Origin of the sequence: Sphingobacterium faecale (assembly GCF_016746095.1) — a bacterium.
GTDB classification, from domain to species: domain Bacteria; phylum Bacteroidota; class Bacteroidia; order Sphingobacteriales; family Sphingobacteriaceae; genus Sphingobacterium; species Sphingobacterium faecale.
Map to the genome: position 1 here is coordinate 1 of NZ_JAERTY010000003.1, position 115343 is coordinate 115343.

Annotated in this window: 90 protein-coding genes and 1 pseudogene (1 of these 91 running past the window's edge); 21 read left to right on the plus strand and 70 right to left on the minus strand. The window is 39.4% G+C overall.

The window, feature by feature from the left end:
• Positions 1–226 precede the first annotated feature (226 nt).
• Positions 227–325, plus strand: a pseudogene (locus tag JKG61_RS22865) (ATP-binding protein); the annotation flags it as partial.
• A gap of 30 nt (positions 326–355) precedes the next feature.
• Here JKG61_RS22865 and JKG61_RS05630 read toward each other — a convergent pair.
• From JKG61_RS05630 to JKG61_RS05660, 7 genes are all read right to left on the minus strand, one after another.
• On the minus strand, positions 356–571 hold the full coding sequence (locus JKG61_RS05630) for a hypothetical protein (RefSeq protein ID WP_202102009.1): 216 nt from the start codon (positions 569–571) through the stop codon (positions 356–358).
• Positions 572–827: 256 nt separating this feature from the next.
• Positions 828–3338: an alpha/beta hydrolase family protein gene (locus JKG61_RS05635; RefSeq protein ID WP_202102010.1), complete on the minus strand. Its 2511-nt coding sequence runs from the start codon at positions 3336–3338 to the stop codon at positions 828–830.
• A 1-nt stretch (position 3339) separates the two neighbouring features.
• Positions 3340–4719 carry a RagB/SusD family nutrient uptake outer membrane protein gene (locus tag JKG61_RS05640; protein WP_202102011.1) on the minus strand — a complete coding sequence of 460 codons (1380 nt, stop codon included), beginning with the start codon at positions 4717–4719 and terminating at the stop codon, positions 3340–3342.
• A gap of 3 nt (positions 4720–4722) precedes the next feature.
• Complete coding sequence (locus JKG61_RS05645) at positions 4723–7971, minus strand: SusC/RagA family TonB-linked outer membrane protein (RefSeq protein ID WP_202102012.1); 3249 nt, start codon at positions 7969–7971, stop codon at positions 4723–4725.
• Between the two features lie 198 nt (positions 7972–8169).
• Positions 8170–9324, minus strand: a complete 1155-nt coding sequence (locus JKG61_RS05650; RefSeq protein WP_202102013.1) for a FecR family protein — start codon at positions 9322–9324, stop codon at positions 8170–8172.
• 106 nt (positions 9325–9430) lie between these two features.
• On the minus strand, positions 9431–10027 hold the full coding sequence (locus tag JKG61_RS05655; RefSeq protein ID WP_202102014.1) for an RNA polymerase sigma factor: 597 nt from the start codon (positions 10025–10027) through the stop codon (positions 9431–9433).
• A gap of 769 nt (positions 10028–10796) precedes the next feature.
• A complete protein-coding gene (locus tag JKG61_RS05660) occupies positions 10797–11252 on the minus strand; it encodes a hypothetical protein (protein ID WP_202102015.1) in 456 nt (151 codons plus the stop codon).
• 230 nt (positions 11253–11482) lie between these two features.
• On the opposite strand from JKG61_RS05660, the gene JKG61_RS05665 reads away from it, so the two are divergent.
• The 4 genes from JKG61_RS05665 to JKG61_RS23265 all read left to right on the plus strand — a co-directional run bounded on the left by JKG61_RS05665 (position 11483) and on the right by JKG61_RS23265 (position 13422).
• On the plus strand, positions 11483–11707 hold the full coding sequence (locus JKG61_RS05665; RefSeq protein WP_202102016.1) for a DUF2281 domain-containing protein: 225 nt from the start codon (positions 11483–11485) through the stop codon (positions 11705–11707).
• A complete protein-coding gene (locus JKG61_RS05670; RefSeq protein ID WP_202102017.1) occupies positions 11704–12546 on the plus strand; it encodes a virulence RhuM family protein in 843 nt (280 codons plus the stop codon). Before JKG61_RS05665 ends, JKG61_RS05670 begins: the two co-directional genes overlap by 4 nt.
• 353 nt (positions 12547–12899) lie before the next feature.
• A complete protein-coding gene (locus JKG61_RS05675; protein WP_202102018.1) occupies positions 12900–13142 on the plus strand; it encodes a hypothetical protein in 243 nt (80 codons plus the stop codon).
• Positions 13143–13278: 136 nt separating this feature from the next.
• Positions 13279–13422: an ORF6N domain-containing protein gene (locus JKG61_RS23265; protein WP_202102019.1), complete on the plus strand. Its 144-nt coding sequence runs from the start codon at positions 13279–13281 to the stop codon at positions 13420–13422.
• Here JKG61_RS23265 and JKG61_RS05685 read toward each other — a convergent pair.
• Positions 13415–13624 (minus strand): DUF2683 family protein, encoded by a 210-nt coding sequence (locus tag JKG61_RS05685; RefSeq protein ID WP_202102020.1) that lies wholly within the window; start codon positions 13622–13624, stop codon positions 13415–13417. The two genes, JKG61_RS23265 and JKG61_RS05685, sit on opposite strands and share 8 nt — an antisense overlap.
• Before the next feature lie 403 nt (positions 13625–14027).
• On the opposite strand from JKG61_RS05685, the gene JKG61_RS05690 reads away from it, so the two are divergent.
• Positions 14028–14672 (plus strand): porin family protein, encoded by a 645-nt coding sequence (locus JKG61_RS05690; RefSeq protein ID WP_202102021.1) that lies wholly within the window; start codon positions 14028–14030, stop codon positions 14670–14672.
• Between the two features lie 395 nt (positions 14673–15067).
• Here the strand turns inward: JKG61_RS05690 and JKG61_RS05695 are convergent, their stop codons facing one another.
• The 17 genes from JKG61_RS05695 to JKG61_RS05775 form a co-directional block, all read right to left on the minus strand.
• Positions 15068–16504, minus strand: coding sequence for a TlpA family protein disulfide reductase (locus JKG61_RS05695; protein ID WP_202102022.1), 1437 nt, complete (start codon positions 16502–16504; stop codon positions 15068–15070).
• A 176-nt stretch (positions 16505–16680) separates the two neighbouring features.
• Positions 16681–19524: a M16 family metallopeptidase gene (locus JKG61_RS05700; protein ID WP_237249388.1), complete on the minus strand. Its 2844-nt coding sequence runs from the start codon at positions 19522–19524 to the stop codon at positions 16681–16683.
• Between the two features lie 60 nt (positions 19525–19584).
• Positions 19585–20694 (minus strand): TlpA disulfide reductase family protein, encoded by a 1110-nt coding sequence (locus tag JKG61_RS05705; protein WP_237249389.1) that lies wholly within the window; start codon positions 20692–20694, stop codon positions 19585–19587.
• 24 nt (positions 20695–20718) lie between these two features.
• A complete protein-coding gene (locus tag JKG61_RS05710) occupies positions 20719–22095 on the minus strand; it encodes a MutS-related protein (RefSeq protein ID WP_202102023.1) in 1377 nt (458 codons plus the stop codon).
• A complete protein-coding gene (locus JKG61_RS05715) occupies positions 22092–23450 on the minus strand; it encodes a MutS-related protein (RefSeq protein ID WP_202102024.1) in 1359 nt (452 codons plus the stop codon). Before JKG61_RS05715 ends, JKG61_RS05710 begins: the two co-directional genes overlap by 4 nt.
• 22 nt (positions 23451–23472) lie before the next feature.
• Entirely contained in the window at positions 23473–25776 is a 2304-nt protein-coding gene (locus JKG61_RS05720) for a Gldg family protein (RefSeq protein WP_202102025.1), read from the minus strand.
• Positions 25777–25801: 25 nt separating this feature from the next.
• On the minus strand, positions 25802–26734 hold the full coding sequence (locus tag JKG61_RS05725; RefSeq protein WP_202102026.1) for an ABC transporter ATP-binding protein: 933 nt from the start codon (positions 26732–26734) through the stop codon (positions 25802–25804).
• A gap of 20 nt (positions 26735–26754) precedes the next feature.
• A complete protein-coding gene (locus tag JKG61_RS05730; RefSeq protein ID WP_202102027.1) occupies positions 26755–28284 on the minus strand; it encodes a S8 family serine peptidase in 1530 nt (509 codons plus the stop codon).
• A 239-nt stretch (positions 28285–28523) separates the two neighbouring features.
• Positions 28524–29909: a RagB/SusD family nutrient uptake outer membrane protein gene (locus JKG61_RS05735; protein ID WP_202102028.1), complete on the minus strand. Its 1386-nt coding sequence runs from the start codon at positions 29907–29909 to the stop codon at positions 28524–28526.
• Positions 29910–29919: 10 nt separating this feature from the next.
• Positions 29920–33264, minus strand: coding sequence for a SusC/RagA family TonB-linked outer membrane protein (locus JKG61_RS05740; protein ID WP_202102029.1), 3345 nt, complete (start codon positions 33262–33264; stop codon positions 29920–29922).
• Between the two features lie 131 nt (positions 33265–33395).
• Positions 33396–34568, minus strand: a complete 1173-nt coding sequence (locus JKG61_RS05745; RefSeq protein WP_202102030.1) for a FecR family protein — start codon at positions 34566–34568, stop codon at positions 33396–33398.
• 66 nt (positions 34569–34634) lie between these two features.
• Complete coding sequence (locus JKG61_RS05750; RefSeq protein WP_202102031.1) at positions 34635–35222, minus strand: RNA polymerase sigma factor; 588 nt, start codon at positions 35220–35222, stop codon at positions 34635–34637.
• A gap of 312 nt (positions 35223–35534) precedes the next feature.
• A complete protein-coding gene (locus JKG61_RS23270) occupies positions 35535–36062 on the minus strand; it encodes an alpha/beta hydrolase family protein (RefSeq protein ID WP_202102446.1) in 528 nt (175 codons plus the stop codon).
• Between the two features lie 186 nt (positions 36063–36248).
• Complete coding sequence (locus JKG61_RS05760) at positions 36249–37697, minus strand: TlpA family protein disulfide reductase (RefSeq protein WP_202102032.1); 1449 nt, start codon at positions 37695–37697, stop codon at positions 36249–36251.
• An 85-nt stretch (positions 37698–37782) separates the two neighbouring features.
• Complete coding sequence (locus JKG61_RS05765; RefSeq protein ID WP_202102033.1) at positions 37783–39204, minus strand: RagB/SusD family nutrient uptake outer membrane protein; 1422 nt, start codon at positions 39202–39204, stop codon at positions 37783–37785.
• An 11-nt stretch (positions 39205–39215) separates the two neighbouring features.
• Entirely contained in the window at positions 39216–42464 is a 3249-nt protein-coding gene (locus JKG61_RS05770) for a SusC/RagA family TonB-linked outer membrane protein (protein WP_237249390.1), read from the minus strand.
• A gap of 168 nt (positions 42465–42632) precedes the next feature.
• A complete protein-coding gene (locus JKG61_RS05775) occupies positions 42633–43655 on the minus strand; it encodes a FecR family protein (RefSeq protein WP_202102035.1) in 1023 nt (340 codons plus the stop codon).
• A 209-nt stretch (positions 43656–43864) separates the two neighbouring features.
• Here JKG61_RS05775 and JKG61_RS05780 point away from each other — a divergent pair, with 209 nt between their 5' ends.
• A complete protein-coding gene (locus JKG61_RS05780; RefSeq protein WP_202102036.1) occupies positions 43865–44458 on the plus strand; it encodes an RNA polymerase sigma factor in 594 nt (197 codons plus the stop codon).
• A 122-nt stretch (positions 44459–44580) separates the two neighbouring features.
• Positions 44581–44709 carry a hypothetical protein gene (locus tag JKG61_RS23060; protein WP_262896191.1) on the plus strand — a complete coding sequence of 43 codons (129 nt, stop codon included), beginning with the start codon at positions 44581–44583 and terminating at the stop codon, positions 44707–44709.
• Positions 44710–44808: 99 nt separating this feature from the next.
• Here the strand turns inward: JKG61_RS23060 and JKG61_RS05785 are convergent, their stop codons facing one another.
• The 10 genes from JKG61_RS05785 to JKG61_RS23160 all read right to left on the minus strand — a co-directional run bounded on the left by JKG61_RS05785 (position 44809) and on the right by JKG61_RS23160 (position 60106).
• Entirely contained in the window at positions 44809–45381 is a 573-nt protein-coding gene (locus JKG61_RS05785) for an RNA polymerase sigma factor (protein ID WP_202102037.1), read from the minus strand.
• Between the two features lie 401 nt (positions 45382–45782).
• Positions 45783–47501 carry an FAD-dependent oxidoreductase gene (locus JKG61_RS05790; protein WP_202102038.1) on the minus strand — a complete coding sequence of 573 codons (1719 nt, stop codon included), beginning with the start codon at positions 47499–47501 and terminating at the stop codon, positions 45783–45785.
• Between the two features lie 22 nt (positions 47502–47523).
• Positions 47524–48810 carry a phosphodiester glycosidase family protein gene (locus JKG61_RS05795; protein WP_202102039.1) on the minus strand — a complete coding sequence of 429 codons (1287 nt, stop codon included), beginning with the start codon at positions 48808–48810 and terminating at the stop codon, positions 47524–47526.
• Positions 48811–48839: 29 nt separating this feature from the next.
• Positions 48840–49724, minus strand: a complete 885-nt coding sequence (locus JKG61_RS05800; protein ID WP_202102040.1) for a PIG-L deacetylase family protein — start codon at positions 49722–49724, stop codon at positions 48840–48842.
• A 1-nt stretch (position 49725) separates the two neighbouring features.
• Complete coding sequence (locus JKG61_RS05805; RefSeq protein WP_202102041.1) at positions 49726–50805, minus strand: DUF4855 domain-containing protein; 1080 nt, start codon at positions 50803–50805, stop codon at positions 49726–49728.
• A 4-nt stretch (positions 50806–50809) separates the two neighbouring features.
• Positions 50810–52477 carry a DUF5018 domain-containing protein gene (locus JKG61_RS05810; RefSeq protein ID WP_202102042.1) on the minus strand — a complete coding sequence of 556 codons (1668 nt, stop codon included), beginning with the start codon at positions 52475–52477 and terminating at the stop codon, positions 50810–50812.
• Positions 52477–53295 carry a DUF1735 domain-containing protein gene (locus JKG61_RS05815; protein WP_202102043.1) on the minus strand — a complete coding sequence of 273 codons (819 nt, stop codon included), beginning with the start codon at positions 53293–53295 and terminating at the stop codon, positions 52477–52479. Before JKG61_RS05815 ends, JKG61_RS05810 begins: the two co-directional genes overlap by 1 nt.
• 18 nt (positions 53296–53313) lie before the next feature.
• Positions 53314–55290: a RagB/SusD family nutrient uptake outer membrane protein gene (locus JKG61_RS05820; protein ID WP_202102044.1), complete on the minus strand. Its 1977-nt coding sequence runs from the start codon at positions 55288–55290 to the stop codon at positions 53314–53316.
• Positions 55291–55302: 12 nt separating this feature from the next.
• The gene (locus JKG61_RS05825; RefSeq protein ID WP_202102045.1) at positions 55303–58728 is read right to left on the minus strand and encodes a TonB-dependent receptor; all 3426 of its coding nucleotides are present in this window, start codon (positions 58726–58728) and stop codon (positions 55303–55305) included.
• 220 nt (positions 58729–58948) lie between these two features.
• Positions 58949–60106, minus strand: coding sequence for a FecR family protein (locus JKG61_RS23160; protein WP_202102046.1), 1158 nt, complete (start codon positions 60104–60106; stop codon positions 58949–58951).
• 275 nt (positions 60107–60381) lie between these two features.
• Here JKG61_RS23160 and JKG61_RS23275 point away from each other — a divergent pair, with 275 nt between their 5' ends.
• Positions 60382–60546 (plus strand): YebC/PmpR family DNA-binding transcriptional regulator, encoded by a 165-nt coding sequence (locus tag JKG61_RS23275; protein WP_394371077.1) that lies wholly within the window; start codon positions 60382–60384, stop codon positions 60544–60546.
• Between the two features lie 80 nt (positions 60547–60626).
• Here the strand turns inward: JKG61_RS23275 and JKG61_RS05835 are convergent, their stop codons facing one another.
• The 17 genes from JKG61_RS05835 to JKG61_RS05915 form a co-directional block, all read right to left on the minus strand.
• Complete coding sequence (locus JKG61_RS05835) at positions 60627–61478, minus strand: metallophosphoesterase (protein ID WP_202102047.1); 852 nt, start codon at positions 61476–61478, stop codon at positions 60627–60629.
• A gap of 24 nt (positions 61479–61502) precedes the next feature.
• Positions 61503–62093, minus strand: coding sequence for an RNA polymerase sigma factor (locus JKG61_RS05840; RefSeq protein WP_202102048.1), 591 nt, complete (start codon positions 62091–62093; stop codon positions 61503–61505).
• A gap of 87 nt (positions 62094–62180) precedes the next feature.
• On the minus strand, positions 62181–63686 hold the full coding sequence (locus JKG61_RS05845) for a sialate O-acetylesterase (protein WP_202102049.1): 1506 nt from the start codon (positions 63684–63686) through the stop codon (positions 62181–62183).
• Between the two features lie 11 nt (positions 63687–63697).
• Positions 63698–65191, minus strand: a complete 1494-nt coding sequence (locus JKG61_RS05850; RefSeq protein ID WP_202102050.1) for a hypothetical protein — start codon at positions 65189–65191, stop codon at positions 63698–63700.
• 28 nt (positions 65192–65219) lie between these two features.
• A complete protein-coding gene (locus JKG61_RS05855) occupies positions 65220–66110 on the minus strand; it encodes a hypothetical protein (RefSeq protein ID WP_202102051.1) in 891 nt (296 codons plus the stop codon).
• Positions 66111–66277: 167 nt separating this feature from the next.
• On the minus strand, positions 66278–67774 hold the full coding sequence (locus JKG61_RS05860) for a RagB/SusD family nutrient uptake outer membrane protein (RefSeq protein ID WP_202102052.1): 1497 nt from the start codon (positions 67772–67774) through the stop codon (positions 66278–66280).
• Positions 67775–67784: 10 nt separating this feature from the next.
• Positions 67785–71123, minus strand: a complete 3339-nt coding sequence (locus JKG61_RS05865; RefSeq protein ID WP_202102053.1) for a SusC/RagA family TonB-linked outer membrane protein — start codon at positions 71121–71123, stop codon at positions 67785–67787.
• Between the two features lie 276 nt (positions 71124–71399).
• Positions 71400–72593 (minus strand): FecR family protein, encoded by a 1194-nt coding sequence (locus JKG61_RS05870; RefSeq protein WP_202102054.1) that lies wholly within the window; start codon positions 72591–72593, stop codon positions 71400–71402.
• Positions 72594–72662: 69 nt separating this feature from the next.
• The gene (locus JKG61_RS05875) at positions 72663–73760 is read right to left on the minus strand and encodes an SGNH/GDSL hydrolase family protein (RefSeq protein WP_202102055.1); all 1098 of its coding nucleotides are present in this window, start codon (positions 73758–73760) and stop codon (positions 72663–72665) included.
• A 43-nt stretch (positions 73761–73803) separates the two neighbouring features.
• On the minus strand, positions 73804–75354 hold the full coding sequence (locus tag JKG61_RS05880; protein ID WP_202102056.1) for an ADP-ribosylglycohydrolase family protein: 1551 nt from the start codon (positions 75352–75354) through the stop codon (positions 73804–73806).
• Between the two features lie 600 nt (positions 75355–75954).
• Positions 75955–77712, minus strand: coding sequence for a hypothetical protein (locus JKG61_RS05885; protein WP_202102057.1), 1758 nt, complete (start codon positions 77710–77712; stop codon positions 75955–75957).
• Positions 77713–77720: 8 nt separating this feature from the next.
• On the minus strand, positions 77721–78668 hold the full coding sequence (locus tag JKG61_RS05890; protein ID WP_202102058.1) for a phosphodiester glycosidase family protein: 948 nt from the start codon (positions 78666–78668) through the stop codon (positions 77721–77723).
• Between the two features lie 2 nt (positions 78669–78670).
• On the minus strand, positions 78671–79951 hold the full coding sequence (locus JKG61_RS05895) for a RagB/SusD family nutrient uptake outer membrane protein (protein ID WP_202102059.1): 1281 nt from the start codon (positions 79949–79951) through the stop codon (positions 78671–78673).
• 4 nt (positions 79952–79955) lie between these two features.
• Entirely contained in the window at positions 79956–83291 is a 3336-nt protein-coding gene (locus JKG61_RS05900; RefSeq protein ID WP_202102060.1) for a SusC/RagA family TonB-linked outer membrane protein, read from the minus strand.
• 36 nt (positions 83292–83327) lie between these two features.
• A complete protein-coding gene (locus JKG61_RS05905) occupies positions 83328–84416 on the minus strand; it encodes a FecR family protein (RefSeq protein WP_202102061.1) in 1089 nt (362 codons plus the stop codon).
• Positions 84417–84473: 57 nt separating this feature from the next.
• The gene (locus JKG61_RS05910) at positions 84474–85040 is read right to left on the minus strand and encodes an RNA polymerase sigma factor (RefSeq protein WP_202102062.1); all 567 of its coding nucleotides are present in this window, start codon (positions 85038–85040) and stop codon (positions 84474–84476) included.
• A 187-nt stretch (positions 85041–85227) separates the two neighbouring features.
• Positions 85228–85776, minus strand: coding sequence for a hypothetical protein (locus tag JKG61_RS05915; RefSeq protein ID WP_202102063.1), 549 nt, complete (start codon positions 85774–85776; stop codon positions 85228–85230).
• A 275-nt stretch (positions 85777–86051) separates the two neighbouring features.
• On the opposite strand from JKG61_RS05915, the gene JKG61_RS05920 reads away from it, so the two are divergent.
• A complete protein-coding gene (locus tag JKG61_RS05920; RefSeq protein ID WP_202102064.1) occupies positions 86052–86405 on the plus strand; it encodes a VOC family protein in 354 nt (117 codons plus the stop codon).
• A 168-nt stretch (positions 86406–86573) separates the two neighbouring features.
• Here the strand turns inward: JKG61_RS05920 and JKG61_RS05925 are convergent, their stop codons facing one another.
• A complete protein-coding gene (locus JKG61_RS05925) occupies positions 86574–87353 on the minus strand; it encodes a hypothetical protein (RefSeq protein WP_202102065.1) in 780 nt (259 codons plus the stop codon).
• Positions 87354–87509: 156 nt separating this feature from the next.
• Positions 87510–88739, minus strand: coding sequence for a BamA/TamA family outer membrane protein (locus JKG61_RS05930; protein ID WP_237249391.1), 1230 nt, complete (start codon positions 88737–88739; stop codon positions 87510–87512).
• A gap of 167 nt (positions 88740–88906) precedes the next feature.
• Here JKG61_RS05930 and JKG61_RS05935 point away from each other — a divergent pair, with 167 nt between their 5' ends.
• The gene (locus JKG61_RS05935; protein ID WP_202102067.1) at positions 88907–89641 is read left to right on the plus strand and encodes a DUF6882 domain-containing protein; all 735 of its coding nucleotides are present in this window, start codon (positions 88907–88909) and stop codon (positions 89639–89641) included.
• A gap of 23 nt (positions 89642–89664) precedes the next feature.
• Positions 89665–90162 carry a hypothetical protein gene (locus tag JKG61_RS05940; RefSeq protein ID WP_202102068.1) on the plus strand — a complete coding sequence of 166 codons (498 nt, stop codon included), beginning with the start codon at positions 89665–89667 and terminating at the stop codon, positions 90160–90162.
• 71 nt (positions 90163–90233) lie between these two features.
• Here JKG61_RS05940 and pepF read toward each other — a convergent pair whose 3' ends face one another.
• The 4 genes from pepF to JKG61_RS05960 all read right to left on the minus strand — a co-directional run bounded on the left by pepF (position 90234) and on the right by JKG61_RS05960 (position 95431).
• Complete coding sequence (pepF, locus tag JKG61_RS05945) at positions 90234–92108, minus strand: oligoendopeptidase F (RefSeq protein ID WP_202102069.1); 1875 nt, start codon at positions 92106–92108, stop codon at positions 90234–90236.
• A 69-nt stretch (positions 92109–92177) separates the two neighbouring features.
• Complete coding sequence (locus JKG61_RS05950) at positions 92178–92411, minus strand: hypothetical protein (protein ID WP_202102070.1); 234 nt, start codon at positions 92409–92411, stop codon at positions 92178–92180.
• A gap of 79 nt (positions 92412–92490) precedes the next feature.
• The gene (locus JKG61_RS05955; protein WP_202102071.1) at positions 92491–94179 is read right to left on the minus strand and encodes a GMC oxidoreductase; all 1689 of its coding nucleotides are present in this window, start codon (positions 94177–94179) and stop codon (positions 92491–92493) included.
• A gap of 199 nt (positions 94180–94378) precedes the next feature.
• Entirely contained in the window at positions 94379–95431 is a 1053-nt protein-coding gene (locus JKG61_RS05960) for an NAD(P)H-dependent flavin oxidoreductase (RefSeq protein WP_202102072.1), read from the minus strand.
• 104 nt (positions 95432–95535) lie between these two features.
• Here JKG61_RS05960 and JKG61_RS05965 point away from each other — a divergent pair, with 104 nt between their 5' ends.
• The 5 genes from JKG61_RS05965 to JKG61_RS05985 all read left to right on the plus strand — a co-directional run bounded on the left by JKG61_RS05965 (position 95536) and on the right by JKG61_RS05985 (position 99803).
• Positions 95536–96111 (plus strand): Crp/Fnr family transcriptional regulator, encoded by a 576-nt coding sequence (locus JKG61_RS05965; protein WP_202102073.1) that lies wholly within the window; start codon positions 95536–95538, stop codon positions 96109–96111.
• Between the two features lie 62 nt (positions 96112–96173).
• On the plus strand, positions 96174–96650 hold the full coding sequence (locus JKG61_RS05970; RefSeq protein WP_202102074.1) for a carboxymuconolactone decarboxylase family protein: 477 nt from the start codon (positions 96174–96176) through the stop codon (positions 96648–96650).
• Between the two features lie 58 nt (positions 96651–96708).
• On the plus strand, positions 96709–97959 hold the full coding sequence (locus JKG61_RS05975; protein ID WP_202102447.1) for a putative DNA modification/repair radical SAM protein: 1251 nt from the start codon (positions 96709–96711) through the stop codon (positions 97957–97959).
• A 1-nt stretch (position 97960) separates the two neighbouring features.
• Entirely contained in the window at positions 97961–98731 is a 771-nt protein-coding gene (locus JKG61_RS05980) for a TIGR03915 family putative DNA repair protein (RefSeq protein ID WP_202102075.1), read from the plus strand.
• A gap of 82 nt (positions 98732–98813) precedes the next feature.
• Positions 98814–99803: a diaminopimelate dehydrogenase gene (locus tag JKG61_RS05985; protein WP_202102076.1), complete on the plus strand. Its 990-nt coding sequence runs from the start codon at positions 98814–98816 to the stop codon at positions 99801–99803.
• 81 nt (positions 99804–99884) lie between these two features.
• On the opposite strand, the gene JKG61_RS05990 is transcribed toward JKG61_RS05985, so the two are convergent.
• The gene (locus tag JKG61_RS05990) at positions 99885–100673 is read right to left on the minus strand and encodes a DUF3575 domain-containing protein (protein WP_202102077.1); all 789 of its coding nucleotides are present in this window, start codon (positions 100671–100673) and stop codon (positions 99885–99887) included.
• Positions 100674–100820: 147 nt separating this feature from the next.
• Here JKG61_RS05990 and JKG61_RS05995 point away from each other — a divergent pair, with 147 nt between their 5' ends.
• Complete coding sequence (locus JKG61_RS05995) at positions 100821–101264, plus strand: KTSC domain-containing protein (protein ID WP_202102078.1); 444 nt, start codon at positions 100821–100823, stop codon at positions 101262–101264.
• 87 nt (positions 101265–101351) lie between these two features.
• On the opposite strand, the gene JKG61_RS06000 is transcribed toward JKG61_RS05995, so the two are convergent.
• Positions 101352–103220 carry an endonuclease MutS2 gene (locus JKG61_RS06000; protein ID WP_202102079.1) on the minus strand — a complete coding sequence of 623 codons (1869 nt, stop codon included), beginning with the start codon at positions 103218–103220 and terminating at the stop codon, positions 101352–101354.
• 482 nt (positions 103221–103702) lie between these two features.
• Here JKG61_RS06000 and JKG61_RS06005 point away from each other — a divergent pair, with 482 nt between their 5' ends.
• Together JKG61_RS06005 and JKG61_RS06010 are read left to right on the plus strand one after the other, a co-directional pair.
• Positions 103703–104536: a sulfite exporter TauE/SafE family protein gene (locus JKG61_RS06005; protein ID WP_021072221.1), complete on the plus strand. Its 834-nt coding sequence runs from the start codon at positions 103703–103705 to the stop codon at positions 104534–104536.
• Positions 104537–104620: 84 nt separating this feature from the next.
• Positions 104621–105022: a DUF1634 domain-containing protein gene (locus tag JKG61_RS06010; RefSeq protein WP_202102080.1), complete on the plus strand. Its 402-nt coding sequence runs from the start codon at positions 104621–104623 to the stop codon at positions 105020–105022.
• Positions 105023–105232: 210 nt separating this feature from the next.
• Here the strand turns inward: JKG61_RS06010 and JKG61_RS06015 are convergent, their stop codons facing one another.
• The 8 genes from JKG61_RS06015 to JKG61_RS06050 form a co-directional block, all read right to left on the minus strand.
• Positions 105233–105550: a DMT family transporter gene (locus JKG61_RS06015; protein ID WP_202102081.1), complete on the minus strand. Its 318-nt coding sequence runs from the start codon at positions 105548–105550 to the stop codon at positions 105233–105235.
• Positions 105551–105625: 75 nt separating this feature from the next.
• Entirely contained in the window at positions 105626–106186 is a 561-nt protein-coding gene (locus JKG61_RS06020; RefSeq protein WP_202102082.1) for a Crp/Fnr family transcriptional regulator, read from the minus strand.
• Between the two features lie 107 nt (positions 106187–106293).
• Positions 106294–106758 (minus strand): GNAT family N-acetyltransferase, encoded by a 465-nt coding sequence (locus JKG61_RS06025; RefSeq protein WP_202102083.1) that lies wholly within the window; start codon positions 106756–106758, stop codon positions 106294–106296.
• A gap of 3 nt (positions 106759–106761) precedes the next feature.
• Complete coding sequence (locus tag JKG61_RS23065; protein ID WP_202102084.1) at positions 106762–107424, minus strand: CatB-related O-acetyltransferase; 663 nt, start codon at positions 107422–107424, stop codon at positions 106762–106764.
• Positions 107425–107582: 158 nt separating this feature from the next.
• Entirely contained in the window at positions 107583–108338 is a 756-nt protein-coding gene (locus JKG61_RS06035; RefSeq protein WP_202102085.1) for a porin family protein, read from the minus strand.
• 13 nt (positions 108339–108351) lie between these two features.
• Positions 108352–109641 (minus strand): TolC family protein, encoded by a 1290-nt coding sequence (locus JKG61_RS06040; RefSeq protein WP_202102086.1) that lies wholly within the window; start codon positions 109639–109641, stop codon positions 108352–108354.
• Positions 109642–109652: 11 nt separating this feature from the next.
• Positions 109653–112751 carry an efflux RND transporter permease subunit gene (locus tag JKG61_RS06045; protein ID WP_202102087.1) on the minus strand — a complete coding sequence of 1033 codons (3099 nt, stop codon included), beginning with the start codon at positions 112749–112751 and terminating at the stop codon, positions 109653–109655.
• 46 nt (positions 112752–112797) lie between these two features.
• Entirely contained in the window at positions 112798–113946 is a 1149-nt protein-coding gene (locus tag JKG61_RS06050) for an efflux RND transporter periplasmic adaptor subunit (RefSeq protein ID WP_202102088.1), read from the minus strand.
• Between the two features lie 298 nt (positions 113947–114244).
• On the opposite strand from JKG61_RS06050, the gene JKG61_RS06055 reads away from it, so the two are divergent.
• Positions 114245–114706, plus strand: coding sequence for a MaoC family dehydratase (locus JKG61_RS06055; protein ID WP_202102089.1), 462 nt, complete (start codon positions 114245–114247; stop codon positions 114704–114706).
• A 63-nt stretch (positions 114707–114769) separates the two neighbouring features.
• Here the strand turns inward: JKG61_RS06055 and JKG61_RS06060 are convergent, their stop codons facing one another.
• On the minus strand, positions 114770–115030 hold the full coding sequence (locus JKG61_RS06060; RefSeq protein WP_202102090.1) for a hypothetical protein: 261 nt from the start codon (positions 115028–115030) through the stop codon (positions 114770–114772).
• Between the two features lie 127 nt (positions 115031–115157).
• Positions 115158–115343, minus strand: partial view of a LytR/AlgR family response regulator transcription factor gene (locus tag JKG61_RS06065; RefSeq protein ID WP_202102091.1) — the final stretch only. It continues 594 nt past the right edge of the window; 186 of the gene's 780 nt are visible here — the last part of the coding sequence; its start codon lies off the right edge, out of view; it ends in the stop codon at positions 115158–115160.

Genomic DNA, 115343 nt, shown 5'->3' on the forward strand with positions numbered 1-115343 from the left:
GGTAAATCCTTTTCAATGGCTCAAATACGCCTTGGAAAACATCATGTCCATAAACCATAAAAACTTAAAGGACCTTTATCCGCAGAACTTCAAAAATAAGCCCACCTGTAGTTTATAGGCCGGATACAATTGAAATTCCTTTTTCATCAGAACAATTGTTAACAACATGTACATCTTAATCGCACCATACAGGAATTGAAATGTTAAAAAACAAGAATATGATGTGATAGGTGAAGATACCATTGCAGATGCAATACTTGATAGGCTGATACATAGCTCATATCGGATTGAACTAAAAGGTGAAAGTCTAAGAAAAAAGAAGTAATATTGTCAGGTCATCAGTTGGACTGAGGTACTAACTCCATAGAGGGGTCCGTATGTCCAGCGGAGGGGTCAATATCACCATTATATCTACGGCCAGCATAATGTTGTCCGACTTTAGCAGATTGCCTGCAAAAAACACCAATGCCGGCTGAAACTCTTTATAGATATACTCGAATGCGGTACGCTGACCACTTGCCAGGTGGTTTAGCAGAGTTTCATCGTCTGTGTGGTACGTAGCATTGTGCATATAATATAGGTCGAAAAATTCTTAAATCAGTTAATCGGTCATAAACTTATACAAAATGTGCGGTATTCGCTAATAGTCTCGTCTGTATCTTTTTTGAAACAAGCATAAAGGTATAGATACCATAAAGCCGTCCCGAAGGAAATTCGGAACGGCTTTAATTATATTAGAAAACCCGAGGTGACAGCTTCCTCCAATATAACCAATACCAAGAGATTGATATAAACTGAAAAATCAAAAGGACGGCTATTAGTCTATCTCATAATTTAATCCATTTTTTATCCTCCCCCTTTAAATGATAATCAAACCAATCTAGAACATACTGCGTAAGTTTTACTTGATTATCCGCATTGAGTAACACGTGGTCTTCATTTTTGAAATTCAAAAGCACAGCTTTTTTATTCAACCTTTTAAGTCCAGTAAAATATTCAAAACTTTGAAGAGCAGAAACATTTGTATCTAAGAAACCAGTCCAAAGAAGAATAGGTGTATATACTGTTGAAAGATTCATTACATTAGTTATGTCTAAATAAGTCTTAACATCATGTTGTAATGGAGAATTCATTTTGAAAATAGAGCTTTCAAAACGCAAATATCCAAACATTCTCCAATTCTTCTTTACACTTAAGTACTCACTTATAGCATTATGAACCCCGGCACCTGACACAGCTGTTTTAAATAACTTAGTACGACCTATAATATAACCTACTTCAAAACCTCCGTAAGAATGACCAATTAGACCAATATTTGATTTGTCTATACTTGATAACTCTGTGACTTTTTCAACCCCACTGAGTACTGACTCCAGTGCTGCTGCCCCAGGGTTACCACCATAGTTTTCAATATCAGCAGAAAAGACAAAATAATTGTGCTGCGTCCATAAATTATAATTTACCCCTTCACTATTCCAATAGCTTGGAGGATCATAACTATAAGAAGATTTGAACTTCTTTTCATATATATCAATAATAAGAGGATATTTTTTTTGGGGATTGTATTTAGCTGGATAATACAATAGGCCTTTTAATTCTCTACCATTTTTCAACTTGTATCTAATAACCTCGGTTTTACTCCATAGATAATCACTTAACTGATCTCGTGTATCAAGCAAAACACTCTCTTTTTCGCTTTTTAAATCGAAAACACATAAACTGGGAGGTATATTTTGTTTGGTTTTAGTGTACACAATTCTCTCGTTAGAGTAAATAATATTATCTATTTTAAAATCACCCTCAGTTATTAATACAGCTTTTCCATTATTTATTAGTTCTAACCCCTGTACTCCCGTACCTTCATTAGTATAATCTAATAATAATCCTAAACTATCATCTATTTTATCAATAGTTTGATTAGTATTATTTTGTGAATGATGGATTTTATTATAAGCACTGATAGTGTACTGAAGATCCGAATTCGTATTAATGTTAGTAATGGAAATTAGATTTTTAGGGTCATCTTTTAAAAGATAAATATTTTTCGATCCGCTGAAATAGATTGTTTTATTGTCTTTAAGACTTAAAAAAATCCTACTTCTTGGAACCCGACCAACAAAATCAGAAGTTCCAAAAAAATGATCATCTAAGTTTTTAGTTATATTGAAAACTTGCCCCTCTAGTAAGCTACAAAAATACCAATCCCTATTTTTAAAGTAAAAAACACCCTTATGATGATCAGATAACGTAAAGTAATGAGAGGGAATACTATCTAATATAGTTTTAAATTCTGGTCTTTCTACATGTCTTATTATTAATTTAATATAAGGAGATTTAAGTATTTTATTATCGTATAATTCGGGATCATATTCTACAAAATACTTGGTATCTAAAAACATCTTTGTAATGTTATTATCTGTGGACTCTAAAAGTGTCAAACTATCGTTTTTAATATTTAAAACACCTAGAACACTCTGCTTTTGCGTGTAATTTTGACTGTAAAATGGCTTTTTAGTATACCAAATCTCAAGCTCTTTGTTCTGAGTTTCTTGTTTATTTGGTATTTTATATGAAACTGAAATATATTGATCGTCTATAAAAGCTGTTTTACTTTTTTCCAGCTCTAATGTATCTATCATATTAGGGATTTCTATATTTTTTTGAAGTTCCGCTTTGGTATTGTAAATACTTAGTACGACATCACATTTATTTTGATAAATAACACCCAATAGTTTCTTTCTCTTTTGATATATTATTTGATCTACCGTAGCATTTTCTTTCATATATATATAAGATGCTTTTTTCGATTTTAAATCAAATAAACTCACCTGACTATCTATCGAAAAGACAAGCGTACTACCAATTTCTTCGAAAATATTTGTTTTATTTAGGAAGGTGTACTTTTTCTTGGTCCTAAGATCAAAAACAGTGACCAAAACACCCTCACCCATTACTTTGCCATAAATCAAGCAATTAAAAAAATGATCTATTTTAAAAGATGAAATTCGATTGATCGAATCAATTTCTTGAGTTACAGGATTAATTAGATACAATACTTTTTTCTTTGAATTACTAGCTAAAAGCAAAGTATCACTATAAAACTCAATAGAATTACTGATGGGATCCAACTGCGGCAATTCAAAAGTTGCCGTGGATGTTTTTAAAAAAAATTGGCTAGATTTATCTCCAAATATCTTGCGATATACAACATCACCATTACTAGATACATCGTAAGGCTGTATAGTATACAAGTTTTTATATTCACTTTCAGGTAGAGTATCTTGAGCCCTAACCATCGATGATATGATCAATATTATAAATAATAGCAGTTCTCTCATTTTAATAATTTAGATTTTGAGGCAGCAGATTGGAGTTTAAAAGAAGTTCATTCTCTGGGATGGGGAATAGATTATATTTGGTATTCCAATTGCTTTTAATTAAAACCATAGTTTCGTCTAAGGCAGAAAATCTTTTCAAATCAAAATAACGATGGGCATATTCTAAAAAAAATTCATGCCGCCTTTCTTGTAATATAGTCTGTAAAAGTGGAGCCTGCTTATCTATGTGTATTGATAGTAATCCCGCTCTGGCTCTAATTATATTTAGATCTTCGCAAGAAGAATCATACAATCTTAACATTGCATAAGCTTCACTTCTGATAAGATACATCTCCTCTAAACGAAGCACAATAGAGTACTCTTTAGAATTAACAGTTTGACTTTTTTCTTTGTATTTATAGGCGTGATACCATGCCTTATTAGCGTTATAAATCGTCTTTATCCATTTGTCCTTTCTTAAATCATTCTCTTTAAAGGATTCAAATAACTCATCAGTTAACGATACTAGACTAGGTGGAGCAATTGTAAAAATATAATATGCTCCTTCCTGTGTGTTAGATTTATCTGCTGATTGATATTGCCAAATAGTTGATTTGCTCTCTTTTAAAAACACCTGATCTAGGTCTCTTTGAATTGAAAAAGCTGGATTATCGATGAGTTTTGTAGCATAATGAATTGCACTATTCCAATTGTTTTGATACAAAAAGACGCGCGCAAGCAAGGCTTGAGCAGCAAATTTATTGGGCTTAATACGAAAAGGTGAAGTGAAGTTTTCACTCAAAAGAGATTCCGCCATTTGTAAATCAGTGACCAATGAATGCTGTACCGTTGACTTAGACTGTCTTTTAACCTGCTTATTTTGAATATAATCAGTCGTAGTTATGTAAGGAATATCACCAAATAGCTCTGAAAGATAAAACAAGTAAAGACTTCTCATAAACAAAGCCTCTCCTTTGAGTTGAGTTTTAAAAGCTTGCCCCAAACCCTCTGAGTTGTCCATGCCTTCAATAAGTGCATTACACTGATAAATTGTGTTGTAAGCTGTATTCCAAAATTGAGCTATATCTTTATTAGAACTGATGATATTAGGAGTGTAAAAATTTAAAAAAGATTCGTTCTGCGTATTACAATTAAGTTCATCGGTAACTAATCCTAGTATAGAGCCAATCCCTGTTTGATCACCACTTAACATTGATTTTGATAGGTATATATTAGCCATAGCGGCACTTGCAGTTTTTTCATCTTGAAACACCAAATTTGAATTTAGTTGAGAATCTGGCCCATCAATAGTTGTGAATGACTCACAGCTAATTGTAGAGATTAAAACAAGACTTAAAAAACTTATTTTAATCCAACCTATAAAAGTTTTATTTTTCTTCATTGTTTAAAAGGTTAAGTTTATTCCAAAAGCAAATGTTCTAAGGGGGGGCAGAAAACCAGTCGTTGAGAACTCGGGATCATATCCTTTATACTTAGTTAAAGTCCAGAGATTTTGAGCTTGAAAATACAACATTGCCTCTATTCCTTTTATACTGCTAGCGGGTAGGCTATAAGAGAGATTAAGATTTTTCAATCTAATAAAGGAAGCATCAGAAACCACTTTGTCACTTTCTTTATAGTCGTAAAATGCTTTAATTAATTCAGGATCATTGGTTGTTAACTTTTGATAATCTGCTGATAGATTATCAGGCGTCCAAGTATTTTGGTAATAATCAATTGATGAATTATTAAAACCTCCTGGCCTATTAAATAAATACAAATGATTGTAATTACGCTGTTTCACGAATTGGAATAAAAAGCTTAAAGACACATTTTTGTGATTGAAGGTATTGGCTAATCCACCGAAAAATTTAGGAAAAAATGATTCAATTACTTTTTTATCATCATTAGCGCTTAGAAATCCGTCTTCGTTAAAATCCTTAAAAGTATAGATTCCCCTTTTTGAATCAATTCCCTGATATTTATATAATTTCACAATATTAATAGGTTGACCTATTACATATTGATTAGAATAAGTTGAACCTTCTAAATTTGGAAAAGATACCAACTTGTTCTTGGGTACGGAAATATTAAAATCAGTTGACCAACTCCAATATTTATTACGAATATTTTGAGATTTAAACGTAATCTCAAAACCTTTGTTTTCTACCTGAGCATTTAAGTTAGATTGAATAGATGTAAAGCCTGTGGTACCAGGCAGGGGAATACCGACTAATTGATTAGACGATTTGTTAGAATACCAAGCCAAACTACTACTGAATCTATCAGTCAGAACTCTTGATTCCAAAGCCAATTCAAACTTTTGTGTTTTTTCCCAACTAAAATCAGGGTTGAATAAGCGAGAAGGATATAAACCAGTTATATTATCATATTTTCCTCTAGCAACAGTATAAGTATCCAAGTAACCGTAATCCCCAATATTATCACTTCCTGTTATACCAAAACTACTCCTGATTTTAAGCAAATTAAGCCAATCAATGTTATTAAAAGCCGATTCCTCTGAAAGTATCCAAGCAAAACCAACAGCGCCGAAGTTTCCAAATTTGTAATTTTCTCCAAATCTAGACGACCCATCCCGTCTTGCCGTAAGATTTATGTAGTATTTATCAGAATACCCGTAGTTTAATCGACTAAACAAAGCACTATAACGATATAGACTATTGAGCTGAGAATTTACCTCAACAGTAGATGCCGACCTTAGATTGTGGACAAATGAATTAGTAGTAAATCCTGAAGCGTACAGACTAAAGGAGGTAAAATTATTCTCCTGAAAAGTACTTCCTAATATATAACTAAGTTGGTGTTTATTCCAGTGAAATCTCCCATTAATCTGAGGTTCGATAATCCAACTGTTAGAATTACTCGTTGCATGTTGAACATTTGTTCGATCTGGACCATAACCATAACTTGGGTTAAACCGAGTGTTTAGCGCAATGCTATATTGTTCTACCCTACTATCAGAATAGCCCCCATTTAGTTTAATGTTAATCAATGGATGAAATCTATATTCTAAATTCAAATTAGAACTTAATCCCCTAGAAGAAGATTCGTAACGGTTATTGAGTTGAGCTAAAGGGTTGTCAAAAGTATTGTCTTGCCAGTTTAAACTACCATCTGGGAGATAAAGTTCAGGAGCAACCGGAACAAGATTTCTACTTATAGTGGTGAGATCTAAAGTCAATAAATTATTTTTTTGCGTATTGTAATTCGCTGAAAAATTCAGCTGTAGTTTTTCAGTTTTATCCTGGTGACGAAGAAAAAATGATAAAGTATTTCTTTTATAACCAAAATCACCAGGAAATACCGGTGTTTCTTTATTGTGATTCCCACTAATCATAAAATTGGTATACTGGCTCCCACCACTTAAACCAGCTTGAATAGTATTCGACCGAGCTGTTTTTCCGATTAATTCTTGTTGCCAATCAGTAAAACGATTCTTATCCCACGTTCCATCTAGATCAAACGCATTATCAGGATAATCGTAGATATTGTCATTTTTCAAAGCAGTCTCTCGAACAGCCAAATACTGCTTTGTTTCCATTACTTTTAGAAATTTAGGCACCTTACTAACTGCCATAGAACTATTAATCGTTAATTTAGTTTTACCCGATTTCCCAGACTTAGTAGTTACAAGAACAACACCATTTGCTGCTCGTGAACCGTAAATAGCAGTAGCATCAGCATCCTTTAACACTTCAATACTTTCAATATCTGAAGGGTTAATTGTATTTAATGGATTTGTTTCAGCCAAAGGAAGAATACCGCCAGCTAATGATCTAGCGCTATTTTCTGTGAAAGGTATCCCATCAATAATATACAATGGACTGTTACCACCTCTCATCAAACTATTCCTTCCCCTGATTTGTATATCAAATCCTCCTCCTGCAACGCCGGTATTCTGTGTAATGCTCACTCCAGCCATCCTGCCTTGTAAGGCTTGCAATGGATTTAACACCGGGTGTAATTCGATATCCTTTGCCGTAACCCGAGCAATGCTTCCGGTACGTTCTCGGTCTTTTACGGTATAGTACCCCGCATTGACGACAATCTCCTCTACCTCTGCATGGATAGGCTGTAGTACTATAGTGCCCATGGTGCCTTTCGCATGCCGCTGTATAGGTCGATGTCCAAGATAGGATATTTCTAAAAGCTGGCCTTCGCTTATATCCTTTAGCTCAAAGCGGCCATCACTATCTGTATTGGTCTGTTTGGATGTTCGTTCTTTATTTGAATCTAATACGCACACAGAAGCACCAGTCAAGGGTTCGCCTTTTTCATTGGTGACTCGCCCTCTGATCAAGTCTTGGTCTATAACCTGCCTCACGACCTTAACTTCTGTTTTTTTTGACTCGATGAGTATAACGCCATTCCTAAGCTCTGCCGATAATTTCTGATCTTTGAAAATGCTTCGCAAAGCGTCATCTACATGCACGTTGCGTACGCTGACGGTAACTTTTGCCGCTTCCTTGAGCAGCCTAGCATTGGCAATATAGCTGTACCCTGTCTGCTTTTTGACTTCGGTAAGCACCTGCTCCAGAGGTGAATTGGTAAAATGCAGAGTCAATGTCTGCGATCGGACAGACGCTGTAGCTTGTACCAGAAAAAGTAGTAAGGCTATTAAAGTAAGCTTCATACGTAATAAAATTTTGAAGCGGTGGTTATAAGGAATACGCAAGCAACAAGCATACGCCCCCTTGTAATCCATGAGATAATTCATAAATTTGTTTTGTTAGGTTAGAAAAATGTATTACTTCGCGGTAGACAGACATCTGAGCCTGACTATAAGCCGGGAGCGTTGCAAGCACTTCCGGTTTTCTATTTTATCGGATCTTTATTTCTTCTTTAGGGTTAGCCTCCTTTCTTTGATCTCAAACCGTAAATTGCTGGTCTGCTCCATACTCTCTAGCACGGTAGACAAAGGGGTATTACGGTTTATTTCTGCATAAAACTCTTCGTATGGAATAGGATTGATATCGACCTCGATGTCGTACCACCGCTCCAACTGTGGTAGTATCTCGGCCAAGGTTTTGAACTTAAAAACAAATACACCTTGGGCCCAACCTGTAGCAATCTGTGTATCTACATTTTGGGCGGTGATTCGCCCATTGTTCCAGACTGATTCCTGTCCTGGCTTTAATGAAACTATGGTGGTACCGGTATTGCTCTCGACACGGACGGCTCCCGTGACTAAGGTCGTAATCGTCCTGTTGTCATCTCCATAGGCATTGATATTGAATGTCGTCCCGGTCACGATCACCTGCTGCTGATCCGTGACTACTACAAAGGGTTGGTTTCTGTTTTTGGCGACGTCAAAGAAAGCCTCGCCCTTGAGTTCGACTTTCCTTTGCTCTGCACTAAATTGGATCGGATACGTAATGGATGATGCAGCATTAAGGATTACCTTACTACCATCGGGCAAGGTTAATCGATACTGCCCCCCACGCGGTGTGGACAATGTAGCATACTGAATATTTTGATTGGCGTCGAATAGCTTCTCTCCATCTGCATAGCGCAACGCTGATCCGCTGGCTACAATTCCTTTATGATCCTCTGATAAATCAATAATGGTCCCATCGGAAAGGGTAATGGTCGCTCTGTCGGCCCCAGGCAACACATCATCGCCGTAGATGCTGCTTATCTTTTGGTGCTCTGCAGCAGGGTTAGAACTTTTATACAGGTAATAGCCGATAAACGCAAAGGCAAGCAATGCTGCGGCTACAGTGAAGTATCTACGGAGAGTTTTTATCCGATTACTATCCCCCCTAATAGTATGTAGCAATTGTGCTTTTGTCCGTTCTTGATTAAATTGGGGTGGGGCGATAAAATCAGACTCGTCGATAGCTTTGTGCATTTCTGCTTCAATCCATGCTACCATATCTTCATTCCCCTCAATGGTACGGAAATGATCAAGCAGCTGCTCCACCTCATGACGGGAACATTGTTTGTTTAGAAAATCCTGATATAAGCTTTTGATATCGCGGTCCATAATTCGTCCTTTTCTATAGTATTCAATTGTAAAACGGAAAGTCTATGCTCGCCTATAAAAAAAAATGAGAATAGTGTGTTTTTACGAAAACAGAGGAGAAACCGCCCTAAGAAAGAAGGTAGGCGATAAAAAGAAGGTAAGTCGGAGCTGCAGAAGATTCCCCTAACTCCTGACGTAGGCTCCGCATGGCCTTAGCCATGTGGTCTTTGATAGTGCCAACAGAAACGCCATACAAAGTGGCTGCTTCTTCGTAACTCTTTCCTTCTAGCTTGCAAAGAATAAATATTTTTTGCCGTTGAGGTGGCAGCTTAGCTATTGCGGCATGGAGCACCGTACTGGTTTCATTAAAATTGATCTCGTCTTCGATCGGGTCGTAATAGTCGACACTGGATTGGATGATTTTTTCCTTCATCTGAACATCCCGAACGGCCTTTCTATAAAAGTTTATTGCCGAGCTTTTGGCGTATCGGAGAAGAACAATCTGGATAGTTAAATCGGAAGGAATCTTCGCCCGATTGGTCCATAATTGCATAAACACATCTTGAACAAGTTCTTCTGCAAACTCATGTACATGGACCAGTCTTTTGACCCGATTATAGATTAGGCCTGCATACCGATCGTATATAGCTGAAAACGATGCACCATCCCCCTCTCGCAAACGCAAAAGTAACTCGCTATCATCTGTACCTGTATACAAGTTCATTCTCTACGGCTTACTGGATAAATTGTTAATTGGGTTTTTATTCGGCCTAAAACTAGCAAGTTAAATGTGGAGTTGCAAGAAAAGATTGTTTTTTGAGGATTATGTTGTCATAATTTGAAGATTTAATAGTTTGGTCAAACCCCTCTATGGTACCGCGGCAAAACTTTTTGTATGTAAGGATTTGTGCCTTGCCCTTCGGTGGTACTTGCACACCCCTTCAAGAGAGATAGGAGACAGAATCGATACTGTCTTGGGACACCCTCGCCTATTGTTCGCCTGTTGTTCGACCATCGATTGCCTTGGAGCCAAAGGATAGGCGAAGCTGTCCCAAAGGAATCCCAAGGATGACCCTCACCTTACGAAAGGGAATACGAATATTTATAGGTACAAATAAACACTCGCGCGAATTTATAAATTATGAATCCATCAGTAACATATGTAGTAACCTTCAATCCACACCTGTTAACACTGTTTAAAATTTTGTTCATAACGCAAAATTAGTTATCTTAGGTTATTCATAATTTTGAGCCTATTGCATCGACATACAAACCCTAACCTACTGTGCATCGGGTCTTTCGCCCAGCTTTGCGCAAAAGTTGTCAAAGACAATACCGTAAATAAAGCTATTAAGCCAAATGTTCTTTTAAATTCATCATACCTTTCTTTTGTTTATACTACATAAGATCTAACTTACTTGTTACTTAATACTTAATCTAGATTAAGAAATGATTATTTTATCGAGTAGCTGTAAGTCTAGCCCTCAGGTTAGCTATAACAATTGATCGTAATATTTCTTTAGCTCACTAATAAGTTCATCATAGACTTTGTTATTCTTGTCTAAAACCCCTTCATCTTTATAATAGTGTGACGAACTGTTCACTTCCCCATTCCAGTCCAATCTTTCGGTGTTGATCTGTAGGTTTATTTTACTGTTATCCTTCCCATCAGGCATTACAAAGAAATTAACCGTATGCCTCTTAGCGCGCTTAAACATACTGCGATCCTTTGGAAGAACCTTAATCTGAACAAAGCCCTGCTTACTATCCATTGCTTGCACAAAGTATTCGTTCTCGATCAAAAAAGTTTGCAAATGATCAAAAGCCTCTGCAGGACTCATCTCCGAAACTTTAAAAACAGGAATATCGGACTGTGCCTTAGATGAATAACCAAGAAATAGGAATGTCGAAAAGAATAGTACGCGTAAATATAGAAATGGATGACACATAACAAATTGTTTTAACTCAAGTGATTAACTAGCTACAAATTAAGAGTTTTATTGTTATTGGCAAAAAAGGAGGTGTCTTTTTTTGGGAGATAGAGACGGTGATGCTACTTCGTGCGATAAATTCAGAATAATTGTGACTTTCTTTTATATTGTATCACTATAATACATTATTAGTCTAATTCCCCACATTGGTTTCGTAGAGAATTAGGTTTAACATTTGGACATAGAAGGTGGGCACAACAACATTAAAAGAGGTAAACTCCAAACTAAAACAACTTCCAGAATCACTTTTGGATGAAGTAGAACGCTATATTGATTTTCTTAAATTCAAATACGAACAAGACACACATGCTATACCTCAGTGGCACAAGGACCTTGTCTTAAAACGTATGGAAGAAAATGAAACTCCTGTCGATGCTTTTGGGATGTTAGCTGATATAAAAAACGAAGAGTGAAAAAGTATAAAATACTTGCTGACCCGTCTGTAAAGCTCGACTTGAAAGAAGCTATCGATTATTTAGAAACCAAAAGAAAAGGCCCTGGCAAAAAATTCCTAGCTGAATATAAAGAATTGTTAAAAACTCTGGAGCAAAATACATTTTGTGAGACAGTGCCAAAAAATAAAATATCAATTTATAGAACAAGTGATTCAAATGTAGAAGTCGAAGTTATCTTTGAAAAAGAATCTATCTGGTTGGACACGCACGTAATGGCTACATTATTTGATGTAAATAGACCAGCTATTGTAAAGCATATTCAAAATATTTACAAATCGGAGGAACTGAATGAAAGTTCAACTTGTGCAAAAATTGCACAAGTTCGCCAAGAAGGGAAAAGGTTAGTTACGAGAAATCTACTCAACTATAACTTGGATGCAATTTTATGCGTTGGTTATCGCGTCAACTCGAAACGAGGCACTCAATTTCAACAGTGGGCTACTCAGCGCCTAAAAGAATACTTGGTACAGGGGGATGCTATTAATGAAAAACGCCTCGCCGAAAAACAACAACAGGTAGAACATCTTAAAACCGGTATCAGAATATTAAGCAGAGCTATAACTCAACAGGTATCGGTAGAGGATAGCGAGGCTTTGAAGACCTTCGCAAATGGCCTGCAGCTATTGGACGACTATGATCATGAACAGTTGGATCCAAAGGGCAAAACCGCAAAAGATGCACAATATCCGTCAATAGCTGAATATCTGAAACTCATAGATAGCATGAAATCAGATTTTAACTCTGCCGTGTTTGCTAAACCTAAAGACCATGGTTTTGAAAGTGGATACAGGAATTGAAATATGCACACGGTTTGGTACAGGTTGTTTTCTTCCTTTGTGTGCCCCTTCTCTTAAGACGCAAACGCATCTATTTATTTCCTTAAATATAAAAAAATGAAATAGTATTTTTTTTAGAAAATTGGTAACGTTTCGCACCATACAGGAATTGAAATGAAGTATCCCATAATGCTCCTTCTGCAGTTATCTGAATCTTAATCGCACCATACAGGAATTGAAATTAATTTAGTACTCCAATTGTACCTCATGTAATTGATCTTAATCGCACCATACAGGAATTGAAATACATCAAGTAACGATTTAGTTTGGACTGATATTAAATCTTAATCGCGACAGAAGCGGATCTGCTCAATGTGGCTCTTTTCGGTGTGACGGCCAAACAATGGTGTGAATCTAATCCTGAACTGAAAGGTAATATGCGGGACGAGGCTACAATAGAACAACTGGTCGTACTGAGTAACCTTGAAAGCATTAATGCATTGCTCATTCAACAGGGACTGCCACAGAGCCATAGACTAATCGAACTGAACAAGGTAGCAATCACGCAGATGAAATCGTTATTGCAGAGCCAAGCTATTAAAAAATTGAAACAATGAAGCAGGATTTCACTTAGGGCAATAACCTAAAACTAATTATAACCTCGGGAAATTATAAGTAGTATTAAAAATGAGGTAGTTATAGCTACAGAAACAGTGATGAACCAAATATTTAATATTGGGGGTTCAAGATGTAATGCTAGACTTTCATCTCGCCAAACTCTACCAGGTAGAAAATAGAGTCCTAAAACAAGCGGTAAAAAGGAAACAGAAACGATTCTCAGAAGATTTCATTTTCAAGGTATATTGGATTGTTAGCGACACTGGAGAAGTTATTTGACGAGTATAGCTTTAAGGCCGTTGTATGCTTTTACTCTTCCTGCCTGCATCTCTTGCTTGGCCAAATTTACGCCATCTACGACGTGCTCTGGATATTCTTCGGTATAGCCTCGCTCTTCATGCACCAGGGCCAATGTGTCTAAGACTGCCTTTATTGCTTTCTCAGATTTTTTGCTTTCTATATGAATGGTTAACGTTGTCATCTTTCTTTATACTTACTTCGTACTAACAGTTATACTATACAGTCAATACAAAAATAGCCCTGGCAAACTGCAAGAGCTATACCAAACCAATAATGACTCCGCATGGCGCGGGTACTGCTTATGAATACATAAACATAACTCTTATATCCCTAAAATACAATAGGGTATCTCAAAATAGCGTCTCTCTCCAGAAAGGAAAAGTCCTCCACTAACAATAAGCGTAAAAGAGGATGAATATTCAAGTTGGAAATTGTAGAAATCAGACATGCTGTCGAGCAGCGACTGCCGATCCGCGTCTTGATCGAGGCGATAACTACAAAAACGTGTATACCAATCTATAATATATTATGTCAATAATAAAATAAGCAAATGAAATAACTTAACTTAGCTGGAAAAACTAAATATGAAAAGAAAAACATTAACGACGCTTGTACTATGTACCATTGGCACCATTGCTTTAGGTCAAGTAAATTATGGGATTAAAGGAGGGGTAAATATTGGAAAATCGAGCTATTCCGAAGCTGCATTCAAAGACAATCAGGTAAACAATGTATCTTTTCACATTACAGGATACGCTGAAGTTACGATAGCGAAAAATACGGCAATACAACCGGGAATATCATTACAAGGGAAAGGGGATAAATACAAATTCGATAAAAACAATTTAGATGGTAGTGTCACGTGGAGTACCATGTCTATAGAAATTCCTGTCAATGCAATTTACTACATTCCTACCGGTGCATTTGGTTCTTTTTTTCTGGGGGCAGGTCCTTATATAGGTTTTAATGTCAGTGGAAAACAAAAGGCGCAAGGAAATATTGGTAATTGGGTAACTGATGGTGATAAAAATTTAAAATTCACGGGGAGTAAAAGAGATATGAATCTTATCGATGCAGGGTTAAATTTCCTTGGAGGCTATAAGCTGAATAACGGTTTTTTACTGAATGCGGGTTATGGCTTAGGTTTAAGCAATCTATCACCTAGTGATAACTCCGATAAAAAATTATCAAACAGGACGTTTTCTTTTGGAATCGGGTATCAACTGTAATAACGGATAGTTTGTTTTTTATATTCCTGATGGCACCATTGTCCTATCAGGAATATAAAAAACACGGAGCATGTCAATCTGAAAAGCGTTAACAAAATGAATGAATACTTAACGCAACGGATCTGCTGGCTTTTATCCCAACAAACTGTTATCGATATACATGACACTCTCGTCTAAGGCTGCTATTACGATCAGATTTAATTAGTGATCGTATATAAGACGCCTCTATGTTGAGTGTTGTATCCAAACGGTCTGAATCTTTAGATCTTGCGAACACATAAACAGAATCCCACGGATACCGAAAAGCCGTCCGAAAGTAAATTCGGAACGGTTCTAATTTATGTTATACTATTGGCTCTGTCTAGAGTTTTCAATATATTCGGAAAGTTTATGCGTTAATTCTGCGCTATAGCTTCTTCGATTGCAGCTATCAGTCCTTGCTGACTGCGCATATCTCTGTCCGACCTGGCAAAAATATTCCCGTCTTTGCCGATAATCATCGGGTTTGGATAAGCCTTTATTCTATAATGCTGAATCAATGGATGCTTAAAGGTAAGAGCCCCTGTATATAAATCATACGCATTATTACCATGCAGCGCTGCCCATTCCAAACCCTTCAAATAAGCTTTTCTATCTTCGGCGGCTACCGTAACAAAGACTATCCGATCATCATTTTTATATCTTTCATAAACCGGTTTGACCGTTTGTTCGATATAGTTGTGGCAGTTATTGCAGGCTGGAAAATAGAAATCCATAAACACCACCTTCCCTTTAAAACGATCGGAAGCAACGGTTTTACCGTCTTTATCAAAGAGTTCAAACGTTGCGGCGGGCTTCCCTATAGCCAAGTCATCAAACCCCTCTAGTTGTAGCAAAAGATAGGGGTCTTTAATAATACGCAAGGCATCCTCAAGGATTGGTGGATTTTCTCTCTTGCCATAGACCTTCAGTACTTCCTCCGTTAATAGTGCTTCACGTAGCCCTACAGGAGCTTTATCCCTGATCAATTGATACTTATTCGTGTAAATCCCGTTTTCACTATGCTCCACAGAATATAAATTATCTAACCAGTAGCTGACATATGTCTGGTATTCTGGTGAATTACGCAGGTATTTTATAGGTATATCTGCTCCTTCCAGTCCAGCATAATGATCGAGGAAGCTATCCCTAGTTTGTTCCCAAATTTCCTTTCTTTCCGGGTGATATAAAGAAAACCGAAAAGGATAATTCAATGCTTCATAAAAACCGCCCACATAGTCGGCATACAATTGATAATATACATCGTCCGTAAGATAGGGTCTGTATAGTTGCAAAGCATCACGCAGTACGTTCATTCGGAACTTGTTTTTATGAAGATACCAAGATTCTGCATCAGGAGATCCAAATAGATCATCTCCATAATAGGGTGCTTTATATTGTCTTACAAAGGGAATATTACTATATGCATGCTTTTCCCCCCATAAACTATCAATCGTCCATTTAGCAATAAATTTCTCTGCTCCTTTGCCCCAAAACCGAAGCTCCACAGCGTCATTAATTATACGCTCCCCATTTGTCATTAAGTTGCCGCTATTAACCCATCCTTTCTTGCGGTAACTTTGGATTTTGATTGAATCACCAGGATTGAGTAAATAACCATCCAATAAGGCCATTACGGGGTTTCCAAAAAGTTCTCCTCCCTTTCTCCAAAGATAAATCCTAGTTAGTTTAGGAATTGAATCCAATGTAAATTCATACAGTCCACCTTTAGACACCGCACTTATCTCCTTGTAGGGGTTTTTATGAATCTGATCATAATGATACTCCCAATGCGGAGATGCGTAACTCCGCAAATTCCCGATTACAGCATTTCTCCAAATTCAGCACGACATCGGAAACTGCTGAAAAAACATTGTTGCCAGATAATGCGGTGGATGTCGTAGAAGGAACATGCTTTGTAAGGGGGCTGCCTCAGCACAAAATGAGGCAGCCTCCTACTTAGCAAAACTATCAATGATCCTTGCGGGCTCTATTTTTCAAGCTCCTCTGGAAGTAAAACAAATTGAATCACATTGTTGGTATTCAAATAGTCTTTGGCTACTTTCTGAACACTTTTGACGGTTATGTTTTTCACATGTTTCATATTTTTCAGGATCTCGGCTGGGTTTTCATTGTTCTGATAGCGTTTTACCAGATTTCCGTGCCAATATTCATTGGATTTTATCGCCAATTCAATCGCTCGGCTCTCCTCCGCTTTGAATTTCTCGATATCGACTGCGGTAGGTCCGTTTTTGATCAACTGCTCCATTTCATCTTTGGTGGCTTGAATCAATTTATCTACGTTCTCTGGTGCGCAGCCAAACGAGATGCTGACTAAATAATTCGGTTTCGGAAAATTGTCGTACTTGATGTTTACCCCCGAAGTGTATACTCCACCTTCTTTCTCTCTAAGCCGTTCGATGAGTTTTATATTCAGGATTTCCTGCAGCGCTTTCATGTTCCAGTGGTTGGCTTCATTGTATTTGTACTTTCCGCTCAGCACCAATCGTACATTTGCTTTATGCTCTTTGCCTTTGTAGATTGTTTTTTCAATCTGTCCTTCGGGGATACGGATACCGAGGTCTTTACCCTGTTCTTTGCGGTTTATTGATGGAAGTGCCCCCAGGTATTGTTCGATCAGCGGCTTCAATGAGTCCACATTCAAGCTTCCGGTAAACACGAAGGTAAAGTCTGAAGCATCGGCAAAACGGTCCTTGAAAATCTCCAGGGATCGCTCCGGATTGATTTGATTGATCTTTTCCAAGCTTGGCGGCAGATTGCGGTAGTGATAATTTCCCATAATCGCTTGGACCGTATCAGCAAAAACGTTTTCTGGATTATTGTATCGATTCAGGATGCTGCTTTTGGCATTACCAAGTGCGCCTTTGATGACGGCGTCATCCAATCTGGATTCTGTGAAATACAGGTAGATGAGCTGCATAGTGGTTTCCAAGTCTTTGATACTCGAAATACCGTTGATGCCTTCATAGCGATCGCTGATATATGGGGTTACTTTGCTAAGCTTGCCCGAAAGTACTTTGGGCAGTGTCTTTGAGTCGTATTTTCCGATTCCACTTCCTGCTACGATGCTGGGGGCATTAATGGCAGAATGAAAGTCGCTATCCGGGTATAGGGAGGTGCCACCGGGGCTATAAGAACTAAAAATAATCTGGTCGTGTTTGAAGTCCGTAGGTTTCAAGATGACTTTTACCCCGTTGCTCAACTGCCACTCCGTGATGCCCACCTCTTTTCGTATCGTTTCCTTGATAACCTTTCCTGCTACTGGGAGATTCTCGACCATCGAACCACTATAATCGCCGTCTTCGTAGGTCGTTAAGTTTTCTTGTTGAATATCGCTGATCCAGGCCAGTACAGTGTCTTCTTTGGGAAGATTGTCTTTTTCTCTTTCGGGCGCGACAATAAAAATATCACGATTCACACTGAAGTCGAATTTTGAGATCAAGGCATTGACTTCTTCTAGACTTATGTTGCTGATGTTCTTTTTATAGTAATTGTACAAATAGTCGATTCCGGGACTGGCCTTGTCTTTCAGGAAGACTTGTACATATTCTTTGGCATAGGTTGCCGATTGGGTTTTGTAGCGTTCTCCATAAGAATGATCTTGTTCATTGATAAAGCTTTGCTTGATCCGGTCCATTTCGGTCTGAGTGAATCCGCTTTGTCGAACGCGCTCCACTTCGGTCAGGACGGCCTTAAAGCCTTTTTCAAGTTCATTAGGCTTGGTAGCAACGACGAGGTTAATGGCGCTCAGTCCTGCCATCAGGTTTCCAAATCCAGCTTGTCCGTTCATGAAAGGTGGGTTCTCTTGTTTGCCAACTTCGGTAATTCTGGCATTCAGCATACTATTGAAGAGCGTAGTGACCAAGTAGTTCCGAATATCGGTTTCGGTTTTAAATTCAGTACCGGGTTGTTTGATGACTAGTTGTAGGGAGGTACCACCAATTTCAGGGTCTGTAATCTCCGTAAAGCTGTTTTTATCAGTTAACGACACCGTATACGTGCTGCGTTCGGGAGCCTCCTTAGGGGCAACCAGATCACTGAACTTGGCTTTTATCTGTTGCTCGATGTCTTGGACATCGATGTCACCTACAACGATCAGCGCCTGCAGGTCGGGACGGTACCATTTTTCATAGAAACCTTGAATTACTTCAGGCTTGAACGTGGTCAGAACCTCTTCCGTACCGATAGGAAATCGTTTAGCATAACGGGAGTGGTTTAATAGGATCGGTAGTGTCAGGTTCTGGACACGGTCTTGCACTCCTTTCCTAAGCCGCTTTTCTTCTAAGATGACGCCGCGTTCGGCTTCGATCTCATCCTCTTCCATAGCGATGTCCTGAGCCCAGTCGCGCATGATCTGTATAGCGCTGCTGATATTCTCCGGCTTATCGGAAGGAATGGGTAATTGGTAAACGGTTTCGTCGAACCCGGTATAGGCGTTGAGGTCGGCTCCAAATTTCACGCCCATCTTTTGCAGGTAGCTGACGAGTTCGTTTTTAGGGTAATGCTTGGTACCGTTAAAGGCCATGTGCTCCAAAAAGTGGGCCAGACCGAGCTCGTTTTCTTCCTCCAGAATGGAGCCTACTTTGTTGACCAAGTAGAAAACAGCGCGATTAGCCGGCTCTACGTTTTTCCGGATGTAGTAGGTGAATCCGTTGGGAAGCTTGCCTACAATTACCTCTTTATCAAAAGGGAGCTGGGCTTCCTGTTGAGTTTTTTGTTCAGTTGGTATTTTTTGACTATATAATCTTCCATTTGGGATTACCAGATATAATCCCAAAGTAACAAGCAGAAATTTAATTTTAAATGTCATCATTATTTTTTTAATATATTTTGCTTCAACTAAAAGAAAACGCTAAACCTCCGAGAATTCAACTTAATCAAGAATCTCAGCCAATTTTTCAAATAACGCTTGTCCCCGTAGATTTTTCGCAATTATTTTGCCCTCCGGGTCAATTAGAAAAGTAGTTGGTATAGATTGAATTCCGTAGTATTTTGCCACTTCATTACCGAATCCCTTTAGATCAGACAATTGTGTCCAAGGCAGTTTATCATCCTTTACTGCTTTTTTCCAACTTTCTAAGTCTAGATCAAGAGAAACACCGACTACAGTAAAGCCTTTATCCTTAAACTGATGATAAGCTCGTAATACATTTGGATTGTCAGCTCGACAAGGAGCACACCAGCTAGCCCAAAAATCGATTAATACATATTGCCCACGGAAGTCCGAAATCTTAACCGGCTTATTTTCTAAATCGTTTATAGTAAAGTCTAATATTTGATCGCCAATTTCTGCTGTCTTAGGTTTCCCTGTCTCGCCATTCTGTAAAAGACCCAAATGTTCAGTAAGAGATTTCCCAATACTACTCGATTGAACAAGATTAGGATCAAGTAGATCATAAAGACTTTTATACTCATTACCATCAATTGTTTTATGTATCCGTCCTAATACCATCATACTATAATAGCTCTTAGGATTTTCATTTATAAAAACTTTTGCTCTTTCTGCTTCTTGATTTTCAAGATCAGTAAGTTTAACTTTCGCCTCCGCTTTCTCTTGGCCACTTGAGTTTTTTGCATTTTTTATTATTGCAATTCTCTCCTGGACTAAATCACTAACCAACTGCTTATATTTAACATGATCATCATGAATTTGAGATCCTGTTACTTTTAAATCAGCAATAGCATTAATATTCCCTTCCATATGAATTGCGCTGTTCTCAAGATATAATTCATAAATCTCACCATTTGGAAACTTAATAAAAAGCTGATGTGGTTCAGGGATTTCATTCAATGACCATGTAAACGTACCGTCCTTAACTGGAACTTTATCTTGCATAAAATAGCCCTTGAATTCACTAGGAGGAGGGGGGTAGGAGAAGTTAATCGTATCCGCAACTAACCCGTCAATATGACCTGTTACAATGGGTTTTTGAGCATAACTATATCCACTTAAAAATAGCAATGCTAATAATAAATACTTCAATCTAATACTCATTTTATTAATTTGTTACTGTTCTTTAATTTTATTGGTTCTTTGAATAATTTCTAGTATTCCTTCATTTTCAATAATCATCATTCCCTGTCTATCGGTGGTAATTCCTTCGGTGAGTTGATAGGTATATCGGGGTACACTGCCTTCCATAACCGTAGGCAAGTAGCGGAATTGGATATTATCGGATTGTTTACCTAAGGCTTCCCCGACTTCAATAATATGCGTGGAGATCACAAAAAGACAATTGGTATAGGCGGCGAAAGCATCCGTGACGGCTAGAGTCGCATCATAGGCGTCTTTGACATTGGTGCCTTTGAAGAGTTCGTCGAATAAGACCAACAGGTTTTTGCCTTCACTGACCTGCTGAGCGACTTCCTTGACACGTAAGACTTCAGCATAGAAATGACTGTAGCCCTGGTTGAGGTCATCAGGTACGTTGATGCTGGAGTAGATGCCTTCCATGATGGAAAATTCGAAACTTTCGGCTGCTATGGGCATACCAAGGTGTGCGAGATACATGCTCGTTCCAATGGTTTTCATCCAAGTTGATTTTCCAGCCATGTTAGCACCAGTCAGGAAAAGAACATTTTCTTCTTGATGTAAGTGAATGTTATTGGATTTGGCCTTTTCTAGGGCCGGATGACGAAGTCCACTGGCTTGTAGTACCCTATGGTTTGCAGGTAATGCAGTGGCATAGTACATATTCCGGTCTCTTGCTACGTTTGCTACAGCGATGTAAAGATCCAATTCGTATAGTGTTTGGAGGAGCACATGGAGTTCTTCTTGTAAACTGTACGTTAGTGTATAGTGGTATTGGGTCAGTTTACTAAATTGGGGTTCCCACAGTTTACCTGCCTTAACTTCAATACTCTTGGTTTCCCTTACTTCTTCTAGTATCTTTCTTATTTGTTGTTTTTGAAAAAAACCTTTAGCTTTTTGAATTTTTCCTTGAAAGGGATGTTCAATATTGAAATTGATTTCTTCGATGAAGTTTGCGCTCGCTTGTAAAAGCTTGATCAACGATTGTAGCCCCAATAAGAGATCATTGTACTCTTCGGATCGGAATAAACTATTGCTTATCTTTTTTTGAAATAGCCGTAGGCTGCTGGTAAGATAGTTTCCGGCTCTCCCTTCTCTCAAGTAGTATTCAGCGGCTTCCATATCTTTGCCAGTACAGGGAAACTGAAGGTCTTGGTCTTGCAAATGTTTGAGCAATTGAGTTCTTTCATTGATCTTTTGAGAATCCATTAATGGGTTCAGAAACCACTTTTCCAAGAGCTTCTCCCCTCCCGTAGTTTTGGTTTGATTGAACAGACTATAGATGGAATTGCTCTTGTATTTTCCTAAAAGATTTAAGTCTTCTAAACTTTGTTTATCGGCTATAAATTTCATGTTTGTATGTGCTGGACTGTATTCGTTTTTAGGGGTTGGCTTCTCTTCAAAAGATCGATGATACCCTCGTTGTTGACGATGATCATGCCGTGACGGTCTTCGGTGATACCTTCCTCTAGCGTATAGGTATATACAGGTTTATGGCCCTCCATTCTCGTTGGTAAATAGACGAACTTGATGTTCTTGCATTTCTTCTTCAACGTATCTCCGGCTTCCATGATATGGGTGGAAACAATAAACATGCAATTCCGTTTGGAAGCAAAGGCGGAAGTTATGGCGACGGTCGCCTCATAAGCATCCTTAACATTTGTGCCTCGGAAGAGTTCGTCGATAATAATGAACAGGTTTTTGTTTTGTCCGAGTTCTTGGGATACTTTTTTGATGCGCAAGACTTCGGCATAAAAATGACTGATGCCTTTGTTCAGGTTATCGGGCAAATTGATGCTGGTATAAATACCTTCACGTACGGCGAAACTCATGTGCATGGCAGCTACTGGAAACCCCATATGGGCTAAGTACATCGCTATACCGATCGATTTCATCAGGGTAGATTTGCCTGCCATATTGGCTCCTGTGAGGAAAATAATATTCCCTTGGGGATCGATTGTTAAGGTATTGGCCTTGGCATTTTTGACCTGCGGGTGGTAAACTTGATCAAAATAAACTTCTTGTTTACTGCCGTCGATTGCAACGGGATAGCTGAATCCTCGCTCTTGGGCAACTTTTGCAATAGAAATGTAGACATCGATCTGATAGATGGTATGCAAGACGGCTTTTAATGAATCTTGCCTTTGAAAACGAAATAAAACATCGGCATCGGAGAGCTCTTTGTAGGACAAAGTTTTGACTTTATTTCCTTGCTCTTGGATATATGGTTTCACCGAGGGATCATTTAGTAGCTTTTCGATGGATGTGATTTCAACAGGATTGTTGCTTCCTGCTTTAAAAAAGGCATGTAACTCCATCAGGAGCTCGCGAATGGCTGATACCCCACTCTGGATATTCTTTTCATGGGGATCAATCGCGACTAGCCCTTTGAGCTTCTCGCTGACCGAGACTTCTTTGGTAGGTAGCTTGGAACGTTCATCCGTATTTTCTAAGTATTGTTCTATCACATCAAACAGTTCCCGTTTGAACGGGAAACTGATCTGTTGTTGATGGTAATTCTTAAGGATCGAAATTCGCTGATTGATCTTTTCGGGATCAGCCAACGGGTAGCGAAAGTATGCTTCAAGCTGCTTGGCTCCCCCTCTAGTCTGGGTACGATCGAATAGGCTGAAGATGGATTCGGAACCAGGTTTGCCGAAGATATTCAAATCGTTTAACGTTTGTTGATCCGTTTGAAAGTAATGCATCTTATTTAAATTACGTTGATATCTATTTACGTTTACGGCGGATGAGTAACACGGACCCCATGAGTAATAAAAGTCCCGGGATCAGGCCGAGCATGATCCATTTGACCACAGAAACTCCATCTCCTGTTAAATGGAATGAGTTATCGATCGGATCTGGCCAGGTAGGTTCAATAGGAAATTGTCCGTAGCTGAACCAACCCAAAAATCCTTGATAAAACTCGGCATTCCCAGTTTTGGGATAGGATCTTCCCTGTTCTATGTTGCTCAAAAAGTCAGCATCGCCAGTAACAAGGATCCGTTGTTCTTTACCATTGACATCGCGCGTCAGCGCCAAGGCTGTAGGATGAGACTTTTTTTCATCACCTGCTTCTGGATTGTATACAATATCTGTGGAATCTAACACCAGTTTTCCAACTTTATTCCAACTGACTTCAGCATCGGTGACGAGTAAGGGCTGGATTAAAAAATCACTATCATTGGAATAGGTGAGGCCAGCCACTCCGCGTGTACTGATTTTTTCCTTTAAATTCATCAAACGTGTCACATATCGACCAAAACTGGCTCCGAGCGATGTTATTAAGGATTTCACTTCATCGGGCGAGAAATTTTTATCTTCTTGGACCAGAATTCCATCCATCATTTGCACTCCTAAACGATCGAGAATAGGTTTTAAAACAGATTGCTTACCAGGTTCTCCTGCCAAAAGCAGGTTCCCTCCTTCATCAATGTACTGTTGAATTTTATCCAGTACTTCGGGTTCAAACTCAGAACGAGGATCCGCAATAACTAAGGCGGTTATTCCTTCTGGGATGCTTTCTCCTCCTTTTAACGTTAGACTTTCGGGATCAAATCCTTGATTAATCAATGCTGCTCGTACATTGATTTCACTTGTAATTAATTTATAATGACGATCGCCCATCTTATCAATGCTACGCTCTCCTTCCCCTTGTAAAAAGGCGATTCTAGGCAAATCAACAGTTAAACGTTTTAAGGCAGCAGCTGTTTCGGTTTCGGATGGCCAAAACTGCGTGTCATTAAATGTTCTTAAGAACGTCTCTTTTCCGTTTAACTTCAAATGCATCACCACACGGTTCTTTTCGGGATACAGATCAATAATCTTCCGAATTTCTTCTGGTTTTTTAAAGCGATCTAAATTTATTTTATAGGACTTTGCGTATTTCTGAGCAATTTCATCTAAATTCATCCCGGGGTTATTAGAATGCAAATCACGAGTACGCACACTATCGTAATAATATACGTAATCCAATTTGATATTGGGTTTGAACCTGAGGTACCGCTCCCAACGCTTTTTACCTGCATTTATTGATTTAGGGGTACTAAAGATATAGGTTTGGTCCAATAAATTAACATAGGTAGTCACCTCTAAAGGCTCATCTCCAATTTCTTTTAACGTTTGTTGTGCTCCGACACTTAAAGTATTCATTTGGGTTCGCGTCGTATCCCAATAACCTATATAGCCGGGTTTAGAGGTAAAATGGCCAATAACCAATACTAGAAGCAGCACTAAGCTGTTTTTCGAAATAGATTGGAGCAAAGTCGATGATTTACGCTGCCCCTGAAGCTTCAACCAAGCAAAGGATAAAAACATAGCGGTAATGAGGAGATAATACAATACATCACGTGTAGTCATTAACCCCATGATCATAGATTCGGTACGCCCAGAAATGGATAGGTAATCGGTCAGATCTCTTACAAAGTCTACATCTTGCCATAAGGTACCTACAAAATTCAATAGCGCCAAAATGGAGAAAGTCGCTATAGCGGCTACCACTTGATAGGTACTGAGGCAGGACATGAATAGACCGATCGCAGCATAGGCACTTAGTAACAAATAGATTCCAAACAAACCGCTAAAAATCATTCCCAGGTCCAGACTTTCAATTTGGAAAAATGCAAAAGTAACTATTATGCCCAGCATCAAAATCATACACAGATTAAAAACAAGCATGGCGCCATATTTGCCTAGAACAATACTAGACAGTTTAACTGGTGAGGAAAACAGTAGCTTAATCGTTCCCGAGTGCGTTTCTCGACTGATCAAGCCCATGGTTATTAAGGGGATGTAAAGATAAAGATTCTTCAAAACATCGATAATAAACAAACCCCTTTGTTGTGGATTTGCAAAGATGTCGAAAGTTAGGTTTTGGATGTCCCTTCCCAGTTCTTGTCCGTTAACTTGGGATTCCAATTTTCCAGTATACACTAAGGCGCATTGTATGAGGAAAAGAATCAGCAGAAACCAAGCGATAGGAGAATAAAATAAGGAACTGAGTTCTACGCGCGCAATTCGTAATATTGTTTTCATGTTTATCTATTTTTCAGGCTAATTCTTAATTGGATTTGATGTTATTGGACAACTGTGCAAAGATTTCATCGAGCGAACCTTTGTCGAAGGTAATCTCACGCAAATGCCAATCGTATTGTACACTGGCTTTAATGATTCGATCGGTGATATCGCGATCACCATCGAAACTTATCCTTAAGCTCCTTTCCGTCAAGAAATCTACTTTGGTAATTCCTTCTATTTTAAGAAGCTCTTCTTGACTGGGTGGACGATTCATTTCTACCCGTACACTATGAGGAGCGATGTAATTGTTGAAGGCATCCATCGTGTCTGCAAAAACCATCTTGCCTTGTTCGATCATTCGGATGTCTTTGCAAAGCACCTGAACCTCGGACAAGATATGAGTCGAAAAGATCACCGCCCGCTCTTCGGCTATTTCTTTAATCAAGGCTCTAACTTCAATAATCTGATTGGGATCTAAACCATTGGTTGGTTCGTCTAAAACGACCAGTTTCGGTTTATGGATAATGGCTTGAGCAATGCCGACACGCTGCTGGTATCCACCTGATAAATTCTTGATCAAACGATTGCTAAAATGACCTAACCCACAACGTTCTTTGGCTTCATCAACGTGAAGACCTACTTGTTTTTTATCCAATTGTCGTAGATAAGCGCAATGCAATAGATACTCATCTACCGTCAAATCCTTATACAAAGGTGCCTGCTGCGGCAGGAAACCAATTTGTTTTTTTGCTTCTTCAGGATTTTTTTTAAGGTCGATACCGTTAATATAAACATCGCCTTCGGTTTGATTCAATACCCCACACATGATGTTCATGGTGGTGGATTTTCCTGCTCCATTGGAACCTAATAGTCCTAGGATTCCAGTTTTATCGATTTCGAAACTAATATCCCTTATGGCCCAAGTACTGGAATACTTGTGGGAAAGTCCATGCACCGAAATGATTGGTGTACTCATAATAATTTTTTATATATTTATTATTTTTTAGAATAGGTATCTGCTAGTTTCAATGCATTATAAGCGTTCACTACCCCTCCGCTTATGCATCGGTCTTTTAATTGATCGGCTTTTACAACCGATTTCATTATAATCTCTTTGACTTGAACAGCAGTTAATGTTGGATAATATGAACGAATCAATGCGGCTATACCCGATACAATTGGCGCAGCCATGCTGGTTCCATCATGACGTTTGTATTCAGATCCCGGAATCGTAGAATTGATACGAACGCCGGGAGCAAAAACATCGACTTGCTCCTTGCTGAAATTAGAAAAAGATGCTTTTAGGTATTCGTCATTGCTTTTATCAGAGGCGCCAACATTGATCCAATTGTCTGCATTCCGAACGCCTTTATTATAAGGCCGTGGATAAATAACCAGAGTATCTAAATTCACTCCATGATTTCCCGATGCATGGACCAATAGAACATCATGGTCGGCGGCATATTTCATCGCTTCTTCAATTAGGGTTTGATCTATTGTATATGATTCTCCAAAACTCATGTTAATAATTTTCGCTCCATGATCGACTGCATATCGAATTGACTTTGCAATAGCATGTTCTTGTTCTAAAGGATCTGCAGCAAGAGGAAGCAATCCCATGATTTGAACGTTTTCTGCTATTCCCCTGACTCCATTTTCGGGGTTATGTTCGGCTGCAATAATTCCAGCAACATGAGTACCATGGGTTGAACTCTCACCATAAGATGGATCAAACAAGCCCTTGATCAGATTATTCCCAAGTGCACTCGAGTTGCTACTGCTAGAATTTGCTACTGTAAAAGGAAGATAATCCACATTGTACCAGTAATCGAGTGAATTGCGAAGCGAAATTAATTCTTCCACGAAGTCTTCTTGATAGGATTCTTTAAAAGTTTTGCTTCTCAATAAGGAAATCATCTTTGAACGAGCTTGATTTTCTCTATCATTGCTTGGCTTGTAGTTTACAAAGTCTTTTAAGGTTGGATTTTCTTTACCTATACTTTCGATTATCCGATCTAATGCCTGCTTTCTGTATTTAACTTGGGTAAGATTCGTTTTGGTTGACTCGACGTAATTTATCAGTTTTCGGCTACGCTTTTGAAATTCCAGAAACTCCTCTCGCTCCGAAATTGGAACGTCTACAAACTTCTTTTCTCCAAATTTAGTTTGCCCCATCTGAACCAAACTTGCTAAGGCTGATTTACTAAAGTATTTTATTCCTGACCCTTCCACGGATCCCGTAAAATTCCACCCATTTATATCATCAATAAAGCCATTATTGTCATCGTCAATACCATTATTTTTAATTTCTCTTTTATTTGTCCAAAACTTGGATTTTAAACTTTTATGGTCGACATCAAATCCTGAATCCATGACAGCTACAATGACTGCCTCTCCCTCTTTTCCTTTCAATAATTCTTTGTAAGCTTTATTTGTACTCACTCCAAAAACTCCATCTTCTGCTAAATCCAGATGGTGCCAGTTTATATCCTCTTTTTGCTTACAACCTACAATAAGGCAGGTCATAAACAGAAATTTAATTTTTAATAGATATATTTTATTTTTCATTCATATAGTATATTAATTCACTTGAGCCCATCAAAATTCAATATGTGCTATCGCTATAGGCGAATTGGGACCTTTTGTGCTTAAAATAGGAGCGCAGCTGTTCTTTTGTATTGAAATAGTCACAAAAGAAATATAGAAATCACTATGTAATAAGAACCTGTAATATTTATCTACTCATTATCGTTTAGTTGAAGAAATTAATATCCAGAATTATTGGGCAATAAATTTTTATTAATTTCGATCTGCCGGTACGGAATAGGCATGAGATTATGGTAGGACCTAAAATTGGGCTTCACGTGTTTCAAATCTTCTAACCTACCAGTGTTCTTGAGATCTATAAAACGTCTACCGTTCTCCGTAAAAAACTCCCTACTGCTCTCTGCCAGATACTGACTGACGAACTCCTCGTCTCCCAATGTTTCTGGCAGGGCGTCCAAGCCTCTTTGTTGTCGAAGGATATTGAGTGTACCTATAGCCATGTTTTTCTTTTCTTGCATAAACAGCGCGTAGGCCAATTGGAGATACACCTGCTCAATCCTATAAAAAATAGAAAACTCGTCGGTGTTATTGGATTGGTTTTTGTATTTATAGACCTGATAATACACCTGATCCCCTGAATGAAACTCCTGGAGCCATGCTTGCTTCCGCTTATCCTGATTCTCGAATAAATTAAATAGATGTGTACTAATTACGGAACTACTAAGTGTAAAATTGGAAAATAGGTATAGCGAAGCTTCGTTTGTTACGTTTGTTGCAAATCTTGGTGCAATCTGCCAGATCGTGCTGCTAGCATCTTTTTTAAACGTTCTGGAAGCATCCTCCTCCATATGATAGAGCTGCTGATCCAAAATTGTCTGCGCTACAGCTTCTGCTTTATCATATTTATGCTGCGCTATATAGTTTTCCAATAGCAACACCAACGCGACTGATTTGTTGATATAAAACTTGTTTGGATCCCTATAGTCGTAATCCAGTAACGCGACAGCATCATTCAGGTCGTCCTCTATCTTTAATAACAGCTCTTGATAAGGAAGCTTTTTCAGGGTTTTATTAATCACATAGTCTGTAGAAACGGTATGTGGCACATCGCCGTAGAGTATGCTCAGATAATGGTAATACAGGGCCCTCAGCGTATAGGCTTCGCCTAAAAATTGGTCTTTGAGTTTTGCATCCAAAACAGAAGATCCGGAAACTCCTTCTATAAAAGCATTAATTGCATAGATATTTTGGTATGTACCATTCCACCATGATGTTGTATAAGAATGAATATCTGTTATCGTATTTTCAAACATATCCTGCGGAGCGGTAGTTGTTCCAAAAAACTCCAGCTCATCGGTAAAAAGGCTTAAATTAAAACTCGTCCCGTTGTTCCCTTTACCCAAAATAGAGGCAAGGGAAAGATCTAAGTAAAGAGAATTTAATGCGGCTTTAATAGTCGCGGCATCCTGATATACGGTGGGAGCTTCTATCTTATCATTGGGTATATTGACCTCTAGTAGCTTGCTACAAGAAACAGCCAGCAATAAGAAGCCCGATAATAAAGAGAAGAGGAATGCCTTGTATCGTAGTTTTATATTTATCATGTCTTGAATATTAAAAGGTCAATTGAGCGCCAAATGAAATAATCCGAAGGGGAGGTAAATTACCAAATACCACAAACTCAGGGTCCATGCCCTGAAAAGAAGTGATCGTCCAAAGGTTCTGTCCCTGTAGTGACAACTTTAGTGACTCGACCTTCAGTTTGGGTATTTTCAGCGAATAGGAAAATGCGGCATTCTGCAGTCTGATATAAGAGGCATCGGAAACAGCTGCAGTACTTTCTTTAAAGGGACCAAAAAGGCTATTATGATTAGGGTTTCCAATTTGAGCAGGCATATAGGCTGCATTGGGGTTATCTGCGGAATGGTAATTACCCATTACTGCGGGGAGGTTGATTAAGTTGGCTCCAGGTGGACTGTAGTACCTATTCAGATTGTAGTTGTCTTTTTTTATGAAGTAAAATAAAAAATCGAGACTGAAATTTTTGTAGGATACGGTATTTTGCAAACCTCCTAAAAACTTAGGTGCAAGGCTGGCTATATACTGCCTGTCCTCTGAGCGTATATTCCCATCGCCACTGTAATCTTTGAATAGAAAATCTCCTGTTTGCGGATCTAAGCCTTCGTATTGATACAGTTTGACGAAATTTAGGGGATAGCCAATGATATAAGAACTGCTTTCTGTTCCTTCTTCCAAACCGGGATAAGCAATCAGTTTGTTTTTAGGAAAAGAGAGGTTAAAATTGCTGCTCCAAGAAAAGTCTTTGCTCTTAATGTTTTGATTAGACACAGAAAACTCCCAGCCTTGGTTTTCTACTACAGCCGGAGAATTGCCCGATATTGATGAAAAACCAGTGGTCGTCGGCAAAGTAATCCCGACCAGCTGATCGGAAGACCTATTGTTATAATAGGCTATCGTAGTACTCAGACGATCCTTAAGGAAACTCAACTCTGTAGCTATTTCAAATTTCCTGGTATTTTCCCATTTGTATTTGGGGTTAAAAAGTGCGGTTGGCTTTAATATTGGTAATTCATTATATAAACCTGCGACCATGGTATAGGTATCTATATAAGCATAATTGCCAATATTGTCAGACCCGGTAATACCGTAACTGCTTCTGAGCTTGCCAAAGGATAACCCGGGAATACGCGAGGCAAAATCTTCTTTTGAAAAAATCCAGGCTACGCCCAGTGCTCCAAAATTCCCAAACTTATTATCATCTCCAAATCGACTCGATCCATCCCGTCGTGCCGTTAGATTGACAATGTACTTAGCATCATATGTGTAATTGATCCTTGAAAACACGGATGCATATTTGTATTGACTCTCTACATTGGGAAATAAGGTTATTTCTTTTGCAGCTCCAATATTTTTAATAAAAACGTTTGAAGAGAAATTTTTAGCTTGTACGTATTGCGCTTCACTATCTGACTGTTGATAGGAGAAGCCGACAAGCGCATTAATCGCCTGTTTGCCCTTAGATAGGCTATAGTTTAATTGGGGTTCAATGATAAAACTATTGTGGTTTTGGGTAGATAGTTTAGATTCAGAGTATTCACTAGTCGCATTAAAAGCTGGATTCCAAATGGTATGCGGCATAATCTGCCTTTCTTCGAATTGATTGTTTGTATGGCCTGCATTTACTTTGGCGAACAAGCCCTTATAAAGCTCGTACGACACATTGGCATTTAATACAATCGTTGAAGTTTTATTTGAATAATAGCCCTTTAGCCAAGCCAGAGGATTAATCCAAGTACTATTTTCCCAATTTAAGCTGCCATCTGCATGATACAGAGCGGGCGCATTTGGTGCTAAAGTAAGCGCCTCTTTAGTCTGGTCTGCCGTAGGCAGATTATTGCTTTGCGTCGAATAGGTGGTAGAAGAATTGAAGTTCAGTTTTTGATCCCTGCTTTTGTAATTATAACTCAGCTGCGCCGCATTTCTTTTATAGCCCTTATCGGTCGGGAATACCGTGGTATTGTCGCTAAGCGTATAGTTGAGGTTAAAATTAGAATATTCATTCCCTCCCCGTACGCCCAATGAATAGTTCTGGTTAGTAGCGGTATTTCCGATTAACTCTTTTTGCCAATTGGTATATCTATTTCTATCCCAAGCCCCATTGATATCATACGCATTGGCTGGTACGGGCCTATTACCATTAATATAAGCTTCATCCCGCATTTTGAGATATTGCTCCGTATTCATCATCTCCAAGAACTTGGGCACTTGGCTCAAACTCGTGGAAGTGGAAAATGTAAAGTTAGTTTTAGATTGAAGACCTTTCTTGGTGGTAATGAGGACTACCCCATTAGCACCACGTGAGCCGTAGATAGCCGTAGCATCTGCATCTTTCAACACTTCGATACTTTCGATATCATTCGGATTGATGGCGTTTAATGGACTTATATTGTTAGATAAAATCTCTGCCGAAAGACCACCATTATTCATGCCCAGAGCATCGGATAGATATGGGACCCCATCGATCACGTAAAAGGGATTGTTCCTTCCAGAAAATTTATTCCCCATAAAGTTCTGTCCTCTGATTTCAATATCCATTCCTCCACCTGGTACACCGGTTAAGTTGGTAATATTTACACCGGGCACCCTGCCTTGTAGAGCCTGCAGAGGATTGATAACAGGTTGGATTTCGATGTCTTTGGCTGTAACACGAGCGATACTCCCCGTACGCTCCCGGTCTTTTACGGTGTAATATCCGGCATTGACCATGACTTCGTCTACATCTTCTTGGATGGGTTGTAATGCGATAACTCTCATTTGCGCTGTAGCGATTCGCTGTACGGACCGGTAGCCGAGAAAGGTTATTACAAGAAGATGGCCTTCATCCACATCTTTGAGTTCGAAAAGACCATTGTTATCACTGTTGGTCTGCTTGGATGTACGTCGCTTGTTTGCATCTAGCACATATATCGAGGCACCAGCTAGAGGCTCTCCTTTTTCGTTGGTCACGCGGCCGACGATGATGCGTTGCTGATTATGGTCGATACCAGGAGCCGGAGGCGATTCTGCTTTTAGTCGAACGACTATCATATTATTATTGAATATGTACTCCAAACGATTCTGATGTTGGAATATATCATCAAGAACATGACTAAGGACACGACTATTGCTAATCAAAGTAACAGGCTGGGCATTTTTAGAAACAACCAAGGGGTTGTATAACAGGTCGTAGCCAGTTTGTTTTTTTATTTCCCGAAGTACAAGCTCTAGGGACTGTTGTCTTGCCTGTATGGTGACATGCTGGCCGTAAGTGGACTCGGCACTGAGCTGTGCCACGAGTAACATGATAAACAGTGCGATCAATTGTATCCGCATTATCCAATATTTAAAATTTTCATTGGTCGGTTGCATCATGCGTACCGCATAATGATTATTATCCATATATTTGATTTGTTAGGTTAAAAAAATATTAATACGTCGAAACTATTTGTAGGTTTTGCCTGACACGGCCGGCGGTGCTTCCAACACCTCCGGCTCTTTGTCTCTCGGGCAAACACACACACCTTATACCTTTATCTCTTCCGCACGATAATCCTCCTTCCTTCTATAGTTAGTTTTATCTCACGCGTCAGCTCCAAGCTTTTGACCACGCTCTCTATATCTGAAAAACGGGATACCGATCCGCTAAACAGGACATTGGACAGGTCGCCCTGATACACTATATCGGTATCATACCATCTCGCGATCTGTCGCATGACGGTATAGATGTCTGTACTGTTAAAAACAAATTTGCCTTGTCGCCAAGCTACTGCTTCCTGCACGTCTATAGGGCTGACATGGAGCTTCCCTCCTACCAATTGGCTCTGCTCTCCGGGTCGCAAAACGATGCTGTTATCTTGGTCGTCTAGTGCCCGAACAGCAACTTTGCCTTCCAATAAGGTCGTACTAGTTTGCTTCTCATCGGCATAGGCATTGACATTGAATACGGTACCTAGCACTTTAAGACGCTGGTGATCTGTCTCTACAATAAAAGGCTTTTCTTTGTTGTGTGCCACTTGAAAATAGGCCTCTCCACTAAGCTTAACTTTGCGTTCGTCTCCATCGAATCGAGTGGGATAGGTAAGTGAGGACGCAGCATTGACCCATACCTGAGTGCCATCGGGCAAGGTAATGCGGTACTCGCCTCCTTTTGGAGTGACTAATGTGGCATAATCGGTTTTGACCTGTGAAAGAACGGATCCATCCTCGTAAGCCAGATGTTCGCCCGCGATGATACCATCATGCCCTTCGCTAAGTGCTATACTATTGCCATCGGACCAAGTCAGGGTGGCTCTATTGCCTCCAGGCTGTGGTAGACTATCCTTTATTACGCTCTGTACGGTTGTATCGGAAAGTGGTAAAAGGGCTTGCTGATAAAAATAGATCACAAAACTTATTCCTATTACTAACAGGATCGCTGCTGCTACCGATATCCATTGAAAGGATAAATCACGTCTCTTAGGTTGCATATGCTGGATTTGAAATTCTTCCCAGCGCTGCTCGGTATTGGTTGCTAAATATCGATTGACCGACTGCGCGAGATACAATTCATCCTGCATCTTTTCGTAAAAGGCATTGTTCTGCGCGTTCTGCTTTCTCCACGTATCCAGCTCTGCCTCCTCTTGCGGAGATAGTGACTGTTTCTGGATTTTCTTTCGGATCAATCCGGTGATATAATAGCTATTTTCGAATTCCTGTTTTTCCATATTTGCTCGGGACATTTATATAGAAACCGGAAAATGCAATAAGCGTCTAAAGAAATTTTGTTTTTTTTAGATAGAAAGTAAAAGAAGTGCAATACCTACGCCTGAAATCTTACCTTTTAGCAGAGAAATAGCTCGTGCTCTTTGGTTTTTGACGGTGCTCACCGTAACCCCTAATATTTCGGAAATTTCGGCATAGGACTTGTCTTCGTGGATGAGCAAATCAACAACGGCCTTGCACTGTGGGGGTAAAGTATTTATAGCCTGCAGCAGCTCCCGTACGGTCTCTGTATGCATCATCTCTAGAATAATGCTCTGCTGGGTATCTATGTATTCGTATACATAGTCCTGCATATGCCGCTGCCTTACCTTTTGTTGTTCTAAATGATTGTAACAGGCATTGCGTGTGCAGATATAAAGGAAGGCCTTTAACGAATTGAAGGTTTTGAAATTGTCATGCCGCTGATACAACTTAAGAAAGCTGTCTTGAACCAGCTCTTCGGCCAGCATAATGTCGTCCGACTTTAGCAGATTGCCTGCAAAAAATACCAATGCCGGCTGAAACTCTTTATAGATATACTCGAATGCGGTATGCCGACCGCTAGCCAGATGGTTTAGCAGAGTCTCTTCGTCTGTGTGGTACGTAGTATTGTGCATATCATATAGGCCGAAAAATTCTTAAATCAGTTAATCGGCCATAAACTTATACAAAATGTGTCGTATTCGCTAATAGTCTCATCTGTATCTTTTTTGAAACAAGGATAAAGGTATGAATACCATAAAGCCGTCCCGAAGTGAATTTGGAACGGCTGATTATTGACTATATCACGTCTATATCATTTTAAATTAGTTAATTCCCTATCATCCTTTCCGGATCGAAGATAGTATTGTATTTTACCCAGTGAGTTTCTTTTGTATCTTTATTTTTTAGAAAACAATCGAACCATTTCATTGTTCTTTTTGTAATATCTACCTGATTTTCCTTCTTTGAAAAGCCATGAGCTCCATCTTTGTAAAAAATGAAATATGTGGTTTTCTGAAACGTAATAAGGCAATAAAAAACTCTTGTTGTAATTTCCATTCAACATTTCTGTCTTCTTTTCCTGCAAAACCTAGTAGAGGTGTTTTAATTTGGTGAGCAAATAAAATGGGAGAGTTTAAAAGAAAAAGTTCTTTATTCTCTTTAAACGATCCTAAATTAAATTGTCCATTTTCAAAAAGAAAATAGTTTGGTGAAGTAAAGATTTCATTATAAGAAAAGTAAGAATTTATAATATCACCAGATCCGAATCCACTTACTGCTGTCTTAAAAATACATATTTGAGTAATAATAAAGTTTGTAGCGTATCCACCAAATGAATAGCCTATAAGTCCAAGTTTACCTCTATCAATCCTCTTTTCTTCTTTTAAAATAGTTTTGATACAATAAGCTAAAAACTGAAATATAGTGCAATCTGGAATGAGGGCTTTGAAAAAGCCACGAAGACCAGAAAAAATATAATATCAGAGTCGATCTGGATTTTCTTAGCAGAATGCAATGTCCTTATGAGTTCTATATTAACTTACTATGCAGACATAGAACTGGCACACATTTTGCTATCAACTTAGTATTCATAATTTAGGTTAATAATTGGTTAGTTAAAACACCTGAAGCTCCCCGCTTCAGGTGTTTTTTTATAGTTATCATCGTAACTTATCTAGTATCATTCGGATCCGCGCATCGGATGGACGGGGTGCATTGGGGTCAATAATCCTGCCTTCGTCGTCCAGAAGGACAAAACGAGGAATCTGTAAAATATTAAAAGCTTCTGTAATCTGCTTGTTGTTTTCTGCATCTAGCCAAACCTGTATTCCACTTAAATTCTCTTCGCGTACGAAGTCTACCCATTTCTGCTTATCTTTATCTCGATCCATTGACACACTGACAAATAGGATATTTTTACCTTGATAGTCATGTTCGAGAGCTTTTAGATGTGGTATCTCCGCAATACAAGGTCCGCACCAAGTGGCCCATAAGTCTATATATATGTATTTTCCTCTCCAGTCCTCAAATGTAAATCTAGTGCCCGCTGTATCCTGTAAATTTACTAAAGGGGCCAAATTGCCCTCCAACATCCCTTCCATAGAAGCGTACTTAATTCTTACTTTTTTGGCAATATCCGGATAAGGCGAAGATGCTGCAAACTTATCATAAAGCTTTCGCTTGAAATTGGTCCGTAAGGAAAAAGCATAATATTCGTACAGAGACCTGCCTGAAATCTTAGTGGCTACAAATTCAAAAAAGTCTTGATCCCCTCCTGATAACTTATAAGATTCTTTTAGATAGAAATCTAAGAAGTAAAAATACGCAATCCCCTTGTCTATCCTTGTAGGGTCAATATCAATTTCGGTAAGGAAATTATAATAATCCCTATCCGCCTGATAACCATCCTCGCGATAACTACTCCGCATTGATGGGTATAAAAGTCTGGCGCTGATGGCATCTGTATATATTGCCCATGTGCTCACGTGTTTTAGATGTTTGGCCATCTTATGCTCCTTAATGAACTGTGTTAAGAACGCAGTCCGCTCTGCTCTTCGCTTCTCTACATAGGCTAAATATTGTTTGGCATCATACTGCACGTAGCCAAAGTAATTCTTAAGATGCTTGTCTTTGTATTGATTAAACTTCCAATCTTCCTCGTTTAGGTAACGGCTATCTGTACTGTTTTTACCCGTGATCTGTAATGTCGAGGAAACACTTCCAGCAGTCACTTCTATATGTTGCTTATTTTCGGGTACGAGGTATAGGTAGATCATCTCAGGCCGATTGGTCGTAGTAATGATCGTAGTATCTTTGCCGTCCCCTTTGGTCAGTGTAAATTTTTCTTCTGTGGGTGTCGAACCAAATAGCAAGAAGGCACGGGATGGACCGGAAAGATTGACCTCAAAACGGAATTCGCCCTTCGAATCTACTTCTATTTCTAGTTTTTCCTGTTCGCTCAGCAATGCATAATCCTGATAACTCAATGATACCGCACCGCCTTTGAATCCTAAGATCTTGCCAGTAACGATAGTTTTGCCCTTAGCAGCATAAACTCCCCACACAGCAACAAAAATACTGAAAAGCAATAGTAAAATTTTCTTATACATATTGGTCTTGTATCAAATGAACAAAAGCTATCTTCGGTATCTAGCCGATACCGAAGATAGCAAGACTACTCTATCTGTAATCTGTTTAAAGATTAGGGTTGAATGCTGCTGCATCCGATGGTATCGGTAAATAGATGGCGCTGGTTTTCCAAGTCGGCTTGAGCGCCGGAAGGATATCATCCGCTCTAGTCTTGTTTGCGTCCCCGCCTACACTAGGCCAGCGCCGCAAATCATACCAACGGTGTCCCCATTCGGCAAACAGTTCTACCCGGCGCTCTTGCTCTATAGCCTCGCGAACAGCAGCATCGGCATTACCAAGGGATAGTGCTGTCAACCCCGAGCGTTCGCGTATATCGTTGATATCATCCTGCGCTAAATTGTATTTCTTCTGGTTATAACGTGCCTCGGCACGTATCAGATACTGCTCGCCTAAACGTAACACCATCGTGTACTCGGCTGTAGGTGTGACACCAAAACGGGCCTTGTATTTGTATGGATATTTGTGTGTCACACCTGCTGTAGTGGTGATCTTGCCAACCCAGTTTTCATGGCGCTGATCGCCTGCCTCGAATGCATCATATAGATAATTGGGGATAAGGCGAAACAATGGCGTACCTGTAACTATATTGGCGGGTATAATTAAAAACCCTTCCCAGGTATTGCGCCCACCGGATACATTAACGGCCTGTATCTGCCAGATGGCTTCGTCACTATTTTTCAAAAACACTTTATTCATATCGGTAGTCGGCATGAGTTTGTACATTGGATTATTGATGACTTCGGTAGATTCAATCTCGGCTAAATCCCATTTTTTGGTATATAAGTAAACACGGGCTAAGAGTGCTGTAGCTGCTCCTTTATTAGGACGGATGCGTTCCCCATCAGAATTTACCGCAACACCACTTGGATAACCATCCAGGAGTTTGCTCTTTGCATCTTTTAGATCTTCAATGATCGTGGTGTATACTTCTGCCTCGGATGAGCGGTTTTTGAAATTATTTTCATCGACATTGGAGTTCAAAACTAATGGTACTCCGCCAAAGTTATTGACCAAGTAGAAGTAACAGAATGCGCGCAAAAATTTGGCTTCACCAATGAGCTGGCTTTTTACCTCTGGAGATAAGGATGTCGCAATCTCCAGTCCTTCAATACACATATTGGCCTGAGCGATATACTCATAGGGCTGAGTCCATAGTGTAGACAGAAACTGGTTGGAAGGAAGTACAGCATTGGCCTTAAACTCGTCGTAGGCTGCAAACTGAGCTGCATAAGCGAACTCATCGGCCTCCATCGCGGGAAGCACCATGGAGAGGACATTGGCAAACTGGTAGTTCAGCTGATTCATACGTGAATATACGCCTGTGACGGACGCTGTCGCTGCTTTGTCGTCCGAAAACGCTAAACCGGCAGCCACCTCATCTTTCGGTACACCTACATCCAGGTAACTTTCGCATGAGTGGAGCCCTAAACTTATACCTATTATCGCTATATATTTTAAAAATCTCATAACTATTCTCATTAATATGTAAATCGGATACCTAATGTGTACTGCTTCATAGGAGGCATTAATCGTCCTTGTGTCTCGGGATCAAAACCGTCATACTTGGTAAACGTCAATAGATTCTGCCCCTGACCGTACAGCACAATACGTTGTGTCTTAATAGCCGGTAGCAGTGAAGTGAAATCATAACTTACCATAAGGTTTTTCAAACGAATATAAGATGCATCCCCCCATTGTGCGTCGGAATGACGGTAATAGGTATTATAAGTGCTATAGGCCTCATCTGCAGAGGTTGATGCTGATCGGGGAATATCTGTCACCTGCCCTGCTTGTGTCCAACGGTCAAGTACAGAGGTATCAAAATTGGTCATGATTCCTAATGCGCCCGGTGCCATATAACCAAAGTTCAATAGTTCTCCTTCTTGTTTTACAAACTGCAACAGGAAACTCAGATTGAAATTTTTATAGGTAAAACTATTGTTTAGACCTCCAAAAAACTTGGGTAGGCGTGTGCCCATTACATATTTATCATCAAGACCATCGGACAGCTCGCCATCACCGCTAAGGTCTTCAAACTGAGCAACACCGGTCTGCGGGTCTACGCCGGTAAACTTGTATCCGTATACGCTCTCCATAGAGTATCCTACTGCATATAACACTCTTTCGTATTCTGGGAACGACTCTAAGCCGGGATAATCAATCAACTTGCTGGTCGAAATGGTTAAGTTGGCTGATGTATTCCATTCGAAATAGCTATTTTTAAAATTGGTGGAACTGACTTCAAACTCCCACCCTCTATTCTGTACAATACCAGGAAGGTTGGCCGTGAATCCTTCAAAACCTGTCTGTGGTGACAATTTTTTAGTGATAAGCTGATTGTCTGTTTTATTGTAGTAACGGTTTACGTTTAACGTTAGTCTATTGTCCCAAAAGCCTGTCTCTAAACCAAACTCGAGCTTGCGCGTGGTCTCCCAGCTGAATAAAGGGTTGGCCACACGTGTAGGATATAGGCCGGACACGCCATCATAAGCATAACTATTGAAGCTCCAAGTATCCATATAGCCGTAATCGCCAATCTGGTCATTACCTGTTACACCATAGCTACTACGTAGCTTACCAAAGGTTAGAAAGGGAATATTGTCACGGATAAACCCTTCTTCAGAAAACACCCATGCCGCACCTACTGAACCAAAGTTGCCCATACGACGATCAGGGCCAAAACGTGATGAACCGTCACGCCTAAAGGTACCGTTGACAATATATTTATTCTGAATATTGTAGGTAGCCCGTGCAAACCCAGCCTGATACCTGTACTTGCTGTAACGCAAGCCATTGGACTGTACGGAAACCGCCGCATCAATGTTATTGAGTTGGCTCTCTAAAGTGAAGTCTTCGCCTATAAAATAGTTTCCATCGTTGATCCCTTCTTGATAGGTCAACCCCGCTAATAGATCTAACTTGCCTACCCCTAACTCTAATGTATAATTTGCTTGGGGTTCTATACTATAGGAGGAATACGCCCCGTTGCCCAAATGACTAGTGCTGACTGCTCCAGCATCAGGCTTGAAGGATGATAGAGGAAGCATGCGTAGCTGGTCTAACGTGGTGTTGTTATAGCCTATAGTAGCTGATAAACTCAGATTCTGGATTGGGTTATAACGTAATATCCCGCTTGTCAATAGGGTCTTATTACGTGTTTCTTGCTTACGTCTTAAAAGTGCATAGGGATTTTGCAGGTTACTGTACCAATATAGTGATCCATCTGAATTATAGATCGGCATATTAGGGGGCAAATCGTAAAACTGACTGATATCACTTGCCATTGCATTGTTGAAGTCTCTGGCATAGTTGGCTGTAGCGGCAATAGAGAACTTACCATCGGGTGAGCTATGGAGTATACTCAACATACCGGCGCCTTTTTTATAACCATTGTCGCCTGGTTGCACAGTGGTCTCATTGCGCAAGGTACCTGTCAGCAAGAAATTGGTGGTTTCTGACCCCCCACCTATGGATATGTTGGCTTGGGTAATCTTGCCTGTACCACCCATCATTTTCTTCTGCCAATTTTGATCCAAGTTCTGATCCCATTCGAAGAGATCCGGTAAATCTGGATCAGGCGTGACACCTGAGTTTTGGAATGCCTCTCTACGTAGCTTTAGGTATTCGGCTGTATTCAGCATATCGACCATATTGGTGACTTTTCCGCCGCCTGTGTAGGCATTGAAATTGAAGCGTGTACTGCCTGATTTTCCTTTCTTGGTGCTGATCAAGATGACACCATTAGCTCCACGCGAACCGTATATAGCAGTTGCATCAGCATCCTTGAGTATATCAATGCGGTCGATATCACTTGGATTGATACCTGCGATAGGACTCTGGGTACCGTTGTCGCCTGTAAACATATTGAGAGATTCGGAAAAGAACGGTACCCCATCTACGATGTATAATGGTGAACTGCTCGCAGCAATCGAGTTGATGCCACGCAGACGTACATTAATCATAGCTCCTGGCAGTCCATTGCTGCTGCTGATATCGAGCCCTGCTACCCGCCCTTGTAAAGCTTCCATCACATTATTAACCGGAGAACGGGACAGCTCTTCGCTCGTAACGCTGGCCGTAGACCCGGTGCTGACACGCTTCGTAGTAGTACCATAGCCTATGACGGTCACTGCATCTAAACTTCCAAAATCGGGGGCAAGCACAATGTCCTGCATATCCTTAGTATATATAACCTCTTGTGTCACATAACCTACAGAAGAAATAATCAAGTTGACTACCCCATCTTGCTTGACTGTAAAAAAACCTTGTTGATCTGTAGAGGTCACTCTATTGGTCTCTTTTATACGGATGGTAACGCCAGCTATAGGAAGTCCGCTTTCATTCAAAACACGACCGCGTCGTACCTCTTGTTCTTTTATAATTTCTGCTTCCAGAATTTTTCCTGATGTAAACGATCTCCTTTTGATAATCACAATCTTACCAGCCTGTCGGTACTCCAGGTCGGTATGCCGTAATAGGTTGTCTAAAATCTGTTCGACATTTTCGCTTTTACTATCGATATGTGTCTGCTTATATTGTTGCACGTCATTGCTCACATAAGTAAATCTTAAACTTGTCTGCTTTTCTAATTGCTTCAACGCATCTTTAAGAGCAATATTCCCAGATGGCAATGATGCTTTTATTTTGGCTAGAATCTGCGCCGTGGAACTGGATGCTATGACTGTAGCAAACCATGTCAATAATAATGCTAACGAGGATATTTTCATTAATAAGCTCCTATTGCACTTGTTTCGGATTAAATGCATAATTTTGATATTGATTTAGTATAATGTATTCTATTTATTGAATCCTTAAGTCATCCCGAGGACCAGTCGGGGTGACTTTCTTCATTCTTAGTATCTCTTCTATTACATAGGCATTTTTTTCTATTTGGGTTAAAAAATGATATAGTTATTTTCTTCTTTTTTCAAATGTGTGTCCGTCAATGTTGTCAGAATTTCCAATACATCAGTAGGAGTGCTATTCTTCGGTATAGAGGTGGTAATTATTTTATTCCCAAGTACCGGATCGTGAAGCTTAATAGAAATCTGGTAAAAACGCTCAATATCAGCAATAATCGCAGCAATAGACTCATCTTCATACTCAAGGTATCCCTCTGTCCAACTTCCGGCAACTTTGCTCTTTAATGCTTTTTCTTTAAGAGTAGGAAAAACACCAACAGGCAATAGCGGAACTCGGAGTTCTTGATTCTGCACCAAGGTAGCCAGTATGGTATTATCTTTACTCACCATGACTTTGCCGGTTTTGACAGTAACTAATACGTCTTTCATACCAGGATATGCCTTAACGTTGAATTTTGTTCCGACTACTTTCGTTTTCACATCTCCGGTGTGAACAATAAAAGGCCAATCTTTGGCTCGCTCTACCTCAAAATAGGCTTCTCCTACCAGTGTCACTTCCCGAGGTTGTCCTTTCTTGAATTTTCGCGGATATTCTAGTTTGGAAGAGGAGTTGACCCATACTCTGGTACCATCATCCAATACAAGGACTTTATTATCGTCCTGAAGGACATTATTGACTATCGTTATATTCTCTTTGGGTATATTATTGTCACGCCATCTCTGTGTGTAGAAAAATCCCACTAATAATATTGCTGCAGAGATAGCAATGCCAACGTATGTTTTGATGAGACGGTTAGAACTTTTCCTTTCCGAGTCAGAAGAAAGTAAATGATGTGTGTCTATCGAGCCAGTAGATTCCAACAATTTGCCTTGATAATCCACATAAGCTAAAGATGGATCCTGTTCCTTAAGCTCTTCGTAAAGTTCTTTTATCAACAGAGATATTTCTTCATCTTGTTTTGCTGAGCTAATCACTGTGAATAGTTCGTCCAGCTCCGAGCGGGTCGATCTATTGTAAAAATACTGTCTTAATAAATAGTGTATACGTGCTTCCATAATGCAATCTAACATAAAGACGAAGCAAAGAGCAGTATGTCCTATTCAGAATAACATTATTTTAAAAAAACAAGAATGTTTATTGATTATCATGCTATATCTTTAGTCAAGAAATGAAAACATTGCTGGCAACTAGTTATCAACACAGATGGTAAAACATTGATAGTACAGGATAATTTGTATCTTTATTCTCAACTTACCAAAATATCATGAATAATGAAGATACTCCTTTACGGACAATTCCCTCTTCTGACGGAGATAAGAAATGCTCTGAATCGGTAGAGGAATCTTTACGTGTTGTATTTAATGATATATTTATTTCTCAAGAAAAAGGACTCTTCAAATTAGCTTTTCATCTTACAAAAGATCAGCATATAGCCCGTGACATTGTACACGATGTTTTTCTTAAACTATGGGAAACACGTGACCAATTTGAAAAAATCAAATCGATGGAGTCTTTTTTATTTATACTCACACGCAACAAGGTAATGGATTATCTCCGTAAAGCGTCAGCAGATGTAAGGTTAAAAGAAACCATCTGGCATTCTATGCAACAGATTTCTGCCGAACCGATTCATCCTGTAGAAGATAAGGAATTTCGTTCTGAGCTCCAACAAGCTATAGATATGCTCCCCCCGCAACGTAAAATCATTTATCTGATGCGAGACGAAGGGTATAACTATAAGGAAATCGCTAATGAATTACAGATATCCCACCATACCGTCAAAAACCAACTCAGCGCGGCATTGAAATCGATTAGAAAACTGCTTAAAAATTTTCAGGTGTTGTTGTGTTTATTGTAAACCAACACTTTTCTCCAGAGAAGTCCAATCCTAGAAAGAGGCCTCTGATTTCTACTAGCTACCGGTACTCGGTATACTGGTCATTACAATTGGAGAGTTCATTGGCAAAAAAACTCCAACAGATGCTATGGAACACAATACGTGTAGCTATTTTTAGTATGGGCTTTATCATGCAGGGCACAGGGTTCTCTGAATTTGACATCCATGGACAATCTATACGTTATCGCATGCACGCGAGAAAAAAGTATTAAACTCTTATGATTCTCTGTTTATGTTTTATTCTCCTACTGTACGAAGTTTCCTAGCTTATCGAATAGGTAATTGGAAGCAGAGGATAAAGAATCCGAATATTAAAAGAAATCAGAACATCCAGTTATCAACAAAAAGCTCATGTACAAATTAATATCCTTTTCCTTAAAAACCATACGAAGCGCAAACAATGCTTTAGATTTTGCAAAATAAACTGCACTCGCAGTAGTACCTAGTGCATCGCAAATTTCTTTGGTATCCATGCCTTCAAGATAGGACATTCTGAAAACTTCGGCTTGTTGCTTGGGCAACTTGGCCAATTCAAGTGAAATCTCAACAATAAGCTCTGCATAAATGATCTGCGAGAGCGTATCTGTATCCATATTAAATAAGTATGTCGGCTCTTCATCTATAAGAGAAACAACTTTATTATAGAAGAGCTCCTTGTAATCGAAACTAGCATTGCGCGTTACTAAATACAAGAATGATTTTATACCTTCATATGTACTAAAAATAGTCCTTCTCTCCCAAAGCTTAAAAAAAGACTCAGAAACAATCTCTTCGGAGGCTTCTTTGTTCTTTGTTATTTTGAAAGCAAAAAAGCGTAGTGATTCTCCGAAATGAGACATAAAATATTTTAATCCAGACTCATCTCCACGCTTGAGGGTTTCCATATGTTTTAGGTTATCCATCATATTGATAAATTTACACAGGTTTGACTATTGAACTAAGTTAAGTAAAATATACTAATTTCACCACGTATACAATTCACCTTAATAATAACTTAATCAGCGTAATATAAAACTAATATAGCTACCTCCATTGTAAGATACTGCCTACGTAATCCAGTATCTTAACAATAACTCAAATAATAACATGTAGGTATTTGAAATCACCATCTAATCCCTCCGTGTCCATCTCCTTCTATATTCAGAGTGGTGCTATATGTACCAACGAACGTACCAGTACGTACCTCTGTATTATATAAATAAGCCCTGCAAATACTCCTGTACTCTTGATAACACTTAATCGTGATTGATTACTCATAGTTAGATGTAATTCAAAACGTGTTATTTCAATTTTGCCAAGTAGTTTCGACACCTTGCTCGCGCAACAAGTTCTGAAATTCTTTCAGAAGACTCCGGTTTTTCCTTACCTCTCTAGGTATTTTATTTTTACTTTTGCAAAATACAAGTAATAACCCGACAGCCTCCCCAATACTCCACTCAACAGGATGAAGTCTGAAGCAACCATTGGTAATATGGGTAGTCCCAATATTCTTATTTGCCGGTAGCAGGTTATCCATTTTTATGGGTAGTAATGCACCTAACGGAATCTGAAATCTCAAAGAAGGAAAGTCGATATAGTTAACTTTTGTTGTTGGATGAAGATCGATATGGTAATAGCCTATACCTACACTATCAAAGAATTCACTTGCCTTATTCGCGTCTTCGTAGATACCAGCTGTCAGTGCGCGATTCTCCTGACCGATATGTTGTTCCAAAACCGTAAACTCAGATTTAATCCGACGGGACTCTCTAACATATGGATATTTGGCAAAACCATCAGATGTACCCATAATATCCTTTCTAAGTCTCAAACCTCTCCATCCGAATCCCCCGTTGGGCCTCGGAGCTTCGGTCTGTAACCAATATAAAAGAGATAAGCCAAGTTGTTTGGAATGCTCAATGTTATCCTTGAAACGGCTTGGGGAAACACCAATCAAATTACCCAGCATATAATCATTTTGTGGCCAATTGACCAAACTGATGTCACTTTCAAAAAAACCGGTCTCGAAATTCCGTCGATCTATTATCCTTCTATAGTTCCATAAATTAAGTGTCCCATTGGTCGCTGCGCCTGTAGGATCAAAACCCAAAAGCTTAGACTTTAGTGTCCTTGGGTCCGAATATTCTAAACTTAATAGATGTCCCGACCACCTAGGAACAATGTCGGGTATGTATTTTTTCCAAAAAGAAAATCCTTCCGGCTTTTGGACGAAATCCTCTCCTTCAATATAATCAATAGCAAAACAGGTGGTAAAAGCCTGTTGATTTTCTGGATCCGGATAAATCGGCGCATGAAGTTCTCCGGTTTGACTTTTTGACTCCGTCCCTATAATATGATCTGTAGAAGTGATAGGGAGTAAATCTCCCAACTCTGTGGCATCTATGAAATAGTTTGATTTAAGGATCTTAATGGTTTTGGTATTTAAACACTGAACTCTGACCGTGCTGACGGTGGTTTCGGAAGCATCTGCATCAAACGCCTTATGTTCCATTAACAGGGTGAGTTGTCCATTTGAGAGGTAGGGTGCCAACAGCTGATGAAATACACTTAAGGCTGCTTTAGGCTCGTGACACAGCCTCGACACAGCACCATTTCCTGGATTAAGAAACTTATTTTCACGAGCCTCTAAAGTTAGTGGATAGTTCTGCCGGTAATATTCCCGTATCCGTTCACGGAAATTTCTGTAGGAAAGTGGTGCTCCATGTGACTCTATCCAAGAGTGCTCGTCGGCAGGGACTCCTTGTTGTGTAAGCTGTCCTCCGACCCAGTCAGTCTCTTCAACCAATATGACATTAAGCCCATTGCGAAGCATAGATAATGTCGCTGCTATCCCCCCTAAACCTGCGCCTACAACAGCAACATCAGCCTGTAATAGAGCACGATCTAATTGGGACGCCACAACATTGAGCGACCGTCCTGAGGGAACTGCAAATCCCTCCAAAGAACCTGCAATAACTCCGCTCCCCGCTAAAGCCAAGCTTTCTAGAAAATTTCTTCTATCCATAATCTCCTAATAAAAGTCTCTTTTATTTTTTTCGTACAATGGTTAACGCATTGGCCACTGGCCTAAACCATGTTGTACCTTCTGGCTGCCCGTAGATCGTATTGCCCAACGCCAACATACTAGACCCACCTCCATCAAGATTTACGGCATCTGTTATCTCAAAATGGAGAAGGAGATCTGCAAGATCCGAGCTTTTGAGACCATCAGAGACATCAGATCTTCCCTCGACAACCACCATATAAAAATACTTATCAGAATGCCCTACTGCAGTCCTAGGCTCTTTTCCATGCGGATTACCTGATGTTGACGTTATCTGTAGCTTTTGTCCTGATTTTAGCAAGATATATGAAGCACCGATAGCTTCTTGCACATCGTAAACTTTTTCAGTTTTTTTACCTACAGGCTTGTTGATATTGATGAATACCCTATCCCCTTTCTTGTATCGATTACATATTGTTATACCTGCGCCATGGCCGGATAAAACTACATGTCCCTTTGGTATAACTAATCCCCCTGCCAAGGCTACAGGACGATCCGAGGTAACCTCGCAAAGTACAGACTCGTGGCTTTTAGCAGTCTCCCAGTCACCAGAGACCGGCTTTAATACAATCTCAGATCCGTAAATGTTGGTCCCTGTACGCTCACCCTTAGCACCTGTATATAAAATGAGTTGATCTGCCTGACGACTTCCGTTTATACCATTAATAGGGTATTTATCATCTCCTAAAGTAATGGTATAATCCAGCTCGTCAATAAAAAGCTGACCATCCGATGTAGTCCCATAGACTAATTTCCAATCGCTATTGGCTGTTTTTAAAAGCCGGCCTTCGCTTACCATAGCTCCAAGTATCGTCCCACCAGTCTCCATTACAAAAAAATCACCGTTTAGAGAGGCTAAAACGGTCTTTTTAGGACTTGTGTGATAATTCATTATATCTAAAGGAGTACCTCTCTTATCTAGAGAGGAGCCAGCTAACAATGACTCTATACGGAGACCATCACTTAACCCCTTCCTATCAAGTCGTATAACATGTGCCTGTAATTTTAATCCTGATTGACTGTCGGTTCCCGCATTATTAACTGTAATTTTGAAGTAATCCATATAGTCTGTTACGGCTTCTTTGCGCAAAGCTTGAACAGGGTGGATCTGTTTGCCAATCTGGAGGGGCTTTCCATATTTTTCTCGATCTGCATCTACCTGTTTTTCTACCTCAGTTGGTTTCGGAACTGGAGGAAGTACATCGTTTTCTTGACAAGCGTTAAATATAAAAATCGCAGATAGCCAGATTAAATTTTTAAGTCTACTCATAATCAGTTTGGTTTTTTTTATAACTTCATTTAATTAAATGGGAACAACCGTCCCATTTCATCTTTTTCGATCCGCCTGCCGTATTCGCATAATTCATACAACTCAATATATTGTATCTGATCGGCTTTCTTATAATCTCCATAAACATTGGAGATAGCAGCATCTATTATTGGATTGGTGGAGTTAAATGGCGGAACTCGCCATTTTTGCAACCATTTTTTTTTATCTGGTTCACTTTTTGGTATTTCTTCTAATTTCCCATTCAACCAAGGAAGCCATTGGTAAAACTGTGAATAATGCTGATGCAGCATTTCCACTTTTTCATACAATACCTCGGTTATATCAATCGCGATATCTGGGACAAACTCATTAGGCTTTTTAAAAGCATCACTCATGTAAAGAAATACGGGTGTCTTTAGCATAGGAGGTATCTCTGGTACAATATGAGGAACTCTTATCAAAAATGAGGCATCTGAAACTAATATGCTTGTATAACGATGATCTGGGTGATAAGTATTAGGCCTATGGGTGATAACGATATCAGCATCCCATTCTCTAATAACTTTGATCAATTTCAGCCTATTGGCCATAGAAGCTTCTAGTTCGCCATCGGCATTGTCGAACACCTCATATTCGATTCCCATCAATCGACTAACATTCTCGGTCTCTTTCTTCCTAAGCTTGGCCAGTTCAACTTTTGACAAAAGGTGATGCCCTTTTTCACCGTTGGTCATAGATACAAATTTCACAACATGTCCATTCTTGAGATACAATGCGGCAAGTCCACCTGCTGCAATCTCACAATCGTCAGGATGTGCACCTATTACCAAAACCCGTAGTCTTTCGTGCTCTGTACCAAATACAAAAGCAACAAAAACTATCGATACAAAAAGAAATCCTATTATTATCTTCATATCACTCTTGTATCAATTGTTTGTACTTCTTTTTTCCTTTCCTTTTAATGATTTCGGCTGCAAGTTTGTCCGCCATCTCTCTATCCTTCAAATCGGCAGAGTTGACAAGTTTATAAAATGAATCCCCACCTTGATAATATGCAATTGCAGAAGTTTGAAAAACCTTATTTTTTATAAACGAGTCGATGTAAGTATCAAGCCTAAATCGCTTGTTTTCGTTTGCCCTATAAAGAGCGCGATCATCAAACTCCATCTCCATCCCCATTGAAAACTCTTGAGCTTTTTTACAAGCATCATCGATTCGACTATCGTCTACTTTATTATTAAAAAAATGATTGGGTTGTAACCAAGCGAAATCAAATTTGAAATCTTGCCACTTAAAATTTCCTGGAGCATTCCAATAAGGGATCCAATAATATTTGTACCCCTGTGAGCGGATATAATCGCCAATAGGTATCAAGATTTCTTTTCCATCGCTAATGTCTTCATCAACCCAATAAAATCCTGCCAACTCTAAATAAGGAAGCTTTTCCTTCTCGAACCTGGTTAAAAACTCTTTTATATACCAAGACGAAGCCGCTATTCTATCCTCTATTATTGAAAAATCTAAAGTTCTACTACCTAGATCACCCCAATCTTTTTGATTACGTATCGGTGATGGGATTCCAATTACGACCTTATGCCTGAAATGAGGTGCACTTCCCATCAGCTGGATACAGTCTTCAATAGCATCATTCAATGCCAACAGGGCCTTTCCTTTTTCGAAATGTCTATCAATCAACCATTCCCACTCTACTCTCCTTGCATTTAGTGTATCATAACCTGGTGCAAAATTACGTCCTTTGCCATCTTTGAACTCTAAAAATAAAAATCCATCGAACAACCAATTCTTACGACCACTCAAATCTTGGTGAACGACATAGGGCAAAAACTTTTCCTTAGTCCATGGATAATCCCGATGTACCCCCCCATGGTAGATCAAAGCAAGATCCACTATATTTGTTTTACCATAAGGTTGGGCCCAAAGTAGGACAGGGAGTAGAAAAAAAATAATATTCAGTATTCTTAAACGAGTATTCATATCCTTATAAAGTATCAAAATCTATACAATCAAATTCATATGCTACAACCACACCATTGGTCAATAGGCAATACATGTGTAATTTATAACCATCATCGGAAACCTTCATGACAACGTCGCTTGTTCGGTTCCCATTACTATTGGTTATCAAATCGCTTGTGCGCAACACTAGGTAATCTTTAAACAAAGGGTTAGAAGTTTCTACTTCAAGGTGGCTCGGATCCGTAACATTAAACAAATAGAATTCTCCGAATTTATCTTCCACACGCCCAAATGAAATGTATCTTGCTTGATTGAATTCTGCAAAATCTAACGCATTATTATGTATCAAATTGAGATTTGTATTTGGAAACACATAAGCCGCACGTTGCGCAATTTGATCCCAATAGGATATGTTTCCTGGATGACCTGTAATAAAAATAGGAGCGCTTAGATCCGTTGAAGTAGGTGCAACATCTGCCATTTGAGTCCAAGAGGTGGCTCCTGGAAAAGTAAGAGCTTCCGGAATCTGACTTTCAGCAACTCCATTGGTTATTTTCCAACGAAGAACAGTATTACCCGAATTACTTGCCGCCAAGTAAATAACAGCGCTTTTGTCTAAATCCCCAATGACAGACATCTTTCTTCCTACGTTCCAAGCAGCAGCCATAGTCCAATTAATAAGCTTTTTTGGATTACTATCAGAACTGTTTTTCCACTTATAGATAGCCAAGCTATTACCAGCAGCAGCTACTAAATTAGACATCAACAGTTGACCTTTTGAATCAGAAGTTATGAAGAAGTTTTGGAATGTTTCCGTTGCTATATCCCCCATTACCATCTCACCGATCAATGCACCATTGAAGCGGTTAATAATTTTGTTTCTTTTCTCTCTAGTATTAACAATCAGATCCCCTTTAGAAACGGCAATAGAGGTAGTCATGTGATTCGTTGCGTCTATACCCAACTCCGTTAAAGTTTTGATCCAAATTTGTCTCGCACTACCTAAACGAATTCCATTGCTTACCTTTCCGGGGGTAGCAAATTTAACCGTATATTTTTTGGTTGTTACACCATCTTGCGCCGTTACCGTATACTCAACAGGATTATTAAAATTCTGCGGAGTCGTTGGCAAAGGGTGAATAGTAGCCCTTTTCGAAACAAGAACTTGAGGAGTCAAATTGGACAGATCTGCACCACCTGCAATCAAACTTATTAGCTGTCCCCTAACATACCCTTCCAAATTCATAGTAGGCAAAGAAAACGATAAGAGCTCTGCCTCCGAACTTTCCTTAATTATACTTTTTACAGTATGTTTACTCGATTCCCCGTTCCCTTTATGGATAACGATCTGAAACTCTTTAGACATATCAACAATATTATCCTTTTGTCCTATAACCTCTACCCGAGAAGGAGAATTCGTATTTATACGCATACCAGCAAGACTAAACTCATCATCAGAGTCCAAAGGAAAATGTGTCGGAAATTCAAACACAATTGATTCATCATAAGGAGTTGATCCGACAGGGTTAAAATACCCTTCACCATTAGGCAAGGTAATATAGATTGATCCTAAATCTTTATATTGATCAGTTAAGGATTGCTCTTCTCGTTTACATGAAGCAAGAGTACATAAGAGCACAAAAAACATTGAGAACGATGCTACCTTCATATTGATAAAATTAGCTTTCATTATAAATCAAATTTTAATTGCATATGGGCTTCATGTGTACGCCCTCCCATTTCATAACTAAAAGACAGATTGAATATGCCAAGAAAACGTTGGTATTTGACATTAAAAGCACCTTCTTTAGAACTCCCTAAATCATTTAAACGCAACGTATTCCTATTATTAGCCTCTTTTACTTTTACAACATCTCCATTTATTTCAACCCATAAGTTCACTCCATTAATATGGCTAGGTATTTGAAAGGCACCAGGAGATATTGTTGTTGCAAGCCCAGTAAAATCAATATTCTCTGGTTCATCCTCATTATATTTGAGATGAGTTTTACCAAGCACTTTATACTTACCTTGGTATTGATTTCTATAACTATTGATATTTAAGTAAACAATACTCCTTTCTTCCACAACTAGTTCTTGTTCATCGGCACTAACTTGTATTGGAAGAATATAATTTTTCCCTACAACACTTTCGTCAATTTTTTTCAAATGTATTATCACTTTTTTTTCCACCTCATCTTTCTCAAAGGTAAAATTGGTTTGCGCAATAGAATACATTGACTTAGGCAATGCCAACACCTGCTTATCTGGATAAGTATCCAACAAACGTTCGTCTGCAGACACTTCAACCGTAGTACTTTTAGCGGTATTATAACCCGAACGGTATATAGTCAGTTCTACAATCGACTCGCCCAATAAGGGTTGGATTTCAAACTTTCCATGTGCTGGAAAAAACACGCGGTTTTCAAAGAACACACTTTCACCGCCCTTTTCACATCCTATGCAAAAGCAACATAGGAAAAAAAATATCTTAATAACGTTTTTCATAAAACATGCTATTTTTAATCACCAACCAGGGTTTTGTACAATTGATGGGTTTTTCTCTATTTCCGATTGATGGATAGGGAATAAATTCATTTTCTTATCAAACACCCTTGTTTCAAAGGCTACTCGTTTGTAAAACCCTGTATATTCAAAGCTATTTGTAGTAGTATTACCAGCATGAATATCCATACCCCACATTTTTCCTCCATCGCCGTATTTTCTTTTAGGGTCGCCATTATCAGGTGTAATAGACAACAATCTTCTTCTAGTTGTAAAGTACCGATCACCCTCAAAAGCTAACTCTACTTGGCGTTCTTGCAAGATATATTCTCTTTGCATAGCCTTATCTCCTTTAATATTAGGATAGACCGAAAAAACAGAAGGAATTCCTGCACGCTCCCGTATCATATCCCAATACTTTTGAATATCAGGATGAGAAGGATTATATTCGTTTAAAGCCTCTATATAGTCCAATAACACTTTTGCATAGCGTATAAAAGTATCATGTCGAGGCGTATTAACAAAAACTCGATCACGCATATTACTCAATGGATCTACATTTTTCAAAACTAAATAACCCGTCTGCGGATAAAACGTATAGGATCCTGATTGTCTTGACATACCACCATAGTACAGCTCTACACGAGCGTATCCATTCGCCTGCTTTACAGTATTTGTATTCGTTGAATAGTAGTCTCTTTTAGCAATATCAGTGGGCAGCTGAGGAATAACACGCTTATTATACAACACTGAAACATAAAACCTTGGTTCACGATTAGCATACATATTCCACTCGCCAGGCCAATGCCCCCAAGCGTCTCCATTCCGGATCAAATTAATCATCTCCACTCTATCATTTTGAATATTTAGACTTTTAGGGTTCCAATTATCTCCTCCATTTACAGCAAAACCATCTTCAACATAGGTAGAATTAGGGTCATCTATTGTTCTTCCATTTTTCATAAAAAAGGCATCCACTGCCCTTTGAGTCGGTCCCACCCCTCCTAGATTATTAGGTCCAGGAGAAGTATGGACTTCCCAACCATTATGATTAAAATTTGCTTTTGCCCAAATAATTTCACAGTTCCATTTTTTTATATGGACGTCTCTTAAAGATTTGAAAGGACTAAATGTTGCCCCATTACCATTTTCATGATTTTTATACAACCGAACGTTAGCCCCTGCATTGTCTTCGGCGGTTTTAATAACAGCATAACTAGCATCTGCTGCTCTTTTCCACTTCTGTTCATCATACGTAGTAGAAGTCAACAGTGTGCCATCTAAGTTCTTAAAATCAATATAACCCTGATTACCATTCCATTGTGGACTAGCTGCCATCATCAAAACCTCAGCTTTTACAGCCTTACAAACTATTTTTGTAGGTTTTCCAAACCATTGTTTATCATTCTGCCAATGAAGAGGTAAACCTTTTTCCGCTTCATCCATCATTTCTGCTATATAAGCGACACAGTCTTCATATGGTGATCGAGGAAATTCTTTCCAATCACTAGCCAATGGTTGCAATTCTTTTATAAGAACGACAGGTCCATACTGTCTTAACAATAACCAATAATAATATCCTCTTAAAAACTTAACTTCGGCCTTATACTGTTCCTTTAAAGCTTCACTCAGCTCCCTATTTTTATCCACATTATTTTCAAAAACAAATGATGCTCGAATTGCCTTATAGTAATTAGGCCATTTGTTATAAAAATTGGATGATATCGTCCAATTACCCAAATTAATCTGATAAGTATTGTATACGTTCCAAGTCAAGTCAATTTCGTCTGACACCCCTAACCAAGGGTCATCCTGATAGAGATTTGATGTAGGAATTTGTGAATATACGTTGTACAAGTAAGCCTCTGTTTCTTTTCTAGACTTCCAGATCATTTCGTCTGTTTTCATGTCATCTGGCTTTTTTTCCAAAAAATCGGTACAAGCACTAAACAATATTAAGACGGAAAGAAACGGCACTAATTTTATATATTTATTCATGATATGCATATTTTAAAATGAAGCTCTTAGACCAATATTGAATTTTCGTTGCAGAGGATAATTTCTACCATCTGCTGAACCTGTCTCTGGATCCCACAACTTCCACGAGGAAAATGTAGCCACATTATGTGCTAATGCATAAATACGCAAACTTGAAATCCTTAAAGACCTTGTTAGTTCGGGCTTTAAAGTATACCCAACTTCAATGTCTGTAAGTCTAAGAAAACTTCCATCATAAATTGTGCGAGTTGATCGTTGCCAGTTATTAGAAGAAGTTCCATTAGCAATACGTGGATACAAAGCACCTGAATTAGGATTGTCTACAGTCCAACGATCCAAAGCCTGAACAAATAAATTACCCTTACCGACCCCTTGATTAAACGGTACATAAGCCCCACCTAGAGCATAAGAAACACGATCTTGTCCTCTAAAGAACATTCCTAAATCAATTCCTTTCCAATCTACCTGAAATCCAAAACCATAGTTTATCTCTGGAATATTTGAATATCCTATAGGTACTTCATCGTCAATAGATATAACTCCATCTCCATTAACATCTAAAAACTTAACATCCCCCGGCCTTACTAATCCAAATGTTTGACTAGGGCTATTACGTATCTCTTCTTCATCTTGGAATAATCCTAGAGAAATCAAACCAAATTGCTGACCAAACTTATGACCTGTGCGCATGCGGTATTCATAGTTTTTGGTTGCCTCATCTTGCTCTAAGATCTTATCCCTAGCATAGGTGAAGTTGCCATAAACTCTAAAACTTCCGTTATTAAATTTCTTATTTACCTCTAAAGTTCCATCCACTCCCCTGTTTATCATTTCACCCATGTTTGCAAATGGAGCTGAATTTAGCCCAGCTACCCATGGAAGCGAAGCTCTCTGTAGCAGAATGTCTGTTCTTTTTTCATGAAAATAATCGGCTTCAAGGCGGATAAAATTATTAAAAAATGAAACTTCAAGTCCTATATTTCTCTTTAAGCCTTTTTCCCAAGTCAAATTTGTTACACCAACACGATCTTCACCTGTACCAGAATATGATGTACCGTTTTCACCAAAAGCATAACCTCCTAAGCCTCCTCCAAAAATGGAAAGATAACCATACCGCTGTCCTCCAGGCAGTGCCTCAGACCCAACTAAGCCTATCGATCCTTTTATTTTAAACAAATCAATAGTAGAACTTAAAGAACCCCAAAATTTCTCGTTAGAGAGTATCCATCCTGCTGCAAATGCGGGGAATAGACCAAACCTCTTTTCCTTTGGAAAGTTTTCTGACCCATTATATCCTAAATTCATCTCCGCAAAGTAGATATTGTTAAAATCATACGTTCCTCGAACTGCCAGCCCTTGTCTTCTATAAGGCAAAGACAATATAGCAGACCCTGCATTCCCATTGACAAAATCTCTCTGATAATACATCAACATTCCACTGACGTTATGTGGTCCATAACTCTTATTGTACGTAAACTGCCCCTTCATTTCCTTTGCTCTATTACTGCCGAGTTCTCTCGAATAGCGTAAAAACTCCTGCCCAAGATCTACTTCTGTAAATAACAGTTCGCCCGTTTGAGGATCTCTTCCTCTAACTCCATAAGTATTAGAATCCTTTCGTCTTTGAATTGTTGTCTGATTAAAAGCATCAAATGAAAATGAAAATCTGAATTTTAAACCATCTAGTAATCTGTTTAGATTTTGATTTACGGAGATCTGGCTCATAAATTGATTTTTAAACTCCGTATTAAAACCAGATCCCATAAGGCGTTCTAAAGGATTTTTTTCGCCTACCTGTGTCGGAGCTCCCCAGCCCATTATTTCGTTTCCATCCAAGTCTATATCAATAGGTATTCGCACTGGGTTAGAAATCGGTGTTGCCAGAGAGGACCAGTAAAATAACTCTCCTGCAGGAGTATAAGTTGTACCATATATGGTATTACCTACACCGGGAGTATGTAGATCAGTCAAACTACCGCCGACCTCTAGTTCTATTGTTGTTGTTTTTGAGAGCGAGACATCAATATTGGAACGAAAGTTATACCTATTAAGAGTAAGATTAGATTTATACTCATTGTCTGGACTATCTCTAAGATTACCATTTTCATTGATATACCCAAAACCTACAAAATAACGGGCAACCTCACCTCCTCCTCTAACATTGAGAGAGGCCAGAGCGTTTCTGGCATATTTTTTATAAATCTCATCATACCAGTTAACGTTAGGGTATAAATATGGATCCACGTTATTTTGAGTATTATAAATATACTCAGGAGAATAATTCTCTCTTCCTAAGGCCTCGTTGTATAGCATAGCATAACTAGGTCCGTCTAAAAACTTCGGTAGATTTGGTAAATCGGACACCCCTGTCTCCGCGCTGAATTGGATTACCGGTTTTTGTGCGACCCCCCGTCTTGTAGTTACGAGTACAACTCCATTTGCAGCTCTTACGCCATATACCGCTGTAGCGGAAGCGTCTTTAAGGATGGAAACTGATTCTATCTCTTCTACAGAGAGGTCCTGCATGTCTCTTTCAACACCGTCAACAAGTATTAAAGGGCTTCTATTATCACTGAAACTAGAAATACCTCTTATCCAGATAGCTCCATTGTCGCGTCCTAATTCGCCTGTACGCTGTAACACAACCGCACCGGCCATTTTTCCAGCTAAAGCATTGGTTAGAGATCTTGAGGGGACTTTAAGGTCATCCATTTTGACAGTAGATATCGCACCGATCACACTCGCTTTTTTTTGCTGTCCCATCCCAACGACCACAATCTCCTCTAGGGCAGAAAGATCTTCCTGTAAAATAACATCTATAGTAACGAGGCCTTGTACCTGTCTACGCGCATCTTTATATCCTACAAAAGAAAAGAGAAGTTGGTCGCCCCGCTTTGCATTAATGGCATAGGAGCCGCGTTCATCTGTCGAGGCAAAGCTCCCTGTTCCTTCTACAGACACATTCACTCCTTCAATAGGAGCTCCATTTTCGCCTAATACTCGACCTCGCACGATTTGCTGTATTCCAAATTTATCAGTCGGATCTTGACGGAGGTTTTTGAGTCTTTCTTTCTTATCTCTGTCAGAACTTTTCTTTATCACTATGGTATTATCCTCATTAGCCCATTCTATACCTTTACCCTGTAGTAGGATATCCATTACTTCATTAACCGGAAGATTGTGAAAATCTACATTTACTGAGATTTTAGCCAATTCCTTGCCATTAAACAAGAATGATATCCCACTTTGTCTTTGGATTTTTATCATAGCCTCTACCAAGGTAATACCTTTGGCTTTCAGCGTAATTCCTTGAGCAAAACTTTCTGCAGATACAGCAGTGACATTCAGTAAGATCAGTAAAACTACAAGCTTCATAATTTGCAATAATCGATAGCCAAAGGGCCATAGAAATCCCACTAGCTTTAAATTTAAAATCATATATTTGCGCTGTTTAGATTTTATGTAATTGGACAATGTTGCCTTTCTTCTCTTGAAAGGCATTAGATTACAGTCTTATCTAACACTACCGGGTAGTGTAGCACCACTACTCGGTCTTTAGACACGACCCATCCTATATTATGGTTTTTCGTTTTCTTTCTTCATATTTTTTGCTATTATATATACAACCAATACATTATTGACAACGTAGTTACGCTCGTTATCTTAATACAATTAAATAGTTTTTATTGTCTTTTTTTTCTATTCTAAACTTTAATCCACTCGCTTGGATTAGATGAATAACTTCTGTCAATCTCTTTTCCCTACTTATTGTACCATACATGTGAGTATCTGGAATTGACTCTTCATTTACGGTTTCAAAATCATACCAACGGCCGAGCATCCTAACCACCTCCTTCAACTCTGTCTCATAGAAAAAGAACTCGTCGTTTCGCCACGCTACAAACTGTGACACATCTACCCTCTTCTTTTCAAGAAGCCCTGAAGCCGTAGTCATGCATTGCTCTCCAGGAGAAAGAAAAACTTCTTTTTTCCCATCTTTTATCTGAACCTTACCTTCAACCAGGGTCGTATATGTACAATCATCATCCATATAAGCTGTAGTATTAAAAGATGTGCCTAAAACCTCTATTTCTTGCTTCTTTGTCTTTACTACAAATGGCTTGTTTACATTATCAACAATATTTTTTGCTACTTCAAAATAAGCCTCACCAACAAGCTCGACCACTCGCTTGTCCAAATCAAATTGTGATGGATAAGTCAATTTTGAATCCGCGTTCAACCAAACCTTTGTCCCATCACTCAATGTAACCTGATACTGTCCCCCTCTAGGTGTATGAATCTCACAAGTCAATGCTTCGGAACCAGTCAATGGCACAATTAGTGCTCCGTCTTCATAGGTCAAGCTCTCTCCCATTATTACACCATTTTTACTACCACTTAGCTCCACCACCTCCCCATTTGAAAGTTTTATGACAGCGTTGCTTTTACCAGGGAGTAAGTCTTGTAAGACCACAGAGGTTGCATCGTTTTTGTCTTTTGACACATACCATATAAAACCTAAAAACACTAGAATAATAGCTACTGATGCATAGCGTAAAGATTTCACCCTTCTTCTTTTTTCAGGCACTGTATTAATACGAGAAATAGTCATTTTTTCGAGTCTACTGTTCCAATCTCCACCTTCATCTTCCTTGGAAAGCAATATGCAATCTGTTACATCCTCTAGTAACTTTTTCTCGTCTTCCGCCTTCTTAACCACTGTATCGATATATGGATTTTTTGCGGTTAGGCTATTTAGAAGTATCAATTCATCAGCTGTGATTGAACCTTCAATCTTCAGCTTGATTAATCTCACAATTTCTGAGCTGTCAAACATAGTTTCTTCTAATTGGTATCAGTATAGACGGCTGAGGTCAAGAAAGCTTAGCAAAAAAAGCTTTTTTTATCCCCAAAACAACATAACAAACTGAAAAAGAATAGGATTAAAAAATATACTCTAGAAAAATTACAGTTGGAACTGACCGAAGCGTGAAAAGTATCTTACGAAAATGAAGAAAATGTTTTTATTGTTTATAGCGATTTTGTGGAGTTTGTCAATATGTAATCTAGCCAGACGCGCTCAAAATTAATATTCAGAATGCCGAGCTTCAGTGGATACCACTCGATATCAAAGTTCTTCAGCTGGATCAGGCAAAAGATATCCTTACACTAATCGACGCATTTGAGAATGACGAAGACGTGTTGAATATTTTTCACAATTTAGAACTCAAGGATGAGTTAGAGAACTTGCTTTAATAGTTGAATACTGTAGCAATGCACACGAGCCTATTTTCTCCCCCCAAAAGAGCTAACAATAGAATAAAAAATCAAGAGCTTTAAAAAAGATTTTCATACTCATCCAAGCTATAGTAGTGATGTGTCAATTTTTTATCGTCAATGCGAATCAACCGTACACCCGATTCCTGCTGTTTGAAAGCTCGACTTATTGGCCCAGTAGTCACCAGTTCCATAGTATTGTACTGATTTATTAGATTATAGTGGAGGTGTCCTGTAAATATATAACCAACACCCTTCTGCTGGAATAGATCCAGATACTTCTTGCGTACCTGTATAGGAATATTGAAATATTCGTCTTTCTCTTCGAGGGAATCTACAAAATACGGGTGGTGCTGAAATACTAGAATATGCTTATAGCCTTTCCGTTTAGCTTGTTTGAGCTTTCGCTGCATCCAATTGAATTGCGCTAAATAGGCTTCAGTTACATTTTTACTACTTGCAATCATCTGACTGTTTAAGACAAGGACGTAAGTAGATTTTAGCTTGACATCATAATAATCCCTACCAAAATTGTTCTGGTATTTTTTCAGATCATCTAGTGTAAGACCATCTGGCAAATCGTGGTTACCAGGCATAACATACAACGGAATGTCAACATTGAGCATCCGGACAACATCTTTGTAAGCAGCAATCTGCACTGAATCATGTATACGGTTTACAAGATCCCCACTTATAAAAACAGCACTTGGTTTCAGCCGATTGGTGGCACGGATTGCTCGTTCAAAATTCAATATCTCGGCCTCAAGATTATCATTATTGTGAAACCCCAACTGCGGATCAGTCATATGGACTATCGTATAGGTATTGGATGTAGAATTCTGAGCGACAACAAACGTAAAACCGCAAATGCCCCATAACAACTGTAGGCTTAAAATTTTTAAATAAAACATAAAACACTTCATAAAGTTATTCATTTACAAGCAGCCATGTTGTTCTATGAGAGCGACCAAGGCCAATAGAGACAACAAACCCTTGTTGCTAAAATTCATTTTTAGACTGGATAGAGCCTTAGATCGAGCAAAATAAACATTGCTAACCGTGGTATTTAACTTACGACTAATCTCATCCGCAGTAAATCCATCCAGATAGGTCATTTTAAAAATCGCAGCCTGCTGTTCCGGCAGTTTATTCACCTCATCGATAATTAACTGGATAAGTTCTATCCGGATCATCTTGGTGAGAATATCGTCGTCACCCGCACGCTCTAGATTCCCTAAGTCGAAATCATGTTCGATCGACAGCTTAGAGAGATCTAAATAATCGAAGCAAGCATTACGGGTGACCAGATAGAGAAATGCTTTAATATTGATCTCTTTCTTCACCCGGTCCCTACCTTTCCAAAGTTTAAAAAAGGAATCTGAAACAATCTCTTCCGCGACTTCCTTATTACGGACAATTGTAAACGCAAAAAAGCGCAAAGCTTTGCCATGCACATTAATATAATGCTGTAAGGAAGACTCCTTTCCTTCTTTGAAATCTAAAAGATAATTATCCCTGATCTGCAACGCAATAAATAGGTATAGTTTATAATTGTAAGCTTCTAAAATATAAATAAGCAGGGAGAAATACAATACTCCCTACCTAATATACTATCATTGTTCTTCTTTTGTCTCCTGCCAATCGTAGGTTTTAAAAATGCTGACCGGTATTCCACTATTGTGCACTAAATTTGTAGTTTTTATATAGCTCCAACCCATTCTGGCATGTACTGGATTACCTACGTTGTTGGATTGGAGAACGACCGTATTATTGTCAATGACTGCGTCTGCTGGGTAGAACACTCTGTCCTCTCCCGCTATTTCAAAAGCCGTAACTACTCCACCGTCACTTGTTTTTAATCCGGCTTCAGCATGGTTAAAATACACCTTGATCTGTGTTCCTTCAACGGTCATCCTATCATACATCGGCGAGCGGTAATGATCTGCTTTTTTATAGGTTTCTTTTAACGCTAATGACGCAAAACGTATCCCTACATCTTTTTTATTGCGGGGATGGATATCATTCAGGTCAGCTATATCATCATTGCAAATAGATCCACTGTTCTGAATGATTATACTAGCTTTCTGCTGCGCAAAACGCATATTCGGATTAGCATAGTTGATCTTAAAATCATACATCCGCTTATAAGGACAGATCTGAGCAATGTAAAATGGAAATGTACTGGACGTGGTCTTCCATAATGAACGCCAGCTGGACACTAAGGTATTCAACAGTTCTGGGTAGTACGCAGGATTATCCATATTGGATTCGCCCTGGTACCAAATAGCACCCTTTATCGGGATACGATGTAATGGGTAAATCATAGCATTATATGCCGAACCGATTTTGTACGGAGCATTTTTATCTGCACGAGGTGTATTGTCCTGCAACAAAGCCTGATCTTTTACAGCTGCAGTATTTAGCACTGTGGCTCGATCTGCCCATACTTCAGCAGTCGTGTCTCCCCAACTGGCATTGATAATTCCGATAGGCACATTTAACGACTCAGAGAGCTGCTTGGCAAAGAAATATCCCACCGCGCTAAACCACTCTAAAGAAGAGGAAGAGGTCTTCTGCCATTTTGCTGTTAACTTGTCGGTCGGCAACGTGTTATGCTGCTGTGGAACATTTAATAAGCGGATATATTTTCGGTCTGCTGATTTCAACATCTCATCAAGACCTCCTAAAGCATCCTTCATAGGCCACCACATGTTTGACTGTCCCGAACATAGCCATACCTCACCCACCAATATGTCGGTAAACTCGAGCTTCGATCGTCCAGAAACCTGTAGATCATGCGTATCAAAACTTCCAGTTGAGGTTTTTAAACTCACACTCCATCTGCCGTCATCAGCCACTTGCACGTCGGTTTCCTCCGGGCTAGCCCAACTACAGTTTACTTTTATCCACTGCTTTGCGGTACCTTCACCTGAAACTACAAAGGTACTATTCTGCTGTACTACCATATTTGACTGCACATGGCTATCTACTTTTAATACGGCAGAGTAGCTCTTTTCTAAAGGATCGGGTTCGGCACTTCCTTTTTCACCAGAACAGCCTGCTAGCCCTAATAGTAGGAAGAAGTAAGAAATCAGCATAAAACTTTGGTTTAGTATCATGTCGTATATTTTTACATGGTTGTTATTAAAATAAAAGAATTGCCAGGCACTTGGATATCATATTTCTTATTCTGACCAATCTGTAAGTTTTCTGTACCTGCTGGTTTGGCAAACCCCTTGGCATCCACCGCACCGTCAAACGATGCTCCTTTACCTGATCTGTAGCTGTACAACTTAGCGTCCACCATATTGATATCGCTATCTGCATCCAAAGTCAGGTTGTACGTAGTCGCGTGTGAATTGACAATAGCGATTGTTCGCTTTCCGTTTTTTACGGCTGAAATAGCGTTAAGTCCTTTTTTTTGTGTGATATGGATCGGATAAATAGTACTACCAACAGGGAAGTATCGACACAATAAGGAGATCGGATAAAACCAAGGTCTGATCTTCTCATCTTCTACACTCTGAAATTTCTCAGTTCCTAATATATTCCAGAACCCCCATTTTTTAAGCTTATCTCCTGTATCATTATACATAGCGTCATCCATATTCCAAAGTATTACACCATTGTAACCCGCTATCATATTCTGAATAACGGCATCCGCCACATCAACACCATAAAAGGCATCATACATCAACATATTGGAGTCGTCTCCAGCAAAAGGATCCGCAGCAATACGTCTGAGATTTTCGGCACCATTGGCCGAATTAGCATTGTACTTAAATCCTAGTTCGCCCATGATCATAGCTTTACCTTGTGGCACTACGGCACGGTACTGCTTTAGCACGGTGGAGTAATTCCCTCCTTTTACCTGATCATCTGTTGGGTAAGAGTGTATGTCGTAAGCATCTATTTTATCACCAAAATAGGATGCAGGTCGCGTAATCCAGTTGATGAGACTATTATCATTCCAGATGGCCACATCCGGTGCAATCACCTCTATCTTATTCATCAGTCCTTTTTGCGCCATTAGGTCAAAAATAACATCATAGGTATCTTGCCACAGCTGGTAGTTGCCAGCTATAGAGGACCAGCTGCCTGCAGGCTCATTACACATATTATAATATTTTAGGCAGGTATATTTCTTCGTTTCTAATAGATACTTCAAAAAATCAGTAGAACGCTGTAACCATGCGACGTCAACTTGATTGGTTCCTATCGGCTTTTCTCCCCACTCGCCATACATAACCTGAATGTCGTTTTCTTCACAAAAATCAAGAATTCTAAATAGCACACCAGCGCTTATCTCTGGATTATAAACACCGTCTCTATAATAATTCCATCCTTGCGCAGTCATAATGCGCACTAAGCCGGGACTCATAAAACTGACACGCTCCTTCAGTACATTCCAGTCTCCTTCATTAAAAGTATCGGACCCTGTCCAGGATTTAATATTATCATACCCCCCCCATTGCGGTCCTATACCTACAAATGGAATCGAGCTGATAGGCGTCGAACTGATTCGTAAATTATTATCTATATTAACCAATGCTAAGTTGAGATCCTGACAACCTACGGACAAACTCAATAAGAGGCTATATAAGGTGATGATATATGTTTTCATACGTGTATTATTTGTTTTTTAAAGTAGTTTAAGGGTTAACTTTTCTAACCTGTATCCAATATTTCTTCAGGTTTTCGACAAATCTTTCGCGATCATTATATATATCCAACCAGATAAAAGAGGGTTGGTACTCAAATTCGAAAGCTTGATCAGGAATAATTATCTTATTATTGTAAGTATCCATCTGATAAGTACCACTAGTCACAAATCTGCCCGTAGAAACGACATCGTCCGATGAAAACGTAATAGTTCCTTGTTTGGCATTTCGCTTCCAAGTACCTTCTCCCTTTGGTATTTTTCTATATTTGCTATTTACATCGATAGGAGTTCTAGATCCATCCGGGTCAGTTATGAATATGAAATCGCCGAACTTATTATCTGGTCCTTTGTCATTAAAGACTTTTCCATAGGCATCTCCTTCTTCAGTAATGCCTTCAAGTGTAAAAGTTAGCGTATTGTCATACTCTGCGATAGGTCCTGTATTGTCTCCAGACCAGTTCCAAGAACGGGCAGCCATATCATTGATAGTGGCTGCTCCACCATATTCTGGCCAAGCACCGCCATATACGGAAAGGGTGGTAATCTCCCAAGTACCGACAAGGTCATCCTTAAACGCAACATAATTCAACTTCCATTCTCTTTCCTTGCCAGATGCAGAGGTCACTTTTAAAATAGCTTCATGACTATCGTTAAAATGAATCACCTCGTTTACACCCACCGTAGACTTCGCTCCAACCGAAAGTTCTAGACTCCTTATTTTAAGCTCATTCGGATGTCCCTGAGCTTCATTGTACATAAATGTAACTTTGCCATTAAAGTCTTCATCTCGAAATATTGTTGCTGCCCCAACCTGATTTTCAAAAGAAATATCCAAAATTGCTCTCTCATGATTCCAGTCTTCACTTTTTAGATCTTCCATAATATCCCTTTGGCAGGATAGGAACGGGAAGCATGCTAAAAGAAAAAATATTTGCACTTTCATATGTGTATAATTTGTTATTTATCTGTTATTATCCTGCTCCGATTTATTGGAATGGAATACTCATGGGTGTTTGTGCTTTGCTAAACAGGAGTATTTCATATATTTTATTTTTTTGGAATATTAGGATTCAGGTCTACTTCTTTCTGAGGTATAGGATAGAAAGCAGCCTGCTCTTCAGTGATACCGGATGCCAAAGCCTTGGGATCTGTTTTAACAAGCATCGCTTTCCGTCTAAGGTCATGTAATCTTTTCCCTTCAAAAGCAAGCTCAAAACTTCGCTCTTTAACAATAGCATCTCTAAATTCCTTATTACCCAAGCCCGGTTGAAGCTCATTCAATCCTGCTCTTTTTCTTATCTCATTCACCCAATAATAACCTTCGGAAGTCGGCCCCGCGGCTTCGGAAAACACCAGTGCGATTTCAGAAAAACGGATCAAAAATGGACGGACACTAGACTTGCTGCCAACAAAATCAGGATCTATATACTTACGGGTAAGATAATAATCATTCTCCTCGAAGGATGAACCATCAGCTTTTGTATAGTAACGCTTAGCCATAAGCTGCGTTTTGCGCCGATCGTTATTTGCGAAGCTATTAGCAAACATGTCTGTCGTCACAAATACCCCCCAGCCCATGTTGGTCGACCGTGTATAACTACCGTCGGGATTCAAAAACCACAGACTAACACCGTTTCGATAAGGAATAAACATTTTGTCAATAGACGAAAAATTACCTTCGTCAATTCCTGATTTATCCATGGACATAATAAAAATATGCTCCGGACCGTCAGGCTTTCGGGTATCGTATATATCTAAAAGCTGAGTAGACAACCCATATGTATTTTGATCATATAACACTTTTCTAGACCATTTTTCGGCTTCGGCATACATCTGCCCTACATCTTTTTGCATATCTAGATATCCTTCGAGCTGACTTTCCTTTGAGGAGGCTATGCTCAGATAGACCTTAGCCAACAGCGACTGTGCCCCCACTTTATCAACACGCCCTACCACTTTGTTTATCTGTAATATTTTCTCTGCCTCCAGACAGTCACTAATTATAAAGTCATAGATCTCATCCATACTAGCAGGAAACGGTGCCGCTGTCTGTGTAACAGACGAAATGGTTGACTTATGCAAAGGAACCAAACCATAGGTCTGGACTAAATGATAGTAGTTCCACGCCCTCAAAAAGTACGCTTCACCTAATACACGGTTTTTAAATTCCTGTGGAAGACTGCCTTTACTCACATTATCAATGACAGCATTAGCTCTATTGATAGCGATATAGCAGTACTTGTAATACAATTCTAACTGCTCGTTCTCGCGGAAAAGCGAAAAATCCCAGTTATTGATCTCCTGCGAACCAAAAGACTCTTCTCCTTTTACGTCACAGCTTTCTGTAGCCAGCTCATTGATATAATAAATAGCCCGAACATACTCATTATATGAAAACGTATTGTACGCGTAAAATAAAGCAGACTCGGCATCATCATTCGTTTTATAAAAATTGTTTTCGGAATAAAACCCATAAGGTTCTTCTTCTAAGCTGCAGCCGTACAGAAGACCAAAGCTCAACAAAATCAGTATATACTTATACATAGTTCTTTATTTAAAAATTAAAGTCAATACCAAAAGTGAACATCCTAAGCTTGGGATATCCTCCACCATATCGGCCGTTAAGCCCTACCTCGGGATCATATCCTTTAAATTTTGTAAACGTGTGCAGATTTTCGGCATTGAGAGATAGCCGCAGCTGTTTAATTCCCCATTTGGCAAACGAATCAAACGTATAGCCCACATTTGCGTTTTGAAATCTTACAAAACTACCGTCTTTAATAAACCAATCGGAAGTGTAGTACAACCGTCCTTGACGTGCGCTTGGATATTCATTTGTTGGATTATCAGGTGTCCAACGTAATGGCATATGCATCGCCGAGTTATACATACCATTCCAAATGATATCATGTCCTATCACCGCATTAAAAAACACACTTACATCCAAACTTTTGTATCGTGCTTTTAGGTTTAAACTGGTTAAAAAATCAGGGTTGGGATCTCCAATTATGGTTCGGTCTTTTGTGTCAAAAACCCCGTCCTGATTCAGGTCAACGTATCGGTACTCACCAGGTCGGGCCTCTGCACCTGATAGCCCTGCTGCTACCCCCTCTTCCGCAGTTTGAATAATACCGCTCACTTTGTATCCATAAAAAACATTAACAGGTAGCCCCACAGCCAATATATTGGAGGAAGTTTCCCGAAAGGGATCAAGTCCACCACCGTAATATTCGTAATATATATTGGTCAAATAATCTTTGCTAAGGCCGGAGCTCAACGCATTACCTAGATTCACAACTTTGTTTTTGTTGTGTGTAAAGATTAGATTCGCCGATACATCCCAGTCTTTCTTTTGGAAAATATTGGCATCAATAGCGAACTCTACACCTCGGTTTTGAATTTCTCCATCGTTCACCCAGATACGGTCATAACCAGAACTAAGCGATAAAAAACGCTCTCTAAGTAGATCATAAGTGTTTTTTGTATAGAGATCCACGGTGAAGGCTATCCTGTTTTTCCAAAGCGAAAAATCAAGTCCTAAATTGTATTGTGCTGTAGTCTCCCATTTCAGATCTTCATTAGGTATCCCCCCCCACTCTTTATAGCGTCCCCCAACTCCGGTAAATCCGATGACATACCCAGGTCCAATTGCGGTGTTCCAACTTCCTTGGTTATAAAAGGTTTCGATTCCGTAACGGCTCAGCGTTTGATAGGGAGATATGCCTTGATTTCCCGATATTCCATAGCTAGCTCTTAACTTCAATTCATCAAAAATATTCAGATCTTTCACAAAATCTTCTTCATGTATTTTCCAACTGACTGCTCCCGATGGGAAGTAAGCCCACTTATTATTTTTGCTAAACTTTGACGAACCATCAGCGCGTACTGTCATTGTCAAAAGGTACTTGTTGTCATAAGCATAATTAAGCCGTCCGAAGTAAGAAAGTAATTTGGTTAAAGTTTGTCCGTTTCTATGTCTATTAAGTTCGGGTGCGCCCGATCCCATATTTTCGTTATTCAATGCTCCATTTTTAAAGCTATAGGATTCCAGAGCCGAACTTCTAGACAAGGAATGCTCATAAGAATGACCAAGCATCGCTGTCATATCATGTTTCTTAACGAACCTATTATAGGTAATATAAGTATCAGCAGTATATACCTGTCCCATCCAGTTATCGAGAAATGCAGCTCCTTTATTGTTACTACCGGATTGCGTATAACGATCCGGATCATAACGATCTTGAATAGAGGCTCCGTATTTATAATTAAGCTGAGATTTGAGACTCAGTCCCTCCAACAACTTCAAATCAAAAAGCCATGAAGAAATGAAATCAGTGCCCTTATTTATATTCTTACGGAATTCTGTCAAGGCTATTGGATGATCATAGTCCACATTACTGGCTAAAAAATAATCGCCATCATCCTTGTAAACCGGCCAAAGCGGATTCCGCCAATAGGCTAAACCACCATTAGCCTGGCGCCTATCGCGCGAAAGGTTATTAAAAGAACTGATGTTCAACGCCTTGGTAAATTGATGCTTCAAACTCAAGTTTGCTATCTGCTTATTGTAGTCATCTTTAATATAGGTACCCTGCTGAATAAAATTATTGGCACTAAACTTTACACTGGTCCTTTCATTGGCGCTTGCCAATGAAACTGTTGATGTATTTGTCAAAGGTGTCTCTCGGAACACAACTTTTGACCAATCGGTAAAATAGGGCCAGTCTCCGTTTAATATCTCCTGTACGGAAGGATAGTAGGTTCCTGTAGAATTTTCTGCTCCAATGTACAACGGAGACATACCTCCGTTTATTTTGGCTTCATTATCCAACTGCGCCATAATAGCAGGATCTGTCCATTGTATAATCTTGGATGAAAACTGATTGACAGTAGTCTGATGCTTTACGGACAAGTCAGTACTCCCAGTTTTTGCTTTCTTGGTTGTAATCATGATTACCCCATTTGCACCTCGGGAGCCGTATATAGATGAGGCTGAAGCATCTTTGAGCACTTCGACAGACACGATATCCATAGGATTAATCTGCTTTAGATTACCTGCATCACCTAATGGGAAGCCATCTACGACAATCAACGGTGCATTAGACCCTCGCAAAGAGCTACCTCCTCTGATCCGCACAGTAGCTCCAGCACCTGGATCCTGAGAAGTCTTCACAATTTGCAAACCTGCGGCCCGACCTTGCAATAGACTTTCTATAGAATTAGAAGGTATATCTTTCAGATCATTAGTATGCACCGAACTGACGGAACCGGTAAGATCTCTCTTGCTGACAGTACCGTAGCCAACTACCACCACCTCTTCTAGATCACTAACCGAGGGTAATAATATAATATTAACCGGATTGTTGGATTTGACATAAACTTGCTGATTGGCAAAACCTAGCATACTAAATGACAAATAGTTATACTCTTCTGGTAGTGCTATCTTAAAATCGCCATATTCGTCTGTTTTGGTTACCAGCGAAGTTCCCTTCACAGACACACTTACACCGGAGAGTGGCAAACCTTTATTATCGTTTACCCTTCCACTAACCCACCGTTCCTGCTTTTCCTGCTTTTTATTAACTTGACCTCCGACTTTTATTTTATAGCGCACGAGTATGGTACCGTCCAGCATAAGCCATTCTACAGGCTGATCTTCAAGTAAATGAGACATAGCTTTTTCTAACGACAAATTTTCTATATTGGCCATGATATTTAAATCAGCTATTCCTTTGCCATATAGAAAGAAGGGAATCCCCGACTGCCTCTGTACAGTTTTCATCACTTTAGATAGTGCTATATTATTAGCCTTTATGGAAATCGTCTGCGAATAACCATCGCTTGCGAAAGAGTTAAAAAAACTAAGTAAAATTATTATAGCTGATAATTTCATAATCAGAAGCCATCTAATTGCTAAAGGCCAAAATTTTCCTCCAGCATATTCCAGAAAAATCATAACTTTGTATACTTTAAGTGTGTAATATGTAATTGGTTATCTAATTCGCATAGGGAAAGCACATTTATTATTGACCGGATAATGTTCGCTGCATTATTCGGTTTTTTTTATGCTATATGTTTATCTAAACAGTTCTATGCTGACCATAATGTTATCTTTTCCATAATTTTAGTTTATTATAAGTTTCTATAAATGATTTATATTGTAGATCTGCTATGGTGACACCTGCAGAATTACTTCTTGATTATCTTTGCGCAACTTGAACTTCACACCGCTTTCTTGGAGAATATTTAAAACGGATAGTAGACTCTTCTCGCGGCTTATTTCTCCGTAAAAAAATGTTGTATTAGGGCTATTTTCATACTCTACATGAACATCGTACCAGCGGGACAATTGTCTCATGGCTTCCTTGAGCGGAGTCTCATTGAAAATAAACTTATTATTTTTCCACGCCAGATATTCATCTGTATCCACCTGAGATATTTTGCGGACGCCTAGGCTATTCGAAATCCACATCTCACCTGGCAATAGCTTAATATTATGCTTATCAGACTGGATTCTGACTACACCTTCGATCAGAACTGTTGCCATTTCATTTTCGTCGGGGTAAGCTTTTACATTAAACTGAGTTCCCAGCACTTCAATGGTTTGGTCTTTTGTTTTAACAAGAAATGGTACTCGCTTATTATCTACTATTTTTGGCACAATATCAAAATATGCTTCTCCCATTAGCTCTACAAAACGCTCTTGTTGTGAAAATATATGTGGATACACTAGCCGAGACTCGGCATTGAGCCATACCTTGCTTCCATCCGAGAGGGTCACTTGATATTTTCCCCCTTTAGGCACAGTGAGGATAATATTTTGAGAAAGACGGCTCCCCATATCGACAACAGTTGATCCATCGGTGTAGGTCAGGTCCTCCCCGATCACCAACCCCTCCTTACTTTCGTCTAATCTGACTACACGACCATCCGCAAGTGTAATAGTAGCCCTATTTTTTCCCGAAGCAACATCCAACACCTCTCCCTTATCTACGAGTAACTGAGCGGACCCACTTTTGAATAGGTAAAGACCTATTCCAGCGCTAAATAGTAAGATAACTACCGCGGCAGCATACAGAATTTTTCGTCCCAGAAAAGTCTTATTTCTGTCAACTTGTTTATCTATTTTATTTTGGACCAACAGGAAGAGCTTTTCATTCCAAGGACAGTTATCTTGGTGCTCAAGATCCAACCAAAGCTCCACTTCCTCTAATAATAGATCACCTGTAGATATGTCTTTTAACAGTTGCTCCCGCTGTTCTCTACCTCTAGCCCAATCTTCTAGGAGCTCATTTTCCTCCAGGTCAATCGTACCCTGTATTTTTTTCTTAAATAGCTGAACTATATAATTATAATTAGTCATAAACTTCCCTTTCGTATAGATAGAAACGGAATTTGAATATGAACCTTAGTAGAATATTAAAAATTTTAGTTATTCTATAATTTTTTGTTCGAGCTGCCAATTCATAAACGTGGCTATATAAGGAATAATAAATGAAGCAATCTTCTTATTTGCGCTAAATCCTGGGTGATAAGCTGCTCCAGAGTCTTCATTATCATTGTAGACTCCAAACAAAGATGGTGTACATATAATCGTCGAATCTCCTAACTCAGCGACATAATCTTTTAAATAGTCACCTATTTCTTTATTAACCTTGGGGACCATACATAATATTCTAACCCCACGATAGTTTGCTTTAATTTGCTTTACAATCCGATCGTATCCGCACAGGAACTCTTCTTTACTGGGGTAGGGTTGAACAGAAAAATCGTTGGTACCTAAGTTTATTATCACTAAATCCGGCTTGTACCTATCAAACTTATACATTAAAGATGTATCCATATTATACTGGTACATCATTTTTTCTTTCATCGTATTGGCAGATACGGTCACTGAATCTCCATAATTTTTTATCGCACCGCGCCCAGAATGTGCAATAAGCGCATAATCAGCATTGAAGTATCGGGATATGATGGATGCATAGGTTTTATCTGGATTTTCTGTCTCTACTTTGAACGGCTCCTCTTTACTATTCCCATCAGTTCCGTAACCTACGGTGTGCGAATCCCCGATAAATTCTATAAAACGTTTCTGTGGTTCTAAAATAGGTAGTAGTCTTGCGGCTTTAGGAATAATAAACTTTTTGATAGTTGTTGTCCCAAACTCTCCCTCAGAACGTTTTTGTACTTTTACATGGTGTATTTTTCCCTTTTGTAAGTTATCGACCAAAACATATGATGAATCCATTCCAGAAATATGGATAATTTTGTGTAATTTACCATTTAAGAAAACATTGTAATAACTCTCACCGGTATCGGAAGCTATAAACCTACAATTGTCGCCCTCGAAATTGAAACTAAAATAAATGCCCACCCAATCAAAAGTGACTTCATCATATGCACTGACACCATATCTGCCTATATATTGAATCTCTTTCGAATTAGCAGGAAGTGACTTCAAATTTACATCCTGAGCAGAAGAACTAAAAGTGATCGTTATTAAAGAAACAACAAAAACAGTCTTTATCATATTAATCTAATGAAAATAAGTTGGTTAATTTTTATTCACGGTCTCACAATTTACTTTTGTAGGTTAGATAATCGGAAATATATAACTTATAAGCTCCAGACGAATTGTCCAGCCTAACTTCTACTTTATGATTTCCGTCAGACAAGCTATACCTCCAAAAAAGCTCAGGTCTACGGTCAGTAGCATTAGTATATAAATTTGCTTGCTCAACTTTCTTACCATCTATATATAGTGATGCTACTATTGGTTTGTCGGGAACACTTTTATCTAACTTAACCAAGTGTCCACCCAGCACAAAGCCCACGCCAGTAAATTCAAAGTTAAAACTATTATCACTATACTTATCTATTTTCACACGCAGATCAGGAAAATGATCTTTAAAATTTTTCACATATTCTACTTCCTGTATAACACCTGCATTTATGTAAACACTATCTTCAGACACTCTCCCACCACTAGACTCGATATTTTCCAAAGCTAAACCCATATTTACATCATAAATATCTGTTAAAGAATACTTACTATGGCTAAATTTTACGGTATCTGCCTTCAATAATGGTATTATCCATGTCTCAGGTATATTTTTAAAACCAATCATAGTACCAAGAATACCACATGCTGTAGAAGGGTTACAATCAGAATCCTGCCCTGCTCGAGTAGCGATATCCATTGTTTTATAAAAATCATGACCTCCATATAGTAAAGCCATTACCACATAAGCCATATTCAATTTGGCTTCAATATTCAACGGGTGAAAAACCCCATTTGGACAACCGATATCTTCGGCCCATTTTTTCTGTATTTCAAACCAAGTCTTTTTCCAGTCATCGGGATACTGCTCATGCCAAAACAATACATCTGTTATACATTTATAAAAGTTACTTTTTTTGGGAATGGCTCTTAATGAATTTACAATGACAGTCTTAATCTCCCTCTCTAAAAAAGCCCATGCATACATATTAGCAACCATAACTCCTCCATAATAACCATCTCCTGAAGATATCATTTTACCAACCCTTTCGCATATTTCCGTTGCTCTATTGGGCATGCCCGGACTCAGCAAACCTGCAAAGTCAGCTTCAATCTGAAAATCAATATCATCGGCATGGGGATTATTTCTCCAATGTCCTGAAGCTGTAGCTGGCAAACCGTTCCGTAGATTATATCGGGCACATTGATTTGCATGCCATAATTCGTACTCTGTTCTTGAAAAAGCACTGGCTAAAGAATCAATAGGGGCATCTATTCCGAGTCGATGGTAAACTTCCAAAAAGGTTAGATCCACATAAATATCGTCAAACAATCCAGGAAATTCTCTCATTGCCTGATTGATATAATCATCATGCCATTTTATCCTTTCATAATTCTGTATGTATGTCCCAAGGTAAACAAATTCGGTAGGCCACCCATAAGTAACACCGATCGTTTGACCAGCCCACCCCCCTTTTATCTTGTCCAGAAGATTCGCTTTGCTAAGTCTAATATCTATTTTGTTCGATTGGCCAAAACCTTTATAAAAACCAATTACTGATAAAAGCATTAATACCAGAAAACACCTAAAAAAATTACGGAGATTGACAGTTGAAAACTTCATAAATAGGTATATTATAATTAATGTATTGAAGATTAAGACTTGCTATCTCCACATTTGCGGATCCAGCACTCCTATTAAAAACAGCACTAATTAAAGTAAATAAAAATTAAAAACAAAGGCTATATTTTAATTTTTATTAATAACACTCCTAGGTTAAAGGAAAAAAACAAAAAAAAATACTTTGACAAACACATTTAATACAAAAAAAAACACCTATTAAACAAAACATTTATTGTAAGTAAATTTAAAACACAGAAATCTCCAATCAAGGCATCAAATAATTAAAAAAGACTTTATCTTATACTGCATCTCGTTAAGCAACTGCTTTTCGTTTTGCCAATAATTTGCTGATTATTTTTAAATTCTAGATCGCGTAGATACTGCTATTTCACAAGGACATGCTCCTACCTTTAGTTGACAAACCGAAGAAAATAATAGATTTAACCCAATGCCAAAATAACGTACACTCCCCAACAAGCACGGTCAGAAACCAAGCTGTGAGAATTTCGGAACCAATACTCTATATAAATCTAGTCCCATCTAAAAAAACAAAACCTCGGAATAATCAAAATATACCGAGGTTTTATCATGAATCAGAAGTTACTTTATAGAAATATCTGCTCCCATCACTTTCTTATTCGATCGAGAGACATTGTTTTGATCGACAAGTAGTTTCTCTTCTTCCAATCCATCCAAATTATTGGCCAGAATCTCCAGTTGGAGAGATGAAAGACCTTCAGTAGTTGCTACTGAGCTACCTCTAAGTGGAAATGTCTCGCCATAACCACCATGCTGACCAAATGTAGCAAATGACTCCTGTGGATCGAATTGATCTAAAGTAGCTTTTCCAGCAAAATCAAGTACCTGTGAACCTAATATGGACGATTTCACAGAATAAACGGCATATGCACTCCCTCCTATATCTGACCAACCTACATTCAAATTTCCGGACACAATAGAGTTATACATATGAAGGTTATTGTTATTTGCTGACGCATTGTGGATCCCCACACCACCGGCAGCAGTAGCTGTAGTTCCTGCTTCATTACCAGAAACAGTGGAGCTAATCAAATGAAACGTCGTAGCTCCGTATAGAGCTATACCACCTCCAAAAGCACTTCCTCCAGCCTTATTGCCATAGATTGTGGAATTCACTACGTAAAACAGCGACTTCTCGCGGGCGTAAATACCTCCTCCTACTGCGTTATTTCCAAAGATGCCACAGGTGTTTTTGGCAATGGTAACATTGTAAAGTATATTTACACTTTCTACGGCGGTATTCAAACTATATAATCCTGCACCTACACCACCGATACGATTACCAACAATTTCGGAATCGTACATCACAAGACGGGAACCATCATTCCAAATACCGCCACCATTGGAAGCAGCTATCGTGGTATAATTATTCTTTACCGATACGTGATCCATAGTTACATCGGCTAATGATGTGAGATAAATACCGGGGGCGTGATTGGCAGAACCATTATCTATCACCGAAACATTCTTTAGCAATACTTTCGCCTTGGCGACAAAAAGACCTCCACCATGCTGCTTGCTGACGACAGTTCCTGACGCATTGACCGAACCTGTCCCTCCTGCCATACCTTTGGTAATGGTAATACCGTTCAACTCGACTTGCTGTCCTTGCGCCTTGGAGGCAATAACAGTAACAACGTGGATAGACTTATTGTTTCCATTAAACTCCGTCTTGTGTAAGCTAGGGACTGCTAAGGATCCATTAGTAGCCTGAGCGGGATATCCGCCTATAATGCGTACATTCTCGGCAATCTCAAATGTAGCATCTTGGACAGACGTCCCTCCTGTCAATACCTTTGAAGGGATATACACACCTGCTGCCACATGGATATAGTCGCCATTCACTGCTTCTTCCAACGCCTTATGCAAAGAAGTAGCATTAGCCCAAGAAAGTCCATCAGCAGCAGGCTGTCCATCTATACGTACATAAAAATGACGTGTAACATCTGGGAGCGGATCTCCTGCGAATTGTTTAATTTGTATCTCGGCTCGTACCTCATCAGTAACATAGGCCACTACTTTACCAATACGTTCAGCCAGATCACGGTTTCTTGCTGTAATAATTCCAACTTTTTCAGAAGATAGCCCGTTGGGCTTCACAAAGGAAATCCAGCTGGCATCAGTTTTCAATCTGAAAGGCAAATTGCTATTCAGATCTATCCAAAGTGTGTCTAATGTATTCGGAGCATCCAATGAAGCAGTGGCAAAGCTAATAGTGCCGGCGGTAGGATTGAAACTTTCGAGATCGATTTCCTTACAGCCAACGATACCAAGCAATCCGCATATTAGGATGAAAAAACTTTTTACAATACGATTCATAACATGTACTATTTTGCTATTAACAATAAACCATTGGCCACGGCACGCTCTGCTCCACCGTTATCGGAAGGCCAGTTACGTAATTGAAACCGATCTATGCTGAAGTCTGCTGTACTTCGCTTAAAATAAGTACTGGAACCTCCTCCATCAAGATTAATAGCATCATAGGCTCCAAGTGCTTTTAAGCATTTACCCAATTCTTCGTAGCTCATACCATTGGAATAATGAAACCTACGACCGTCGACAACGAGCATATATACCTTGTATCCATCCTGAGAAACTCCAATGGCTGTACGTGGTTCCAATACATCAGATGTCTGAGCTTGGAGTATCCCATCAGAGACTAGTGTAACGCGCCCGCCTACGGCTTCTTGAATCTCGTTCCTGACCTGAGCATAGTCAGTTTGATTACCAACAAATGCTTTTCCATTCTTTAGTATAGCAAAGAAAGTATTCACTTGATCTGTAACGGTCGTCTTGATAGCAACACCTTCTTTATAAACAATACCTTGTGGAGTACCGTTGGTCATGTTATAAAAATCAGCATTAATACCCGCCCATACTTTGTGCCCTTCGTAATCCTCAAACGTAGCCTGAATGGTCATAGGCTGCATGCCAAATTGAGCGGAGTTTTTGGGTGTCGAAACCTCAACACCGATTTTCGGGTTAGCTAGATCCGTCTCGATAACAAATATTTTCTTAGCAAGACCTGTCTTCGATATATAGCTTATTTCTGTAGCTGTCACCCCGTCTGTAATCTGATAGGCACTGTCCTGATGGATATGCACCATAAGATCCGTCTGTTCAACAATTTTCTTCCCTACGTCTGAGGTAGGGACAAGAGAATAGGTATCTTCTACCCTAATAAATTCTTCTTTATTGCTACAGGACAATACCGTGAGGACTAGTCCAAACATTGTCGCCAATAAGGCCTTTTGTATATAGATCATCTTCATAATTAATAACCAGGGTTAGGTTCTAAATTTGTATTACGTTGCAGCTCACTACCAGGAATGGGCAAAAGTGTCTGATACGGTAAAATACCTAAAGTACTTATAGCTTTTTCGGTACGGATGAGGTCATAATACCGAAAGTTTTCACCTAGGAACTCAAGCTGGCGCTCCCGAAGTAATGCCGTAATAAACTCGTTCTCCGAAGACGGTGCTACGATAGGTAATCCGCGAAATTGGCGCAGGGTATTTAGGTAGGTCAATCCTTTGTCTAGTCCTAATCCTTCTGCAGCGATAAGATACATCTCCGAAATGCGGGATATAATGACAGGATCTCTACCTGTCTGTCCGCTAGGGTATTTGTTAACGCAATCCGTACCAGCAATATTGACGATCGTCATGTTACGCCGTTTATCCGTCGAAGCAAACAGATTAACCGTTTCGTTAGTGATTCTATAGTTCCCCTGCCCTTTATTCGGATGAGCATAGGAGTAAAATAGATCCGAAATATTAATGGATGACTCTTCGGAAAGGTTTTCAAATGCAAAGATGACCTCTGCATTTGCCTGCTTTCTGAAGATTTTCTCAAAGCTATCCAATGCATATTTACCAGAAGATATAAGAGCCTGAGCTACTGCCGCAGCCTCTTCCTTTTTGCCCTGTGCTAGATATACACGAGCCTGCAAAGCCTTGACGGCATCTCCCGAAACATAATAGTAGGATTTGGATGTTGTTAAATATTTTGCTGCTTCGAGGAGATTGGTCTCAATAAAGGCCCAGACCTGCTTTTTTGGTGCTCGGAAAGGCTTGTCTAAAGTATTATCAGGTAGTACCGGTACATCGCCCCAACGGGTTATAAGATTGTAGTAGTTTAAAGCTCTAAAATAATATGCTTCTCCCAAAGTTAGATTGCGGATGCTATTCTCGGGTTGCGCAAGGCAGATAGATAACACGTTGTTGACTTGGTACAATGAGCTATAGTAACCATTCCAACCTCTGGAAACAATGGAGTTTAAAGGGGATAGCGTGGAGTTGATCAGATTAATCGGCGAGCTATTGGCTCCTGTCTGTAAATCCCCCCCTAAAAGATCAAAGATGATAAAATTATGTACGCCAGGATCATTCTGCATATTATTGTACATCCCTAGACGCAAAGCTGGAATATCACTAGCCGTCACCGCATCTGGAGCCATAGCCGAATGGGAATATAGATCTAACTTGCCCGAACAGGAGCTAAACAATGATAGTGTTGCAACACAAGCTAATATATAGATATTTTGGAATTTCATGGTTTTATAAATTAATGTTTACACCAAAACTAAAAGTTCTAGGTTGAGGCACTCCAAATAAATCGACACCATAGTACCGCGGATCTAGATTATTGTTTACCTCGGGATCCCATCCAGAATAGTTTGTTAGTAGGAACAGGTTGTCCACAGTAGCAAATACCCGAAGACCATTTAACTTAACCTGTCTGATCAATTGCTTATCAAAATTATAAGCTAGTGTCATAGAACGTAAGCGAATGAAAGACCCGTCTTCAAGAAAACGTGTTGAGTTTTTCGTGTTATGACCTAATCCGACCAACGCTCTAGGGTACACATTTGTACTACCAGCCCCTGCCCATGCGTTTTCTACGTAGCTCAAATCTTTAGCGAAATTTGCTCCTAGATTGGCCATTCCTGTTGATTTCCATTGCGCATACACGTCAGCACCATAGGCGTAAGTAAACAGAAAGTCCAATTGTACACCTTTATAGGAGAAAGAGTTGTTCCAACCTCCGGTAAACTTAGGATTGGCATTTCCTAACACAATACGGTCGTTGTCATTGATAATATTATTGCCATCGACATCGCGCCAACGCACATCTCCGGCGCGCACCCCTAGTTCAAACTGCTCCTGTGGCACTTCGCCATCGTATTGAAATAGTCCATCCCAGTCGAATAAATAGAATGCTCCGATGCTCTCGCCTACTTTCAGAGCTCTATTATCACCTATTGCAATAGGTGTCTGATCTTCCAGCAAAGAGGTAATCCGATTGGTATTGTGGGCGATATTAAAAGCCGACTTCCACTGTACCTGTCCCAGCGGCACATTGGTATTGATGCCAAGCTCGAGCCCTTTATTCATCATAGAGCCAACATTACTCACGATACTCGTCATCCCTGTCGTAGCATGAATAGGCATGCTGTACAGAAGATCGTATGTCTTTTTGTAGTAAGCATCAAATACGATATTCAGCTTTCTTTTAAAAAAGGAGACATCAAAACCAACATCATACTGATTTGCTTTTTCCCACCGTAGATCTTTATTACCAAAAGAAGAAACGGATATCCCGGATTCATTACCATAGTTCTGCCCTCCTGACATAAGCGCTTGATAGGCATACTGCCCAATCCCCTCCTGATTTCCAGTGACACCATAGCTTGCTCTGAACTTTAAATCATTTTCATTGATCCCCATAAACTCTTCATTGGAAATATTCCAGCCAAAAGAGAGGGAAGGAAAATACCCCCAACGATTGTCCCTATGAAACTTAGAAGACCCATCAGCCCGTAAAGTAGCGGTCATTAAATAGCGGTCTTTGTAGGAAAAAGTACCTCTTCCGAAATAAGACTCCAACGCATACTCGCCAATACCACCACTGGCGGCGAAAATTTCTGATGCTACAGATATGACCTGCAAAGATGGGGTCGGAAACCCGCGACCGTCAATGGACGAAGAGCGGCTCATCTGCTTCTGATACGAATGCCCCAACATAGCCGATACAGTCAGATCTCCAAACGTATTGTTATAATTCAAAACGTTATCAAACACAACGTTTTGAATCAACCTGTTATAATCCAACAATCGACCTACTCCAGTACCATAGGGATGCTTTTGATTATAATAGGTATAATCATAGGTGTAACCGATATCTGCACTAAAAGAAGATCGGAATGAAAAATGGTCTAGAAAATTAGCCTGCCCATAATAGGTTCCTAGGTATCTATAATTATCGACGTAAGCATCCTGCTCATTTAGGATCTGTAACGGATTGTGTCGCGTCAGCTCATCTGTACCTCCCACATAATAATCTCCATTAGGCTTAAAAGGACGGTCGAAAGGGCGTTGTTCAATAGCTCGCGCAATAATCGTAGACCCTAAATTGGCACCGGGCACTTGGTTGTTCTTAATGAAATTACCCATATTATTTGCCCCTACCTCTAACCAATCCGTGAACTTATGGCTGACTTTTGTATTCAGGTTATACTTACGAATCGCATTGTTCTTAACTACGCCCGACTGATCGGTAAGCCCCAGTCCAAAATAATAATTGGTCTTGGTATTTCCTCCTGAGAGGGCTGCATCATAGTTTTGAAAATACCCTGTCTGCAAGATCAGTCCTAACCAGTCTGTATCTGGAAGTCCCTGATAGGGATTTTGGATACGTATCTTATAATCACTGTCTCCTATCTTCCGTCCGTATTGCTTATTATAATTGTCCACACCGGCATTAAAACTGGCTATATACTGCTCTGAATTAGCGAGCTTGATTTTATTCTTATTGGCAAACTGGCTAAAACCGGTTGTCAAGTTGACCCTGACATCATTTCTCCCTGCTTTACCGGACTTCGTTGTGATAAGCACAACACCATTACTGGCCCGTGAACCATAAATAGCAGCTGATGCAGCATCTTTCAAGATCTCGATGGATTCTATATCCGCATGATTAAAGGCAGCTAGAGGACTGTAGGACTCCCCAAATGAAAACAATGCCATATCTGAAGTATTGATAGGTACCCCATCCACTACATACAAAGGATTGTTACCCGCACTAATAGACGAATTACCTCGTATAGTAATTTTTTCTCCAGACGCTAGATTTCCAGATCCCATAGATACATTCACACCGGCGATACGACCTTCGAGTAACCTGGTTGGACTAGCAACCTGTCGCATATTGGAATCATCGATTTTAAGACTCCCAACAGCACTCGTCACCAGCGACCTCCGCTGCGTGCCATAACCCACTACAACAGTCTCTTCTAATAGCTTTTCTTCAATATTCAATATAACCCTAGGTGCTTCGTGCAGTCTAATGGTTACATTTTTTGACTCATAACCTGTAAAACTGACACGTACTGTCGCGGAAGTTCCTGTGATAGGTAAATTAAAATATCCCTTTTCATCTGTTTGCGTAGCCTTGGTGCCGTCGACGGACTGTACAGATGCTCCAACTAGAGGAACCCCAGCCTCCGTCACCACAAACCCAGCAACAAATTGTTGGATTACATCCGCTTTTCGTAAAGCAGGAACCGGTGCAACTTTGTCTTTTATAACGATAATGCCTTGGTTCAATTCATAATCAAAAGGCTGACCTTTAAAGATATCCAGTAATAGATCTGCTAAATCTACGTTTTGTGCTTTTATCGACACCCGATTTGCTTCGTTTCTGTACTGACCGTCAAAAAGGTACGAAACATTGGTCTGCTGTTTTATTCTTTTAAATACATCGACCAACTTTTCATTCTTAACATCTAAAGACACCCGTTGTAAACTCATAGCATGTACAGTAGGCATGACCGCACCTACCTGCAGAGCCAGAGCCAGCCACAAGGATCCTTTTCTTCTTTTAAAAAAACTCATGAATTTGATTGTTTAATTAGGTTGATTACTCGCATATTATTTTTCTTGATTCGTAGCAATGGTGAGCTGTCCCTCTTTAACTATGATCTTAACATTTGATGTTGTTTCAATCAGGTCTAACAGCTTATTTAACGGCACGTTTCTATTTACCAAGCCATTCAATCTATTGTCTGGAAGATTGTCGAGATTCACTTCTAGATTGTACCAAAGGCCAATTTTGGTCATGACTTCGCCCATTGGCGTGTTGTCAAAGAAAAATTCGCCGTTACGCCAGGCGGCCACATCTTCGGCATTTTCTACTGTTGTATAGCGTATCTGCTTGCCAATATGTGCCTGATGTCCTGGAGTCATTAGGATTTTCTCGTTATAATTCGATGTCGCTTCGACCGAACCTTCTATTAAAGTAACGATGTCAGTCTGCTGGCCGTTGTACGATGTAATATTAAACTTGGTCCCTAAGACTCTTGTAGATTGTTGGTCTGTGTGGACAATGAAGGGGGCTGATTTGTCATGGGCGACGTCAAAGTAAGCTTCGCCTGACAGGAAAACCTCTCTTTTACCGCTCGTAAAATGAGCGGGGAAACGTATAGCTGTAGCAGCATTAAGCCATACCGATGTACCATCAGATAGAACCAACTGATAGTAGCCACCTTTTGGTGTTACAATCTCGTGCATAGTTGTTTCCGAACCATCTTCTTCCCGATATATACCTTCGCCTTCCAGCTTTGCTAAGTCTTCTAAGGATGTCAGGGAATATACCTGCCCTGTCCCTGTTATTAAATTAGCTCCCATCTTACCGGGACCTACTTCCGCTAGGTTAATCTCCATATCATGGGTCCTGGTCCAGTAATAGCCTCCAATCAAAAACAAAGGCAAAAGTATCGCGGCTGCCCAACGTAGGTAAGCCTGTCGAGAACGACGCAAAGTCCTAACCTTTTGCTGCTCATAGATATTGTCCCATATACGGGACTCCATCTCTTCTATTTGTGCCGCAGACTTTTCTTGGGTAATGTCAAGATTAGACTGCAAATCATCGTAGTATTGCTCTACATGATCTATTTCTTTCTTATCCGCTTTGCCAAGAAGATATTTTTGTATTACGTCTTTAAAGTTCTTTTTCATCATCTGTTCTTATACTAAAGACAGATGACAAACAGGAAAGCCCAGTCGGATTAAAAAAAATTAAAAGAAAAGCAGAATCAGAAACTTGAGTATACTTCGAATTGTAGAAATAGCTTTCCCAAGGTGGTTTCGAACTGTTTTTATAGAGAGTCCCATCACTGCTGCTATCTCATCTGTAGATCTATTCTCTTCATATCGCATAGCAAAAACTGTTCGCTGTTGTGGGGGCAAAGAAAGAATCTTTTCATTAAGATTATTATAAGCTTCTTTAGTAAGTAAATCTTTTAAAGGGGATGAATCATTCTGAATATTCTCTTCGTAATCTGTAATTAATTCCGGCTTATTTTTGAGGATAAAATTAAGAGTTTTATTTCTGGTCAACACAAAAAGATAGGCTCTGAGTTCCTGAATAGACACCTTCTCTCTGTTTTCCCATAGTGTTGTAAAGATGTCCTGAGTAATATTTTCAGCATCATCTTGGCTGCGTAGTCTTTTGTACGCTTCATTATAGACAAATATCCAATGTAAGCGGTACAGCTTTTCGAAAGCCTCATGACTGCCCGAAGCGAGTTGGTCAAGCAGCTGATATTCTGCTTCACGAGAGCTGTTCAATTCATTTGGATTCACATTGGCAAATTTAGGATACCCGATATAAATCTTTTGTTATATCTAGGTTAAGTTATTTGTATATCAAATTTATTGCTATAAAAATATTGAATAAAAATCTATAATAGCAATATATAATCGTATTCTAATCTACAAATACCTATTCACTCAACCGATAATATAACATTACCGCGAAAATAACATCCCACTATTCCAATAAACTCGCAAACCCATCTTTCTCTATTTGTACGTCGCTTGTCTTTGAAGACAGCAATTGATGTTTTTTCAATAGACGTATGGTAGGGGATTCAAACTTCCAATTCATCGGTTTGTCTAAAAAATAGAATTTCCCACCGTCGGTCGTTTTGATCTCAACAAGGTATATGTAGTATTTATCTAAAGCATTACGAAGTCTAACGCTGGAAACCAGATCGACATGCTCTGCCTGAAAAGTGATTTCATCGATCCGTAGTGTATCCCGTTCCAATATTACTTTGGATAAATAAATATTTTTCCGGAGACGCAGATACTCCGAGAGACAAAGAAAGGAAATAGCAATTATACAGGTGATAACTACGCAGAGTAATAACACAAGGTCCCTGTCCTCGGAGAAGATATATATGATTAGAGTGGGTACAATTACCAATAGCACTATCGGTCCAAATCGTGCAGAAAAAAAAGAAAAATAGGTCGGGCTCAATATATTCGTACTCTCAGTAATCATATCACCTGCTAAATTAGTTTTTTTTAACTTCATTCCCTGCAAAATCTATCTCCTTTGTTATCAAACCCATAAAAGTCTACGATGGATTTTGTATAGAGACACGAGGCAAACTTTCTCCGTTACATTTGAAGTCGATTATCTCCACTAGTACCCACTAAAATCTAAGTAAAACAAATCTACTACCAGAAACATAGATATTACCGAGTCAAATTTAACAACAGCGTCTAAAATTGATTAACTTGTAGATAGAAAAGGTAAATTCGCTAAACGACAGTAATTGGTAACGATCTATAAAATATTTCCATAAAATGAAAGTAAAACGTATTGTGGTCAATATGGCTACTACAGAAATCTATAGAGCAAAAGTCTTCTATCAAGATATCCTGGGTCTACAAACACTAATGGATATGAACTGGATCCATACCTATGGTAATGAAGAGCAGATGCAAATACAGATTAGCTTCATGAGTGAGGGAGGAGCTGGTACTCCAGTTCCCGATATTTCGATCGAAGTAGACGACATTGATTATGTTTATCAGAAAATGATTAAAAGGGGTTTTACGATTATATACGGCCCTACTGATGAATCTTGGGGCGTACGAAGATTTTTCGTAAAAGACCCTTTTGATAAAACAATCAATATTTTATCACATAGCGAATAAATATGGATTTAAATATTAGATTATAAACATGAAGATGCCCCCTATCATTGAAATCCATAAAGTCGCTATGGGGCTTTTGAAAATTGAACATAACCTCCATAAGATCGAAATAAAACCATTAATGCCTTTTTAAAGCTATTACAACATTTCTTTATTTCTAAACTGAGGCTATTTTCTCTTCAGTTCTTTCATCGACTCAAAACCTGTTGGATACAACAGTCTATCTTCTTTAATACGTATATCGTAAGCACTACCGATATCCGCTGGCAACATACGAAGACCTATGTTCCTATTAAAACTATGAATGTTTTTAACTTTAAGAGCGGCGTAACTATTATTGTAATGCCAGCTTCCTAACTCCCAAGTGCCAATTTCTTCGTTCATAAAAAAATAGCTATCACGTTCGTTGGAATGCTGAGCATGGTATATCTTCGCATCATCCAGTCGAATTGTAGTCGTCCCCTTGGAGAAGTTAGAAGAAACCATGTACTCTCCAATGTATTGCTTTTCTTCGGAGCGAGGTGTTCGGACAATGCCTGTTAGTAGTTCGAAATTGTCTTCTAAAAATAAATCATTGGTGACACTAATAACAGATTCTTCACCGTCCAAAGAATCTATCAATGCAAATAACGCCACAAGGTTTACTCGGTTTTGCTGTATAAGCACAGTGTCCCTAATACCTTTCACCATATGGGAAAAATAAATGTATTGATGTGCTCTAAGCTTATCTTCTTTAAATTCTATTCCATAAGAATTAAGAATTCTCGCACCTTCTTTATTACTCCATTCAATTTGCACGGACTGCTCGGGACTAAAAGACTCGTCATCAAACCGATAGTACAATGTCTTGATAGTAGTCTTACATATTGCTTTTCCAAAAAAATTGACACCTTGCCCGTGAACGGTATGTAAGAGCAAAACAACAAAAACAGTAAGTATATATTTCATATATAATTATTCGTGAATTTAAATGTTTTCTTGATAGAACTTATGAATGCTTCAAAATTAATGATTGTAGCTAAGAAAATAAGATACCTTTACAATTCGCGATATGACTTTTACAATATGTCGTAAGCCATAATACATCCTCTACATAATAAAGAATTAGAACACCTCTCCCAGCCCTAAGCTCAAACCTCGATATCCCTTGCTAAAACCATAGTCAATGGCAATATTAGTACCTGAAGCCTTATTAAACTTTATTCGCGCCCCCGCTCCTGTAGCGAGGTTCCAATTGCCAAAGAACGTGGATTTAGGACCACTTACAGTAGTCGCATTCGCAAAAACAACAAATCCTAACAGTCCATTTGTCGTGATATCCCGTCTATATTCTCCCTCTAGATAGTAAAGAGATTTTCCCCTATATCTGCTTAAAGGGAGTCCTCGGCCAGAACTGTTATAGGGGTCCCAGCTCAAATTTGGTAAATCGAGGTAGGGAGTCTTAGAATTGAACACAGTCCAAAAGAAATTGCGGAAGGCCAACATATTCTGTTTATTGAAATCCTCGGTTAACCTATAATATTTCCGAACTTCCATATAGAGTGAACTCCAATTGTCAGAACTCCCCATAAAAGTCGGATTGACACGAAATTGGAGATTAGCATAATTACCATCCAGTGTGTTGATGGAGTTAGAACGGGTATCAAAAATCAAATTCAAGCTAAGTCCAGAGGAAACACTAGATCCAGCTTCAGAAGTCCCCCAAGAATAATCTGTAAAATCGGCCAGCGATTGGTCACTCTTGCTCCGGATATTGACACGGTAGTCCAAATCATACCCCATCCCCATGAGGAAGCCTCCACGGATACGCTTCAATACATGTTGATAAAACCGTACATAGGTATAATCCAGATTGATACTCTCACCAGGGCCATGGCCTGTGCCTAGCCCCCAGGTCTCGTGCGGGTACTTAAGCCATCTAATATCGCCATCGATTACCCATTTATTCTCCTTAAGCCACACATAAGAGCGAATAGGAAAGCCAAAACGCTTACCAAAATTAGTATAAGGGGTAAATGTCACTTGAGACAGATACGTATCGCTCCGATCTCCAAGATAAAAACCTGCTGTAGTCGAGGTTATTAAAGCGGTACCACCACCTGGCACACTCGTAGAAAAAGGCAAAAATGAAAAATACATTTTCTTTCCGGTGCTCTTTTGCCCTTCGGGTGGTCTGAGATTAAGTATCTCTTTACCTATATCAATCAAATCCCGCTGTCGGCTAGTATCGGACTCGAAGGAGGTTTTCTCAATTTCATTGACAAGACTCTGCGCCGAACAGACTGTCGAAAATAAAAAAGTGAATGGCAAAAACAAAAACAGGCACTTACTCATGTAATAACGATATAGCAACACTACACTAAGATACATTAACCATACCAAAGACAATCCAAAAATTATACAGTTTTTAAAAGGACTATAAATATGAACGGCTTCACATCTTCTTTGACCTATTCCGAATTATTGTATTTTCCTAATTTAGTTTTCATAAAAAATATATTATGGGATTTTTAGATAAACTATTTGGAAAAAACAACACCAAAAATACAGAGGCGCCAACTACAACAAAAGAAGTACCAACACCTATTTTGACGGAAGAAGGACTACTAGAACAGTATGGTGGAATTGCGCTCGAAAAACAGCTTGATTTTGGAGAACTAATGGGTGATAATAATTGGAATGTAGATATGACCGCTGGGACTATAAGTTTTTGTGATAGCCTGAGTTTCCCACTACAGGTACTGGGTACATTCTCCCATTCTTCAGAAACATGGCTGTGGGCTTGGGCAAATCAACAGTCTGACCTGCCCGATTCCATCCAACAGAACGCCCTACAGCTAAAGAAATATGGTGAAGATAATGAAATTGATCTCCTCAGAAATCCAAGATTTGATTTTTCAACAAACGAACTGCACCTTTTAGGCATAATAGCGACAGGTCTTTGTCATGCTGATGCTTATTATATAGCAGACTACGGACAGGGAGCTATGCTACTGACCATAACAGACTCCCGTATTAAACAAGTACGCCATGACACACACGATAGATTACGCTTTGTGTTCCCACAGTTAATCAGTCAATTTGAAATGAACCACCAAAATGCGTTGAGATCCTATCTCCGTACAAAAGGATATACCGTCGAGGAAACTAAAACAACTTTGACAGCCACGAAAGACAGTGATATCATTCAGGCAGAGTTTGATGACCTATCCAGGTTAACCAATCTCAAAGGATAAGCGAATCTCTAGAATTAACATTTATGACTTTTGAGATTCAAGATATTTCAACATTAGAAGAAAGAATTTTAACGAATAGATCCGCTGTTCAGAATTTCCCTAAATCGCTTGACTTTCCTTTTTCAGATTGGTACAGAAGTATAGTGACACCGATTAAAACCACCATTATTGCAGGAGATAGTATACTGTATAATGCACCAGAAGCGGTAAATGAGTCTAAAGAGTTCAATACAACGACACTTTGGTGTTTCGCTGGGAGTGGAACCGGAGACAGATGGCTATTAGACAAGGATGAAATGGTATTCTACTATGACCATGATTACGACGAAGGTTTTGTTCCCCTTTACATTATGCTAAAACAATGGCTACAGATGTCTTTTCTCTTCCGCCAACTGGAAGATTATATCGATAGTGGACAAGCAACAACAGATGCTGTAATCACCAACTTCAAAAACACGCTGAAGAAAACACACCCTGATCTAGAGCAGAACTACCCCTACCTGATCAGCTCAAGCATATAAGAAAAAAACTTATAGAACACAAAAGCCGTATTAAATAAATACGGCTTTTGTTATACACAGGAGAATAACCTTTATTTCCCCAACCTAGTCAAAATCGCTTCCATCTCAGCCATTACCTTATTGATTTTGGCAATAGTCAGATCAAACGGTTCAGAGGTATTCATATCTACTCCAGCGTCTACCAAAAGGTCTACAGGATATTTGGTACTACCCGATGAAAGAAAGTTAAGGTACTTTTTACGATCCTCATCTGTACCACGTAGTACTTTTTCTGAAAGTGCCGTTGATGCTGTGAAAGAGGTTGCGTACTGATATACGTAGAAGTTATAGTAAAAATGTGGAATATAAGACCATTCTGATTTTACATTATCATCCACGATACAAACATTCTTATCATGGCCATAATAGCGGCGCGTTAGCTCCAAATACATCTTATCAAAGTCCTCACCTGTTAAAGCTTCCCCTTTTGCAACGCGATCATGAATCATAGATTCAAACTCTGCAAATTGGGTCTGACGGAATAAAGTTCCTTTAGCTCCTTCAAGATAATTACCTAAAATGGCTAACCTTACTTTGTCGTCTTTGATCTGCTTCAACATATAATCATTCAACAGTTCTTCATTCAATGTAGAAGCCACTTCGGCAACGAAAATAGAATAATCAGCGTTAGCAAAATGTTGCTTTTTATTGGTCAGATAACTATGCATAGTGTGCCCCAATTCGTGGGTCAATGTCGACATATCATTATACTTTCCATTATAGTTCATCAGGATATAAGGATGCACATCATAGGCCGACCCATTGGAATATGCTCCAGAACGCTTACCTTCATTAGGATACATATCAATCCAACGCTCGTTGAATGCCTTATTCGAAACATCAACATAATCTTTACCCAAAGGTTTCAGGGATTTTAAAATATTACCCACTGCCTCGTCTACCGTATAAGCCAAATCTACCTGCTCCACTAACGGTGCATATAGGTCATAGTAGTGCAGTGTATCAATCCCCATCATACGCTTACGAAGATTAAGGTAACGGTGAAAAGTATTCAGGTTTCCATTCACATTCTTCACGAGATTATGATAAACCGCAGTCGGAATATTACCATCATCTAAGGCACGCTCCAGGGTACTGTTATAGTTTCGTGCCTTGGTAGCAAACAGCCCTGCATTAATATTACCGTATAGCTGTGCTCCAAAAGTACGTTGAAACTCGTTCAATTTATTGAAATACGCATCAAATACTTTGCTACGGACAGCTCTATCATCGCTGGCTCTGTATAATGCGAAATTAGCGGAATTAAGTGTTATCGTTTTTCCATTCAGCTCAATTTCTGGATATGGAAATTCCGCATTAGAAAATGTGCTGAAAATATTGGCTGCATTGCCTGACATCAATGAAGAATAAGCCATTATTTTTTCAACCTCTTCAGAACCGCGATGCGCACGCTTGCGTAGCAGATCCATAAGATAAAACTTGTAAGTCGCCAACCCTTTTTCTGCTGCAAAAAATGCGTTTAATTTGCCTTCTTCTAAAGTCAGTAACTCCGGTTCCATATAAGATACCAAAGCGCCATACTCCGCAAAAAGTTGCTGCAGCTCTTGCTTCATTCCTGCATATTTAGTCACTCGGGTATCCTGATCAGATTTCATCGATGCATATGAAGACAGTCGGACCATTTCCTTGGCCAATCCACTGTTCAACTCTAAAGCCTCCAAAAGCGTAGCGGCAGACTGAGTGAGCTTGCCCTTATACGAGACAACTTGTTTCATTTGTTGCTGTACACGCTCTTTCTCGACTTTCCAACTTTCATCTGTGGAATATAAATCGGTCAGATTCCATTTATATTTCGCAGGGACTTCGTCACGAACTTTCATTTGGCTGACAGCTATGGAAGTTGAAAATAACATCACAGCGGTCATTAATTGTGTTTTTTTACGCATAATTTATGATTATATAAAATGCTCCTAATTTACAAAAATATAGGTTGCCTATAAAAAGCAAAACTTGGGCTAAAATTTTTCTTCTTCTTTTACCAAAGAAAATATAATAGCTTTTTGCGGATACTCTTCAATACTCTTGCCACTGGTATTGCTTACTATTTTTTTGATACTCACTTTGTCTCCCAACTTAAAGTTGGCTTCAGTGAGCTTGTAGTCTAATAAGTAAGGACCACAATAATAGTTTCCCTTTTCATCCTGTTCAACTATTCCTTGATACAATCCTCTCTTTGTTTCTCTAGCCATATATACACTATTTTAAACAACAAAGATACGTAGATAAAAGACAGAAACTTCGCTATCGGTACGACAAAAAAACTAACGGCTATATATCCCCTCTTTTTAGTGCTGTCACTGCATAATTAGCCGCTCTAGCGGTTAGTGCCATAAAGGTTAGCGACGGATTTTGCGTTCCCGTAGAAGTCATGCAAGCACCATCTGTCACAAATACATTTGGACATTGATGCAACTGATTCCAACTATTTAAGAGCGATGTATTTGAATCACGTCCCATACGGACTCCCCCCATTTCATGAATATCCAATCCTGGATTTTGCGAACTGCGATTTTGCGTTATGTTCTTAACGCCTGCACTTCTTAACATGGCCTCACCCTCCGCTAAAAAGTCTTCCAGACTCTTATAATCATTATCCTGATAACCAACGGAGGTTATCAGCTGAGGAATCCCATAGACATCTACCTCTGTGTCACTAAGTCTGACATGATTGTCCAGAACGGGGATTGTCTCCCCCTGCATCATCATAAAAACCCGCCAGCTTCCTGGCTCACTCAAACCATCCTTAAAAGCAGCTCCGACTTCATGTTCCGAACCTGCTCCGGTAGGACGATAGGCCGAAAAAAACGAAGCATAACCACGTAAAAAATCAGTTTCTTGCCCTTTTACATTTCTAAAATTCGGAAGGAGAGGTTGTGTCGGACGTCGACCATAATAATATTTATCCTCAAAGCCCTCCACTGCACCTGACAAGCTCCCCATATAATTATGAAAGGCGATATATCTACCCAACAGTCCATTATCGTTCCCCAGTCCGTCGGGAAAACGGCTAGATTTTGAATTTAATAGAATCTGGTTTGTAGCCAAAGCTGAAGCATTGACAAATACTATTTTTGCATAAAAATCGATCGTCTCTTTATTATCGCGGTCTATAACACGTACCCCTGTTGCCCTGCCTTTTGCATCATCATAAATAATAGATTCTACAATAGAATTGGGACGTAACGTAAGATTCCCTGTTTTCTCTGCCCAAGGTAATGTAGAAGAATTAGAACTAAAGTACCCACCGAAAGGACAACCACGACTACATAACGAACGTGCCATGCACTGGGTCCTCCCTTGAGCCACATGTATGGGCTCTGGTCTAGTTACATGAGCGCATCGTCCACTGATTACCTGCCGATCTGGATAAGCAGTATGTATATGGTTTTGAATCATCTTCTCTACACTATTGAGTTCGAAAGCGGGTAAAAATTCGCCATCAGGCATAGCTACGTTAGCTTCCTTTTTACCTGAAACACCAATAAACTTTTCTACATAACTATACCAAGGAGCGATGTCTTTATAGCGGATAGGCCAGTCGACCGCAAAGCCATCACGTGCAGGTCCTTCAAAATCAAAGTCAGACCAGCGTTGTACCTGTCTTGCCCAGGTCAATGATTTCCCCCCGACTTGGTAGCCTCGAATCCAATCAAAGGGCTTTTCTTGAATATAGGGCTGTTCATTATCTTTCGTAAAAAAGTGAAGCGCGTCTTCCTTAAAGGCGTAACACTTGGATACAATAGGATTTTCCTTTAAGACTTTTAAAGGCACTCGATTATAGTGAGGCAACTGCCAAATATCATGGTGAGCTGTCGGATAATCTTTAATGTGTTTGACATCTGTTCCTCTTTCGAGAACCAATGTTTTTAATCCTCTATCACAAAACTCTTTAGCAGCCCATCCTCCAGAAATACCAGAACCGATTACAATAACATCAAAATGATTTTTATCTAACATTGTTTTAGGTTTTATAACGAATACAGCTAATTCATTTACAGCAGAACCGAAAGAAGGCTTATATCATTATTTAAAATTAAAGCTTTACTAAATTCAATCCAATAAAATTCGTTTTTTTAGACTGAATATAAATAACACGTCTATTCCTGAAATAAAGGTTCCTATTTTCCAAGACAATCAAAATTACTTATTTAAAACTTTAAGCTTCAGTAATTAACTTTCTCAAAATATCTGTCGTAGACATACTACTAAAATGAGATAAAGATTGTCCAGCCCAGATATTTAGAAACTGAATATTTCCCTGCTCCTTTGCAACTCGACGTAAAGCACCTGTTATTTTATTCTGATAAGGATACGGAAGTATATATCCACTACGATCCATAGCATCCGTAAAAGTATTCCGAATCCCACGAGCATATCTTCCCGAAAAGCTCTTCGTCAGAACGATATCTGTCTCTCTCGCAGCGATCAAACGCTCCTTCTCTATATCCATTAGTGCACTTTCAACAGATGCGCACAGCATGCTACCGACCTGAAATCCACGAGCTCCCAACACTTGAGCGGCAGCCAACATTTCCCCTTTATAGAGTCCTCCAGCATATACCAAAGGCACCTTTACATGATCATAAACCTGCGCTAGCAGAGAAAACCCACCAATCTTAGGTAGTCCCGTATCGTCAAAACTCCCTCGATGCCCACCTGCTTCAATTCCCTGTACACAGATAATATCAATACCAGATTTCTCCAATATCAAAGCTTCTTCTACACTGGTACATGTACCAATCAAAAGACACCCTTCTTTTTTTAAGCGATCAATACTACAGTCATCCAAGTTTCCAAAAGTAAAGCTTACAATTTTGCAGCCCTCTTCCAAAATAACATCAAGCAACTCATGGTAACGATTAACCTTGATTTCGGAAAGATCCGGTATACGGATATCCAAATCATGCTCCTGAGCCAACTCTTCAATAAAAGCTTTTGTCGCTCGGTATTGCTCTCTCAACACATCTGTAATCGCAGGGATATGGTGAGCAAAAATATTAACAGCAAAAGATTTGTCTATTAGCGCCCTAACCTTTCGGATCATCTTGACAGCACCTTCTGCATTCATATCACCCAAGGCCAACGAACCCAAACAACCGGCCGATGCTGTTGCTGCGACCATTTCTGGAGTCGTCACCCCAAACATAGGAGCCTGTATTATCGGATAAGTTGTTCCAAAAGATCTTGTTAACTGTTCATCCCAATGCATCGTATAAGTTTTTTTAGTACACTACAATTGTCCATACAAAAATAAGACTAATTCTCGCAAGCATCTTCTTTATCCTCAAAAACAATTTTGATGTATCTTGCATCATGGCAAAAGAGTTATTCCAACATATCAATCAATTTGTAAAAGTCGAAGAAGAGGAATTTATAGAGATGATTTCCTATTTTGAACAGGAAGTCTTTCGTAAAAAAGACCTTGTGATGCATCTAAGCGAACAGCATCCTAAAGAATATTTCGTCATAACGGGTTGCCTTCATATGTACTTTATAGATCCACAGGGAATAGAGCACACGGTTCAATTTGGCTTAAAAAAGTGGTGGTTAGCTGACTACCTTGCCCTTCAAAGGAAACAACCTGCCGAATTTTATATACAAGCCGTAGAAAACACCCAATTATACAGCATTACCGCTAAAAAAAGAGAAAAATTACTAGCCGCTTTCCCTAAGATGGAGTCTTACTTTCGAACAGTATATCAGATAGCTTACGGTGCCTATCAAACTCGCATGAAATACATATTGAGCTACAGTAAGGAAGATATATATTTTCAGTTCAAAGATGCCTTTCCTGACTTCGTAAACAGTGTGCCACAATACCTCATCGCGAGTTACCTCGGACTTTCGGCCGAGTATGTCAGTAAATTAAGACGTAAAATCACTTCTTGAACCTGTTCAAGTTTTTAAACGTGTCATAACTGTACCTTTGATATATCAAAAAATAATAGATCATGGCACAACGATTAAACTACAGTTCATTCATTCCTGCGACCTATAGCAAACTCATAGAACTAGATACCCTAGCAGGCAATTCATCATTAGACAATCTTCTTATACATTTGGTACGTTTGCGGGCATCCCAGATAAATGGGTGCTTATTCTGTGTCGATATCCATGCTAAACAAGCTGTCCGTGATGGTGAAAACCGCCTTCGTTTATTACATCTCACAGGCTGGCAAGAGTCCGACCTATTTTCAGTAAAAGAGAGAGCTGCCCTGTTATGGACAGAAGCTCTGACACGCCTTAGCCCAGAAAGCACGAACGACAACCTATATCAATCGGTAAAAGCATATTTCTCTGATGCAGAGATTGCTCAATTGACGATGATTATTACTCTTATCAATGCGTTGAATCGCTTTGGTGTGGCATTCCGTGCGCAACCTGGCACGTTGGATAAAATATTGGGATTGGATGGCGTAACGCTATAAGAGAGAATTAAAGAAAAAATAATATATCAAAAATACTAATAATATTAGTATTTTTGGCATTATGGAAAGACTCGAAGAAAAACTAAAAATTCTTGCTGATGCCGCAAAATATGATGTGAGTTGCAGTTCATCGGGATCCAAAAGGAAAAATACAGGAGGTATAGGTGATGCCTCCTATTCAGGGATTTGTCACACCTACACAGAAGACGGGCGATGTGTATCCCTTCTAAAGATACTTTTGACCAATCATTGTATCTATGACTGCGCGTTCTGTGTCAGTAGACGTTCAAACGATATTCAACGGGCAGCTTTTACTGTCGAAGAAGTTGTACAACTAACAATGAACTTCTATCGGCGCAATTACATCGAAGGACTGTTCCTGAGTTCCGGCATATTCAAAAATGCAGATTACACTATGGAGAGGCTACTCCGTATTGCCAAAAAGCTTCGCACCGAAGAGCGCTATAATGGATATATACATCTCAAGACTATCCCTGGAGCAAGCGAAGAACTCATACAGCAAGCCGGGCTATATGTAGACAGGATGAGTATCAATCTGGAGCTTCCTACAGATGCTGGATTAAAACTAGTAGCTCCAGAAAAAGACCACGATTCAGTTAGAAAACCGTTGGCTTTTGTGAACGACAAATTAAAACAATATAAAAACGAAAAAAAGAGTCTCAAACATATCCCTTCTTTTGTTCCGGCAGGACAAAGTACACAGATGGTAATTGGTGCAACTCCCGAAAACGACTATGAGATTATGCAGGTGGCCGACGATTTTTACACCAACTATAACTTAAAAAGAGTCTACTACTCCGGATATATTCCGATTGCAAATACAGATAGTCTACTCCCGCAAATAGGAACGAAACCTCCCCTTGTTCGAGAAAACAGATTGTACCAGACCGATTGGTTAATGCGTTTCTACGGATTTAAGATTCACGAGATTTTAAATCCCGAATTCCAGAATCTAGATCTAGAGATAGATCCTAAATTAAGCTGGGCATTACGTCACCCCCATCTGTTCCCAATCGATATAAACACAGCAGACTACTGGACCATTATACGCATCCCAGGTGTAGGAAGACAATCAGCAATGAAAATAATCCAAGCACGAAAATTTGGAAAACTCCGCGAGTACCAGTTAAAAAAAATGGGCATAGCCTACAATCGCGCCCGGCACTTTATGATATGTGCAGACTCCCTGATCACTTTGGGCGATATAAAAATGGATAATGTGCGCAGGCATATTCTACAGGGCACACTTCATAACCAGTCTTCAGTAACACAACTATCTTTATTTTAGTATGATCTATAGTTACGACGGCAGTTACCAAGGACTTCTTACAGCTGTATTCACCGCTTTTGAATACAAAGAGTATAATGTAAAACTAGCGCTAGATTCTGAGCTACAAGGAGCCTTGTTTGATCAAATCAAACACATCAGCTCCGACAGTACCAAATCAAACCGTGTATATCAAGGATTATATAAAATACTTCCCCAAAACAAGGCTATGGACTTTTGGAGAGCCTTTCTTTCCGAAGACCCCGAAATACGGCAGACCATCTTCGAATTGATAATAAAAAGTTTTAAAAACGATATTTCCATCCTTCAAAATTATGGTGACGAAAGGGTATTAAGATTCCACCAGGCACTACGAAAAGTCAATCGAGAACGCCATCGTATGAAAGCTTTTGTCAGATTCCAAAAAGACAACAACGGAATGTACGTCTCCATCGTGGAGCCTGACTTTAATGTCTTACCCTTGATCATATCCTTTTTTAAAAACCGATATGCCGATCAACCGTGGTTAATATATGACAACAAACGCCAATACGGTATACTCTATGACCTACACACAGTAACCGAAGTAACCATAACCAAAGAACAGTCAAAGGCATTACAACATCCCGGACAGCATATTGAAGTTGATGCGACAGATAGCCTATACACAAAATTATGGCAAAGCTATTTCAAAAGCACGAACATAGAAGCCCGAAAAAATCTAAAACTACACCTACAACATGTACCCAAAAGATATTGGAAATATCTGCCCGAAAAATTAGATAAAGATTAAAGCAACTGAAATCCGCACTGACCCTTCTTTTTTTTGTAGATTCGCTACCTCAAACTTAAACACTAATTTTTCAAATCTTAACATGAACAATAAAGCTAAAGACATTTTGAGGATAGGTATCGTGGGGTATGGCAACCTCGGAAAAGGCGTAGAAAAAGCAATTAAGCAGAATCCCGATATGGAGCTTATAGCTGTATTTACAAGAAGACCGCCTGCAACACTTCACTGCGAAGGCCCAGGTATCGCGATGGACTACATAACAGACTATCAGGACAAAATAGATGTAATGATACTCTGTGGCGGTTCGTCTACGGACCTCCCTGAACAAGTATTAGAAGTTTCTAAGTTATTTAATACCGTCGACAGCTTTGACACGCATGCCAAAATTCCAGAATATTTCGCAAAAGTAGATGATTGCACCAAAGCAAGCAATACGTTGAGCATTATCTCTACGGGATGGGATCCGGGCTTATTTTCCTTAGCAAGATTGATTGGACAAAGCGTACTCCCAGAAGGTGAAGACTATACCTTTTGGGGTAAAGGATTGAGCCAGGGACATTCCGATGCCGTAAGAAGAGTAGCTGGTGTCAAAAATGGTGTACAATACACCATACCTATTGATAGCGCTCTGGAAAGGGTACGCTCCGGCGAAAATCCTATTCTATCCACAGCGGAAAAACACAAACGTGTATGTTATCTAGTAGCAGAAGAAGGAGCGGATAAAGAGTATATTGAAAAAACGATAAAAACAATGCCCAATTACTTTGCTGACTATGATACAACGATCCATTTTATCAGTGAAGAAGAGTTGACAAAAAACCACAATACAATGCCGCATGGAGGAATCGTATTCCGTTCTGGCGTGTCCGGTAGTGGAGCCAAGCAACGTATTGAATTTAGTCTGACATTGGAAAGCAATCCTGAGTTTACAGCCAGTGTATTGGTAGCATGTGCTCGCGCAGTAGGCAAAATGGCTAAACAAGGACAGACGGGTGCCCGCACCGTATTGGATATCCCCCTCTCCTATCTATCTGCCAAATCAGAAGAGGAATTACGTCGCACATTGCTATAGAATGTAGCAACATGTGATAACATCATAAAAAATCGAGCTCTACTATTTCCAGTAAAGCTCGATTCCCTAGCTTATTTACGACTAAAACCGATAGCCGATAGATAATCCTGAACGAATACTAGCCCATGGACTGTTCGAAACTTTCACATCCACACCGTCTCCGTGTACTTCATAGTTCATCTTAACAGACACTGGCAGGTCGGATAAAGCATCTTTGATGTCATCTAATTCTTGCCTAACTTGCTGTTGTTCATCAGCACTCAGTTTCTTCTGTCCACTCAAAGTACCTTTTGCAAAACCATATCCAGGTCCGATCAACCTCCAATCTAAATGCAAATTATCTGTTAAGCGAAAATTAAACCCTATAGAAAATCCGGCGGTATACGCATTCAGGCTACCCTTGACAGGTATAGAACCATTTTCTTTAAATGTCTGTCCTCCAGCAGTCAATTCGAGATCATAGTTTAACGGCGCCCGTAACGAATAGTTTGTATACTTTAGATAAGGGGCAACATAGAATCCACGAAATGGCCCACGTTTAGAAGTATAAAACCGAGCTTCAGGAGTAATAGAAAAATTACCGCTCTTGAAGCCTTCTAAAAACTCATTCAAGTCATCGTTATCAACGACATCCCGTACTGTAGACAAAAAAGGCAACCCCTTGCTCGGCCTAAAACTGACAGCTCCTCCTACAGTAATTCGCTCCCTGATCATACGTTCATATTCAAACGCGAATTTCCCGCTGACCAATGGAAGTACATTCAATTTGACCATATTTTTAGGTTCAGAATCGGTTTGCTGTCCGAAAACGGAAGAACCACAGAATAGTATAAAAATACTGCTAATAAAAAGTAAAGATTTTAATTTCATATTATCATTATTTGGTTGCGCCAAATATAGCTAATACAAAATGATTTAGATATACTTATAATTTGGTATTCATTGAATTTTAGGGCACTTTTCTATATTTTGATAAAACCGTACACTATAGTACAGGAGATTAACTACCTTTGCCCCATGAAAAAAATAGCGGATTACAGAAGACTATTGGACGTGGATAGCAAAGTTGACCTTAACACATTGAAGGCGCGCTACCGACAAATCATGAAGGAATGTCATCCGGATCGATTTGCCAATGATCAGGAAGGCCTAGCAGCGGCAGAAGAAAAAAGTAAAGAAATGATAGAAGCCTACCATTTTTTGGTAAGTATATGTCCAGAAACATTGAGTAATCAGCTACCTATATATCAAGATACCATAACAAACTCAGCAATAGTAGACTTTGAATGGGAAAGTCAGATATTGACGATCACATTTTTAAACGGCAGCAAGTACGAATATTTCAGTGTGCCGAAAAACGAGTATATTAAATTTGTCAATGCAGATTCGCCAGCTCGTTTTGCGAAACGTCACATATACCCCAAATACACCTACAGAAATATACTAAAGACCACTGCTTAATACCATAAACCCCATTATTTCAACTTCTACGGACTGAAATAATGGGGTTAAATAAATGGTCTAAAAGTCGTCTAACACTCTTTGTTCCTAATCAGAGGCTAGTTCAAGACGAATCAACTTGATATTGCTCTGAAGCTCACCAAAAGCAACTTTTCCTAAGCTACCCTGTATGTCCATTAAGACACCCACGATCTGTTTTCCTTTTACACGCACCTTATCTCCCTTCTTTAACGACCGTATCATATTATTTTTCAAAGCATTATCTACAATTATAATATCAGTCAAAATTTCTTCGCCAATCTGCACTCCAACTGTCTCCACAGTATCCTGAACCACCTCAGTAACCATGCCTTCCAGTGGATCCGTCAATACGAGGTCTACATCAGCCACCTTATGCGAAGCTTCCAATAATACATCCTCGGGTAGACCTATACGTCGTGCTACTTCAAAAGCGAAAGCACTTCCAGCAGTACCGATGGCCAGCTTATAAAGAGGACGCATACCGACAAGGTCATACAGCATCGCTGCATTTCTGACGCCTTCTGTTTGATAAGCAAAGTGTTTTAGATTTTGAAAATGTGTCGTAATCAACCCAAAACTTCTTTTCGAGTTAAATCGTTCCAATAAGGTCTCAGCTATAGCACCACCAACCTGTGGTTCGGTTCCACCGCCAAACTCATCGATAAGAATAAGGCTTCGATCATCATGATACGATAAGATGTTACGCATATGCGTGAGATGAGAAGTATAAGTACTCAAACTACTTTCCAGACTTTGACCATCCCCAATATCCAAAAATAGGCGTTCGAAGATACCTCCTTCAGCATTCTTACCAACAGGGACTAAAATCCCACATTGAAGCATGTACTGTAATAAAGCCGTAGTTTTTAGACAAAGCGATTTACCTCCAGCATTAACACCCGAAATAATCAAAATGCGGTGTTTTTCCGTAAGGGAAATCCCCAAAGGCTCAGCTCGCTTGTTCTCTTGCTGCAACATCATATCCAGCAAAGGATGTATGGCCTGGTGCCAATAAATGTGTGGTCTATTTTTCATCAATGGCATCACGCCGTTGATACGTATAGCAAAAAGCGCTTTGGCTCGAATAAAGTCAATCGCTCCCATAAAACTGTAGGCATGCATTAATGCCATCAGTTCTCCTCGTACCAAATTGGTAAAAACCGTTAGTAGACGAGCGATCTCCCGTCGTTCGTCGTTTTCCAATTCGTGCAGCCTGCGATTAGCTTCTACGACAGTTTCGGGCTCTATAAAAAAAGTCTTACCACTGCCGGAACTATCCCGTACCACCCCTTTAATCTTACGTTTATTAGATGCATTGACGGGAATTAAAAAGTGTCCACCTCGCATATCAATAGGCACATCTTTAGCCACAAGCCCCTGAATCTGTGCACTTCGAAGTGCTGCCTGCATACTTCTGGCAACATCTTTCTCCGCTTCTATTTTACGCTTGCGGATGGTAGCAAGGTCACGGGAAGCATTATCCCTGATCTGGCCAGATTTATCGAGAAGTCTCCCGCCCTCCTCAAGGATGGTAGGAAAAACAGCAACTTTATCTGCTAGTTTCTTAAGCTCAGGATAAACAGCCCCTCTTGTCGGTAAAACAAAAAAGTCGACAATCGATGTAATTGTTTCCAAAGAATTCACTAAATCTCCTACTTCTTCTGCCGATAGCCAGGTAGACAAGTCCCTTTCTACGCTAATCAGTATATGGCGCATATCCAAAAAGTAAGCAGTAGGAAAATCCATCTTGGATTGAATGATTTGCACAAATTCATGGGTTTGTGCAAGATATGTTGTGACTGCTTCGTAATCCGACGAAAAAGACATAGCAAAAACCAATTCCTCCCCCAAAGGGCTCAGACATTTCGCAACTATATGTTCACGGATTGCGTCAAAATTCAGCTTCTCTTCAAAGTTTTCCGGATAAATATTCATCTCAAATTCTAGTATAAATAGTCTACTCCACAACATAAACGTTGTAGATGGACAGTTAAAAAAATATATTATAAAAAATTGAGTGGGTCCATATCGAATCGGAGATCCTATACCTTATTGCTCGACAAAAGATAACAGTATGGTCTCGCCACCCCTAGGCGTGGCGTGTAAAATTGCGATATGGTAATTATACGGAAAGAAACGACATGACAGACATTACTTAAAAAATCAACGGCAAAGATAGCCTATTTTAGGAAACTCTCCAAGTAGTAAAATCGAATCGCACAAGCTTACTTCTTCCCGTTCTAAAAAATCAAGGAAATCAAACATCTTATCGGATTCTTATACACTAGGCATGTAACAATTGTATTTATTCTACTGCCTTTGTTTTAAAAACAATAAAAACCCACTAAGTTTACCTCGACTTTAGGACCACTTAGTTTTATAGCACATAAGCTATCGAATCCCATAAAACGATAAATATGACAATACTTACTTTTACACTGATTTTATTCCTCGGGACCTTCATTGCTGGATTACTTGGCTCGCTCACGGGGTTGGGTGGAGGCGTCGTCGTTATTCCACTCCTTACCCTACTGTTTCATGTTGACATACGTTATGCCATAGGCGCAGCCTTACTAGCTTCCATTGCTACATCCTCAGGTGCGGCCACAGCTTATGTAAAAGAGGGAATTACCAACATAAGATTGGGAATGTTTTTAGAAATAGCGACTACCATAGGAGCTGTCGTAGGCGCACTGATTGCCATATACATGCCGACAAATACCATCGCAATAATTTTTGGGGTAGTACTTATTTTCTCTGCAATCATGACATTGCGTAAGAAAAACGAACACGCTTTAGCGGGAGGCTCTCCACTAGCCGAAAAACTAAAACTTAATAGCACCTATCCTGTAGATGGTCAAAAAGTACCTTACAAACTTACAAACATAGTCGGAGGGTTCTCTCTGATGGGTGTAGCTGGAGTACTATCCGGACTACTCGGTATAGGATCAGGATCTCTAAAGGTACTGGCAATGGACGGACTAATGAAAATCCCCTTTAAAGTAAGTACAACGACAAGTAACTTCATGATTGGCGTGACCGCAGCAGCATCGGCAGTCGTATACCTACAGAGAGGTTATATGGACCCAGGAATTGCTTTCCCTGTCATACTAGGCGTACTCTGCGGAGCTATAACAGGTTCAAAACTTCTAAAAAAAATGAATCCAAAAACATTACGTTTGATATTTGCCGTAGCTATCACACTAGTCGCATTACAGATGATCTATAATGGTGTCCAAAACAAGTTTTAAATCCACCGAACTGTAGGCTCATCAAATAAACAGACGGATTCATCCATACTATAAACAAATAGTATTCGAATAACTAAAACATATATGAAACAAGTATTCTCAAAACATTATTGGAATGATAAAGATATATCGCTCTTAGTAGGGCAGATTCTCCGTATTGGAGTTTTATTGGCATCCGTTACCCTAATAATAGGCGGTGTACTTTATTTAACGGTACATGGAAAAGATCCTTTACCCGACTATACCAAATTTATCGCAGAAACAAATGCTAACACCACCTTATCAGGGATAATAGCGGGTGTCATGCAGATCAATGTACCACAGATAATACAACTAGGCGTTTTACTTCTTATCTGTACCCCCATTGTTCGCGTGATCGGATCATTAGTTGGATTTATTATCGAAAAAGATACGATGTATATTATCATTACGCTTATTGTTCTAAGCGTAATAGCAGGAAGTATAATCAGTGGTTTAAAAGGTTAAAAACACAGGGAAACATAAATATAATTTCAACCTACCCTCTTATATCCAAATTAAATACTATGTAACAACAATGAAACAAAACAAACATTAACAAAGCCTTAACACTTCAAATCAGATTTCTGGCTTATATTTGTGTATTCATAATTTAGGTTAATAATTGGTTAGTTAAGAACGCCTGTAGCTCCCCGCTATAGGCGTTTTTTATGGTTATTAAAAAACTTTCAAGCCAACGATTCCCGCGACAATCAACACCGCAGAAAGCAATCGAAAAACACTAGCAGAATCTCCAAAAAATGTGATTCCAACCAATAATGTCCCTACGGCCCCTAATCCTGTCCATACCGCATAAGCAGTACCTATTGGAATAGCTTTTTGAGCATAGAACAATAAACTTCCACTAATCGCCATAGACACTATAGCCAACAGTATCCATCCGACCTTATTACCTTCTCCACTTTGAGCCATTTTTAACCCCAGAGGCCAACCAATCTCAAAAATACCCGCAGCAATCAATGCAATCCAATTCATTTTCAAATAGTTAAATTATACACCACAAAAATAGAGTCCAAAAAGGCAACATTTTTTGATGTATATCAAAATCAACTAATATCTTCGGATTCGGCTCAATGTCTCCTGAGTGATGCCTAGATAAGAAGCAATATGTCCGAGGTTGATACGACTTAGCAGTCTAGGTTGCAAGCGGATCAATGACTGGTATCGTTCGGAAGCAGATTCGATATGGAGCGAAATACTACGTTCTTCTAAAATCACACAAACCTCTTCAGCTATCTTACGCCCGATGAGGTTTAATTCGGGATACATCCGATACAATTCATTTAGATCCTCTACAGAAATAGCATATATCTCAGAATCCTCTAAAAACTGTATATTCTCAAAAGAAGGCCGATTCGTATACACAGGGAGTATAGAACCGAAGATCTGATTCTCTTCACCAAACCAAGTATTCACCTCCTTGCCATCACGATAAAAGTAAGCCCGGATCAAGCCCTTTTCCAAAACAAAATAACTTGACAATACCTGTCCTGATTTCAGAAAATGATCATGCTTCTTCTTAAAAAAGTGCTTGGTTCTCCCCTCAATAGCTGTTTCCGCCTCTGAACTGAGAAAACCATATCTTTTAAACTGCTGAATAATGGGATTCATTCAAAATAGTTAAACATTCCACGAAGCCTAAAAGTAATCATAGATCAGGAAATAAAAAAACTACGTTTGTCTAAACGTAGTTTTTTAGGTGGATAGCCAACAGTATATTACAGCATCATACGCATAGACATACTGAACGGAATAAGGCCCTCTCGTTGATAAAGAGCTATTGCAGCAATATTGCCTGTCAAAACAGTAAGTTCAAAATAATCCACCTGATTAAATTTCCCCCAATCTTTGACCTGTTCAAGAAGCAACTTCCCAATCCCCTTACCTTGCATCCCCTCCGCTACAATAATATCCATAAGATACACAGATCTCAGAGGCTTCAAACAATTATAAGGGTCAGTGGATTGTATCTGAGCGACAGCCAAGCCACACACAATCCCTTCCTTTTCATACACAAAGCCAATAAAATTGTCTTCACCTGCAATAATTTTCTTTATAAAAGTTTCATCCTGTCTAGCAGCATTCATATAGTTCGGTTCATAAACCGCCATCTGCTTGAACAACGAAAGGTAAAGCGCATCGAGTGCGGAAAGATCAGTCAATTCTGCTTTTCTGATATTCATATATTAGTCTTTAGAAAGTACACTACTAGCCTCATAAGCCTGAACCTGTCTATGTAGTTCTGATATATCTGCCGAGGTCAGATAAGGGCGAAGTGCATCAAACTTAGCACTAGACCATTCATACATACGAAGAGCCAGCAGTTCCTCAACGACATCCTTCTCAAAACGATACCCAATAACCTTCGCCGGATTTCCACCTACTATCGCATACGGAGGCACGTCTTTGGTTACTACAGCAGCTGCGGCAACTACAGCTCCTTCACCGATATGAACACCAGGCATAATAATGGAACGAATACCAAGCCAGGCTCCGTCATCAATACGGGTATCTCCCTTCTGCTTATAAGATTCCAAAATCGATTCCGCAAAAGGATACAAACTGAACCAATCTGTACGATGGGTATTATTCCCTCCCATTAAGATAAGCACCTCGGCACCTATGCATACATAATCGCCAATATACAATTGATCAATATCCCAGATAGGTTCCCAGTTGGCGACACTGTACTGATCACCATATAAATAACGTACCACACTTTCTTCAAACGAACCTGTCCAGGCGTTACTATAGTAACTTTTTGTCCCTCTAACGTGGATATTACAATTTGTAACTACCTCATGTAGATATTCTACCTTTGACCAATGTTTCTCTGCTTTATCTTTCATATTGTTATTCATTGCACTGTATCCTTTTTCAAATCATCATCAACTACAACTTTCAAAAATACATCATTTCCAAAACAACATGATAGGCATTCTGTAGGATAAAGCATTCCTTTTTAAATATTTTCAGCGATCTATCCTACCGCAGTTGATTCCATTTTCTAAAGTGTATAAGCCAAGGAAAAAGAAAAGCCCCGATTATATATCCGTATACGATCTTTAGAATCACCAACATCGTAACTACTAGCATATTGGAACATACTCGATAATCCCTGCATATAATTAAGTCCCAACAAAAAACGACGATTCAGTTGCCAAGCTATCCCACCATTAAATCCCATTTCCATCTTCTGCAAATACTTATTCTCCGATTCATCATCTCCAGCACTTCCATAAATCTGCTTATCCTTAAACCAAGTACCATCTTCCTCTTTACGTTGGATATCCGCATGCAACAAGGTACTGACATAAGGTCCTGCATAGACACGTACCGGACCGACCGCATAATTCAAATTAATGGGCGTAAGGACAATAGACTGCATAGCAATTCTTGAACTATAGTCTCCTCCATCATCAGCAAGAGATACCCCAAATTTCCGCTGGCTAAACATAAGCTCATGCCCCAATGCAAACCGCTTATTCAATGTTGTCCGAACAAATACTCCGGCCTGAAAACCTACTTTATAAGCAGACTCATCATTGGAAAATAAATAATCTATATCCTTACCATGTAGATTAGTATAATTTACGCCAGCTTTCAAGCCCCACGACACCTTGCCTACCGCCAAGATATCATCCGCAAAAACTGCAATAGAATCGACATCCTCATATCTTGTTGCAACCTGTGCAACCACCGCCTTCTGGCCCAATAACAAACTAACTAGCCCAAGGAAAAGTATATTTCTTGTCACGTTCATAACCAATAATCTTTTAAAAATTAATATCCCAAATTCCCACTGCACGCTCCAATTCAACCAATGCAACTGCGCAATTATACCGCGTTACATAATAGTTCTGCTGTACTTCAATATAGGTCCGCTGTGCATCTAGCAATTCCAACAAAGAACTCTCGCCACGTTGATAACTGTAGATTTTACCATCCAAAATAGCTTGTGCATCTGTTAACAGACCGGTTTCAAATTGTGCGACCTGCTTTTGAGCGGCCCGATAACCGTGGTAAGCTTGTGTCACTTCGCTTTGGATAACTAAAGTAGTTTGTTTATGTTCTTTCTCTGCCTGCAAAATTCCCCATTGAGCAGACCGGACCTCTGCGGGATGCTTATTGGAAAATTTGAGAGGTACACTGACACCGACCTTTACAGTAGTCATTGAAGGAGTAGGCGCTATAACATTATTCACATACGAGGCATAATCCATACCTAAGGAAAGTCCCAGATCTATTGCCCTATTCGCTTTAGCCAGTTTTAATAAACTTGAAGAAAGGTTCTTCTGCTGTAGCGCAGCCTGTAAATCTGCTCTATTCACCTTTGCGTCGCCGATTAGTTCACTTAATACAAAATCACGCCCCAGGCCCTTCAGATCACCGGTAGGATTCCAAAGAAAATCAATTTGGTCATCACCAAGAAGTGTCGACAAATCAGCTAAAGAGCTTTTCCATTCCGCTTCTGCAGCAAATACCTCATTCAACATTGTAGAGGCCTCCAGTTTGGACTGCCGTGCATCTACCTGTGAAATACTCCCCAGCCCATAGCGGATGCTATCCGCCTCGGATAGTTTCTTCATCTGTTCGTAGGAAGTTTGCTGTACATCCAATAGCATCTTATTTTGCAGGGCTGTTAGATAAGCCAATGTGGCGTCAGCCCGTAGATTCCTAAAATAATCTTCCAACAGCAATTGCGTAAGCTGTACCTGTCCTTTGGCGACATCCATTCGAGCATGGCGTTTACCGCCAAGCTCAACAGTCCAAGATAACTCAGAAGCAAAACCATATCCCATCTTCATCCGTCGTTGCCCATTATCAGAAGCTTCAAACGACAATTCAGGATCTGGAAAAACCCGGGCCTGTAGAATTTCAGCCTCTGCAATATCGACATTAAACTTCTCTGCCGAATAAGCTAGGTTATTCTTTCCGACCAAACTTACAAACGTAGCATAATCGATATTTTTATAAGCAAAGGAAGGATCCAAGACCTGGGCCGACAGCTGCGTGCCGACAGATAGAAAAGCCAGGGCAAGTATGATATTTATATATTTATTCATCTCCGTATAATTTAATCCTGTTTAGAAGCCGTATAGTTTTTCCCCCATTTACGTTCCACCAAATAATACAATGCGGGCAAAGCAAACAAAGTAATAATCGTAGAAAACAATAAGCCATATACAATCACTGTAGCCAATGGACGCTGTACATCAGAACCAATCCCAGTAGCTAACGATGCAGGGAACAATCCGAGAACAGCTACCGTTGCCGTCATGAGGACTGGTCTAAAACGATGCGCGGCTCCCTCAATAACTGAGCGGGAAAGATCATATCCCTTTCGTCTCAGTTCATTAATATGTGATATCATAATCACCCCATTCTGAATCGCCACTCCAAACAAAGCAATGAAACCAACAGCCGACGAAACATTTAAAGACATGCCACGAACATTCAGGGCCAGCATACCTCCAAACAAAGCCAGGGGAACAATACTCATCAAAAGGCCTGCCTGACGGAACGAACCGAAGGCGCTGTATAGCAAAATAAACATGATAGCCAATGCCAGCGGCACTATAACGGCCAGACGTTCATAAGCCCGGTTCTGGTTCTCAAACTGTCCACCCCAGCTGATATGATATTTATCATGATCATACGTAACATTCTTATCAATTGCTTGCTGTGCTTCCGCCAATAAGGAATTCAGATCTCGGTTACGCACATTCAACTTCACGGTAAGGTGTCGTTTATTCATTTCACGGGTAATTGTACTTTCACCTGTACTTAAACGTACGTCAGCAATCTGGGATAATGGAATCTTAGCACCAGTTTGGGAAGTCAGCATCAGGTTCGATATTTTTTCTGGTGTATTACGACTTGCTTCGCTATACCGACATATAATATCATAGACCTTATGTCCGATAAATAACTGGGATACAGCTTTACCACCAATGGCAACCTCAATCAATTCAGCGACATCAGATACATTAAGCCCATACTGTGCTATTTTATCACGATCTGCATGAATCTGCAACTGAGGTAAAGGAGGTTCTTGATCAATATCCAAATCTACAGCGCCGGGAATAGTAGCCAATGTCCCCAACACCTCCTCTGCAATACGTCGTGTTTCTTTAAAATCATCACCATAGACTTTGACTACTAACTCACTGTGCGCACCGGATATCTTATCCATCACCCCATCGATCATAGGCTGGGAGAACCCGACTGTAAATCCAGGCATACTATCATATACTGTAGCCAACTCGTCAATCAAATCATACTTAGTTTTTCCCTTAGGCCACTCTTTATACGGCTTGATACCTATAGAAACTTCAAAATGAGACGCTGTCCATGGATCTGTACCATCATCATTACGCCCTGCCTGTACCATAATATAAGTCACCTCATCAAATTCCATCGTCCTCGCCCGTAAAGTATCACTCATCTCGCTCGCCTTTTGCACCGAGATACCAGGAGGCAACTGTACCTGCAACCATATAGACCCTTCATCAAGAGGTGGCAAGAAATCCTTACCCACCCGTACAGCCAAAAAGGAAGTCGCGGCTAGAATTAAAAGGAGAGGAATAAAAACCTGCTTTGGCTTTTCCATGATACGTTTTATACCACCCGAGTAAGAATCTGAAATCTTTTCAAGCCACTTGTTATGATAGATTTTCTGTGGTTTTTTATAGATAACATAAGCGATACCAGGAATAACCAATAAAGCAACTGCCAGAGCCCCCAACAAAGCATATCCCACAGTGAATGCCATAGGCGTAAAAAGCTTCTTCTCTACACGCTCAAAAGCAAATAATGGCAAGTAAGCTGTAATAATAATAATCGTCGAAAAGAATACCGGTTTAGCTACCTCTGCTGCGCGTTGCGCTATGCTTTTTTCTTCCAATTCAAGATCTGGATTATCCTCACGCTTCTTAAGAATAGTTTCCAGCATTACGATCGCTCCATCCACGATAATACCGAAGTCAATAGCCCCTAGCGACAGTAGATTAGCGGGAATATCCGTAAAGTGCATCAGAATAAAGGCCGTTAACAACGAAAGTGGAATTGTAACCGCTACTAAAAGAGCACCTCGCCAACTGCCTAAAAAGATGATCAATACTACAATAACCAATGCCATCCCTTCCAACAGCGTGTGCGATACGGTATTCAAAGTCGTATTAACCAAATCCGTACGATCTAAAAACGTATGAATATGCACTCCTTCTGGTAATCCTCCATTATTCAATTCCTCTACAGCCTCATGTATACCTTCCAATACAGAAGAAGGGTTCTGCCCTTTGAGCAATAGCACAATACCCTCTAAACTATCCGAATAATCCCGTTCGCGATCCGTGTAGCCCAATACTCCTTTCCGTTCCAACATGCCATACTTCAGTTCTCCGATATCCTGTAAGAAGATAGGCACTCCCTTTTCAGATTTTACCACGATCTTTCCCAGATCTTCTAAATCCCGCACTAATCCGATACCGCGCACGACATACCCCAACTCGCCACGAGGAAGCACACTCCCTCCAGCATTAATATTGTTATTTTCGATAGTCTCAATAACTTCTGTTAAGGTAATAGAATACTGCTCCAGCTTACGAGGATCCACCTCCACCTGAAACTGCGTCGTAATACCTCCAAAATTGGTCACATCCGCTACCCCCGACACCTGTTTGATACGAGGCATAATGGTAAAATTCTGTAAATCTGTAAGGGCTCTTAAATCGTGTCCTCCTTTACTCTCTACAATATACCGATACACCTCCCCTGTCGGCGAAGTAAGCGGATCTAATCCAGGAACCGCATCATAAGGCAACTCGACCTCATTCAATCGTTCCTCAATTCGTAATCTAGCCCAATAATCATCAACACCATCCTGAAAAACAATAGTAATAATAGATAGACCGAACGTACTTTTACTACGCATAACATGCATTCCTGGAAGACCATTCAATGCACGCTCTACAGGAATAGTAATCTGTTGTTCAATCTCTTCTGCCGCCAGCCCTGGCACCTGAGTTACCACTTGAGACGTCACATCCGCAATATCCGGATAGGCCTCAACAGCAAGTTGCTTCCACGAATAATATCCAAAAAAAGCAATAAGCGTAAACAAAGCCACCATCACCCAGCGCTTAGCTACACCATTATGTATTAATTTATTCATCGCTTAATCCTTAATCTATAAACTGTTAACTATGTACACTTCAAGCCTAATAGCTTCTCAACATCAACGATCCACCACTCGTCACTATAGTCTCTCCAGCTTCAAGGCCAGACGCTACTACAACACGTTCGTTAGAAGTTCCCGAAATATTCACTTCTCTTTTCACAAACTTGTTATCTCCCTCTTTTACAAAAACAAACTGCCTGTCATTAGCCTGGAATACAGCACTACTAGGTACAAGAATAGATTTCTGAGGAGTATCTCTAAAAAGCACCGTTACATACATACCCGGTTTAAGCTCATGATTAATATTATCACACTCAATCAATACCCCAACACTCCGCGTTTCTTCATCGACAATTTCATTAACGTGGTATACTTTTCCTTTTATGAGATGATCGGGATAGGCCGCAACTTTTATTTCGACTTCATCAAATTCGTGTATAAAACGGATATCCTTTTCTTTTACCTGCCCCACAATCCATACCTTAGAAAGTTCGGCGACCACCGCAATAGGTTCAGCATCCTCCTTCAAATATTGTCCGATTACAATATTATTATCGACAATCTCTCCTTTGATAGGAGATCTTACAATCATCGGCTTACCAAGAGACATCTTCTCTGGGTTGACATTAAATATTTTTAAAGCAGATAAAGAGTTTGATAATGCAGATTTTTTAATTTCATAATCGGTTTCGGCATCCTCCAACTCCCGTTGTATCCCTACACCGTTTTTTAAGAGATCTTGCTGCCGTTTCAAATTCAATTCTGCTTGACGAAATTCCTGACGGGCGTCAGTATATTCTTTCTCCGCATTAAAATAGTCTGGAGAACTCAATTCAAAAATCGGCGAACCAGGTTGTACCTTCTGTCCCAAACGAACAAATGACCGTAATATCCGACCTGCAAATGGAGACGCAATCTCAGCATAGGCATTAGGAATGGTCTTGACAGTCCCCGCACTTGTCATCTCCAAAATAAAATCTTCCTCCGTTACAGTTCCAAAACTTAGCTTAGAATGAATCGGAGACGCTGCAGTCAATAAGACCGCATCACCTTCAATACGATAAGCCTTATTATCTTCTTCCTCTTTTTTTGATGTGCTATTACACGAAGAGAGTACAAAGAAACTAATGCCAATAAAAAACAATAGCTTTTTCTTCTCTAGACGGATGTCCTTACTGTTAATTTTCATTGTTTTGCCTTTAATTGATTTCATATTCAAATTAATCTGGCACAAAAGTGCCCATATTAATACCGTAAGGCTGTTAGAGGAGCAGTAGAAAAATATTAGAAATTTATTAGACTCGTTCGAGCATTGGACTTTTCTGTCAACAAAACAAGCCTTTCCTATACCCTAAAGGGCACCCTACGGAGACTACAGTAAGAAGGAATGATTAAATTAAAAAAGAAATAACTAAGGCTAAGGAAAGTTTTGCTAACTTACACCAGAAATATTTACAACTATAAATATTAAATACAACTTTCTTAAAATGGTAGTAATAAACAATTACGAGGAGTACAAATCGTTTGAAGGAAAACAATTAGGCTCTTCCGATTGGCACAAAATCGATCAAGAGCAGATCAACAGATTTGCGGACGCGACCCTAGATCACCAATGGATACATATCGATCAGGAAAAAGCAAAAACGGACAGCCCTTTCAAAACAACGATTGCCCACGGATACCTCACACTTTCCTTGATTCCTTACCTTTGGAAGCAAATTGCGGATGTAAGAAATCTAAAAATGGAAATCAACTATGGCATTGAGAATTTAAAATTTGGGCAGGCCGTGTTAGTAGACAGCGAAGTACAACTGCAAGCAAAGGTAAAATCAATACTTAACTTAAGAGGTACTGTTAAAGCATCCATAGAAGCGACATTGGTAATCAAAGACAATCCTAAACCAGCGTACGTGGGTGATGTTGTATTTCTATATCATTTCCAAGACTAAAAAGAGCCCAGCAAAAGTAGGATAGCCCTGCTTTTGCTGGGAATAATACAGGATACTATCTACTTAAGATAAGGACATAGTCCGTAATGGTATCCCCATTAAAAAACTATCCAGTTCTTCGCATTTAAAATTATACTCATCCACCTTACTAACAATCTGTGGTACCACGTGTTCATTCGACTCCACACGCAAAACCCGATCCTCATCTTCTAAATCCAAGCTCACGATAAGAGGAGTTTTCAGAGACTGTAATCCTTCTAGTATATGGATCTTATCGGTCAATGTCTGAACGTTGGTCTTGAAAATACTTACAAATTTATACATAGTTGCAATCATTGTCGTTACTGTACTTTGAATAACTTATAATCCAAAATTCACGAAAATAACTGAAATACAAAGCGCCTTTCGGTGCCAAACGGACAAAATCAGGGACGAGCCGTCCGTACCATTATCAAGCTAATTCTTTAGCCTCAAGCCAGCGTAAAAAGGTAGAGGCCTTCTCCCTACTGACGTACACACGGGAACTATGTGTTATAGCAAGATCCAACGAGAGCTTTCGCGATAAAGTATAACTCGCATGACGCAAGGCCACTCTATTAACAAGATGTTGCCGGTTCGCTCGAAAAAACACACCTCC

Coding starts and splice junctions, on each gene's coding strand:
- JKG61_RS05630 (WP_202102009.1), bottom strand. CDS start 571: ATGCACAATGCTACGTACCACACAGACGATGAAACTCTGCTAAACCAC.
- JKG61_RS05635 (WP_202102010.1), bottom strand. CDS start 3,338: ATGAGAGAACTGCTATTATTTATAATATTGATCATATCATCGATGGTT.
- JKG61_RS05640 (WP_202102011.1), bottom strand. CDS start 4,719: ATGAAGAAAAATAAAACTTTTATAGGTTGGATTAAAATAAGTTTTTTA.
- JKG61_RS05645 (WP_202102012.1), bottom strand. CDS start 7,971: ATGAAGCTTACTTTAATAGCCTTACTACTTTTTCTGGTACAAGCTACA.
- JKG61_RS05650 (WP_202102013.1), bottom strand. CDS start 9,324: ATGGACCGCGATATCAAAAGCTTATATCAGGATTTTCTAAACAAACAA.
- JKG61_RS05655 (WP_202102014.1), bottom strand. CDS start 10,027: ATGAACTTGTATACAGGTACAGATGATAGCGAGTTACTTTTGCGTTTG.
- JKG61_RS05660 (WP_202102015.1), bottom strand. CDS start 11,252: ATGTGTCATCCATTTCTATATTTACGCGTACTATTCTTTTCGACATTC.
- JKG61_RS23265 (WP_202102019.1), top strand. CDS start 13,279: ATGCTAGACTTTCATCTCGCCAAACTCTACCAGGTAGAAAATAGAGTC.
- JKG61_RS05685 (WP_202102020.1), bottom strand. CDS start 13,624: ATGACAACGTTAACCATTCATATAGAAAGCAAAAAATCTGAGAAAGCA.
- JKG61_RS05690 (WP_202102021.1), top strand. CDS start 14,028: ATGAAAAGAAAAACATTAACGACGCTTGTACTATGTACCATTGGCACC.
- JKG61_RS05700 (WP_237249388.1), bottom strand. CDS start 19,524: ATGATGACATTTAAAATTAAATTTCTGCTTGTTACTTTGGGATTATAT.
- JKG61_RS05710 (WP_202102023.1), bottom strand. CDS start 22,095: ATGAAATTTATAGCCGATAAACAAAGTTTAGAAGACTTAAATCTTTTA.
- JKG61_RS05715 (WP_202102024.1), bottom strand. CDS start 23,450: ATGCATTACTTTCAAACGGATCAACAAACGTTAAACGATTTGAATATC.
- JKG61_RS05720 (WP_202102025.1), bottom strand. CDS start 25,776: ATGAAAACAATATTACGAATTGCGCGCGTAGAACTCAGTTCCTTATTT.
- JKG61_RS05725 (WP_202102026.1), bottom strand. CDS start 26,734: ATGAGTACACCAATCATTTCGGTGCATGGACTTTCCCACAAGTATTCC.
- JKG61_RS05730 (WP_202102027.1), bottom strand. CDS start 28,284: ATGACCTGCCTTATTGTAGGTTGTAAGCAAAAAGAGGATATAAACTGG.
- JKG61_RS05735 (WP_202102028.1), bottom strand. CDS start 29,909: ATGATAAATATAAAACTACGATACAAGGCATTCCTCTTCTCTTTATTA.
- JKG61_RS05740 (WP_202102029.1), bottom strand. CDS start 33,264: ATGGATAATAATCATTATGCGGTACGCATGATGCAACCGACCAATGAA.
- JKG61_RS05745 (WP_202102030.1), bottom strand. CDS start 34,568: ATGGAAAAACAGGAATTCGAAAATAGCTATTATATCACCGGATTGATC.
- JKG61_RS05750 (WP_202102031.1), bottom strand. CDS start 35,222: ATGCACAATACTACGTACCACACAGACGAAGAGACTCTGCTAAACCAT.
- JKG61_RS05760 (WP_202102032.1), bottom strand. CDS start 37,697: ATGTATAAGAAAATTTTACTATTGCTTTTCAGTATTTTTGTTGCTGTG.
- JKG61_RS05765 (WP_202102033.1), bottom strand. CDS start 39,204: ATGAGATTTTTAAAATATATAGCGATAATAGGTATAAGTTTAGGGCTC.
- JKG61_RS05770 (WP_237249390.1), bottom strand. CDS start 42,464: ATGAAAATATCCTCGTTAGCATTATTATTGACATGGTTTGCTACAGTC.
- JKG61_RS05775 (WP_202102035.1), bottom strand. CDS start 43,655: ATGGAAGCACGTATACACTATTTATTAAGACAGTATTTTTACAATAGA.
- JKG61_RS05780 (WP_202102036.1), top strand. CDS start 43,865: ATGAATAATGAAGATACTCCTTTACGGACAATTCCCTCTTCTGACGGA.
- JKG61_RS23060 (WP_262896191.1), top strand. CDS start 44,581: ATGCTATGGAACACAATACGTGTAGCTATTTTTAGTATGGGCTTTATC.
- JKG61_RS05785 (WP_202102037.1), bottom strand. CDS start 45,381: ATGGAAACCCTCAAGCGTGGAGATGAGTCTGGATTAAAATATTTTATG.
- JKG61_RS05790 (WP_202102038.1), bottom strand. CDS start 47,501: ATGGATAGAAGAAATTTTCTAGAAAGCTTGGCTTTAGCGGGGAGCGGA.
- JKG61_RS05795 (WP_202102039.1), bottom strand. CDS start 48,810: ATGAGTAGACTTAAAAATTTAATCTGGCTATCTGCGATTTTTATATTT.
- JKG61_RS05800 (WP_202102040.1), bottom strand. CDS start 49,724: ATGAAGATAATAATAGGATTTCTTTTTGTATCGATAGTTTTTGTTGCT.
- JKG61_RS05805 (WP_202102041.1), bottom strand. CDS start 50,805: ATGAATACTCGTTTAAGAATACTGAATATTATTTTTTTTCTACTCCCT.
- JKG61_RS05810 (WP_202102042.1), bottom strand. CDS start 52,477: ATGAAAGCTAATTTTATCAATATGAAGGTAGCATCGTTCTCAATGTTT.
- JKG61_RS05815 (WP_202102043.1), bottom strand. CDS start 53,295: ATGAAAAACGTTATTAAGATATTTTTTTTCCTATGTTGCTTTTGCATA.
- JKG61_RS05820 (WP_202102044.1), bottom strand. CDS start 55,290: ATGAATAAATATATAAAATTAGTGCCGTTTCTTTCCGTCTTAATATTG.
- JKG61_RS05825 (WP_202102045.1), bottom strand. CDS start 58,728: ATGATTTTAAATTTAAAGCTAGTGGGATTTCTATGGCCCTTTGGCTAT.
- JKG61_RS05835 (WP_202102047.1), bottom strand. CDS start 61,478: ATGTTTTATTTAAAAATTTTAAGCCTACAGTTGTTATGGGGCATTTGC.
- JKG61_RS05845 (WP_202102049.1), bottom strand. CDS start 63,686: ATGATACTAAACCAAAGTTTTATGCTGATTTCTTACTTCTTCCTACTA.
- JKG61_RS05850 (WP_202102050.1), bottom strand. CDS start 65,191: ATGAAAACATATATCATCACCTTATATAGCCTCTTATTGAGTTTGTCC.
- JKG61_RS05855 (WP_202102051.1), bottom strand. CDS start 66,110: ATGGAAGATCTAAAAAGTGAAGACTGGAATCATGAGAGAGCAATTTTG.
- JKG61_RS05860 (WP_202102052.1), bottom strand. CDS start 67,774: ATGTATAAGTATATACTGATTTTGTTGAGCTTTGGTCTTCTGTACGGC.
- JKG61_RS05865 (WP_202102053.1), bottom strand. CDS start 71,123: ATGAAATTATCAGCTATAATAATTTTACTTAGTTTTTTTAACTCTTTC.
- JKG61_RS05870 (WP_202102054.1), bottom strand. CDS start 72,593: ATGACTAATTATAATTATATAGTTCAGCTATTTAAGAAAAAAATACAG.
- JKG61_RS05875 (WP_202102055.1), bottom strand. CDS start 73,760: ATGATAAAGACTGTTTTTGTTGTTTCTTTAATAACGATCACTTTTAGT.
- JKG61_RS05880 (WP_202102056.1), bottom strand. CDS start 75,354: ATGAAGTTTTCAACTGTCAATCTCCGTAATTTTTTTAGGTGTTTTCTG.
- JKG61_RS05885 (WP_202102057.1), bottom strand. CDS start 77,712: ATGAATCGTATTGTAAAAAGTTTTTTCATCCTAATATGCGGATTGCTT.
- JKG61_RS05890 (WP_202102058.1), bottom strand. CDS start 78,668: ATGAAGATGATCTATATACAAAAGGCCTTATTGGCGACAATGTTTGGA.
- JKG61_RS05895 (WP_202102059.1), bottom strand. CDS start 79,951: ATGAAATTCCAAAATATCTATATATTAGCTTGTGTTGCAACACTATCA.
- JKG61_RS05900 (WP_202102060.1), bottom strand. CDS start 83,291: ATGAGTTTTTTTAAAAGAAGAAAAGGATCCTTGTGGCTGGCTCTGGCT.
- JKG61_RS05905 (WP_202102061.1), bottom strand. CDS start 84,416: ATGATGAAAAAGAACTTTAAAGACGTAATACAAAAATATCTTCTTGGC.
- JKG61_RS05915 (WP_202102063.1), bottom strand. CDS start 85,776: ATGAAGTTAAAAAAAACTAATTTAGCAGGTGATATGATTACTGAGAGT.
- JKG61_RS05920 (WP_202102064.1), top strand. CDS start 86,052: ATGAAAGTAAAACGTATTGTGGTCAATATGGCTACTACAGAAATCTAT.
- JKG61_RS05925 (WP_202102065.1), bottom strand. CDS start 87,353: ATGAAATATATACTTACTGTTTTTGTTGTTTTGCTCTTACATACCGTT.
- JKG61_RS05930 (WP_237249391.1), bottom strand. CDS start 88,739: ATGAGTAAGTGCCTGTTTTTGTTTTTGCCATTCACTTTTTTATTTTCG.
- JKG61_RS05935 (WP_202102067.1), top strand. CDS start 88,907: ATGGGATTTTTAGATAAACTATTTGGAAAAAACAACACCAAAAATACA.
- JKG61_RS05940 (WP_202102068.1), top strand. CDS start 89,665: ATGACTTTTGAGATTCAAGATATTTCAACATTAGAAGAAAGAATTTTA.
- pepF (WP_202102069.1), bottom strand. CDS start 92,108: ATGCGTAAAAAAACACAATTAATGACCGCTGTGATGTTATTTTCAACT.
- JKG61_RS05950 (WP_202102070.1), bottom strand. CDS start 92,411: ATGGCTAGAGAAACAAAGAGAGGATTGTATCAAGGAATAGTTGAACAG.
- JKG61_RS05955 (WP_202102071.1), bottom strand. CDS start 94,179: ATGTTAGATAAAAATCATTTTGATGTTATTGTAATCGGTTCTGGTATT.
- JKG61_RS05960 (WP_202102072.1), bottom strand. CDS start 95,431: ATGCATTGGGATGAACAGTTAACAAGATCTTTTGGAACAACTTATCCG.
- JKG61_RS05965 (WP_202102073.1), top strand. CDS start 95,536: ATGGCAAAAGAGTTATTCCAACATATCAATCAATTTGTAAAAGTCGAA.
- JKG61_RS05970 (WP_202102074.1), top strand. CDS start 96,174: ATGGCACAACGATTAAACTACAGTTCATTCATTCCTGCGACCTATAGC.
- JKG61_RS05980 (WP_202102075.1), top strand. CDS start 97,961: ATGATCTATAGTTACGACGGCAGTTACCAAGGACTTCTTACAGCTGTA.
- JKG61_RS05985 (WP_202102076.1), top strand. CDS start 98,814: ATGAACAATAAAGCTAAAGACATTTTGAGGATAGGTATCGTGGGGTAT.
- JKG61_RS05990 (WP_202102077.1), bottom strand. CDS start 100,673: ATGAAATTAAAATCTTTACTTTTTATTAGCAGTATTTTTATACTATTC.
- JKG61_RS05995 (WP_202102078.1), top strand. CDS start 100,821: ATGAAAAAAATAGCGGATTACAGAAGACTATTGGACGTGGATAGCAAA.
- JKG61_RS06000 (WP_202102079.1), bottom strand. CDS start 103,220: ATGAATATTTATCCGGAAAACTTTGAAGAGAAGCTGAATTTTGACGCA.
- JKG61_RS06005 (WP_021072221.1), top strand. CDS start 103,703: ATGACAATACTTACTTTTACACTGATTTTATTCCTCGGGACCTTCATT.
- JKG61_RS06010 (WP_202102080.1), top strand. CDS start 104,621: ATGAAACAAGTATTCTCAAAACATTATTGGAATGATAAAGATATATCG.
- JKG61_RS06015 (WP_202102081.1), bottom strand. CDS start 105,550: ATGAATTGGATTGCATTGATTGCTGCGGGTATTTTTGAGATTGGTTGG.
- JKG61_RS06020 (WP_202102082.1), bottom strand. CDS start 106,186: ATGAATCCCATTATTCAGCAGTTTAAAAGATATGGTTTTCTCAGTTCA.
- JKG61_RS06025 (WP_202102083.1), bottom strand. CDS start 106,758: ATGAATATCAGAAAAGCAGAATTGACTGATCTTTCCGCACTCGATGCG.
- JKG61_RS23065 (WP_202102084.1), bottom strand. CDS start 107,424: ATGAAAGATAAAGCAGAGAAACATTGGTCAAAGGTAGAATATCTACAT.
- JKG61_RS06035 (WP_202102085.1), bottom strand. CDS start 108,338: ATGAACGTGACAAGAAATATACTTTTCCTTGGGCTAGTTAGTTTGTTA.
- JKG61_RS06040 (WP_202102086.1), bottom strand. CDS start 109,641: ATGAATAAATATATAAATATCATACTTGCCCTGGCTTTTCTATCTGTC.
- JKG61_RS06045 (WP_202102087.1), bottom strand. CDS start 112,751: ATGAATAAATTAATACATAATGGTGTAGCTAAGCGCTGGGTGATGGTG.
- JKG61_RS06050 (WP_202102088.1), bottom strand. CDS start 113,946: ATGAAAATTAACAGTAAGGACATCCGTCTAGAGAAGAAAAAGCTATTG.
- JKG61_RS06055 (WP_202102089.1), top strand. CDS start 114,245: ATGGTAGTAATAAACAATTACGAGGAGTACAAATCGTTTGAAGGAAAA.
- JKG61_RS06060 (WP_202102090.1), bottom strand. CDS start 115,030: ATGTATAAATTTGTAAGTATTTTCAAGACCAACGTTCAGACATTGACC.